The sequence below is a fragment of the Cyclobacterium xiamenense genome (assembly GCF_900109255.1).
GTDB classification, from domain to species: domain Bacteria; phylum Bacteroidota; class Bacteroidia; order Cytophagales; family Cyclobacteriaceae; genus Cyclobacterium; species Cyclobacterium xiamenense.
This window is the reverse complement of record NZ_FNZH01000001.1, coordinates 807401-922743: the sequence shown is the minus strand read 5'-3', so window position 1 is coordinate 922743 and position 115343 is coordinate 807401. Positions and strand designations below refer to the sequence as shown.

The 115343-nt window shown below is 48.5% G+C and carries 91 protein-coding genes, 1 tRNA gene and 1 pseudogene (2 of these 93 running past the window's edge); 62 read left to right on the top strand and 31 right to left on the bottom strand.

What is annotated here, in order from left to right:
• Positions 1 to 443: the 3' portion of an SDR family oxidoreductase gene (locus tag BMW71_RS03385; RefSeq protein WP_092169450.1), read on the top strand. 289 nt of this gene lie to the left of the window's left edge; 443 of the gene's 732 nt are visible here — the last part of the coding sequence; its start codon lies off the left edge, out of view; the stop codon is at positions 441 to 443.
• Between the two features lie 61 nt (positions 444 to 504).
• On the opposite strand, the gene BMW71_RS03380 is transcribed toward BMW71_RS03385, so the two are convergent.
• Both BMW71_RS03380 and BMW71_RS03375 read right to left on the bottom strand, forming a co-directional pair.
• A complete protein-coding gene (locus tag BMW71_RS03380) occupies positions 505 to 837 on the bottom strand; it encodes a hypothetical protein (protein ID WP_092169448.1) in 333 nt (110 codons plus the stop codon).
• A gap of 273 nt (positions 838 to 1110) precedes the next feature.
• Positions 1111 to 1722 (bottom strand): alpha-ketoglutarate-dependent dioxygenase AlkB family protein, encoded by a 612-nt coding sequence (locus tag BMW71_RS03375; protein ID WP_244891061.1) that lies wholly within the window; start codon positions 1720 to 1722, stop codon positions 1111 to 1113.
• A gap of 137 nt (positions 1723 to 1859) precedes the next feature.
• Between BMW71_RS03375 and argS the strand changes: the two genes are divergently transcribed.
• The 5 genes from argS (at position 1860) to BMW71_RS03350 (ending at position 6565) form a co-directional block, all read left to right on the top strand.
• Positions 1860 to 3650 carry an arginine--tRNA ligase gene (gene argS, locus BMW71_RS03370; protein WP_092169445.1) on the top strand — a complete coding sequence of 597 codons (1791 nt, stop codon included), beginning with the start codon at positions 1860 to 1862 and terminating at the stop codon, positions 3648 to 3650.
• Positions 3651 to 3652: 2 nt separating this feature from the next.
• Entirely contained in the window at positions 3653 to 4258 is a 606-nt protein-coding gene (locus BMW71_RS03365; protein WP_244891060.1) for a glutathione peroxidase, read from the top strand.
• A gap of 102 nt (positions 4259 to 4360) precedes the next feature.
• Positions 4361 to 5266, top strand: a complete 906-nt coding sequence (locus tag BMW71_RS03360) for a 1,4-dihydroxy-2-naphthoate polyprenyltransferase (RefSeq protein WP_092169443.1) — start codon at positions 4361 to 4363, stop codon at positions 5264 to 5266.
• Positions 5267 to 5347: 81 nt separating this feature from the next.
• A complete protein-coding gene (locus tag BMW71_RS03355) occupies positions 5348 to 6199 on the top strand; it encodes a universal stress protein (protein ID WP_092169441.1) in 852 nt (283 codons plus the stop codon).
• A 9-nt stretch (positions 6200 to 6208) separates the two neighbouring features.
• Positions 6209 to 6565, top strand: coding sequence for a translation initiation factor (locus BMW71_RS03350; RefSeq protein ID WP_092169439.1), 357 nt, complete (start codon positions 6209 to 6211; stop codon positions 6563 to 6565).
• A 105-nt stretch (positions 6566 to 6670) separates the two neighbouring features.
• Here BMW71_RS03350 and BMW71_RS03345 read toward each other — a convergent pair whose 3' ends face one another.
• Both BMW71_RS03345 and BMW71_RS03340 read right to left on the bottom strand, forming a co-directional pair.
• Entirely contained in the window at positions 6671 to 8476 is a 1806-nt protein-coding gene (locus tag BMW71_RS03345) for a tetratricopeptide repeat-containing sensor histidine kinase (protein WP_218145553.1), read from the bottom strand.
• 916 nt (positions 8477 to 9392) lie between these two features.
• The gene (locus BMW71_RS03340) at positions 9393 to 12518 is read right to left on the bottom strand and encodes a tetratricopeptide repeat protein (RefSeq protein WP_092169433.1); all 3126 of its coding nucleotides are present in this window, start codon (positions 12516 to 12518) and stop codon (positions 9393 to 9395) included.
• 532 nt (positions 12519 to 13050) lie between these two features.
• Between BMW71_RS03340 and BMW71_RS24100 the strand changes: the two genes are divergently transcribed.
• From BMW71_RS24100 to BMW71_RS03225, 22 genes are all read left to right on the top strand, one after another.
• Positions 13051 to 13209: a helix-turn-helix domain-containing protein gene (locus BMW71_RS24100; protein ID WP_092169431.1), complete on the top strand. Its 159-nt coding sequence runs from the start codon at positions 13051 to 13053 to the stop codon at positions 13207 to 13209.
• Positions 13210 to 13604: 395 nt separating this feature from the next.
• Positions 13605 to 14456 (top strand): heme/hemin ABC transporter substrate-binding protein, encoded by an 852-nt coding sequence (locus tag BMW71_RS03330; protein ID WP_092169428.1) that lies wholly within the window; start codon positions 13605 to 13607, stop codon positions 14454 to 14456.
• A gap of 2 nt (positions 14457 to 14458) precedes the next feature.
• Positions 14459 to 15520 carry a FecCD family ABC transporter permease gene (locus BMW71_RS03325; protein WP_092169425.1) on the top strand — a complete coding sequence of 354 codons (1062 nt, stop codon included), beginning with the start codon at positions 14459 to 14461 and terminating at the stop codon, positions 15518 to 15520.
• Position 15521: 1 nt separating this feature from the next.
• Complete coding sequence (locus BMW71_RS03320) at positions 15522 to 16331, top strand: heme ABC transporter ATP-binding protein (protein WP_092169423.1); 810 nt, start codon at positions 15522 to 15524, stop codon at positions 16329 to 16331.
• A 2-nt stretch (positions 16332 to 16333) separates the two neighbouring features.
• Positions 16334 to 17380: a hemin-degrading factor gene (locus BMW71_RS03315; protein WP_092169420.1), complete on the top strand. Its 1047-nt coding sequence runs from the start codon at positions 16334 to 16336 to the stop codon at positions 17378 to 17380.
• A 45-nt stretch (positions 17381 to 17425) separates the two neighbouring features.
• Positions 17426 to 19741, top strand: a complete 2316-nt coding sequence (locus BMW71_RS03310) for a TonB-dependent receptor plug domain-containing protein (RefSeq protein WP_092169417.1) — start codon at positions 17426 to 17428, stop codon at positions 19739 to 19741.
• Positions 19742 to 19753: 12 nt separating this feature from the next.
• Positions 19754 to 20377 (top strand): HmuY family protein, encoded by a 624-nt coding sequence (locus tag BMW71_RS03305; protein WP_092169415.1) that lies wholly within the window; start codon positions 19754 to 19756, stop codon positions 20375 to 20377.
• Positions 20378 to 20630: 253 nt separating this feature from the next.
• Positions 20631 to 21761, top strand: a complete 1131-nt coding sequence (locus BMW71_RS03300; protein WP_092169411.1) for a helix-turn-helix domain-containing protein — start codon at positions 20631 to 20633, stop codon at positions 21759 to 21761.
• Between the two features lie 123 nt (positions 21762 to 21884).
• Entirely contained in the window at positions 21885 to 23585 is a 1701-nt protein-coding gene (locus tag BMW71_RS03295; protein WP_092169408.1) for an amidohydrolase, read from the top strand.
• Entirely contained in the window at positions 23582 to 25357 is a 1776-nt protein-coding gene (locus BMW71_RS03290; RefSeq protein ID WP_218145551.1) for an amidohydrolase, read from the top strand. Before BMW71_RS03295 ends, BMW71_RS03290 begins: the two co-directional genes overlap by 4 nt.
• Before the next feature lie 18 nt (positions 25358 to 25375).
• Positions 25376 to 26179 (top strand): aquaporin Z, encoded by an 804-nt coding sequence (gene aqpZ, locus BMW71_RS03285; RefSeq protein WP_092169405.1) that lies wholly within the window; start codon positions 25376 to 25378, stop codon positions 26177 to 26179.
• Positions 26180 to 26267: 88 nt separating this feature from the next.
• A complete protein-coding gene (locus BMW71_RS03280) occupies positions 26268 to 26696 on the top strand; it encodes an amidohydrolase family protein (RefSeq protein WP_218145550.1) in 429 nt (142 codons plus the stop codon).
• Between the two features lie 3 nt (positions 26697 to 26699).
• A complete protein-coding gene (locus BMW71_RS03275) occupies positions 26700 to 27638 on the top strand; it encodes an alpha/beta fold hydrolase (RefSeq protein WP_092169399.1) in 939 nt (312 codons plus the stop codon).
• A 54-nt stretch (positions 27639 to 27692) separates the two neighbouring features.
• A complete protein-coding gene (locus BMW71_RS03270; protein WP_092170236.1) occupies positions 27693 to 29219 on the top strand; it encodes an arylsulfatase in 1527 nt (508 codons plus the stop codon).
• A gap of 13 nt (positions 29220 to 29232) precedes the next feature.
• Entirely contained in the window at positions 29233 to 29658 is a 426-nt protein-coding gene (locus BMW71_RS03265; RefSeq protein ID WP_143057537.1) for a hypothetical protein, read from the top strand.
• Positions 29659 to 29964 (top strand): DUF1214 domain-containing protein, encoded by a 306-nt coding sequence (locus BMW71_RS24095; RefSeq protein WP_092169393.1) that lies wholly within the window; start codon positions 29659 to 29661, stop codon positions 29962 to 29964.
• A 92-nt stretch (positions 29965 to 30056) separates the two neighbouring features.
• Positions 30057 to 30860, top strand: coding sequence for a hypothetical protein (locus BMW71_RS03255; protein WP_218145549.1), 804 nt, complete (start codon positions 30057 to 30059; stop codon positions 30858 to 30860).
• A 3-nt stretch (positions 30861 to 30863) separates the two neighbouring features.
• Complete coding sequence (locus tag BMW71_RS03250) at positions 30864 to 31400, top strand: hypothetical protein (protein WP_143057536.1); 537 nt, start codon at positions 30864 to 30866, stop codon at positions 31398 to 31400.
• 195 nt (positions 31401 to 31595) lie between these two features.
• Positions 31596 to 32330: a carbon-nitrogen hydrolase family protein gene (locus BMW71_RS03240; protein WP_092169381.1), complete on the top strand. Its 735-nt coding sequence runs from the start codon at positions 31596 to 31598 to the stop codon at positions 32328 to 32330.
• Positions 32331 to 32552: 222 nt separating this feature from the next.
• Entirely contained in the window at positions 32553 to 34595 is a 2043-nt protein-coding gene (locus BMW71_RS03235; protein ID WP_092169378.1) for an LruC domain-containing protein, read from the top strand.
• A gap of 122 nt (positions 34596 to 34717) precedes the next feature.
• The gene (locus BMW71_RS03230) at positions 34718 to 35638 is read left to right on the top strand and encodes a hypothetical protein (protein WP_092169375.1); all 921 of its coding nucleotides are present in this window, start codon (positions 34718 to 34720) and stop codon (positions 35636 to 35638) included.
• 350 nt (positions 35639 to 35988) lie between these two features.
• Complete coding sequence (locus BMW71_RS03225; protein ID WP_092169372.1) at positions 35989 to 36435, top strand: nuclear transport factor 2 family protein; 447 nt, start codon at positions 35989 to 35991, stop codon at positions 36433 to 36435.
• Positions 36436 to 36615: 180 nt separating this feature from the next.
• On the opposite strand, the gene BMW71_RS03220 is transcribed toward BMW71_RS03225, so the two are convergent.
• From BMW71_RS03220 to BMW71_RS03215, 3 genes and pseudogenes are all read right to left on the bottom strand, one after another.
• On the bottom strand, positions 36616 to 38205 hold the full coding sequence (locus BMW71_RS03220) for a hypothetical protein (protein ID WP_143057535.1): 1590 nt from the start codon (positions 38203 to 38205) through the stop codon (positions 36616 to 36618).
• A 25-nt stretch (positions 38206 to 38230) separates the two neighbouring features.
• The gene (locus BMW71_RS23500) at positions 38231 to 38452 is read right to left on the bottom strand and encodes a hypothetical protein (protein ID WP_143057534.1); all 222 of its coding nucleotides are present in this window, start codon (positions 38450 to 38452) and stop codon (positions 38231 to 38233) included.
• Between the two features lie 117 nt (positions 38453 to 38569).
• Positions 38570 to 39691: pseudogene (locus tag BMW71_RS03215) on the bottom strand (DUF4221 family protein).
• 249 nt (positions 39692 to 39940) lie between these two features.
• Between BMW71_RS03215 and BMW71_RS03210 the strand changes: the two are divergent.
• Together BMW71_RS03210 and BMW71_RS03205 are read left to right on the top strand one after the other, a co-directional pair.
• Complete coding sequence (locus BMW71_RS03210) at positions 39941 to 41245, top strand: NCS2 family permease (RefSeq protein WP_092169366.1); 1305 nt, start codon at positions 39941 to 39943, stop codon at positions 41243 to 41245.
• Positions 41236 to 42036 (top strand): 5'-methylthioadenosine/adenosylhomocysteine nucleosidase, encoded by an 801-nt coding sequence (locus tag BMW71_RS03205; protein WP_177179562.1) that lies wholly within the window; start codon positions 41236 to 41238, stop codon positions 42034 to 42036. The genes BMW71_RS03210 and BMW71_RS03205 overlap by 10 nt, the downstream gene beginning before the upstream one ends.
• A 206-nt stretch (positions 42037 to 42242) precedes the next feature.
• Here BMW71_RS03205 and BMW71_RS03200 read toward each other — a convergent pair whose 3' ends face one another.
• The 3 genes from BMW71_RS03200 to BMW71_RS03190 form a co-directional block, all read right to left on the bottom strand.
• Entirely contained in the window at positions 42243 to 43154 is a 912-nt protein-coding gene (locus BMW71_RS03200) for a pirin family protein (protein ID WP_092169360.1), read from the bottom strand.
• Positions 43155 to 43186: 32 nt separating this feature from the next.
• Positions 43187 to 43885: a hypothetical protein gene (locus BMW71_RS03195; RefSeq protein ID WP_092169357.1), complete on the bottom strand. Its 699-nt coding sequence runs from the start codon at positions 43883 to 43885 to the stop codon at positions 43187 to 43189.
• An 82-nt stretch (positions 43886 to 43967) separates the two neighbouring features.
• Complete coding sequence (locus BMW71_RS03190; protein WP_092169354.1) at positions 43968 to 45062, bottom strand: amidohydrolase family protein; 1095 nt, start codon at positions 45060 to 45062, stop codon at positions 43968 to 43970.
• A 185-nt stretch (positions 45063 to 45247) separates the two neighbouring features.
• Between BMW71_RS03190 and BMW71_RS03185 the strand changes: the two genes are divergently transcribed.
• Positions 45248 to 47947: a DUF7133 domain-containing protein gene (locus tag BMW71_RS03185; RefSeq protein WP_092169351.1), complete on the top strand. Its 2700-nt coding sequence runs from the start codon at positions 45248 to 45250 to the stop codon at positions 47945 to 47947.
• The gene (locus BMW71_RS03180; RefSeq protein WP_244891059.1) at positions 47937 to 48809 is read left to right on the top strand and encodes a polysaccharide deacetylase family protein; all 873 of its coding nucleotides are present in this window, start codon (positions 47937 to 47939) and stop codon (positions 48807 to 48809) included. The genes BMW71_RS03185 and BMW71_RS03180 overlap by 11 nt, the downstream gene beginning before the upstream one ends.
• Here the strand turns inward: BMW71_RS03180 and BMW71_RS03175 are convergent.
• Complete coding sequence (locus BMW71_RS03175; RefSeq protein WP_092169348.1) at positions 48806 to 49354, bottom strand: protein N-terminal glutamine amidohydrolase; 549 nt, start codon at positions 49352 to 49354, stop codon at positions 48806 to 48808. The two genes, BMW71_RS03180 and BMW71_RS03175, sit on opposite strands and share 4 nt — an antisense overlap.
• A gap of 596 nt (positions 49355 to 49950) precedes the next feature.
• Here BMW71_RS03175 and BMW71_RS03165 point away from each other — a divergent pair.
• Together BMW71_RS03165 and BMW71_RS03160 are read left to right on the top strand one after the other, a co-directional pair.
• Entirely contained in the window at positions 49951 to 50349 is a 399-nt protein-coding gene (locus BMW71_RS03165; protein ID WP_244891058.1) for a hypothetical protein, read from the top strand.
• Positions 50339 to 51190 carry an SDR family oxidoreductase gene (locus tag BMW71_RS03160; protein ID WP_092169342.1) on the top strand — a complete coding sequence of 284 codons (852 nt, stop codon included), beginning with the start codon at positions 50339 to 50341 and terminating at the stop codon, positions 51188 to 51190. Before BMW71_RS03165 ends, BMW71_RS03160 begins: the two co-directional genes overlap by 11 nt.
• Here BMW71_RS03160 and BMW71_RS03155 read toward each other — a convergent pair whose 3' ends face one another.
• Together BMW71_RS03155 and BMW71_RS03150 are read right to left on the bottom strand one after the other, a co-directional pair.
• The gene (locus tag BMW71_RS03155; RefSeq protein WP_092169339.1) at positions 51191 to 51994 is read right to left on the bottom strand and encodes an SDR family NAD(P)-dependent oxidoreductase; all 804 of its coding nucleotides are present in this window, start codon (positions 51992 to 51994) and stop codon (positions 51191 to 51193) included. It lies immediately after the preceding gene.
• Between the two features lie 107 nt (positions 51995 to 52101).
• On the bottom strand, positions 52102 to 52287 hold the full coding sequence (locus BMW71_RS03150; protein ID WP_092169336.1) for a hypothetical protein: 186 nt from the start codon (positions 52285 to 52287) through the stop codon (positions 52102 to 52104).
• 243 nt (positions 52288 to 52530) lie between these two features.
• Here BMW71_RS03150 and BMW71_RS03145 point away from each other — a divergent pair, with 243 nt between their 5' ends.
• The 4 genes from BMW71_RS03145 (at position 52531) to BMW71_RS03130 (ending at position 55593) form a co-directional block, all read left to right on the top strand.
• The gene (locus BMW71_RS03145) at positions 52531 to 53010 is read left to right on the top strand and encodes a YehS family protein (protein WP_092169333.1); all 480 of its coding nucleotides are present in this window, start codon (positions 52531 to 52533) and stop codon (positions 53008 to 53010) included.
• A 351-nt stretch (positions 53011 to 53361) separates the two neighbouring features.
• The gene (locus tag BMW71_RS03140) at positions 53362 to 54387 is read left to right on the top strand and encodes a sugar kinase (protein ID WP_092169330.1); all 1026 of its coding nucleotides are present in this window, start codon (positions 53362 to 53364) and stop codon (positions 54385 to 54387) included.
• Positions 54388 to 54398: 11 nt separating this feature from the next.
• On the top strand, positions 54399 to 54851 hold the full coding sequence (locus tag BMW71_RS03135) for a NanQ anomerase/TabA/YiaL family protein (RefSeq protein ID WP_092169327.1): 453 nt from the start codon (positions 54399 to 54401) through the stop codon (positions 54849 to 54851).
• 79 nt (positions 54852 to 54930) lie between these two features.
• The gene (locus BMW71_RS03130) at positions 54931 to 55593 is read left to right on the top strand and encodes a bifunctional 4-hydroxy-2-oxoglutarate aldolase/2-dehydro-3-deoxy-phosphogluconate aldolase (RefSeq protein ID WP_092169324.1); all 663 of its coding nucleotides are present in this window, start codon (positions 54931 to 54933) and stop codon (positions 55591 to 55593) included.
• Between the two features lie 64 nt (positions 55594 to 55657).
• Here the strand turns inward: BMW71_RS03130 and BMW71_RS03125 are convergent, their stop codons facing one another.
• Complete coding sequence (locus BMW71_RS03125; RefSeq protein ID WP_092169321.1) at positions 55658 to 56104, bottom strand: DUF4440 domain-containing protein; 447 nt, start codon at positions 56102 to 56104, stop codon at positions 55658 to 55660.
• A gap of 190 nt (positions 56105 to 56294) precedes the next feature.
• Here BMW71_RS03125 and BMW71_RS03120 point away from each other — a divergent pair, with 190 nt between their 5' ends.
• Positions 56295 to 57014, top strand: a complete 720-nt coding sequence (locus BMW71_RS03120) for a class I SAM-dependent methyltransferase (protein ID WP_092170228.1) — start codon at positions 56295 to 56297, stop codon at positions 57012 to 57014.
• Position 57015: 1 nt separating this feature from the next.
• Here the strand turns inward: BMW71_RS03120 and BMW71_RS03115 are convergent, their stop codons facing one another.
• Complete coding sequence (locus tag BMW71_RS03115) at positions 57016 to 57585, bottom strand: acyl-CoA thioesterase (protein ID WP_092170226.1); 570 nt, start codon at positions 57583 to 57585, stop codon at positions 57016 to 57018.
• Positions 57586 to 58244: 659 nt separating this feature from the next.
• On the opposite strand from BMW71_RS03115, the gene BMW71_RS03110 reads away from it, so the two are divergent.
• Together BMW71_RS03110 and BMW71_RS03105 are read left to right on the top strand one after the other, a co-directional pair.
• Positions 58245 to 59423: an SGNH/GDSL hydrolase family protein gene (locus BMW71_RS03110; protein WP_092169318.1), complete on the top strand. Its 1179-nt coding sequence runs from the start codon at positions 58245 to 58247 to the stop codon at positions 59421 to 59423.
• A gap of 148 nt (positions 59424 to 59571) precedes the next feature.
• Positions 59572 to 62964 (top strand): PVC-type heme-binding CxxCH protein, encoded by a 3393-nt coding sequence (locus BMW71_RS03105; protein ID WP_244891057.1) that lies wholly within the window; start codon positions 59572 to 59574, stop codon positions 62962 to 62964.
• Between the two features lie 12 nt (positions 62965 to 62976).
• Here BMW71_RS03105 and BMW71_RS03100 read toward each other — a convergent pair whose 3' ends face one another.
• Positions 62977 to 64260, bottom strand: a complete 1284-nt coding sequence (locus tag BMW71_RS03100; RefSeq protein WP_092169315.1) for an alpha/beta hydrolase family protein — start codon at positions 64258 to 64260, stop codon at positions 62977 to 62979.
• 231 nt (positions 64261 to 64491) lie between these two features.
• On the opposite strand from BMW71_RS03100, the gene BMW71_RS03095 reads away from it, so the two are divergent.
• From BMW71_RS03095 to BMW71_RS03085, 3 genes are all read left to right on the top strand, one after another.
• The gene (locus BMW71_RS03095; RefSeq protein ID WP_244891056.1) at positions 64492 to 66714 is read left to right on the top strand and encodes a bifunctional SulP family inorganic anion transporter/carbonic anhydrase; all 2223 of its coding nucleotides are present in this window, start codon (positions 64492 to 64494) and stop codon (positions 66712 to 66714) included.
• A gap of 31 nt (positions 66715 to 66745) precedes the next feature.
• Entirely contained in the window at positions 66746 to 67600 is an 855-nt protein-coding gene (locus BMW71_RS03090) for a 3-keto-disaccharide hydrolase (protein ID WP_092169309.1), read from the top strand.
• Positions 67601 to 67690: 90 nt separating this feature from the next.
• Positions 67691 to 68755 carry an endonuclease/exonuclease/phosphatase family protein gene (locus BMW71_RS03085; protein ID WP_092169306.1) on the top strand — a complete coding sequence of 355 codons (1065 nt, stop codon included), beginning with the start codon at positions 67691 to 67693 and terminating at the stop codon, positions 68753 to 68755.
• Between the two features lie 149 nt (positions 68756 to 68904).
• Here BMW71_RS03085 and BMW71_RS24090 read toward each other — a convergent pair whose 3' ends face one another.
• The gene (locus BMW71_RS24090; protein WP_143057556.1) at positions 68905 to 69033 is read right to left on the bottom strand and encodes a LytTR family transcriptional regulator DNA-binding domain-containing protein; all 129 of its coding nucleotides are present in this window, start codon (positions 69031 to 69033) and stop codon (positions 68905 to 68907) included.
• Between the two features lie 409 nt (positions 69034 to 69442).
• Between BMW71_RS24090 and BMW71_RS03075 the strand changes: the two genes are divergently transcribed.
• The 3 genes from BMW71_RS03075 to BMW71_RS03065 all read left to right on the top strand — a co-directional run bounded on the left by BMW71_RS03075 (position 69443) and on the right by BMW71_RS03065 (position 75511).
• Entirely contained in the window at positions 69443 to 71812 is a 2370-nt protein-coding gene (locus tag BMW71_RS03075; protein WP_092169300.1) for a TonB-dependent receptor, read from the top strand.
• A 342-nt stretch (positions 71813 to 72154) separates the two neighbouring features.
• On the top strand, positions 72155 to 72970 hold the full coding sequence (locus BMW71_RS03070) for a helix-turn-helix domain-containing protein (protein ID WP_092169297.1): 816 nt from the start codon (positions 72155 to 72157) through the stop codon (positions 72968 to 72970).
• A gap of 78 nt (positions 72971 to 73048) precedes the next feature.
• Entirely contained in the window at positions 73049 to 75511 is a 2463-nt protein-coding gene (locus BMW71_RS03065; RefSeq protein WP_092169294.1) for a TonB-dependent receptor, read from the top strand.
• Between the two features lie 9 nt (positions 75512 to 75520).
• On the opposite strand, the gene BMW71_RS03060 is transcribed toward BMW71_RS03065, so the two are convergent.
• The gene (locus tag BMW71_RS03060; protein WP_092169291.1) at positions 75521 to 76921 is read right to left on the bottom strand and encodes an aminotransferase-like domain-containing protein; all 1401 of its coding nucleotides are present in this window, start codon (positions 76919 to 76921) and stop codon (positions 75521 to 75523) included.
• A 137-nt stretch (positions 76922 to 77058) separates the two neighbouring features.
• On the opposite strand from BMW71_RS03060, the gene BMW71_RS03055 reads away from it, so the two are divergent.
• Together BMW71_RS03055 and BMW71_RS03050 are read left to right on the top strand one after the other, a co-directional pair.
• Positions 77059 to 77583 carry a YfiT family bacillithiol transferase gene (locus BMW71_RS03055; protein WP_092169288.1) on the top strand — a complete coding sequence of 175 codons (525 nt, stop codon included), beginning with the start codon at positions 77059 to 77061 and terminating at the stop codon, positions 77581 to 77583.
• 25 nt (positions 77584 to 77608) lie between these two features.
• Positions 77609 to 78652, top strand: coding sequence for a branched-chain amino acid aminotransferase (locus BMW71_RS03050; RefSeq protein WP_092169285.1), 1044 nt, complete (start codon positions 77609 to 77611; stop codon positions 78650 to 78652).
• A 242-nt stretch (positions 78653 to 78894) separates the two neighbouring features.
• Here BMW71_RS03050 and arfB read toward each other — a convergent pair whose 3' ends face one another.
• Genes arfB through gndA form a run of 3 tightly spaced genes read right to left on the bottom strand, consistent with a single transcriptional unit; the run spans position 78895 to position 81465 of the window.
• Entirely contained in the window at positions 78895 to 79311 is a 417-nt protein-coding gene (gene arfB / locus BMW71_RS03045) for an alternative ribosome rescue aminoacyl-tRNA hydrolase ArfB (protein ID WP_092169282.1), read from the bottom strand.
• A gap of 42 nt (positions 79312 to 79353) precedes the next feature.
• Positions 79354 to 79539, bottom strand: a complete 186-nt coding sequence (locus BMW71_RS23495; RefSeq protein WP_143057533.1) for a hypothetical protein — start codon at positions 79537 to 79539, stop codon at positions 79354 to 79356.
• Between the two features lie 24 nt (positions 79540 to 79563).
• Positions 79564 to 81465 carry an NADP-dependent phosphogluconate dehydrogenase gene (gndA, locus tag BMW71_RS03040; protein WP_092169279.1) on the bottom strand — a complete coding sequence of 634 codons (1902 nt, stop codon included), beginning with the start codon at positions 81463 to 81465 and terminating at the stop codon, positions 79564 to 79566.
• Between the two features lie 118 nt (positions 81466 to 81583).
• Here gndA and mnmA point away from each other — a divergent pair, with 118 nt between their 5' ends.
• From mnmA to BMW71_RS03015, 5 genes are all read left to right on the top strand, one after another.
• Entirely contained in the window at positions 81584 to 82798 is a 1215-nt protein-coding gene (gene mnmA, locus BMW71_RS03035) for a tRNA 2-thiouridine(34) synthase MnmA (protein WP_092169276.1), read from the top strand.
• Positions 82767 to 83516, top strand: a complete 750-nt coding sequence (locus BMW71_RS03030) for a pseudouridine synthase (protein ID WP_244891055.1) — start codon at positions 82767 to 82769, stop codon at positions 83514 to 83516. Before mnmA ends, BMW71_RS03030 begins: the two co-directional genes overlap by 32 nt.
• 41 nt (positions 83517 to 83557) lie before the next feature.
• Positions 83558 to 85051: a M28 family peptidase gene (locus BMW71_RS03025; RefSeq protein WP_092169270.1), complete on the top strand. Its 1494-nt coding sequence runs from the start codon at positions 83558 to 83560 to the stop codon at positions 85049 to 85051.
• Between the two features lie 256 nt (positions 85052 to 85307).
• Complete coding sequence (locus BMW71_RS03020; RefSeq protein WP_449390433.1) at positions 85308 to 87500, top strand: outer membrane protein assembly factor BamB family protein; 2193 nt, start codon at positions 85308 to 85310, stop codon at positions 87498 to 87500.
• 192 nt (positions 87501 to 87692) lie between these two features.
• Positions 87693 to 88973 carry an aminotransferase class V-fold PLP-dependent enzyme gene (locus BMW71_RS03015; protein WP_092169267.1) on the top strand — a complete coding sequence of 427 codons (1281 nt, stop codon included), beginning with the start codon at positions 87693 to 87695 and terminating at the stop codon, positions 88971 to 88973.
• 436 nt (positions 88974 to 89409) lie between these two features.
• On the opposite strand, the gene BMW71_RS03010 is transcribed toward BMW71_RS03015, so the two are convergent.
• The 4 genes from BMW71_RS03010 to BMW71_RS02995 form a co-directional block, all read right to left on the bottom strand.
• Positions 89410 to 90870: a DUF1501 domain-containing protein gene (locus tag BMW71_RS03010; RefSeq protein ID WP_092169264.1), complete on the bottom strand. Its 1461-nt coding sequence runs from the start codon at positions 90868 to 90870 to the stop codon at positions 89410 to 89412.
• Positions 90871 to 90872: 2 nt separating this feature from the next.
• Positions 90873 to 93209, bottom strand: coding sequence for a PSD1 and planctomycete cytochrome C domain-containing protein (locus BMW71_RS03005; RefSeq protein WP_092170217.1), 2337 nt, complete (start codon positions 93207 to 93209; stop codon positions 90873 to 90875).
• Positions 93210 to 93522: 313 nt separating this feature from the next.
• Entirely contained in the window at positions 93523 to 96534 is a 3012-nt protein-coding gene (locus BMW71_RS03000) for a PVC-type heme-binding CxxCH protein (protein WP_177179561.1), read from the bottom strand.
• A gap of 26 nt (positions 96535 to 96560) precedes the next feature.
• Positions 96561 to 97871 (bottom strand): neutral/alkaline non-lysosomal ceramidase N-terminal domain-containing protein, encoded by a 1311-nt coding sequence (locus BMW71_RS02995; RefSeq protein WP_092169258.1) that lies wholly within the window; start codon positions 97869 to 97871, stop codon positions 96561 to 96563.
• 84 nt (positions 97872 to 97955) lie between these two features.
• Between BMW71_RS02995 and BMW71_RS02990 the strand changes: the two genes are divergently transcribed.
• Positions 97956 to 98030 (top strand) — tRNA-Val (locus BMW71_RS02990).
• Here BMW71_RS02990 and BMW71_RS02985 read toward each other — a convergent pair.
• The 4 genes from BMW71_RS02985 to BMW71_RS02970 are packed head-to-tail and all read right to left on the bottom strand — an operon-like array spanning position 98031 to position 100799.
• Positions 98031 to 98342: a chaperone modulator CbpM gene (locus BMW71_RS02985; RefSeq protein ID WP_092169255.1), complete on the bottom strand. Its 312-nt coding sequence runs from the start codon at positions 98340 to 98342 to the stop codon at positions 98031 to 98033.
• Positions 98339 to 99244, bottom strand: a complete 906-nt coding sequence (locus BMW71_RS02980; protein ID WP_092169252.1) for a DnaJ C-terminal domain-containing protein — start codon at positions 99242 to 99244, stop codon at positions 98339 to 98341. The genes BMW71_RS02985 and BMW71_RS02980 overlap by 4 nt, the downstream gene beginning before the upstream one ends.
• A gap of 48 nt (positions 99245 to 99292) precedes the next feature.
• Positions 99293 to 100228 (bottom strand): M48 family metallopeptidase, encoded by a 936-nt coding sequence (locus BMW71_RS02975; protein ID WP_092169249.1) that lies wholly within the window; start codon positions 100226 to 100228, stop codon positions 99293 to 99295.
• A 7-nt stretch (positions 100229 to 100235) separates the two neighbouring features.
• Positions 100236 to 100799 carry a LemA family protein gene (locus BMW71_RS02970; protein WP_092169246.1) on the bottom strand — a complete coding sequence of 188 codons (564 nt, stop codon included), beginning with the start codon at positions 100797 to 100799 and terminating at the stop codon, positions 100236 to 100238.
• Positions 100800 to 100888: 89 nt separating this feature from the next.
• Here BMW71_RS02970 and BMW71_RS02965 point away from each other — a divergent pair, with 89 nt between their 5' ends.
• The 3 genes from BMW71_RS02965 (at position 100889) to BMW71_RS02955 (ending at position 107242) form a co-directional block, all read left to right on the top strand.
• The gene (locus BMW71_RS02965) at positions 100889 to 101284 is read left to right on the top strand and encodes a hypothetical protein (protein WP_092169243.1); all 396 of its coding nucleotides are present in this window, start codon (positions 100889 to 100891) and stop codon (positions 101282 to 101284) included.
• Between the two features lie 1262 nt (positions 101285 to 102546).
• Positions 102547 to 105666, top strand: coding sequence for a SusC/RagA family TonB-linked outer membrane protein (locus tag BMW71_RS02960; protein WP_092170214.1), 3120 nt, complete (start codon positions 102547 to 102549; stop codon positions 105664 to 105666).
• 19 nt (positions 105667 to 105685) lie between these two features.
• Complete coding sequence (locus BMW71_RS02955; protein ID WP_092170211.1) at positions 105686 to 107242, top strand: RagB/SusD family nutrient uptake outer membrane protein; 1557 nt, start codon at positions 105686 to 105688, stop codon at positions 107240 to 107242.
• Between the two features lie 163 nt (positions 107243 to 107405).
• Here the strand turns inward: BMW71_RS02955 and BMW71_RS02950 are convergent, their stop codons facing one another.
• Both BMW71_RS02950 and BMW71_RS02945 read right to left on the bottom strand, forming a co-directional pair.
• A complete protein-coding gene (locus BMW71_RS02950; RefSeq protein WP_092169240.1) occupies positions 107406 to 109562 on the bottom strand; it encodes a xanthine dehydrogenase family protein molybdopterin-binding subunit in 2157 nt (718 codons plus the stop codon).
• Between the two features lie 2 nt (positions 109563 to 109564).
• Entirely contained in the window at positions 109565 to 110026 is a 462-nt protein-coding gene (locus BMW71_RS02945) for a (2Fe-2S)-binding protein (protein ID WP_092169237.1), read from the bottom strand.
• 410 nt (positions 110027 to 110436) lie between these two features.
• Here BMW71_RS02945 and BMW71_RS02940 point away from each other — a divergent pair, with 410 nt between their 5' ends.
• The 4 genes in view from BMW71_RS02940 to BMW71_RS02925 are tightly spaced (at most 28 nt apart) and all read left to right on the top strand, a layout consistent with a single transcriptional unit that may run on beyond the window.
• Complete coding sequence (locus tag BMW71_RS02940) at positions 110437 to 111270, top strand: DUF5675 family protein (RefSeq protein ID WP_092169234.1); 834 nt, start codon at positions 110437 to 110439, stop codon at positions 111268 to 111270.
• 28 nt (positions 111271 to 111298) lie between these two features.
• Positions 111299 to 113020, top strand: a complete 1722-nt coding sequence (locus tag BMW71_RS02935; RefSeq protein ID WP_092169232.1) for an N-acetylmuramidase domain-containing protein — start codon at positions 111299 to 111301, stop codon at positions 113018 to 113020.
• Positions 113008 to 113631 carry a DUF4230 domain-containing protein gene (locus BMW71_RS02930; protein WP_092169229.1) on the top strand — a complete coding sequence of 208 codons (624 nt, stop codon included), beginning with the start codon at positions 113008 to 113010 and terminating at the stop codon, positions 113629 to 113631. Before BMW71_RS02935 ends, BMW71_RS02930 begins: the two co-directional genes overlap by 13 nt.
• Positions 113628 to 115343: the 5' portion of a DUF4230 domain-containing protein gene (locus BMW71_RS02925; protein ID WP_092169226.1), read on the top strand. The gene runs 393 nt beyond the window's last position; only the first 1716 of its 2109 coding nucleotides appear in the window; the start codon lies at positions 113628 to 113630; its stop codon lies beyond the right edge, outside the window. Before BMW71_RS02930 ends, BMW71_RS02925 begins: the two co-directional genes overlap by 4 nt.

The following is a 115343-nucleotide window of genomic DNA, read 5'->3' as shown; positions in this document are numbered from 1 at the left end:
CCCCTACCATTCCAGCGGAAGGCGTCCCGGTTGCGTTGTGGAAGAAACTTCAGGAAGTATCTTCCCTAAAAATGTATTCCTTTCAGGAGTTGACAGAGTCGCTAATACCTTTCTTTAAAACCGGCGGCAAAATAATTAATAACCAACATTTTATTGCAGGGCCGGGCTACTTGCCTGAAAAAGAAATTCATAAGAAGCACCTCCAATCCGTTCGGATTCTCACAGCTTTTTTTGCAAACAGGTACCGTGATAAAGGGATTCTTGCGCACGGTGTGCTTTTTCGCCAAAACGACGCAGGCAAGCAAAACCCTGGCGACAATGCCTGGGGTAGCTTACCGGAGGCTTTTACGGAATCCGAATGCCCTTTCCTGCAACTTGCCACTGGAACCCATCGGATGGAAAATGGCAGCGTCGTAGCGATTTCCGGACTCTTACCTGCCTAACAAAAAAGCAATGGTCAGCGACCATTGCTTTTACGTTGGTTAAGTTAATGAAAAAATGGGTTTAGCGGATGGGTTCTACCGCCTTCTGTTGCGCTACTTCTTTACCAGCGGCATCGTACATTTTCTTTACTTCTTCGCCTGGGTTGCTGCTTTCAAAGATAACCTGGTAGACTACCTGCCCCTCCTCCATCTTCTGGTGCGCCTCTTTAATGGTCAGTAAACTGACAGCATCGTCCGTTTTGATGGCTTCTTTCACTTTTTCTGGAAGACTTTCCGGATCAATTTTCGTAGTTTCCTGCACCAAGACAGTTGCTTCTCCAGGAAGCGTTGTGGCATTGATCCCGGCAATGGCGAATACGCTCAGGGCCGCAAGGGATAACATGATCTTTTTCATACGTACATTGGTTTATGGTGTTAAATAATAGTTGGTCGAAAACAATACTTTTTATATATTATTTTCAATTATCTTTATTCAACTGTCATGCCAAATAACTATACAGGTAATTAATACGACATAAAAGTCGTCTATCTCGATGGAAAAGAGGATTTTGTTAAAAACAGGCGCCACCGATATTCCGGCGATTTCCGGAGGCTTGGAAAAAACGTGTGGACCAATCGCCCCAAACTGTAAACAAATATACCTAAATGAGATGTTTTTGATCAGCGGTTAAAAAATCTTTCGAAACGTTAAATTAATCCGATCACCGGTCGAAACCTTGGTTTTCGGAAGGGAATGCTCCCAGTGCGTCTGCATGGAACCTTTCATCAGTAGCAGACTGCCGTGCGGAAGGATAAGGGAAAACTTTTCCTTTGGATTTTTTTTGCGTCGCACCTGAAATGTCCTGGGTTCACCAAAACTTACCGAAGCGATCGCCGGATCCTTACCGAGCGAAGCCTCGTTGTCACGGTGCCAGCCCATGCTGTCGGACCCGTTTCGATACCAATTGAGCAATACATGTGTAAACGACAGTTGCGAAAACTGCTCTATTTCATCCAATATGGCTAGCAATTCGTCGGTCATCGGTTGGGGATGCATCCGAATGCCGGAATAGGCGTAGGCGGTGTCATTGATGCCACAAAAAGCAGTCAACCGAGGCTGCAATACCTCTTTACCAAAAATCCGGATAGGCTCCTGCTTCCAACCGGGCATTTTCTTTAGCTGCCTGAGGTACCTATCGGCTATCTCTGGCGCAAAAAAATGATCAAACACGTACATTTCCCCATCCTGGGGCAATAAATTTCGGTGCATCGGTACGGATAATTTTGGTAGATAACTCATTCTGGAACAAAAACGTTTGGGATTTTTCACCTTGAATAGGTAGTGCGAAACGGAAAGATAAACCCAGGCGGCCTTACTCCGTTTGAGGGGAAAGCCTTATATTTGCGCCTCATGAAATTGAAGGCGTACCGAACACTATGGATATACAACAGCAACTCACAGAAACCATTGCTCAAGCTTTTCAGGAGCTATTTGACCATCACCTGGATGCAAAAACCCTTTCCTTGCAAGCTACCCGAAAAGAGTTTAGTGGAGAGTATACCTTTGTGTTGTTTCCGTATTTGAAAGTCACCAAAGCGTCCCCGGAGGCAAGCGGGGAAAAAATTGGTAAGTATTTGCTGAAAAACCTGCCCGCCTTGGCGGATTTTAATGTGGTGAAAGGATTTCTGAACCTGAGCCTCTCCCCTGCCTACTGGCTTGAGCGATTCCGAGAGCTTTCCCTGCTTCCGGACCACGGTACCTTTCCGCCAAATGGGAGAAAGGTCATGGTGGAGTTTAGTTCTCCAAATACCAACAAACCCCTTCACCTGGGGCATTTGCGGAACAATTTCCTGGGGTTTTCTATTGCGGCTATATTGGAAGCCTACGGGTACGAGGTGGTGAAAGCCAATTTGGTCAATGACCGGGGCATTCATATTTGCAAGTCCATGGTGGCGTACGAAAAATTGGGAAATGGAGCCAGTCCGGAAAGTTCCGGTATGAAGGGAGATCACCTGGTTGGGCACTACTACGTGCTTTTCGATAAGGAATACAAAAAACAAATGCAAGCGTTGCAGGCGGGAGGAATGCCGGTAGAGCAGGCCAAAAAGGAAGCCGCCTGGATGAAGGAAGCCCAGGAAATGCTGGTAAAGTGGGAAGCAAACGAGCCCCACACCGTGGAATTATGGAAAAAGCTCAACAATTGGGTGTATCAGGGTTTTGAAGAAACATACCGCAGCCTGGGCGTTACTTTTGATCAATACTATTACGAATCCGACACCTACTTGCTCGGAAAGGATATTGTGCGGGAGGGACTTGAAAAAGGCGTGTTTTTCAAAAAGGAAAACGGCTCGGTATGGGCCGATTTGAGCAGCGAAGGATTGGATGAAAAACTGGTTCTTCGGGCGGATGGAACTTCCGTCTACATGACGCAGGACATGGGTACGGCAGACCTCAAATACAAAGACCACGGCATCGAAAAATCCGTCTATGTGGTAGGAAACGAGCAGGATTACCATTTCGAGGTGCTGTTTTCCATCTTACGTAAACTGGGCCGGCCCTACGGTTCGGGTCTCTATCACCTCTCTTACGGCATGGTAGACCTGCCCTCTGGAAAAATGAAATCCCGGGAGGGTACCGTGGTGGATGCGGACGATTTGATTCAGGAAATGGTGCAAACGGCACGGCAACACACGCAGGAACTGGGAAAAATTGAAGGGTTTACTGAGGAAGAAGCGGAGGAATTGTACCGCATGCTGGGTATGGGAGCCTTGAAATATTTTCTACTAAAAGTAGACCCCAAAAAGCGGATGCTGTTTAATCCACAGGAATCTATTGAATTTCAAGGAAATACAGGTCCGTTTATTCAATATACCCATGCACGCATTGCAGCGATCCTGCGAAAAGCTGCGCAAATTGAGTTGGACTATTCAAGTGATCGGTATCGGTCCTATACCGGGTTGGAGGCGACGGAACGGGTAGTGATTGTACAGCTGGCTGATTATGAAAAAAAGGTAGCAATGGCGGCGGAGGAACTGTCTCCGGCTGTAATTGCACAATATTTATTTGATTTGGCAAAAGAATACAACCGCTTTTATGCGGAACTTCCTATATTTAGCGAGACCAAAGCTGAAGTGCAGGCATTTCGGGTGGCCTTATCCGCTGAGGTTGCCAAAACAATTGGCTCCGGCATGAAGTTATTGGGAATAAATGTACCCCAAAAAATGTAACTATGAACACCTTTACTTACCTTCTCGTTATTGGGATGCTTGCCACTCAAGTTTCCCACGTAAGCCAAACCAGTAGTTCTACCGACGACAACCGGTTTGAATCAACCTTAACGCACAGTCCTATGAAAGCACCCGCCGATTTCTATGATTTTACCCTGAATGACATTGATGGAAACCCGGTGGATTTTTCCCAATATAAAGGAAAAAAACTATTGATCGTAAACGTTGCCTCCAAGTGTGGCTACACCCCACAGTATGCCGAATTGCAGGAACTGTACGAGGCCTACAAGGACGATTTAACCATCCTGGCCTTTCCGGCAAATAATTTTGGCGGTCAGGAGCCGGGTACGAATGAAGACATCAAAACATTTTGTACCGAAAATTACGGGGTGTCCTTTCCCATCTTTGAAAAGATATCTGTAAAAGGCGTAGACAAGCATCCGTTGTACCGATGGCTTTCCGACAAAAACTTAAACGGTTGGAACAGCACCGAGCCATCGTGGAACTTCTGTAAGTATTTCGTTAATGAAAAAGGCGATTTGGTTAAATTTTTCCCCTCTTCTGTAAAGCCCATGGACGAGGAGATTATTAAGTTGATAAAATCCTAACCGCGCTTTGACGCAAATAAGTGCTTGTACAAGTGAATGCCTTTCGCCCATGCGAAAGGCGTCTTTGTACCTATCCTGTTCCATTAAATTTGGCTTTTTGCTTTGTCGCTAACATCTACCAGAAAGGCCTGGATTCATGCATTCCGGCTAAGAACCCTCCCGCTAGCCCTTTCCAGCATCGTAATGGGCACCGTCATCGCCTTTCAGGATGGGGCGTTTCGGTGGGCAGTTTTTGCCTTGGCTGCGCTCACCACGACACTCCTCCAGGTTCTGTCTAACCTGGCCAATGATTACGGTGACAGCATACATGGCGCAGACCACGATGAACGAAAGGGTCCGCAGCGTGCAGTACAATCTGGCGCCATCAGTGCGTCTTCCATGAAAAAAGCCATGGTGTTGTTTTCCTTGCTCTCATTGGTCAGTGGGCTTGCGCTTCTCGCAGTGGCGCTGGAAACTGCCTATTTGTTTTTTCTATTCCTTGCACTGGGATTGCTGGCAATTTTTGCTGCCATTACCTATACTTCCGGTAGCAGACCCTATGGCTATGCCGGCCTCGGGGACCTGGCGGTATTCCTCTTCTTTGGATGGGTTGGCGTCATGGGCACCTATTACCTGCACACCCTTTCTTTTGACGTATCCCTTTGGCTACCTGCTTCCGCGGTGGGCCTGTTAAGTACCGGCGTATTGAATATCAACAACATACGGGATATTGAATCTGACAAGAAAGCTGGTAAAAGGTCCATTCCGGTACGGATCGGCAAGCAGGATGCTGCCCGGTATCATTGGTTGCTTTTACTCCTCGCCCTGGGTTTACTGTTGGCCTACGTATTGGTAGAACAAGCCTATGGGGCTTTTTTATACATCCTTGCGGCACCTGTGGTACTGCGTACCGGCTGGGCGGTAAGCAAGGTAGAGACGCCGGAAAAGCTCGACCCCTACTTAAAGGTCATGGCCTTGGGTACCTTTCTTTGCGTGCTGCTTTTTGGCCTGGGCTGGATGATTTTTTAAACAATTGGCCAATTCCTTATTTAATTTCTGTAGATTTTTGTAGTTTAACTGCATGTAAACTATTAATTCGGCAAAACACCTATGAAAAGCATCCTAGTACCGTTTGATTTTTCTGAAGAAGCAGAAAATGCCTTCCAGTTGGCACAAGATATCGCAGCCAAAGCCTCCTGCAAACTGAAATTGGTTCACGTGATCGAAATACCGACAACCCAGCATTTCAATACCATGGGAGAGGTGAATATGGAAGAGAATTTCATCGACAAGATCTACATGGTAGATTTAGTCGAAAAGCGTAAGAAGCAATTTAAAGAACTGGAAGAGGCCCATGCCGTAAAATCCTACGATTTCAGCACCACGATATCGTATGGCAATCCCTATGCCGGGATATCCAGTGAAATCACCGAAATCAAGGCAGACCTTGTCATTATGGGCTCCAAAGGTTCCAGCGGATTGGAAGAGTTACTGATCGGCTCCAATACAGAAAAGGTGGTTCGGCTTTCCAAGTGTCCGGTAATCACCGTAAAGGCACCTGTGAAAGCAGATCAGTTGAAGACGATCGTTTTTGCCAGCGATTTTGGCGAGGATAGCAAAAAAGTAATCAAGGAATTGAAAGACCTTCAGGAACTCCTGAGAGCCAAAATCCGACTTGTTAAAGTGAATACACCCAATTCATTCGAAAAATCAAAAACCTCGCTGGAAAAAATCAAGGCATTTATTAAAGAAAATGACCTGGAAAACGTGCAGATTGACATCTACAACGGAGATACGGAAGAGGAAGGAATCATCGAGTTTGCGGATGAGGTGGATGCGGACATCATCGCCATGGCCACCCATGGGCGTACTGGCTTCATGCATCTGCTAAGTGGTAGCATCGCAGAAGACGTGGTCAACAGCGCCAAGCGGCCCGTTTGGACCATGCGGTTTAAGAAATAAAGGATACCTATGGGTAGGAAAAAAGAGAACGACTGGAAAAAGCGAGATGGGGTAGTGTATTCTACCTCTGATTCATTTGCTTACGAGGACGGAGAGGGGTCGTCCGAGGAAACCCTACGGCCCCAACAGCAAAACCTGCGCATCCAACTGGATAAAAAATCCAGGGGAGGCAAGCAGGTAACCTTGGTAACAGGCTTTGTGGGGCAAGAGGAAGATTTGAAAGCGCTGGGAAAGACGTTAAAGACCAAGTGCGGCGTTGGCGGAAATACCAAAGACGGTGAGATCCTGATTCAGGGGGATCACCGGGATAAAATCCTGGAGTACCTGAAGCAGGAAGGCTATAAGGCAAAGAAATCCGGTGGCTAAGCCATCGGAATTTTTTGTTCCGTGCTTCTTCCTCGTTGTTCGATCATCTGGCTAAGGTTAGAAGTAAGGACGAAAGATTTCAACAACCCAGTGGATTCGGATTATTTAGGCATTCAATCTGATCGTATACAAGGTTCCGCCTTCATTTTTCACCGTCAACTGCGCCTTGATGTATTTGGCCAGTTTGCGAACTAAGTCGGTACCTACTCCTTCCCGGCTCTTTTTAGCGTCAATCCCCACCCCATTATCGCCCACTTGGAGAAGAAGGTGCGAACCGGAACGGGTCAGGCTTACACGTATCTTGGGCTCTTCCACCTCTTCAAATGCATACTTGACCGCATTGGTTACGATTTCTCCGACCATCATCCCGCAGTTTAACAAAGTCTTTACCGGCAATATAGCGTCTTCATAAATCTCCACCGAATAGGAAATATCGGAATGACCGGAGCTGCTAAACGCGTCCTTCAACCTACTTACAAGCTGTTCCAGAAACTCCCCAAACGAAACGGCTTCCTCGTTTTCAATGTCGTAGGTAAACTGCTGCAAGGAAGCGGCAGATAGGATAGCAGATTCTATTTGGTGCAGCTTTTCCTTGGAGGCCCTGTCGGGCATACTTCTCGAGGTGATGCGAAGCATGGATTGAATACGGGTTAGCGTATTGTAGGTTGCGTGTTTCAGATCCAATTTTTGTAGTTGGATTAATTTATAGCTTTCAGCCAGCTTGCGGTTTAGCCGGAAAAAAAAGAAAGCGACCACGATAGCGGCTATTAGTCCCGCCAGTAAAAATAGCATCAACTGTTCATTTTTTCTGGACTCGGCCCTGGCAAGTGCCGCTTCTTGGGTGAGGTTTTGGGCTTCTAGGTCTTTTTGTCTGATCAGGTAAGCGGATTCGACCTGTTGAGTCTTCAAAGATTCTTCCCTAAATACGCTTTCTTGGAGATTCCCCAATAATTTAACTTCGGTAAGTGCCTCTTCAAATCGGCCTTCTTTTTCCAAGAGCTCGATTCTCAGCTTATAATACGTAACCAGCAAATTTTTGAAGCCCAGTTGATTGACCATTGTATATGCTGAATCCAAAAATGCATGCGCCATAGTAAGGTCCCCTTTTCGGATGGCCAGTTCCGCCAAGCCGTTGAATCCAATAGCCAATCCGTTAATATCATTTAACGTTTTGTGTATAGCATGACTCCGAAGGACATAATCTTTGGCCATCTGCAAGCTATCTAATTTTAAATAATCCAACCCAATATTTAACATTGTTGACGCAAGCGTTAGCGAGTCAGAATTCAGAATCTTCTTTAGTTCTAAGGCCTTCTTATTATAAAGAAGACTACTGTCGTATTGCCCCAGCTTATAAAAACAGATTGCCAAATTATTATAGCCATAAGCCACAAAAACCGAGTCCCCAATTTCCCGGGAAACGCTGACGGAAGTTAAGTGATGCGAGAATGATTTATCTACCTCCCCAAGGCTAGCGTACATAATCGCCATCGTATTTTCTATCTGTGCCACTTTCTTTTTGTCATCAATCATTTGGGCGTATTGAAGAGCCATCTGAGATTTTTCTAAAGAAAGGCTATACAGGCCAAGGTTTCTATAGTCCATGGCCAGCGAATTATACGATATAATTATCCGTGCTGTGTCTCTTAATATAAGCGCAGCTTGATTCGACTTTTCATAATAGATAGCACTTGAATCAAATCGCTGTATTTTATAATACGCATACCCCAGGTTATTATAGGTTTTTCTTCTGTTTTCAAGCTCCTCCACCCATTGTTCATTCGCTGCAAGCTCTTTGAAAAGGCTAATGGCGCCTTGGTAGTTCCCGTCATTTAATAATGCATCCGCCGTGATGTAGAGTGAGTCCACATCCGGCTTGTTGTAAGCCAACGCGCAAAAAAACGTGGACATAACAAGACTCACTATGAGAATTAAACATTTAACCATAAATATATCAACCAGTTGGCCTTAATAATACCTTAAAATCTCAAAAAATACTAGCTTGTAACATGCGAGTTAGATAAAAAAAGCTCCGGCCGTATTTGCCGGAGCCGCCTTGCGCTAACTAATTTAGTTTTATCCCTTGCCAGGGTCCTGTTCGTCGGGTTTTTTAATGTTCGTTGTATTTGGTTCCATATCTTTGGAGTCGGTAGCTATTAGACCACATCCACCTAGGGTCAGGGCCATCCATAGGATGACACCAACCAATTTTAGCCTCTTCATTGTTTTGTCCTTTAATGTTTGCGAAAACGTTAAAGGGGGGATTTGGAGTGACTCAGGGGACTACCCCCCGTTAGCCTGACCTAAGCCACTCCGGTATTTACATCGCTGCCAAGACCACAGCCTTTCCTGCTAGCATTTAGGATGTCCGGACGTCCTCGGAACACCTTGGATTAGACTGTGGCCTTGTTGCTGTAAAGATGAGGAAGAGAAATGACCATTTCCTGTCGGCGATCCATCGGCGATAGGGGCTGTCTATCGGCGATCGTTGGGGAGAAAAATTTGGAAAGGCTATTGCTTTATGTAGCCAAAAAACCTAGCTTGATTAGTACGATGATCGGTTGATGGAACAGTTTTGTTTTCCAAAAAAACAGGTGGATAAGCAGGAGTTTTTCAATTAGAGGTGTTTGCAGGTTGATAGGTATGTTAGGACTATGCTTGAAAAAGAATTAGGACCGACAAAAAATACTGAAACATAATCTTTGGCTGCGGTCTTAATTCGGAAGGAAGAAGGCTATTTAGTCGGTCAAAAAAGGATGTTTATCCTGCGGTGCTAGAAAGTTTTACTTTAATCAACGAAGTGTAGTTCTGTATTCTAGAAACTGATTCATTCATTTCTTAGAAGATCCTCTGCTACTTTCAACCAGCTTTTTACACGCTGTGTTAAATCGTCCTCTTCACCAAAATGATGCAGGGAAAGCGTAAGGGCCTTAACTAACAAGGTTTTGGCAGTAAGTAGGTTTTTCTTTCCTTGTAAGTTGATCAATATTGAGGCCAGGTCGTGGCGTAAGAAAACTGTTTCAGGTGAGTCTTCACCAAATTTATTTAGGTGTGAAGCCAGCGCCTTCTTCAGTTCTTCTGCCGCACGATTAAGGTTTTCACGGCCGCCGAGATCCAGCAGCTTCAACGCAAGGTTATTTCGGCGGATCGCCACCACCGATGACTTATCGCCGAAATTTTTTAGGTCAGAAGCCAGTAGCTGCTCGAGTTCTTCTACGGTAGGAAACGGGTTATCATGGCGATCCAAATCTCGTAGCACGAGCCCGAGGTAAGATCGGCAGTTCGCTACCGCCGATGCGTCTTCACCAGAGTTCTTTAAGTAGGAGGATAGCGCCTGATCCAGTTCTTCCGCCGCACGATACAGATTATCTCGGCCACCTAGATCACGTAGTACTAAGGCAAGGTTCAAGCGGCGGGTCGCAACCTTCGGTGAAGCTTCACCAAAATTTTTTAGGTCGCAGGCCAACGCCTGCTTTAATTCTCCTACCGCACGATTTAGGTTCTTACGCCCACCCAGATCACGTAGCACTGAGGCAAGATTCGAGCGGCTGTTCGCTACCACCGGCGCTTCTTCACTAAAGTTATTTAGGTTCGAAGCCAGCGCCTGCTCTAGTTCTTTCGCCGCACGATTTAGGTTCTTACGCCCACCCAGATCCTGAAGTACTAACCCAAGGTTCAAGCGGCTTGTGGCCACCTTCGGTGACTCTTCGCTAAAGTTTTTTAGGTCGCTGGCCAGAGCCTGCTTCAATTCTTCTACGGCACGATCTAGGTTCTCACGGCCACCCAGATCACGTAGCACTGAGGCAAGATTGGAACGGCAGATAGCTACAGCCGGTGACTCTTTGTCATAGTTTTCTGAGTACGAAGCCAGCGCTTTCTCTAGTTCTTCCGCTGCGCGATCCAGATTCTCACGGCCACCGAGATTCTTTAGCACTAACCCAAGGTTAGTACGTCGGATAACTGTTTGAGGTGCGTCGCTACCAAAATTTTTTAAATCCGAAGCCAGCGCTTGCTTCAGTTCTTCCGCTGCGCGATTCAGGTTCTCTCGGCCTCCCAGAGACCTCAAAAATAACGCTAGCTCATCCAAAAATATGTAATATCCCGTTTCTTGACAACCTGATAAGTGATCGGCAAGCTTTTCGGCGATCGGCAGCCATTTGAACTTGGTGTACATATTATCCTGGTCAGGTTCTTTACGAATCAGGGAGGTAACCCGCTCCACCAATCCTTTTCCTTCTTCCCATAGCGCTTCCTGATGCTTCTTAATGGTCAGGTCCTGGATGACAGGACTGATTCGAAACTCATTGAAGCCATCACCCCCAATCCATCCTTTGGCATACAGCTCCTTTAAATTACTCCGAAACAGGCGCTTTTCCTTAGGTTGAAAAAGTTCAACTAAAAAATCCACCCTGTGATTACCTACCGGAAGCAAGGCCAGGTTAATCAGCAAAGAATTCAGGTTTTTATCTAATTTTGAAAAGTCATACAAAATATCCAGGATGTCCGTAGCGGTTGCCACATCTTTTTTTCTTCGATAGAAGGCATATTTTGTCCTCACCCTTTCTTGACTTTCCTCCAAACACAATCCCTGCGTTTCCAATCGATTAAAAAACTCCCTTAGTCCAAACCTATATTCCCCCTTGTCCCAAAACTCTTCTCGGAGTTGCTTGGCAAAGATTTCGATTAAGAGGGTATTGTAGCCGATGGCCGAAATAAGTTTTTCCAGCAAAAACTCAAATTCCTCGCCAGATTCCAGTGTTTCCCCAGACGGTTTTCGGTAATGGATTTTAAACAGTGCCTTGGCTGCCGGGTTCGATAGGGCAGGCACTTCGAACTCCTGAATCCCCTCCCAATCCATCCTATTTCTGCTGGTAACCAATACATCCCATCTAAAGGCCTGGAATTCATTTAAAAATTCGGCAAGGTCACCTTCCACGTTGTCCAGCACAAGGAGAAAACCTTCCTCCATTTCTTTCAGTTTAAGCTGTATCATCAGCAACCTATCGGTTTCGTCTACGCCCTGAAAATTCAATCCCAACACATACGCTAATTCATAAATTGCTTTTAGCGTGCCCTGTTCGCAGAATAACCAGGCCACCGTGTTATAGGATTTTGTGTTTATAGATCGGTGATAATAGGTCGCTGCCAGGGTGGTTTTACCCATTCCCCCCTCCCCTCGGATGACTAGGGTCCTGTGTTTGTGCAGCTGTTCGGTGATTTTATTCAGGTCTTCTTCCCTACCTAGAAAGTACTCCGTTTTGGGTTCAAAAACGGCATTGGGAACCAATTCGCGCGGCTTCTTTGATTTCGGTTGGGAAAGGACATCTTTTTCTGCGGTACTAAATGGATACTTATCGATTAACTCCAACAAGACATCGTCTTGGCTACTATCGTAATCCGCCCCAAACTCCGCATCCAAAAAAGACTCAAAACTGGTGTACCCGCAAAACGCAGAAAGAAGATTCATAAAATCAAGATCGGTGTGTTTGGGTTGGGCATTGTTATGAACGCACTTTTTAGCCCTTAGGAAAAATTCCTGAATTCTTTTGCTTCCTATATATTTATCTTTGTTATCAAACTCATGATATAAAACAACGGCATCGACGTTAGAAAAATCAAAAGATATAATCTTGGATCGATCACCGGAGTCTCGCTTATTTTTAATCAAAATATGAAGAAATTGACGGAAATGTTCACAAAGAATCCCATCTACGGTCGCATCTTCCAATCGGGGAAGAAAAACGGAAACACCAACCGGCTCATCAACTAGTTTTCCGTAGGAAATCTTCATCGAATCAAAATAAGCCCTTTCGGTTTTCAAAAAATCTTCTAATGTCCGCCTAACCGCTTGGCTAAGTACATAGTACGGGTAATATTGCGAAAATGGCTCCGGTAGCGAAGCCAGACGTTCGTTTTGGGAAATTAGTGTACCTGTCCTGGATTGCCGTGCCATTAAATTTGCTGCTTTAAAGGAAATTTAAGTTAGCAAAATAATCCATCCATTCTAACCCAAGCGCTGGATTTCTACCATTTTTATGCTTATCGGATACTGGAAAATGCATTCCATAGCAAACCCTTCACCTACTAAGGCTGGAAGCAAAAGCCATCCGCTAATACCCCTTAGGCATATAAAATGATTCTTTTTATCCCCATCTGATTTACTTGCTTTAATGTATTTTGTCGTTTCAGCCTCCCATCCTGTCTCTTTGGAGACCCAATCCGCTGATTTTATCTCTTCAAAATAATTGATATTGCTATCAAAGACTCAATTTATTTTACAGAGAGAATAGAAGGCTTCGACAACATTAACCACAAGCATTTGGATACATAGATTCAGGTGGTTTTACCTAAAAGACTTGGAGAAAGTAATGGCGTTGACGCAAAACTCCTTCCAGGAAAAGAAACGATTACCCCCCTAATTGACCACCTACGCGAATTTCATTTCTGTCGCTAAGAAGTCTTTTCTTTATTGACCACCAAAACGAGTGGTAAACCAAAAAAGAAATGATAAAAAATTCCGGCAACTCTCAGATAGAAATAAGGAGGTACTGGCACTGATAGGCCGCTGTAAAAAGGCGGATGAAATTGGTGAGGAGCTGTTTATCGGGGTGAATACCGTAAATTCACACAAAAAAAACGCATAAAGGAATTCCTGGAAACCAACGATACCTGGGAATTGATCCAGTACGGGTTGGCCTTTGATTTGGTTTGAACCTGTTTTTGGTATCCCTACAACCAGCCTCTCATGCCCAATAATTCGCCCACTTCTCTACTACTCTGCCTCCAAACCTGCCGGTACGACTTCTTTTACTAGGCAATCCAATGCTCCCCCACCCCACCGGGGCGTCAAATTGGTACCCGCATAAGCAAACGCAGCCCGACTTTCCTTCCAGCTCACAATTGCTAAAATCTATCGGATTTAGAGTTAATTGATTGTCAATCAAATCTGTTACCCGATAGAAATTTTCAATTAAAATTAATTTGGATTTAATCCAAATAGATTAATATTTGTACCTGTATTTAAAATTGATCTAAATAAATGAAGAAACCGTTGTTGCTACCCATGCTGCTGATTGCGCTGCTTCTTTCAGCGCATGTACAGGCATTTCAATCCGACAAAACATCCATTATCACTGCGGGAGGTACCATCACAGAAATCGTATTTGAACTTGGTTTTGGGTCGGCGATCATCGCCACGGATATTACATCCACCTACCCCGCTACCATGCAGCAATTGCCCTCCATCGGTTACCGCAATCAAATCAAAGCCGAGGGTATTTTGGCACTGGGACCGGACCTACTTTTGATAGAAACCGACTACCTCAATCCAGACGTGGTCGCCCAGCTAAAATCTGCTGGATTGGAAATACACCAATTTGACAAACCCACCGACGTTTCCGGCACCTACCGCATCATTCGGGAATTGGCAAATTTTCTGGAAGTTCCCGAAAAAGGAAAGGCGCTTACCAGCCAGTTGGATAAGGACATAGAAGCCTTGGATGCCTATACAGCCGGTCTTTCAAAAAAACCGAAAATGGCGTTTGTCATGGCCCGTGGCCTGGAAAACGTCTTTGTAGCCGGAGAGGACACCTTCGCGGAGTCCTTGCTGCAAATGGCGGCCATCGAATCGGTTGGTAAGGGTTTTAGCGATTTCATCCCGCTTACCCCGGAAGCACTGGTGTCCATGAACCCGGAATACCTGCTGTTCTTCGAATCAAGCCTGCGCTCGCTTGGTGGAAAGGAAGCCGTAAAAAACATCCGTGGCGTCGAACAAACCATCGCCTACAACCAAAATGGAATCCTTGCCTTTGACGGGCTCTACCTGTCCGGATTTGGTCCGCGGGTAGCCAAAGCAGCATTGGAACTGGCCAAAAGTGTAAACCGCAACTAAGCATGATTCAAAACCTGAGTTATTCAAAAACCGCTCAGCAGTCCCTCGTACTGGCTGTTCTGGGAATCGGACTTGTAATGCTTGGGCTGCTTTCGATCACCATTGGTGCATTTCCCATCCCTTTTGGCCATGCCATTTCCATTCTGTTGAGCCAGTTGGGCATTGGTTCGGGAACCTTCACCGAACAAGAGGCCAACGTGCTGTGGCAAATCCGCTTACCCAGAATCTTGCTGGCCATTCTGGTCGGTGGTGGTTTGGGGGTATCCGGAGCGGCGTTGCAAGGCCTTTTTAGAAACCCCCTGGTTGAGCCGGGGCTCATCGGCGTAAGCAGCGGGGGTGCCTTGTTTGCGGTCATTTTTATCGTCTTCGGCTCCTCTTTCCCCTGGCTTGGACGGATATTTGGAAGCTTCAGCCTGCCTTTGGTTGCCTTTATTGGCGGCTTGATCAACGTAATGCTGGTCTACAAAATGGCCAATCAGGAAGGAAAAACGGATATTTCCCTGCTCATATTGGCGGGCGTTGCCTTGACCGCACTATCGGGCGCACTAATTGGTTTGGCCATTTTCTATGCAGACGAGGCCGCCCTGCGAAATTTCACCTTCTGGAGCCTGGGAGATGTGGGCGGAGCGAATTGGGACAAGGTAAAAATAGCCTTTATCCTGATATTGTTTCCCTCCCTGCTAATTATCAATCAGTTCCGAAACCTCAATGCCCTGGCAATCGGAGAAAACGAAGCCTTTCACATGGGAGTGGACGTACAACGCGTAAAATACATCGTGTTATTTATGAGTGCGCTGGTGGTGGGCGTAGGGGTGTCGATGACGGGTACCATTGGGTTTGTAGGGCTAATTGTGCCCCACCTTTTGCGGCTGTCTTTTGGCGCCGACCACCGCCTGGTCCTTCCCGGATCCTTTCTTCTGGGCGCATTCCTGCTCAATGGAGCGGATTTGCTTGCCCGGACAGTGGTCATGCCCGCAGAATTGCCCATCGGGATCATTACCGCAATCCTTGGCTCTCCGTTCTTTATCTGGCTCATCCTACATGTAAAAAAACTCAACAGTTGATATGTTAGACGCGCAACACATTCAGTACCATATCGGAAGACGGCCCATCGTGAACCGGGCAAGCATTCAGGTACTTCCCGGAGAACTGACAGCCATTCTCGGCCCAAATGGTGCAGGAAAATCGACGCTTTTCCGGCTACTATCCGGCGAACTATCCTGCAAACAGGGTCGGATTACGTACAATGGGCAGCCAATAAAAGGAATGAAAACCAGGCAGCTGGCCTCCTTGCGGGCGGTCATGCCACAGCACAGTACGCTTACCTTTCCCTTTCAGGCCAAGGAAGTCGTATCGCTTGGCCTGATGTACAGTCGGCCCAATTACCCAAAAACCATCGTAAAAGAGGTCATGTCGGCTACCCAAACCTGGCACCTGAAAGATCAGTTGTATGGCAACTTATCCGGAGGTGAAAAGCAGCGGGTGCAGCTGGCACGGGTATTGGCACAGATATGGGAAATCAAGGCCATTCCCCGGTACTTGCTTCTGGATGAACCGACTTCCAGTATGGATATCGCCCAACAGCACCACATCATGCAAATCATCGGGCAACTCAAAGAGCGGAATATTGGCATTTTGGCCATACTCCACGATTTGAACCTTGCGGCAAATTATGCCGATAAGGCCCTGCTCCTCAAACAAGGCCGGGTACTACAGCAGGGTACGGTACGAAAGGTAATGACTCCGGAAAACCTGCAAGGAGTGTTTGACTACCCCTTGTCTGTTCAGACGAACGGCCCCGGCGCACCGATTTATATCAGCAGCCTGCCATCAGCTGCTACTTCCCCTACGAATTATACGTATAAACTCGCTTAATTATGGAAACTACTCTGAAACATCCCTCCGGGACTGCATTAAAAAAGGCCTGGGAGGAACTACGATCAACGCAGCCGAAAACGAGAATACGAGACGCCGCACGCACCCTTCAGGTGTCCGAACTTGAACTATTGCTGACTACGGATAATCCGGCCCCCATCCGATTGAAAGCCGATTGGGCGAATATCCTCCTTTCCTGCAGGGAGTTGGGAAAAGTGATGGCCTTGACCAGAAACGACGGCTGTGTTCTGGAACACAAAGGTAATTTTCAAAAAATCTCCATCCACGGCACCGCTCCCCACCAAATCGCTACGGTAATCGGACCCATTGAGCAGCGGGTGTTTTTTGGTAAGTGGAAATACGGCTTTGCCGTGGCCACCGACACGCCGAGGGGAGTCATGCGCAGCCTTCAGTTTTTTGACCAGTCCGGCGAGGCCGTGCTAAAAATATACCTTCAGGAAAAAAGTAACCAGGATGCCTACGATAATTTGATTCGCGCTTACCGGAGCGAGGAGACGCTAGAGGGGATTCAGGTGCAGGCTTTCGAGAAAGAAACCCACGCTACTTCCGTGGATCAGGAAGCTTTTGTGCGGGACTGGGAAAACATGAAAGATACCCATGATTTCTTCGGTATGCTCCGCAAATACAATATCCACCGGCTAGACGCTATCAAATGGATTGGAAAAAAATGGGCCTACACCGTGGATCGACTATCGGTTAGGAAAATTTTGGACGTGGCTTCCGCAGAAAAATTGCCCATCATGATCTTTGTGGGAAACAAAGGGAACATTCAAATCCATCAGGGAAAAGTACGTACCATCCGGCAAATGGGAAACTGGCTGAATGTGATGGATCCGGACTTCAACATGCACCTGGATGAGTCCTGCATCGACTCGGCCTGGGTGGTGCATAAAAATACCGACGATGGGTTGGTATCTTCCCTGGAGCTATTTGATGCAGACGGGGAGATGATTACCCAGTTTTTTGGGCTCCGGAAGCCAGGCCTTCCGCAGAAAGAACAATGGAAACAGTTGATCGACCAACTTTAATACTTTCCCGGTGGTCCGCCGGCCATCGGGAAAAATTTTGCCTCTATGTGTAGAATCAATCTTAATAAAAATAGCTTTACCCGCTGGCTTTTGGGCTGCTTTCTCTTTCCGTTCCTCACCCTTGCTTCCGATCCGATTTGCATCCGCGATCAGGCAGGTAATCCCATTCCGCATGCCTATGTAAAAATCGGGCCGGACAAGGTCGTTCCCGTGGATAGTACGGGATCTTTTGAACTGCCGGATAACCTGGAAGCCGACCAGTTGATCGAGGTCTTTGCGATGGGATTTGATGCACGGCAGATTCGGGTCAGGGAAATAAGCGAATTGAGTAGTTTGCGCTTGACAGAAAAGATTGGGCAAATGGGTGAAGTCGTCGTCGCCGCCACGCGTACCGACCGCAGCGTGGAAGATTTACCCATGCCGGTAACGGTCATTTCCCGGGAACAAATTCAAGAAACCGGTGGCATGCGCCTATCGGAAGTGTTGCGGGAGCAAACGGGCCTTCAGGTAGTCAGCGACCACGGTGCCGGGCTACAGATGCAGGGGCTATCTTCCGAATACATCCTGATACTCCTGGATGGTGAACCCCTGATCGGTCGAACCGCCGGAACCTTTGATTTGGATCGAATTTCGGTGACAAACATCGAACGGATCGAGGTTCTCCGTGGCCCGTCCAGTGCCATCTATGGAAGCGAAGCCATGGCCGGCGTGATCAATATCATTACCAAAACGAACGGCGAGCGGTTTGCTGCATCCCTGGAATCCAGGTACCGCTCTTTTTCCACCATGGATCTGAGTGCGGAGGCGAGCTTTAATCAAAACGACTGGTCGGTTCAGGCCTACCTCAACCGTTTCCGTACGGATGGATTTGACCTGAACCCCGATGTTCCGGGAAATACCCAGGCACCCTTTCAGGCCACGACAGGGCAGGTTAAGCTAGGGAAGAAGTCCGGTAGATGGGAGTTCAGACTCTATTCCCGAATGTATCGGGAAGATTCGGATAATGTCCTGCAACTTATTGAAAACGGGACGGGTCGACTGGCCGACATGAGCTCCGAACGACGGGATGTCAACCTCAATCCCACGGTAATCTACCGGCCCAACGAGCACTGGCAATTGACGCTTCGGAGTATGACCGCCTTGTTCGAAACGCATTCGCTGACGAAGATGCAAGAAGACGGTTTCTTGGTGGATGCACAGGATTTTCAACAGCGATACCACCGTACGGAGTTTCAATTGGACCGTCAATTGGGAAACAATCACTTGCTAACGTTGGGGATGGGACACCTTCTGGAGACGGTTGACGCAACGCGCTACGAGGAGCTAAACCGCTTTGATGCCGGCTATTTGTTTCTTCAGCATCAATGGGATCCAGCAGACAGATGGAACATTGTTACGGGAGTTCGGGGTGACTTGCACAGTCAATACGGAGAAAGAATCAGTCCGAAAATCTCGGGGATGTACAAATTCAGCGAAAAATTTAGCTGGCAAGCGTCGCTTGGGGCTGGATTCAAAGCCCCCGATTTCCGGCAGCTATTGCTCAATTTCAACAATGCTTCCGCAGGATATTACGTTTTTGGGGCGAATCTGGTGCAAGAAGGCATCGAACGGCTTCAATCGCAAGGACTGGTGCAGCAGGTGCTGCTGGACCCCTCTCAATTTGGCGCGTTGCAAGCAGAAAGCTCCCTGGCAATCAACACCGGTTTTCGCTGGAAACTTTCCAACGACCTGCTCTTTCAGGGAAACTTCTTTCAAAATAACATTTCCAACCTGATTGAGACGGCTCCTTTCGCCAGACTGACGTCCGGTCAAAATGCCTTCTCCTATTTCAACGTTTCTCGCGTTCGTACGCGGGGAATGGAACTGGATTGGACTTGGCGTCTGACGAAAAATCTACAGGTATCCGCAGGATATATGTATTTGGATGCCAACGATTTGGATGTTTTGGAACAAATCGACTCCGGAGAGTTATTTCGTCGGGACGCAGATAACCGAACCCGACGGGTGGGTCGCAGTGATTACGGAGGCTTATTCAACCGAAGTCGCCACAGCGTTAACCTGAAAATCAGCTACCAGGAGCCCCTTTCCGGCATCAACCTGGCCCTTCGTGCCATTCACCGGGGGGCGTTTGGGTTTGGCGATGTGAATGGCAACCTTATTCTCGACGATCCTGCGGAATACGCGCGGGCATTAACGAGTTGGAACCTTAGCCTCAGCAAAGCCTTCCGCAATGGCCTATTGCTGGAGACGGGGGGATTTAATCTATTGAATCAACTCAACCGATACGATCCGAGTAATCCCGGGAGAACGCTGTTTGTGGGAGCAAAAGTACCTTTTCATCAACTAGTAAAAACAAAATAAATACCTATTACAATGAACAAATGGAATACACTGTATGCAGGCATCCTTTTGCTTGCTTTGAGTACAAGTTGTGGAGAAACCGAAGTAGAGGAGCCGGAAATTGCGCTTCAAGCGGCAATGGTCGAAAACCTCCATGCTCCGGGTGACCTGATGGACCGAAGTACCGGGGTCATTACAGAAGTACGCCCGTTTCGCTACTTCAGTCTGGAAGACAACCGGATCGTGGATAGCGAACAAGGCGACTGGGACATTGGATTCAAAGGAACGACCATTATCGTGAACAGCGGTAGCAGTGGACCGGGTACGGCACAGGCGTCGGTAGTTACGGGCACCTTTGACGAAATTACTACCGTGCCATCGGCTGCAGATTTTAAGCGTGATGGGGAAGACGGAATGGCCATACCCACCGGATCCGGTAATGGTTGGTACAATTACAACCCCAGTAGCCACATTATCAGTCCGATTCCAGGCCGGGTATTGCTGATTCAGACCAACAAAGGAAACTATGCCAAATTGGAAATCCTATCGTACTACCAGGACAATCCGCCGCTGGCAGAAGTGGATCCCCGGACTACACCCAGTCCTTACTACACCTTTCGGTTTTTGCTTCAGCCGAACGGATCCCTTGATTTTTGATTTTTCGGTACGACCTCAAGTCTGCTCCTGAGAGCAGATTTGAGGTTTTCTATCGCCCGGCGATACGCCTCAATTGCTCTCTGTCAGCACGAGGTTAATCCCGCAAGATTTCACGCCTTTCGTTTGATTCGTTGCTGGTCGAAAATTAAGCCGAACTGGTACGTTTTACTTACCGAGATGCCTGTGATACGGTGCATACTTCACAAGACTTTACTATATTTGAAAAAGTCAGTTAGGTGCGTACCAATCTTATATGAGTTTATCATCCGTCGTCAGTCTTGTAGCAACAGCAATCGGTGTATTGGCCATACTCATCGCACTTTTCAAACAGCAGGGGCCTTTTTTCAAGAAATTTACGTTTTTGCTGCTCTTGTGCTGCCTTACCTATTACTGCTTGGTTGTTTTTATTGTCGATAGCAAGCTGGTCTTAACCTATCCGCATTTTTTTAAAACAGGGAGTCCGGTTTTTTACCTGTTGGCCATTTCTATTTTGTGGTTGGGACAGGCACACCTGTACGAAAAGAGACGTTTGAGTACCTTGGATTATGCGTTGTTGCTGCTGCCAATAGTCAATATCATCGAATTGCTTCCTTTTTTTGTAACTCCTGCCGCGGAAAAAAAAGCGTACCTGTTGGGCTTGTTTGCCGACAGAAACCAGATTATTTATGCTTTTGAAGGATGGATACCTACCTTTTTTCATTACTTATTTCAAATACTGATTGGAGGCCTCGTTTCTTTTTTCTTGTTAGTGACGGCGATTCGTAAAAGCAAGGCTACTGGAAATCAGCATCGCGCGTTCTCTTGGATGATTGTTTTTGCCACAATTTCTCTAATTTTTTACGCTATTGGTTTGGCGTTGCTGCTTGCTGATTCCGAAGAGATCCCCATTCATGTACTGGCTTCCTGGCTGTTTGGTCTGATGTTGCTAGTTCAATTGTTCTTCCTTTTTTTTAGACCGGATGTTTTATACGGTATATCCGAGAACCACGTGCCTACCAAAAGTACGGTGTCGCCTCCTTTTGTTTTGGAGGAAGCGGAAGCTGAAAACTACCGTTTGCGCATCAACGCCTACTTTCTAAGCCATGCCGATTTTTTGCTGGATGATTTTCGGCAGCAGCACCTATCCGATCATTTGGGAATACCCAAAAATCGACTCTCTCAGGTCATACACCATCTTTTTTCTAAAAACTTCAATCAACTGATCAACGAAAAGCGGATTGAGATTGCCATTCAGAACATGCAAAGCGAGGCCTGGAAAAATTATACCATTGAAGCGATTGCCCAGGAAGTTGGCTTCAAGTCCCGCACTACTTTTAACAAAGCTTTCCAGGAGCAAACCGGTCTAACGCCCTCTCAATTCAGGAAACAAATAGAGCATCCGTAAAAAAGTTTCTTGTACAGAATTTCATTTTTGAACCGATTAGCCAACGTTTTTTCATCCTGATCAGCGTCAAAACAGCTATTTTTGGCAATCATTCTTTCGAATTTTACATCAATGAATTTGTCAATGAAATACGTTATCCGGTATTTTCTATTTGTTTTTCTTCTTTATTCCTGTGGCACTGGAAAGGGACCATCTGTTCCCTCCACGGTTTACTTTGGAGGGGATATCTTAACCATGAAAGGCGATTCGCCTAGCTATGCGGAGGCAGTACTCGTACAGGGAGATAAGATCCGATTTGTAGGAAAGAAAAGTGAAGCGTTGGAGCTTGCCGGAGAGGGTGCAACCACAGTGGACCTAAATGGGAAGACCCTGCTTCCAGGATTTATCGATGGGCATGCGCATTTCGCCAACTTTGGGTTGCAGGCCATCGGCGCACTCCTGTTAGCCCCACCGGACGCGACCTGTAAGGATATTCCTACGCTAATTCAACTTTTGAAAGCGTGGAACACTCCGGAAAACCGCGCGTTGACCGGCTGGGTGTTTGGGACCGGTTTTGACGACTCTGTTTTGGAGGAAAAACGCTTCCCTACCAGGCAGGATCTTGATCAGGTAAGTACGGATGTCCCCATCATGATTGTGCACATATCCGGACATTTTGCCGTGGTCAACTCGAAAGGCCTTGAGGTATTGGGCTTTGATGAAAATACGCCCAATCCCGAGGGAGGAATTATTCGCCGGGAAGCGGATGGCAAGACCCCCAATGGCGTTTTGGAAGAACTCGCGGCGATTCCGTATATGTTGCAAGCACTGGCTCCCCGAGATCAGGCGAGTGCCGCACGCTTTTTTCAGGCCGGTCAGGACCTGGCCCTGTCTTTTGGTTATACGACTGCCCAGGAAGGAAGGGCGATGCAAAACCACGAATTGCTCGCAGCCAGTGCCGAAGCCGGTGCGTTGAAAATCGATGTAGTCAGCTATATCGACTATGCCTTTGCCGACCAATACATGGGTTCCAAATGGAATAGCCTTGCCTATACGAATCACTACCGAATCGGCGGCATGAAGCTTACCCTGGATGGCTCTCCGCAGGGAAGAACCGCCTGGCGAACACTGCCGTATTTGATCCCTCCTGATGGGCAGGGACAGGACTATGCGGGGTACCCGGCTATTCCAAGCGACTCGACGGTACAAGCGATTCTCGCAAAGGGCTTTGAAAACAATTGGCAGACGCTGATTCACGCCAATGGCGACGCCGCAATGGATCAGCTCATTCGCACGCTTCGCCCTAATGTAGAAAAGTACGGCCTGGGTGACCGAAGAAACACCCTGATTCACGGTCAATACGTACGGGAGGATCAGTTGGATGCCTTAAAGGAATTGGATGTCATCGCTTCCCTGTTCCCACTCCATACCTTCTATTGGGGTGACTGGCACAAGCAAATCATTGGCGAGGCCTTGGGAAATAAAATCAGTCCGGTAAAAACTGCGCTCAATAAGGGGGTAAAAATCACCATCCATACCGACGCCCCCGTGGCCCTTCCCAATCTCATGCGCGTGGTCTGGACGGCTGTCAACCGTACCTCTCGGTCGGGCGCTGTCATCGGTGAATCCGAACGACTTACACCCTACGAGGCCTTACAGGCCATTACCATCTGGTCGGCCTACCAGCATTTTGAAGAAAATAGAAAAGGGAGTTTGGCCGCTGGAAAACTCGCCGATTTGGTCATTTTGGATGGAAATCCCCTGAAAGTGGCCCCGGATGCCATCAAAGACCTACAGGTATTGCAGACAATCAAAGAAGGAAAAATCGCTTACGCCAAAAAATGAAAAAAATCATCCCGCACAAGAATAATCGGTGTGTCTCTACCCGGGCATCCAGGATTTTCAAAAAAAGGCATTGGGCAGCGGTGTTGATTCTGACCGCCTGGCAGGCATGTGCGCCCAATACGAACGATTCATCGTCTTCGCAACCGACTGCCACGGTATATTTTGGCGGAGACATTTTGACCATGGAGGGAGAAACACCTGAATACGTGGATGCGGTGGTAGTGAAGGCGGGAAAAATCCTGTTCACCGGAGCCAAAGAGGAAGCCGTGCAATTAGCGGGGACGGATTACGAGGTGCTAAATCTTTTTGGAAAGACACTTCTACCCGGATTTATCGATGCACACAGCCATTACATCAATTCCCTTTCGGTAGCCAACCAACTGAACCTGTACCCTCCCCCTTCGGGTCCCGGCGAGGATGTGGAAAGCATCGTACGTGAATTAAGGCGTTTCAAGGAAGAAAAAGGCATACCTGACGGGCAATTGATTCAAGCCTACGGCTACGACGATACCGTCATGCCTGAGGGACGGTTGTTGAATCGCGATGATTTGGATGCGGCGCTACCGAACAACCCCGTTCTGGTAGGACATGTATCCATGCACGGCGCGGTATTGAATTCGGCAGCCATGAAAAAATGGGATATATCCACCGCTACTGAAACCCCTCCCGGAGGAGTGATCGTTCGCAAACCCGGAACCAACGAGCCCTACGGCTTGATCATGGAGACGGCCTTCCTTCCCATTTTTGGTTCCCTTCCCCTACCCAGTCCCGAACAGGAACTGGAGTGGTCCCGGGATGCGCAGGTACTCTATGCAGAAAATGGAATTACCACAGCCCATGAGGGTGCCACCCACCTAAAAGACATTCAGGTTATCAAGCGTGTTTCCGATGCCGGGGCAAACCTGATCGATATCGTAGCATTCCCATTTATTACGGATTTGGACGAAATTCTCAAGGAGTTTCCCATCGAATCCTGGGGAAAATACCACAATCGGCTTAAGATTGGCGGAGTAAAAATCACCATCGACGGCTCACCGCAGGGCCGAACGGCCGCATTCAGTACACCCTATCTCACCGGAGGACCTGCTGGAGAGGAAAACTGGCTGGGTGAACTCACCTTCCCACAGGAAACGATCAACGCGTTTGTCAAAAGGGTATACGACCTGAATGTCCCGCTAAACCTCCATGCCAATGGAGATGCTGCCATTGACGCCTTTATTACGGCGCACGAAACAGTGGCAGCGGAGGATCCAGGCAGGGACCGCAACGTCACCTTGATCCATGCCCAGTTTACCCGAGAGGATCAGCTGGCCAAATTTGTAGACTACAAATTGACACCGTCCTTTTACACGCTTCATACCTACTATTTCTCAGATGCCCACCTGACCAACCGTGGAAAAGACCAGGCCATGTACATCAGTCCCATGCGGGACGCTATTGACCGGGGAATCCGGCCTACCAACCATACGGACTTTGTGGTTGCCCCGCTCGATCAGCCGTTTATGCTTTGGTCGGCTGTCAACCGGGTATCGCGAAGTGGAGAAATCATTGGTGAAAATCAGCGGGTCACGGTTTATGAAGGGCTACAAGCCATGACCATCCATGTCGCGCATCAATACCAGGAAGAAAATGTAAAAGGAAGCATCAAAAAAGGCAAGTTGGCAGATTTTGTCATTTTGGATAAAAATCCGCTCAAAGTAGATTCGGATGCCATAAAGGATATTGAGGTATTGGAAACCATCAAAGAAGGAAAAACGATATTCAAAAAATAATCAACACCAACCAAAACTATGAAACTTCAAAACAAACTAATCGCCGAGTTTTTCGGCACCTTCTGGCTTGTCTTTGGCGGCTGCGGAAGCGCGGTTCTGGCAGCCCTATTCCTGTCCGGTGATACGTCGTCCATCAACCTCGGAATTGGCTTTGTCGGCGTGTCGTTGGCCTTTGGCCTCACCGTGATGACCATGGCCTATGCCATTGGTCATATCTCCGGATGCCACCTGAATCCGGCAGTTACTGTGGGTCTGGTTCTCGCCGGAAGAAGTCCGAAATCGGAACTGGTACCCTACGTGATCGCTCAGGTTATCGGTGGGATTGCCGGTGCCGCGGTTCTCTACCTTATCGCCAGCGGCAAGGAAGGTTTTTCTACTGCCGGTGGCTTTGCATCCAATGGCTTTGGCGCGCTTTCTCCGGGAGGCTACTCGATGGTCTCCGCCCTGGTCGCCGAAATTGTACTTACCTTCTTTTTCCTATTTGTCATTCTGGGCGCTACCGACAAACGAGCGCCAGCGGGTTTTGCACCCCTTGCCATCGGTCTGGGTCTTACATTGATTCACCTGATTGGCATCCCCGTGACCAATCTGTCGGTTAATCCGGCCCGCAGCACCGCTCCCGCGCTGTTTGCAGGCGGAGCCTACCTTTCCCAGGTTTGGCTATTCTGGCTGGCACCTATCGTTGGGGCGGTACTGGCCGGCATCGTGTATCCGCTTATTGCCGGGTCTGCTGACGATACGGCAACAACCTTCGAAAAAACCGGAAGTCAAACGGACCAGCAAGAAATCGATAAACAACTACCGGGATCGTTATCTGTATAAGCCATTCAAAAATCAAAAAACACGATGAAATGAGCGCTACCAAGGAATCAGGCTTGTGCTGCTCCCTGCCGCAACGGTATCGGTAGCAGTGGCACAGAAAAAACCCATTATCCTTGTCACCTGGGGCGATGACCTGGGCATGTGGAACATCAGTGCGTTCCACCGAGGCATGATGGGTGGCAATATACCAAACATTGATCGGGTCGAAGATGAAAGAATGATCTTTATGGACCATTATGACCATGCCTCCTGGACGGCCGTCACCCGAAACTCCCGGACGGGTGGCATCATCGGCGAAGAAGAAAGACTAGCTCCCTACCAAGCACTTCAGGCTAGCACGATTTGGTCAGCCTGTCAGCATTTTGAAGAAGATAGAAAGGGAGGTTTGCGTCCGGGTAAATTGGCTGAATTGGTCATTTTGGGCCAAAATCCGCAAAAGGTCGACCCTGATGTGATCAAGGATATTGAAGTGCTCGAAACCATCAGAGAGGGCACCAAGGTTTACAGCAAAAATTGATAAATGACGAATACTATTTCATACGTGCGTACAAGCTATTTGAAAATACTATTTTTTGGTTTTTTACTAGGCATAGGTTTGGTAGGATGCAAAAATGGTAAAGATTCCAGCCAGAAAACCGCTGAACTAATCGATCGAAAACAATCAGAAAACCCTATTCAAGTTGGATTTGCCGAGTCCGATGACTCTCAGATCGAATATTTTATTCAAGGGGAAGGTGATCCGATCGTTTTACTCCCGGGAGGAGCTTTGAGTACGGCGTATCTTAAACCACTCGCGGACAACCTTTCAGCCGCAGGGTTCAAAACTATCCGCATTAATCCGCGGGGAGCAGGGGAAAGCCGAGGGCCTGCAGAAGGGGTCAGCATGCATACGATGGCGCAGGATGTGTTACTTGTACTGGATTCGCTTGGTTTGACCAACGTTGATATTGCCGGACATGCCTTTGGAAACCGAGTGGCACGGACCGTAGAGCATGATGCTCCAGAATACATCCGAAGTGTGATCTGCCTTGCCGCTGGCGGTGTGGTAAAGCCCAGCGATCAAGCAGCAAAAGCTTTAAATACAGTTTTTGATCCGGATGCTACCGAAGAAGAAATCGTCCAAGCGATGGACTACATGGTCGGAGACCCAGCCGATGCTGCATCCAGCTGGTCATTCGTCAAAGCTTCCCGTTTTCCGGCAGCTGCCGCTGTAGTCAGCAGTGCATCCAATACCCCAGAATCCAGTTGGGCGATTCCTTCAGGAAAGAATCCATTTTTGGTCATTCAGGGAACTAAGGATCAGGTCGCTCCTGCTGAGAACGCAGCATTACTAAAAAAAGAATTAGGGGATCTGGTACAGGTGGTTTCCATTACAGGGGGAGGACATCTGATGGTCATTAATCATGCGGAGGAAACCACTCAGGCCATTCTAGACTTTCTCGACGCACGTTTTAAATAAAGGACTCCAAAACACCAACGTACATCAGTCATGAATCTCCTGAAATTCAAAATCATGAGTAAATTAATGCTAACCCTTCTTTTTCTATTTCCGGCTGTTTTTGCGATAGGACAGGATCAAGATAAACCTAATATCCTCATCATTTGGGGGGATGACGTGGGCATGTGGAATATCAGTGCCTACCATCGAGGCATGATGGGAGGATCCACTCCCAATATCGACCGGATCGCCAGGGACGGAATGATCTTTATGGATCACTACGCACACGCCTCCTGTACAGCCGGACGTGCGGCATTTATTACAGGTCAGTACCCCATGCGTACTGGATTAAGTACGGTGGGCTTACCCGGGGCCAAAGAGGGACTACAAGCGAGTGACCCCACCCTGGCACAGCTACTTAAACCCATGGGCTATGCTACCGGTCAGTTCGGCAAAAACCACTTCGGGGATCGCGATGAGCATCTTCCCACAGTTCATGGGTTCGACGAGTTTTTCGGTATCCTTTATCACCTCAATGCGGGTGAATATTCTGAGCAATACGACTTCCCTTCGGATGAGATTGCTACGGAACTCAAAATGAAGGAGCGAGGCGTCATTCATTCCAAAGCCTTGGCAAACGGAAAGCAAGAGGTCAAAGATCTGGGTCCTTGGGGTCAAGAACGACAGCGGAACCTGGACCAGGAAGTCTTAGTAGAATCCAAACGTTTTATTCGCGAAGCAGTGGAATCGGACGAGCCGTTTTTCGTTTGGCACAATACGACGCGTATGCATTACCGGACTAATCTAAACGAAGAGTATCAGGATAGAAGCGGCTATGGAATTTATGCAGATGGCATGATGGAAATGGACGATGATGTAGGCGAGCTATTGGACCTGCTCGAGGAACTGAATGTGGATGAAAACACCATCGTCATGTTCGCTACAGATAACGGAGCTGCTTCCAATTCCTGGCCAGACGGCGGAAATCACCCCTTCCGTGGTGAGAAAGGAGCCGGAGGTTGGGAAGGCGGATTCCGTGTGCCTGTCTTGGTAAAATGGGACAGACATATCCCTGCCGGAGTCGCGACAGGTGAATTTATGACCATGGAAGACTGGCTACCCACCTTGATGTCTTGGGTAGGAGATCCTAATGTAAAAGACGATCTTCTCAAGGGAAAAAAAGTCGCGGATCGAAGCTTTAAAGTGCATCTGGACGGGTATGACCAGAGTGATATGTTGCTGAACCAAGGAGAAAGCAAACGAAAGGAATTTTACTATTTCACCGAAACCACCTTACATGGCCTGCGCTATGGTGACTGGAAAGTGATGTTTAGAGATCAGGAGAAATGGTTTCGCTCACCACAACCGGTATTGTCTACCCCTATTATCACTAATCTGAAGCTAGACCCATTTGAGCGGTTCCACCAGGCTCGTGGCTACGACGAGTGGGCAGAAAACCGCAGCTGGGTCCTGGGTCAGGTAGGCAAAGTATTGGGTTCCTTCTTACAAACCTCTGGCGAATTCCCTCCGAGTCAGAAAAGCTTTGAGGTACAGCTGGACAGTTTTTCCGATCTGCTAAACAACGTGTCGAACAACAGGTAACGATAAAACAATCATGGATGGTGATACTTTCCAAGTGATTCAAATAATTGATATGCAAAACTATACGGTGAAAACGCTTTACCCGGGAGAAAACATCCTGCTAACCCCAGACCACCTTACCTATAGTCCCTATGTGTATCTTAATATGCGTACGTGCAAAAAATCACAGGATAATGCTGGATTAGAAGATGCACACCTTAGACCACAACGAGCAGCCGTAATCAATGCGAAACCTGCAATCCCTTATGCAACACCAGAAATTGTCATTCCATTGGAAAAAATGGAGGAAATTAGAACGGTTCTAATCTATGATATTAAAAGAGGCTTACTGAAAAACACATCAAACATGATGGGAACCCCGACCAATACAGACCCTCAAGGTCATTTATACGCCACAGCCTATGGCTGGGGAGGATTGCCTATAGACGATGCCGATTAGTTGGATTTAGTAAACAATTCAAAACTCGAAAATGGAAGATCACTTCCATCTCAAATCACCTTTAAACCAGCAGATTTAACATATGAAAAGGGTGGATTTTGGTCAATCACAACCTACACTACGGAAGGCTGGCTTGCGGAAGACCAGGCATCCATTTCGAATAGTACGGCAGTTCAAAATGAAGACGGCACCTACACCATACACTTTAATCATCCGAATGAAATCAATACTATTAACACGCCGTCACCAATCTCCGCTTTGTTGAGAAACTATGTACCTAAAAATAAGTCCTCAATTATTGACTAATTAAATATAAACAACGGAACATTATTCATTGAATAACAACTACTTTATCTCCATAAAATAATTTTTAAAAACACAGTTCAACTTAGCGTATAATGAAAAAATCCATACTACTACTCTCCATTTCACTGCTACCATTATGTGTAATGGCCCAGGAAGAGTCTGCCGGCGCCAGTGCAGCCGACGAACTCGCAAAGCAGCTCCAAAATCCGGTAGCCAGCCTGATCAGCGTGCCCTTTCAAAACAACTTCGATTTTGGTATTGGATCCGCCGGAGGCTCGCGCTACACCATGAATTTTCAGCCGGTTATTCCCATGAGTATCGGCGAAGACTGGAATTTGATCGCACGGGCTATCGTGCCGATCGTGGCGCAGAACAATGTCTTTGGAGAAAGTGGCAGCCAAAGTGGACTCGGTGACGTCCTCATAAGTGGATTCTTTTCTCCCAAAGAGCCGACGAGTGGCGGGCTGATCTGGGGAGTTGGACCTGCCTTCTTGGTGCCTACAGCGAGCAATACGCTTTTGGGCACGGAGAAATTTGGCCTGGGACCTACTGCTGTCGCCCTGAAGCAAGCTGGAATGACCAGCTTTGGCGCGTTGATCAATCACCTTTGGTCAGTAGCCGGCGATGTGGATCGATCGGATATCAACGCAACCTTCTTCCAGCCCTTTATCGCACAAAACTTTCCCGGGGGAAAAGCCTTGACCCTTAACACCGAGGTGACCCGAAACTGGGGCGCCGGTTCCACTTCCGGAACGATCAACTTTGTAGGCTCGCAGGTTTTTACCATCGGAAGTCAGGCCTCTCAACTCGCCGTCGGCCCTCGTATCCATTACGGGGATGGCAATACGGCCAGTTGGGGATTTCGCGCGGCCTTTGTCTTACTGTTTCCAAAGTAGCCGATGAATACAGTAACTATTTTCTTTGTTGTGGTATTGTTAATTCCTTGCACAGTGCTGGCTCAGGAGCCTCCTGCCCAGCATAAAAAGCATCAGCTGCAAGTACTGATCAGTCACACACAAATTCACAGCGGGCTGGATTTGGAAGGAAACCGAAAATGGCAATCGCTACCTTCTTGGGGGCTGAATTACAATTTTCAGGTTGCGGATACGTGGAAAATCGGACTTCACAGTGACATCGTCGTTGAGGACTTTCAGGTGGCTGCCATGGGCAGAAACGAAGCCGAGGTGCTGGACCGAAGCTATCCCATTGCCTCGGCGCTGGTTGCATCACGGAAACTAGCCGATCATTTCCAATTGCTCATAGGCATCGGAGGCGAATTTGCCCCAGGTCAGCGCTTCTTGCTATTTCGCGGCGGCATCGAATACGGCTATTACCTTGACGAGAACTGGGAGTTGATCGGCAATGTGACCAACGACTTTAAATGGGAGGCCTATAATTCCTGGGCAATCGGCATGGGGGTATCCCGATTGTTTTAATTGTTTTCAGGAATTATATTTTTTCACCTCGCCCCCTTCCGGACCCATGCGGAGGGGGGTATTTTTCAGTCGGGCAAATATTTTTTATTTTACAACATTTTTGCTACTTTCGCATTGGGTCTACTTTTTTCTTGGAGACTCCACTATTTTATCAAAAGGGACTCGGATTGTGTACGTTAGGGATTTTTTTCGAAGATGAAGATAGCCATAGCTCAAATCAAAACCATTGCTGGTAATTTTCCCGTCTCGCTGGTGCACCACGAGCGGTTTATTTACACGGCTTGTAAATTGAATGCCGACTTACTGGTATTTCCGGAGTTATCGTTGATGGGCTATGACCCAAAACAGGCAAAAAAACTTGCCATGGAAAGAGACGATAAACGGTTGGACCGATTCCAAGAACTCAGTAACCGGCAACAACTTGTCATTGGTATTGGCGTTCCGGAGAAAACAGCTACCGGTGTAGGCATCAGTACCTTTTTTTACCAGCCTAAGGCACCTCGACGCTGTTATTCCAAGCAGGTACTACACCCGGATGAATCCCCCTATTTCGAACCGGGTACCAAACAGGTTTTTTTACGTGCAGGGGGTCTACGTATTTGTCCGGCTATCTGTTACGAAAGTCTCCTTCCCAGCCATGCAAAGCAGGCATTTACACAGGGTGCTGACTTGTACCTGGCAAGTGTTGCCAAAAAGGAAGCGGTCGTAACAACTGCGGCGAATCACTATTCCTGGGTTGCCCGGACCTATTCAATGGCAGTACTGATGGCAAATAGCGTCGGGAACTGTGCGGGGTTCGAAAGCGCCGGTGCGAGCGCTGTATGGACTAAAACAGGGAAGCTTGCGGGACAATTGCCGGAAGAAGAAGAAGGAATTCTCGTTTACGATACGGAGACCGAAGAAGTACAAACCCAGCCCATGGTCCATTGATTGACGGCAAATACATTCACTTCGTACGCCAAAACAAGGCACAGCTCATGCAGAGATCCGGGTCTGGTTTCAAAAAAAAGAGAAATTGCAAAACGGTTTACCCCCACCAATAGCGGTTTAAACCCTGGAGAAACCATTTTTAACGATTATTTCACAAGTGAAATGCCCTGACGGGTATTTTTGACCTATAGAATTTGAAGAACCTTTTTAAACAGTATACAAATGAAAAAGAACAGCTTATTACTACTCCTGGGGACCCTGGCCGCCCTGGGCGCCTGTGATCCCGAAAACGAAATGCCAAATCCAGTTAATCAAGAAGGCATCGAAGGTTTAACAATTCCGGCCGGATTTGATTTTAGCACAACGCAATCGGTGGAATTGAACTTTTCCGCGGTTGCCGGGGACAATAGTCCAATTCCAAACGTGGTGTATCGGATTTACGACGAAAACCCTGACCAAGACGGGAAGCTCCTGCAAACGGTGCGCTTGGATGAGACCGGTACTGCCAGGAGCACAATCGATCTACCTACCTATCTGGAGGAAGTATGGGTAACTTCTGCTTTTGTTGGCGTATCGCCGGTGGCTATTGTACCCGTAACAGGAACACAGCTAAACTACAGCTTTGATGCTGCCAATCCAGGGCTTCTTCCCGACGCGTATTACGATTCGTTCGTAACCAATGAAACGGCTGCCAACGGACGCTTGGCTACCGTAATCGAAGAATTCATGACCCTGGGTTCCTGGAATGACAAAGGAACACCCGACTATTTGCTGGAACCAGACCGGATACCCGTTGAATTGTTGAAAAACATCAACGCAAGTTTACCCGAACAAAAAGATGTCCGGGATCACAATTCCAAGTTGTTGGACAATAAATTCAAGAAAGAGTTGTACGTGAACGAAGATGCCGAAGTATGGGTGACGTACGTACATGTGGGCGGCGGTTTTCGAAATGCGATTGGATACTATTGGTACAAAGAAGGAGAAGCGCCGAAAACTGCTTCCGAAATCAAAAACCAAACGATTATTTTTCCAAATGTACAGGCAGGTGTCATAAAATCTGGAGACAAAGTAAAGTTGCGGGGACCGCTCGACGGAGCCTTTGATAAAGGTACCTACATCGGTTGGTTTTTGATCTCAAACGGTTGGCAACGAAATGGACTTTCTAACGGCAACGGTATTTTTTACGCGGATAAAAACCTGAATACCGAAAACAGCGAAGAAGCAAACCGGGAACAAATGGTGTTTCTGCACGATGCCTCCCAACAAGTCTTATTGATGGGATGGGAAGATATCCGACGAGATTTGAAAGGATGCGATCACGACTTCAACGATGTGGTATTTTATGCTTCCTGGAATCCCCTTACCAGCGTGGACGTATCGGACTATGCACCTGTAGAAACGCAGGAAAAGGATAACGATGGCGATGGCGTCGGCGACGAACAAGACGAATACCCAGAGGATCCCGAAAGAGCATTCAATAACTATTCTCCCGGAAAAGACGCCTATGGGACGCTTTTATTCGAAGATTTATGGCCTGGTTTTGGTGACTACGACATGAACGACCTGGTCGTAGACTACACCGTCAACGAGGTTTCGGATGCCAAAAACCGCATCAAAGAAATCCAATTCACTACGGTAATCCGAGCTACCGGTGCTGGATTTCAAAACGGGTTTGGCATTCAACTACCGGTCTCGTCCGATCAGGTACTGTCGGTCGACGGACACAGATTGACAACGGGAGGAATCAAAAATTTGTCCTCTGGCGTGGAACAGGGTCAGGACCTGGCAACGGTGATCCTAACCGACAATGTGAATCAAGTACTGCCGTTTATGGCAAATGTTTCGCTGGAAAACCCACACCATGCAGAAGATACCATTCGGGTGAAAATCGTCTTCAAAGAATCGGTACGCAAAGGGGATTTGGGAGCTGCTCCCTACAACCCCTTCCTAATTATCGACCAGGATAGGGACAGGGAAGTTCACCTGATGAACAAGCAACCTACAGATCTGATGAATAAAGATTGGCTGGGTACCGGAGACGATAATAGTTCAGTCGACGAAGGCCGCTTTTTTGTCAGCAAAAAAGGGTTCAATTGGGCCTTACACGTCCCAACTAGCATTGCCTACACCCAGGAAAAAGTGGATTTTACCAAAGCCTATCGCCGGTTTGCTGATTGGGCGAAATCCGGCGGAAAAAACTATACCGACTGGTACCTGCCTACCGATGGACAGGTAGATGCGGAAGCACTGTATACGAAATAACTGCTCGTCGGAGTTCACGAAATAAGCTGTGGTCTCTTCCTTCCGGGGAGAGACCTTTTTTTGTTTTTTAGCCAATTTTAAACGTTATGGTTTCCAGCGAGTTTACTGTCTAAACAAATGAAATGTCGGGAAAAACAACCATTTTCTGGAACAATGCCTACCGTGCCCTACTGTCGGAGAAAACGAAAGAAAGGAGTGAAAACGCCATTATTGGCATCGCCGTGGCAGGCTTTATTGTTCACTTGTCGTTAATTATTCTATCCACTCTGGGGATTGTTGAAACGGAGGATGTACCGGGTTTACTCGACAACCCCATCGCATCGATTTACACACCCTTCTCGTTCATTCTTGTCTACGAGGTCTATTTATTGGTGTATTTTTTGCCAAAATCCATTACCTACTACATCGGAAAACAATACGAAATCATTTTGCTCGTCTTGATTCGCCGCCTGTTCAAAGACCTCGCGCAGCTCGATCTGGAAAATAGCTGGTTTAGCAGCAAAGACGACCTGCAATTTACCTACGATATTGGGGCTACTCTGATCATCTTCACCCTGATTTTCGTTTTCTACTACTTAAATGGCAAGCGGAATGCCGTAAAACAGGGGAAATTGCCACAACAGGAACAAACGCAGCGATTCATCGAAACCAAAAAGAAGCTAGCCATTGGTTTAATCGTAGTCTTGTTTTTTCTGGCAATATACAGTTTTGGCGACTACTTTAGCCAACTCTTCTTTGATGTTTCCCTTAAGGTAGAGTCCATCAAGGATATTAACAATATCTTTTTTGACGAGTTCTTCACCATTTTGATTTTAAGCGACGTGTTACTGCTCCTGATCTCCTACACCCATACTTCGAGCTTCCGGTCTGTAATCCGAAATTCCGGTTTTGTTATTTCCACCATTCTCATCAAGCTTTCCTTTTCCACAGAAGGCATTTTAAACAATATATTGGTTGTCGCAGCCATTTCCTTTGGGGTCTTGATTCTGCTGATCCATAACTTTTATGAAAAAATCGAGAATCTGGAAAAGATGGAGGAGTAACTTTTTCTACCCAAAAAGCCTGCTGCTTGTTTTGAGAACCCCTAAGGAGCGATACGAATTCACTTGGAAAAAAATCGCTACCATTGGGAAATTTTTTCCGGCTATTCGGCCATTTTTTCACCATTCATTTGGAGGAAATTCTATATTTATACAATACAATTTTAAAAAAAGGGATATCCACAGTACAAATGACTGAGGTAGTTTCAGCCTGAGTACGGCATCTCCACCGGGGTTTATCGAAGTAGTGGCGCAGCCTTTTACCGGTAGGAAGTACTCAGGTGAAGGAGCGTTGCATGCAGCATTGATCAACGACACCGAAATCCAATTTCAACCATCAAAACTACATACCGATGAAAATTTCATTTACGCTTATTCTGCTTTTATTTGCTCTTACTCTTTATGGCCAGGCACGGGAGGAAGCTGCCATCAAGAAAGCAATCGCCGCTGAAACCACCGCCTACATGAACCGTGACTACGCAGCCTGGGCCTCCCATTGGGACGGTAGTGAGGAAGTATCCTTTCTGGTAACCAACATGGGCCTGCGGTCCAGTAGCTGGGAGTATGTAAGTGACAACATGAAAGCCGACATGGAAGCCAATTCCACGCCTATCCCGGCAACCTTGGAAACCTCGGATTTTGACATTTCCGTGTCCGGAAATCAGGCCTTTGTCGTTTACGTGCAGACGATGAAATTTGACGATCGGGAAAGCAAAACCTATGAGGTCCGGAATCTCCGAAAGGTAAAAGGACAATGGAAATTGGCAGCCATGATTTCAAGTGCCTACGGGGAAAATTAGTCGTTTTAAAAACGATTGTATCTGTTTCGTTGGATCGTAAAAACCAGCGTAAAAAGGTCGATTGCCCACAAACAAGGAAGCATTTGGATCACTCAAATTCATCTTGATTCGGAGTGAAAAGAGAAAGGAACCGATCCCGCCGGTTCCTTTCTCCTTTCACTACTTTGCAAATCGTGTACTTTATTCCACGTGCGTTCCTACGCTGCTGCCAACATATTGGGGAGGAAATTCGAGCCTTGCGAGGCGGTAAGTCTTCTTATGTTGCCCGTATATCACCATTTCGTGCTCATCGGTCTGCGTGTTTACCGGGGTGATGGTCATGAGGTTTCGGTTCCTATTCATGGAAAGCGAGCTGCGGGTGATGGTTCCCTGCCCATCCAGCTTTGCAAAGGTCATCATGTGTTCTTTGTAGCTTTTTGGCGAAAATCGCTCCACTTTTCCCTGTCCGCTGTAGCCAAGATTATTCACGTTGTCGTTAAAAACGAAATACAGGTTATCGTTTACCATCGACACGGCGTAGGAAAAATAGAAGGCAAAATCATCCGTGGATTGCTGATTTTTCACAAGCTTTTGTGCCCACTTCCTTTCCCCATTGGGATCAAATTCAGCCACTACAATACTACCATAGGTATAATGAAACCTAACCCCAGTAGATTGAACACCCGTATTCGGCGAAGTACTGGTGGTGCTTGTCGTGGTTTCTCGCCTGTCCTCTCCCAAAAAAATCACCGACCCATCCCTTTTTATGAGGATATCGTCCAACGAGAAATAGACATCCTCCCAGCTTTTGCCGCTATCCATTTTCCTGGACTTTCGTTTCGCCTTGCCTTCGGAAAGACCACGGGTAAGAAAAGCCGCATCAAAGGGTTCGATGTGTTGTTCCAGGACAGTCTGCGTAGTACCATCCATTTTCAAAAAGTACGTGCCCCCGCTTCCCTTGGTAGCTGTGGCCTCATGCGTATAAAAACCACCAAAGTACAGGTGCCCGTCGGGATTTACCTGAATGGCAGCCGCATTGACCTGGTTTTCCCGCAAGTCGATTTGTTTGTGTAGTGCCTGCTTTCCATTGTCGGTAATGCTTACCAGGGTGAAAAAATACTTTTCCCGCTTAAACATGGCAGCAATTCCACTACTGGCTGGCATGCTTTTACTCAGCAGATGCGCATTTCCATTACTGTCAATACGCGTATTGACGATTTCCAATTCATCGGAACTGGCATGTAGCGTTTCCTCCCGCTTCCAAACGGGGCTGAACTCCAGATCCAAAACCAAAAAACGAACCTGTTTTTCATTCTTTTGCAGGGTTCCATTGTCGAGAACGATCAGGAGTCGATTCTGCTCGGGTACCAGGTGGAAGTGAAAGAGGGGTTTGGTGGCCTTTAAGCTGATTCCCAACCCTCCGATTCCTGGTTTTACCCCGGTGGCACCCGTCTCCAAAACAATCGAACTTTTGCCAATTGGGCGAAGGCTGCCGGGATCCAGGGCTACCCTGTACAGCCCTTCCTGCGCTCCTTTTCCGGGATCCGTTGAATAAAAAAGCCAAAGCTGTTGGTTCCAGTGAAGCAGCTGCTCAAACCTGGGCTTGCCAGGTAAATCCAATTTGGATAAGTCCACACTTTTGACGAACTGCAGGTTTTGATCGTATTTTTCCACATGCGGAAGCTTTTGCGATTCCCGGATCTCCTGAACGTATTTTCGTTTGATCAGGTAATAGCCGGTTTCGTCAGAAGCGGCGACCTCGGATAAGGTCATTTTCTTGGTAAACTTCATTTCATTCCCCCATTTAACCTGTGTGTTATCCGGAAGTTGTTGGCCAACTAAAAGTAAATGAGCCATCATTAGACAAAGGAAAAGTGTTGTCTTTTTCATAGTTTAAAGATTTAGCACTAAAATTTGATAAAGAATGGAAGGAAAATAATTGCTTAAAAACAGGGGATTCGACCGTTGTGTGTCGTGGTTTTTTCGCATCTCCCACACGAGCACCAGATCCCATTGATCCATGGGGAATTTTTTTCATAGCTGTTTCTTTAATAGTTTAAAAAACAATTTTTATGTAATAAAATACATTTATTTTAATTTAAAAAGCATTTTAAAAAATAGTTTGAGAAAAATAAAGCCCAGCAAAGGAAACCAATTACTCTACTTTTAACCGAATAAATGCCATTTCGTCCGCTATATTCTCAAAAATCCAAATCTTTCCGTCCTTTACGAAGTGTTTTTTTGGAGGCGCTTTTAGTTCCGGTACAGGAGATTCTGCCAGTAGGTCCAGGTTTTCGTCAAAAATACTCAGGTATACCTCCGCTCCTGTTCGTGCGTACTGACCGTACTCGTTTTTTTCCTGCCCTAATTGCTCCTTAACGGAAAACCGAAAGAACTGTTCGTGAGAATCGTCCCATATCAACCTGCCGTAGAAAATATCCTCCCGGGATCTTTTTATGATTTCTTCTTTCGCTCCCAAAGTTTCTTCCACTTGCGCTGGCAGCAGGTAGCTCCGGCGCTCACCTAAAAGCGGCGTATTCCAATGGACTACCCTTGTGCCACCGGTGTTTGTATCAAAAACCAGTGATTCATTGATGGAATTATTTGCTAGGATGATTTTGTCCTTGCCAGCGATGGGGAATACGCCTACGCCAAAACTCCCCATAAACTGACCGTCATATACGATTTCCATGCTGTAGTCTTTGAGCGGGGCCAATTCGGGCAAGGCTATTTTTTGAAAACTGCGGGTGGACAAATCAACATCCAATACAAAATAATCCTCCTCCTTCCACTGCATGATCACTGCCAATAGGCGGTCGGGCTAATCCGTATCCTCGAACAATCCCATGGGGAGGGTTTCCCCGCCGCCCAGCAGGTCTGCCGCAATTTTTTCCAATTCCAGGTCTTTTACTTTTTTGGCGTTTTGGTCGTAAATGCCGTACGATTGATTGGACCATACCAGAAATTGCTCTTCGGGGTTGATGCGAAAACCGGAAAAATAAACCGGCATGCGCTCCGGACCTTCCTTCTCAAATTGGATCTTTTTTTCCAATTTCAGCGCGTCCAGGTCGATGCGTTCGGCTACGAGCTCCGATCGATTGAAATTAATTAGGTAACGTTCGTCCGGGGAAAGGTCAGAAACGATCAGATTGTCCCGTAGAAAGAGAATTTCATCGCCTGGATCCACATAGACCGTATCCAGGGAAAAAGTAAGGGTAGCCGAATAAGGACTTTCCCTTTCTCGGTGGTTATTGCAGGATACCAGGCCTGCAACCATGGCTGCTAGAAGTATCAGTACGCGCATAAGATACTATTTATCTAGTCAATTTAGTAAATTATTCCTTAATCTATTCGTTCAGCAGTAGATTTTTTGCGAATAGCAAAAGAAACTGTTAGAAAAAAAGCTATCCAAACGAAGGACCTCAGCCAAACCCATTTTCCATGACCGATTCTTTGCCTACGATCGCGCAGTTGGATTTGATTATTGGCGGGCGATGGGTATCTTGTCGGTGTTTTATTTTGATCCATGACCACCGACACCCCAAACCTCCGCACGGAACTACTGGCTGGCTTGAGTACCTTTCTGGCCGCATTTTACATTGTCATTGTCAATCCTGCGATCCTTTCGGATGCGGGAATGCCCTTTGGGGCAGTAGTGACGGCCACGGTGCTGGTTGCCGGTTTTGGCAGCCTGATGATGGGGCTCTATGCCAAAAACCCCATTGTGGTCGCCCCGGGAATGGGTATCAACGCCTTTTTTACCTATTCGGCGGTCATCCAATACGGATTGACCTATGAGGAAGCCCTGGGTACGGTTTTCTGGTCGGGCGTTATCTTCCTGCTTCTTTCTTTTTTCAAAACCCGGGAAAAGATCATTCAATCCATACCGGAAGCGTTGAGGCACGCCGTATCTGCCGGAATAGGCTTGTTTATTTGCTTTATTGGGTTTCAGAATGCCCATTTTATTGTTTCCAGTCCTGCCACTTTGGTAGCAATGACCGATTTCAGGGATCCCGTGACCCTGACCTTTGTGGCTGGGTTGCTGCTCACCGGAGGATTGATTGCTAGGAAGGTAACCGGGGCGATTGTTATCGGAATTCTTTTCACCACGGTGCTGGCCTGGCCGGTGGGCCGTTGGTGGGGGGATGCCTCGCTGATCAATTTTGGCTCCCCTACCCTGGTCAACTATACCGGGCTGTTTTCCATGCCGGATTTCAGTCTACTTGGAGAAGCTGCCATTCTCGGTTCCCTGCAATATGCCTATATCCCAGTCATTTTCGTCTTTACGTTTACCATTCTTTTTGACGGCATCTCTACCTTTGTGGGGCTAGCAGAAGCTTCCGGCCTGAAAGACCCGGATGGCACGCCTCAAAACATGCGCAAATCCCTGCTTACCGATGCCTGTGCAACGCTGTTTGCTGGATTGGTCGGCAGTAGTTCGGGTACTGCTTTTATCGAATCGGCTGTGGGAATCGAGGCCGGGGGCCGGACTGGCATCACGGCCGTTACTGCCGGTCTATTATTTTTCCCGTTTATGTTTTTCTCGCCGCTCCTGTCGGTCATCCCCCCCATGGCAAGTTCCGTTGCCCTGGTGCTGGTGGGGTCGTTTATGATGATTCCCCTCGTGCAAATCCGCTGGCGCAAGGCTGATGAAGCCATTCCTTGCTTTCTTACGCTGGTATTGATCCCGTTTACCTATAGCCTTTCCACCGGAATCTCTTTTGGCTTTATTAGTTGGACCCTGGTAAAGGTGCTAAGCGGCAAGCAGCGAGAGATTCGTCCAATTCTAGCCATTATCACGGCATGTTCCCTCTTCTTTCTATGGATTTGAAAAAGCTGTCTATCGGATTTCTGTTCTTTCTTCTGTGGGTTCCGGCAACTGCCCAGCGACTGGCCATTATGGGGGCAATGGATCAGGAGATTTCCATTCTGCTGGAAGCCCTGAACAAACCTAAGGTGACTACTCGTGGGGGGATCGATTTTTATACGGGCAAGCTCAAGGGGAAAAAAGTAGTCATCGTAAAGGCCGGGATCGGCAAAGTAAATGCTGCCTACAGTACGGCCGTTCTCACGCAAAACTTTAAACTGGATGGGTTGATTTTTACCGGTGTGGCCGGAGGCCTGCATCCGGAGGCATTGCCAGGAGACATCGTCATCGGAACTGCGCTGGTACAGGTGGACTTTGGCCTGTTGGATGCGGAGGGGTTTACGCCCTGGAATTTTCGGGATTTGTCGGGTGAACCCCATCCGGAATTGTTGCTAGCTGCGGATTCTTCACTCGTTCAGCTCAGTCTGGAGGCGTCGAAACTGGCCGACTACCAATCGATCTCCCGAAGGCAACCGCGCGTTTTTCAGGGTGTCATCAGTACCTCCGACCTATTTGTCAGCGATCCGGAAAAAGCAAACTGGCTGTACACGAAATTCAACAGCCTGGCCACCGAAATGGAAGGAGCTGCCGTGGCCCATATCTGCCGGCTACTCGGAATGCCTTTTGTGGTCATACGTAGCTGCAGCGATAATGCAAACACCGATGCGCATGTCAACTTCAGCGAGTTTGTGGGACCTGCTGCAGCGAATTCGGCGAACCTGGTGTTGCGCATGGTGGAATTGATGGAGGATTAGCAAGACGCTTTAAGGATTGTTGGCAGGCAATCGGTAAGCAATTTACCCAATCCAATCATTCTTCGGACAGCCAAAATTGGTGGGATGGGTGGGGAAATCATGCCCCTTTTTAATCTACTACTTGTTCTCCTTCGCTGGTTAGGTCAGTTCATTTATCAGAAATGATGCCCAATACGGGTAAACAATGCATGCGATTTACTTCGGCACTAAGAAAGCGCCTCCGGTGGGGGATCCTTTCGGCGGAATTTGTCCTCCGGTAGCGGAATAAACGCTTCCTTGTCGTCCGGAGGCAAAACGATTCTCCCCTGCTTCCAGTCATCTTTGGCCTGCTCGATGCGCTCTTTTCGGCTGCTCACAAAATTCCACCAGATAAATCGCTCGCCCACTGGTTCCCCACCAAGTAACATGATGGTGCAATTCTCCAGAGCCCTCACGCTTGCCTGTTCGAATTTCCCAAAGACCAGCAACTGCCCCGCTTTATACACCTGACTGCCCAATTCCAGGCTGCCCTTGGCGATATACAGGCCCCGTTCTTCGTATTCATCCGGCACATTCAACCGGTATCCCTTTTGAAGTTCCACATGTAAATAGAACAAGGGAGAGTGGGTGGGCACATTGCTTTTCAGACCATAGGCCTCCCCTGCTATCTGCCGCATCCATAGGCCTTTTTCTTCGAATACAGGCAGGCGATCTTTTTGGTAATTGAAAAAAGTAGGGTCAGATTCCTCGTCTTTTTCGGGCAAGGCCACCCAGGTTTGAATCATTTCGAGTTGTCCGCCGGCCAATACCGCCGGATCCTCAAAACGCTCGCTATGAGCGATCCCCTTTCCAGCGGTCATCCAGTTGACTTCCCCCGGTTCGATGACTTGCTTTACGCCGAGGCTGTCCCGGTGCGTCACGTTTCCTTTAAATAAGTAGCTGACCGTGGATAAGCCAATATGCGGATGAGGAAGCACGTCCATGGCCGGACCCTTTTCGGTACTGAGCCGGACCGGGCCGGCATGGTCCATAAAAATAAAGGGTCCCACCATGCGGCGCATGCGAAAGGGTAGTATCCGGTTGACCATCAGTCCGGGACCGATAGCAGCTTTTCGGGCATTAATGACGATTTCGGGCATAATTGGCTAAAACCACTCGGGGATTTATCTTATTAATAATATTTTCCTATCCATTTTATTTTGGAAGGATCCGACAGGTTGGTTATTTTTACCTTTGAAGGAAAAGCGGCCATTTGGTCATCTTCTGTTTGATAAACCTCCTCAATCTGGTATTCCACCCAGTTAAACCCCGGTTTTAATGCCAATTCATACGCATAGGTAACATCCACATTTGTATCGGCGTCAACAAATTTGGAGGAAGTACAGCTGGCCGAAACAGTCAATTCATCCTCCAGGTAGAGTACTTCCCAAAACGTTCCCTTAACCGCCGGTTGATAGGCTTCATCTTCCAGCCAGGGAATGAGATTTTCATCGGAAACCATAAATACCGTTCCGGCCCACTGCCCTTTCTGGAGGAGCCTGACGTAATCTATCCGCGCTGCCGGTACGTCCCGGTATTCCCCAAAATCATCTCCATTGCCACACCTGAAGTGAAAGTTAAAAAACAAGTCACTCATAAACATGGATTTAACGTCTTGAGGTACTTTCTGGGTGTCTTTACCCCCCAATTCAATGGAAAAAACACCTTTTTTATCCACCTGCCCGGCTATAATCGAATGATCCAACCCAAACGGCATAAGAACCATGTCCATGGCTTTCTTGGGGTGAGAGGTAATCTCCCCTTGAATTCCCTGCGCCCATGCAACAGTTCCTATCACTGTTGTCAATAATGTGAGTACGATCGCTTTCATTTTTTTAACGCTTTATTAATTTATACTATTTCGTAAAAAAAATACCTGAATGATTTTAGCCAATGCTATACGTGAAAATTACTTATTCTTCCATCCCGAACCACTCCACAGCATTTTGATAAAACACCTTGTCTACCACTGCTTTGGGTAACTGTAATCCCTGAAACGGTTCGTTGATCAGGTCGCTTTCCATCGCGTTATCGGTTGCAAAAAACTCCCAATCCCGCTTCCAGGCCGCATCCATGGCCGCATGCAAGGCCTCCTTCGTACGGCTACCGTTATCCGACAGGTCGGTGGCGTACAGCAAACGGTCCTGGTATCGAATAAAGAAATTCCGCACCTTCTCCCGGTCTGCAGCCGTTTGGTAAAACACCTGGCCCATCCGCGCCGCCAAATCTACCGCCAGGTTGGGAAAGCGGTCCAGCGTTTGGGCCAGTTCGTCCACGTCGTACTCCAGGCTACCCATATGGGCGCCGACAAATTTCAGGTCCGGGTGTTTCTCCAGCATGTTGTCCCGGCGTTGAATGAGTTCTTCGTGACTCGGCATTTCAGGCTGCAGGTGCATGTGGTATTCCGGATGCCTTCCGTAATAATTTCGGTCATTATTTGTAGTCATTTCTTCCAGGGGTAACCAACAGTTTTTCGGCTCGGCCAAATGCCCCATCAGCGTCTTTCCCCGCTTGCGTAGGTGATCAAAGATTGGATCAAAACGGGGGTCATCAATTTGAATCAAATTGCCAGCGCTGTCCCGCGAGACCATGCCGATGTTTTTCCAGACTTTTACCCCCAAGGCTCCCTGCTCAAAACAACTGTCCAGCCAGGCAATCACCCTTTCCTCCCAATCCGCACGGTCCCAATCGGAAACGGCAAAAGCCGTTACATTTGCCATTCTGTCCGGGTAGGCCGCTTCTTGCAACTGGCCGTAGGCAAATTTCCGGCGTACATCGTTCCAGCCATCCGTGTACTCCAACGCCACATTGATCAGCCGAAACCCGTCCTCCGCTGCTTTTTCGGCAAATAAATAGCGATCCGTTTCCAGATGTACGTGCACATCGATTTTCGGAACGGAGGCGTAGTCTTCCAGTGTGTAAAAGTCGGCATCGGTTCCGCAGGCGGATGCCAGGACCAGGAAACAAACCGGAAACAGAATTCGTCTTCGGAGCAATTTTTTCGTCATATTCGTTTTTGTTAACCAGTCAAAGTAGTATATAATCTGCAAGGATGATAGAAAAACCCGAAAAATTTATTTTTGTGGTTACCGTACTTTTGTAAAAATACCCTACTTTGGTGCGTGCTTTTCCTGGAAAAGCGTCTGGCGTTTACAAAAACGCCTACCATCACACGTAATACCGTACCTTATCCATGATTCGAACGTATTTAGTTTATTTACCCTTACTCTTTCTGGTAGCTGCCTGCCAGCAGCAACAAGTGCAAAAACCGGTTTTTGACCGTTCACCGGAAGAGCATTTGGATCCCCAACGAAAAGAAGCTCCCTATCCCCAAATTGAAATACCAGATGGAGTGGATATGGAATCGGCCCGATGGAAAGGCATCGACCTGACGCCAACGGCGCCGGTAATCCCCCTATCGGCATTGGAAGAACAGAAGACCTTTCGGCTGCAACCGGGATACCGAATGGATCCCATCCTTGCCGAACCCCACATTCAGGAACCTGCTGCCATTCAATTTGATGGCAACGGGAGAATGTATGTGTTGGAACTTCGAACCTACATGCAGGATATTGACGCTACCGGAGAATTGATGCCGGAAGGCCGTATTTCCCGTTGGGAGGATACCGATGACGATGGCATTTATGAAACAGGAGTCGTGTTTTTGGATAGCCTGGTATTTCCCCGGTTTGTGGTTCCCTTCGGACCAAATACCATCCTGTCCATGGAATCCAACGAGGATCACGTGTACAAGTTTACCGATACCAATGGAGACGGGAAGGCCGACAAAAAAGAGCTTTTTGCAACTGGGCTGGGGCGCTCCGGCAACGTAGAACACCAAACCAGCTTTTTGACCTGGACCATGGATAACTGGATGTACAGTACCTACAATTCCCGCCGTATCCGATGGACGCCGGAGGGCGTCATTCAGGAACCCACCGGAAATCCCTACGGGCAATGGGGAGTGACCCAGGATAATTACGGACAGGTTTGGTTTCAGGACGGCGCAGGTGGTGTCCCCCAAAATTTCAATTTTCCAATCGTATATGGGAATTTCAGGATTCCCGGACAGTTTCAAGACGGATTTCGCGAACCCTTCAGCCTGGTAAAATTGGCCGACTTTGAACCCGGGATGCGGGAAACCAAACCGGATGGTTCCTTGAATAACGTTACCGGAGCAGCCGGCAATGACGTATTTCGGGGTGACCGGCTTCCCAAAGAACTGGTTAACCAGTATTTCTACGGAGAACCGGTGGGAAGAATCGTCCGTCAGGTGCGTTCCGATAAGACCGAAGGGTTGACGTATATTCAAAATGCGTACCGGGATCAAGAAACCGAATTCATCCAATCCACCGATCCGCTGTTTCGCCCCGTCGACATGGCTACCGCCCCGGACGGAACGCTATACATCGTGGACATGTACCGGGGCATCATCCAGGAAGGCAACTGGACCCAGAAAGGCAGTTACCTGCGAACAAAAATCCAACAATACCAAATGGACGATGTCGTCGGAAATGGCCGTATTTGGCGACTGAGCCACGAGGAGCACCCCCGCAGTACGGAAAAACCCCGCATGTTTGAAGAATCTACCGAAGAGCTCTTGCAGCACCTGTCCCATCCCAATGGCTGGTGGCGCGATAAAGCCCAGCAATTGTTGATTTTGCGTCAGGATCGTTCGGTCGTTCCGAAATTAGCCGAAATGGCCCAAAACCACGAAAGCGAGTTGGCGCGCCTGCATGCCTTCTGGACCCTGGAAGGCCTGGGCGCACTAAAAGCCGGCCTCGTACGCGCTTGGATGGCCGATTCGAATCCCACATTCCGGATTCATGGCATGCGCGCCGGAGAAACCCTGTACAAGTACGGCGATAAAAGTTTGGAGGCGGATTACAAGAAAGGCATTTCCGATCCGGATCCTCAGGTGGCCGTACAGGCGCTGCTAAGTGCCCATATTCTGGATCTTGAAGGAGTAGAAGAGTTGATGCAAAACGCGGTGAATACCAACCCGGCGAAAGGTATCCAAACCGTAGCCCAACAGGTACTGGAAAGGCGGGCAGAAGAACGGGAACGGGCCGCCACCAAATATACGGTGGTGGAAGGAGCCCTTTTTGATCAGGGAAAATCCATTTTTGATAGCTACTGCGCCACCTGCCACGGGGTAAAAGGCCTGGGAACGCCCACCGGAGCAGACGGAGGCGAATTGATTGCTCCTGGCTTTTCCGGATCTCCGCGCGTACAGGGACACCCGGAATACGCCGTTAAGACACTGCTTCATGGCCTTACCGGAGCCATTGAGGGCAAAGAATACGAAGGCGTGATGATTGCCATGGGAGAGAATACCGACGAGTGGATTGCCTCGGTACTGTCCTACATACGCAACGACTTTGGAAACCAGGCCAGCTTTGTTAGCCCGGAATACGTCGCGCAAATTCGGGCAGCTACCGGGGATCGGGAAGGCAATTACTCCTACGATGCCCTGGTGGCCGAAATACCCAAGCAACTGTTTCCTAAGGACAACTGGGAGGTTTCTGCAAGCAGTACGGCCTTGCAGGGTGTGGGTTCCACCCGTGATCCCAGCTATGCCTTTGGCTTCAAGGGCTGGAAAACCGAAGAGGAGCAAAAGGAAGGCATGTGGTTTCAACTGGTACTACCCCAACCGCAAAAACTGACAGAGATCCAGTTTGATGCGGGGAAGGAACAGTATCCAGGCAGCTATTCGGTGGAAGTCTCGACGAACGGAACGGATTGGACCGAAGTGGCTCGGGGTACCGGAGAAGCAGGTAGCAACAGCCTTCGGTGGGAAGAGTCAAGGCCCGTCAACCAGCTACGCTTGCTGGTAAAAGAGCCCCGCAATCAGGTTTGGGCCATGAAAAACGTGAAGCTCTATGCACGGTAACCGTGCAAACGGCAGCCCAAACGAGTCGACGGGTAGGATCGGTCAACAGGCAGACGGCAGTAGCACCGGCTTGGTTCGTCGGTTTTTCCTGGCGGCCTGCCTGATGCTCGCGTATGGAGAACTGTCTTCCCAGGTACTTCGAAAACCGCTACCGGACAAGATCGTGGTGCTGACATTCGACGATGCCCCGGCCAGCCACTATTCCGAAGTGGCTCCTTTATTGAAGGAAAAAGGCTTTGGCGCTACCTTTTTCGTCTGCGAATTTCCGCCCAATCACGCGGATAGCAGCAAGTACATGAACTGGCGCCAAATGCAGGAATTGGATCGGATGGGCTTTGAAGTAGCCAACCACACCCATAGTCACGCCCCGGTCGGAAAGCTTTCGAAAGCGGAAATACGGGAAGAAATCGCTTATATCGAACGAAAAGCGGATTCCCTCGGGATCCAACAACCCCGTAGTTTTGCCTATCCGGGTTACAGCATGAGCGAGTCGGTATTGGAGGTCCTGCAGGAAAAACAGTATCGAATTGCGCGAGCCGGAGGTGGCCGCGTCTACGACCCCCTTTCCGATCACCCGTACCTCCTACCCAGCTGGGCAACGGACGATACAAACGAACAAGAGATTTTCGATGCGCTGGAAAAAGCCAGGGATGGGAAAGTGGTTATTTTGACCATCCATGGGGTGCCTGACCTGGAACATCCCTGGGTGAGTACTTCACCTGCGCTTTTTAGGAGGTACCTGGATTACCTAAGCCAGGAAGGATACCATGTCTTGTCCCTCCAGGATTTGGGTTCCTACATAGATTTTGGGGAGGCAGCCAGGCTACTGAAACCCGACTTGAGCCGGCCCTTGCGAAATTAAGCCTGCACAAATGCGGCTTTTAATTCGTCCAAACTGAGTACCCGATGGGGACTCTTTGGGCTGAAATCGCGAATTTCGTTCAGGTGCAAGCCTGGGAACTGATCGCTTTCAATCGCATCCCATGCGGGGGGCTGAAAAATCCAGTTTCCAACGGCATTTTTCATATGGCTTCTGTCGGAAGAAAGAGTCCGGGTAAATTCATCTCCCGGAAACACTTTGAAAAATGGGGCATTCGCCGCTGTGGTTTGCGTTGGTCTGAAGGTGCATTCCAGGTAGCTCGCCAGACCCACCGGGAATTCGAGCTTGGAATCAAAATCATAGACACACCATTCCCCGCTGACAAAAGCCAAAAGCACTACGTGGTAATCCCAGCAAACAGGACCAGAGTCAGGCATGGATTGCTGCTGCCAAAAAGAGCAGTTTCCGGCTTGGTTGGAAACGATCACTACCCGCTTGTCCGTTTCTGCCAACACCGGATGTCTGCACAGCTGCCAGATATTTTCCTCGCAATAATTCGCTACGTATTTAAATGTTTCTTTACCCATGGATCAAGCAATTTTTTAATACAAATCAAACCAGCGCATACAAAAATCAAACGTAAGGGAGCATTTGACACGCAGGATTTCGTTGGTTTGTTTTATGTTCGTTTTCCTGGAAATACTCACGTTCATTTCCATTACACCTGATCTGAGGCAGTCATTTTAGGATGCTGCCAATACCAGGTCAATAGCTGCTCTGAGCGAAAGTGAAGCAAAAATAACGATTTGGATCCAGATACAATGAATTGAGAACAATCAACCGGTGGATAATCGATTGAAAACGCAAGAACGCCAAAAACCAGTCCGACCAAAAACCCTTCCATTGGGCGCTGCTGTTTTCTTTCGACGAAATATTCCCTGCTTTGGATTACCCCTGTCTGGCATCCGAAAAAAAATACTAACTTTAAGCACTGTCGGTTGGGTATTACTGTCCGGATGTATTTCTATTGGTAGATAAACCGTTGCAAACGCTTCGGTTTTAACGAAACAAAACAGCTTTTGTACGTGATATTTTCCGATAGAAAGAGGTTCTTGCTGGCGATCGGCAAAACGCTTTTTTATGGCAAAACAAAATGAAAAACCACCAAAACGGAAACCGAATCATGAAAACAGCAATTTTACTCCTTACTTTTCTGGGTGTCGCCCACCTGTCAATCGGGCAACAAGCCGAAACCGAAACGGCATCCGACAGCCTGATGGTCACCATCTTTATGAAACACCACCAGGACAAAAACATCGAGGAATTACGGGAAATTCGAAACAACAATGGCTTTCTGGAAAACTTTCCTCCCCCTTCTGCCAAAGTGGTGAATTGGTATGTGATGATGGGTATCGGACAGGTGGTTACCGTCAAAATACCCGCCAGCGAATTGCGAAACCTGAATATCTCCGTGGAAAAAAGTGTATGGGGTGCCTTTTCCACCGAATTTTATCCCACTTACGATCTGTACCCGCACATTCTGGAAGAAAAGAAGAAACTGAAACCAACGCATGAAAAATAAAATCTGCCTGGTAACAGGCGCCAATACGGGAATTGGATTGGCCACAGCCAAAGCGCTTGGAGAAATGGGTGCACGGGTCGTTGTCTCCTGCCGCAGCGAGGAAAAAGCCAGGGAAACATTGGACGCCATTCGCAGGGAGTTTCCCCATGCAGACCTGGACTATGCCCTGGCCGATTTGAGCTCCCAGCAGGAGATTCGCAATATGGCGGCCCGCTTGAAAAAAAAGTATGCCAAATTGGATGTGTTGATCAACAACGCCGGGGCCTGGTTTTCGACTTTTTCCCGGACTCCGGACGGTTTTGAGCGGCAATGGGCAATCAACCACCTGGCTCCCTTTTTGCTGACGCATTGCTTGCTACCCCTGCTGCTACAATCGGACGATCCCCGGATAATTACCGTTAGTTCGGATTCGCATTTTCATGGAAAACTACATTTTGACGACGTAAACCTCCGCCAAAACTACCACGGGCTACGTGCCTACGCTCAATCCAAGCTGGCCAATGTATTGTTTACCCGGGAATTTGACCGAAGAAAAACCCATCCAAAGCTTTCCAGCTATGCAGTGCAGCCGGGTTTGGTCAAAACGGATATCGGGCTCAAACACACCCTTAGCTGGCACGGCTTTGCCTGGAAAATTCGGCGCCTTACGGGTAAATCACCCGAGAAAGGAGCCGAAACATCGATTTACCTGGCGCAGTCCCCTGAAGTGAAGGGAATTTCCGGAGCCTACTGGGACAATTGCCGGCAAAAAAATCCGAGTAAAAAAGCGCTATCCCCCCTGGACGCATCCCGATTGTGGGAACTAAGCGAAGAAATGTGTGGCATCACCTCCTACTTTTAATTAATGATTGCGGTACACCCGAAACAGGCGCTCCAAAAGCCACATCTTGAGGGAGGTTGGCACCAGCTTCATCAGCCGGACCAGTGCCTGATTGACCCTGCCGGGAACCACCACGGCTTTTCCGCGAAACAATCCTTTGAGTGCCAAATCCGCTACTTCTTCCGGGCTGCACATGACCCACCTGGCCCGTTTTCCATGGGCATTTGCCCGCATTAGGGCTTCCGGATTGGTTAGGACCGGTCCGGGGCAAACAACCGTGACCGAAACCGGTCCCGGTTGCTGTTCCTCCCGCAAGGCTAGCGAAAATGCGTAGACAAAATTCTTGGAACCAGTATAAACCGCTTTGTAGGGCAAAGGCAACGTCGCCTCCATGCTGCTCATGTTAAGTACATAGGCCCGCTCCTGTGCTTGCAAAAGCGGAAGAAACCGGTGACACAGGGAGACCATGGCCTTGTTGTTCAGGTCGATGATTTGCAGGTATTTTTCCAAAGGAATGTTTTCAAACAACCCTCCCGCTCCCATGCCGGCATTGTTGATAAGTATATCGATGGCCAGTTTCTTTTCCTCACAAAACCGAACCAACCGTTGGGCGGCGTTTGCTTGCGTTAAATCGACGGGAAAAATGATTACGGATACGGAAAATACCGCGAGCAATTCCCGTTGCACCTCTTCCAACTGACCATCCGGGAAGGCAACCAACAGCAGATTTCGGCCTTTTCGGGCACAGGCAACCGCAAAAGCCTTTCCAATACCCATACTGGCACCGGTGATTAACGTGTAGGGAGTATGTTGTTGCGCCTGCATCCTGTTTTGTTCTTCGACTTGTGTACACTGAAAACCGCTAAAAATAAGTCATGACCGCTGTAAATCGAGTCAGCTGCTCAACGCTATCCCGGCAGAAAAGCCTGAGCTTATTGTGGGGTGGACAAATATTTGTCGACCAGCGCATCGCTCCAATCGCTGCTCCCCGGCCCATAGGCCTCCAAATCGACCCCGTATGCACGTTCCAAATCCGTAGCCCAGATTTCTTCCCAGGTGTTTACCGCACAGCAAAACTGCCAGCCGGGTAGTATTTTCGTTGCCGTGTTTATCTCCAAAAGATACGAATAGTTGGGGGAACCCTGTCGTCATAGGCCCAACCTTTTTGCAACTAATCCGGCGAAATTCAACCAGTGGCTCCTTTGATCCCAACCAAATGAAAAAATACGGTATGTAGGGTCGCGGGAGGAGCTGTTAGATCCATTGCCTAGTAGGGGTCCCCTCGAATTACCACTGCCCCTGGGGAATTAGCTGCCGCTCCATGGGGAACTAATTCATCGCTTTTCTTACCTTTATGCCCCATGCAAAACAACGATATTTTACGAAGCCTGCGGTATACATTTGATTTTGGCGATGACCAGATGATTCGGATTTTTGGACTTGGCGGCCTGGAAACCACGCGTGCAGAAGTCAGTGACTGGTTGAAAAAAGACGACGACGAAGCCTTTAATCCCCTGGGAGATTTTAAGCTAGCCGCTTTTTTAAATGGGTTGATTACCTACAAACGAGGTGCAAAAGAAGGAGCCGTTCCACTTCCCGAAAACCGGCTGACCAATAACCAAATCCTGCGAAAGCTAAAGATCGCTCTGGAACTGACCGACGAGGAACAACTGAAAATCCTGGAATTGGCCGGACGGATCATCAGCAAACACGAGTTGAGTGCATTTTACAGGAAACCGGAACAAAAGCAATACCGTCTTTGCAAAGACCAAATCCTGCGTAATTTTCTTCAGGGCATGCGGCAGTACTACCGGGAAGGAACCAACGAATCGGATACCTGATCGCTGTTGATTTTCCCTAACGAAGCTTAGCGGATCCCGTTGCGCTTTCGAGATATAGATGGGGTTTTTCCAGCGGTCTTCGAACCTCCCTAGGATCCATTAAAAAACGATTTTACCGGGACAAATAATACGGCTTCTTTCCACCTCCTTTTGACGACTTGACACGACTCATCGGTATCACATTGATAGCGAATCAAATACTTTCGCACCCACCCAATTTATTTGGTTTTTAGAAAATAAAGCAGTAGTCTTGTCTTGAAAAGGCCTTTTGTAGCATCATTGCTTCCGAAATGGCACCTTTCCAATTTTTACTGTACTTGTTCAATTCATCATTAAACACATAAACCAATCATGTCAAAAAAAGTTGTAACCCTTGGAGAAGTAATGCTTCGTCTTTCTACACCTGACTTCAAACGTTTTGTGCAGTCAGACACCTTTGATATTACTTATGGAGGAGGGGAAGCCAATGTAGCGGGCGCACTTTGCAATTATGGCCTGGAAGGGACCTTTGTTACGAAGGTGCCAGATAACCCCATTGGTCAGTCTGCCATCAATCATTTGAGAAGGTATGGGGTGGACACCCAGTTTATTGCCAAAGGTGGAAAACGCCTGGGCATATACTTTTTGGAAACCGGTGCATCGATGCGTGCTTCTCAAGTGGTGTACGACCGGGCCGATGCGTCCATCGCTGAGGCAGAAATCGCTGATTTTGATTTTGATAAAATATTTGAAAATGCCGTTTGGTTTCATACCACCGGCATCACGCCTGCTCTCAGCGATAAAGCAGCGGCCCTGACTGAAGCTGCACTCAAGGCAGCCAAAGCAAAAGGCGTGACGACCAGCATCGACCTAAACTACCGAAAGAAATTGTGGAGTAAGGAAAAAGCCCGGGAAGTAATGACACGTCTTTGCCAGTACGTGGATGTTTGTATTGGCAATGAGGAAGACGCCGAAACCACCCTTGGCTTCAAAAGTAAGGAAACCGATGTGACCAAAGGAGAACTTAATCTGGACGGATACAAGGACGTGTTCAAGCAGATGAAGGAGAAATTTGGATTTCAATACATCGCTTCTACCCTTCGCGAAAGTTACAGCGCCTCCGATAATGGCTGGAGCGCTTTGGTATACGACGGGACCGAATTTTACCATTCCAAAAAGTACGACGTGCGCATCGTAGACCGCGTCGGCGGCGGGGATTCTTTTGCCAGCGGTTTTATCTATGGCCTGGTAGAAAAAATGTCCATGAAAGACGCCTGTGAGTTTGCGGTAGCGGCTTCGGCGCTGAAGCATACCATCCCGGGTGACATGAACCACGCTACCCTGGCTGAAGTCAAGGTCCTAATGGGCGGAGATGCCAGCGGAAGGGTTCAGCGTTAATCCAGGAAACCATGATACTTGACACCCTCGCCAATAGCAAAAAGTACCATGCCGTGCATCCGTTGTTTGCAGCGGCATTCGACTACCTATCCAAACAGGACCTGTCCTCCCTGGAAGATGGGAAATATGCAATAGATGGAGATAAACTGGTAGCTGCGGTTTTTACCAAACCGGCTAAAACTGCGGAAGAAGCCAACGAAAAATTCGAGTGCCACGACCGGCATATCGACATACAGGTTTGCATCAGCGGAAAGGAATCGATCGGTTGGAAACCCAGAGAAAAATGTACCCAACCGAAAGGATCCTACAATCCGGAAAAAGACGTGTCTTTTTATGCGGATGCGCCGCAAATGTACTTCGGAATGGAACCGGGGCAGTTTGTCATCCTTTTTCCGGAAGACGTACATTCGCCCATGATAGGCGAAGGTGCGCTGAAAAAAATGGTGATAAAAGTATTGATTTAAAGTCGGGTTGGTCACAGCAACCCTTCATTCATTTCCTTCCCGATCAGTTGCTGACCCGGGATGAGTTAATTCTAAAACGATGAGCAAAAAAGACACAATCTTACACAAGATACCCGAACAAGCACTACTTCCCCTGTATTTTGACAAAGACGAAACCGTCAGCCTGGAAGTGCTTAAGGCCTTGTACGGTGCCGGTATTCGCATGGTGGAATACACCAATCGTGGCGAGGCAGCCCTTTCCAATTTCAAAAAAATGGTGGCCTTGCGCGATAGCGACATGAAAGACCTGTTGCTGGGGATCGGCACGATCAAAAACAAGGAAATGGCCGAAACCTATATCGAAGCAGGTGCGGATTTTATCATCTGCCCGGGTCTCGTCGAAGAAGTGGCGGAAGTGGCAGACGCGAACGACATGCTTTGGATACCCGGATGCATGACACCCTCGGAAATCATTAAAGCCGAAAACATGGGAGCCAAAATGATCAAATTGTTTCCCGGAGACATGCTCGGCCCCGGCTTTATGTCCGCAATCAAGTCGCTTTTTCCCAACCTGCTGTTCATGCCTACCGGCGGTGTTTCCCTGGACCGGGAAAACATCAAGTCCTGGTTTGACGCAGGTGTATGTGCCGTAGGCATGGGAAGTAAGTTGGTAAGTAAGCCTCTGTTGCAAGCGAAGGACTATGCCCAGATTCAGGAAATGACCAAAAAGGCCCTGGAAATCGTCCACGAAATAAAGGGCTAAGGCCTGATAGTGAATACCTGATCAACCAGCTAGCCGCAGCAAACAGCGCGACTGGCTGGTTTTTTTAATTCCCGGCCGGTAACATGTTTCGGATTCCGGAGATCTTCCAATTTCCTTTCACTTTTACCGCAATAAAGGTGCTCCACATTTTTCGTTCGGTACCGTTTTCGCCGTTGATAACGTAGCGCGCGTCTGCGAGCGCACATTTTTCGTCCAAATACCTGACCCGCTCCACTTTTAAAACCCGGTCTCCGGGATTTGCCCGGGAGCTGCCGCCCATGCCTTTGATGGCGGCTGCTTTGCCGTACCGCCACTCTCCAGTGGAAACCAACTGATCCACATCATCCGTCAATATGCTCGCCAGAAGCACGGTGTCGACCCGGTCCCTGGCATCTGCATACATACCGACCAGGTCAATAATGGCCTTTCCATCTTCGATGGTTTGTCCGCGAAGACCGTTGGAAAAAAAGCCCGCAAACAAAACGATACCCATGATTCCTATTCTGTTCATAATTCGCTGTAGGTTTTCCTAAAGATACTAAAATTTGATGGAACCGGAACGCAGCGCCCGCCCTGCTAGTCAATTAGTGCGCTATGTGAAAAAACGAGGGATGAATCCACGCTATAACCCAATCATTTTTTTTCCCCATCGGTACCCACTCCAGCATAAAACAAAGCACAGGAAATTTCGTTTATACACCATGGTTCAGTTTCTCCGCGTCACCGTTTTCTTCGTACTTCAATTAGTCGCCTGCGGCATTCCCGTATTCGGTCAGGATGCGAGTCCCTACAGCTACACCAGCGCTAGTCGGGACGGGACCGGGAAATGGTACATGGGTCGGGAAATCTCACAAATCATGGGATTTCACGGCATGGCCTGGTTGGAAAGACCCGAACGGTCGGAGGAGGAAAACACCGATTTGGCCATAAAAAACCTGCCACTGACTGCCAATTCCGTTGTCGCGGACATTGGGGCGGGCTCGGGTTTCTATACCTTCCGAATCGCCAAAAAAGTTACAGAGGGTACTGTCTATGCGGTAGAAATTCAGCAAGAAGCGATCGATTTCCTGCAAAAAAAAGCAGACAATTTGGGCATGAAGCAGGTTGTCCCGGTGGTCGGGTCGGATAAATCGCCAAATCTGCCCGAAGGAGCGCTGGACCTTATCTTGATGGTGGATGTGTACCACGAGTTGGCATTTCCTCAAGAAATGCTGCAAAACATGCGCAAAGCGCTCAAGCCCACAGGTAAGTTGGTATTGATCGAATACCGTGGCGAAGACCCGGCTGTTGCCATCAAACCCCTACACAAGATGACGGTAAGGCAGGTGAAGAAAGAGCTCGGTGCGAATGGGTTTACCCTGGAGAAGAATGGTCAGTTTTTAAACATTCAGCATTTTCTGGTTTTTGAAAAAGAACGGTGAGCTACCTTCTCAATTCCGGCGCCAGTTCACACCGCTGATCACGTAACAGGGAAGATATTGCTTCCTGATCCCAGGTTTGCTTGATTTTTTGCAACATGCTCCCATACTCTTTTTTATAATTTTTCCGTTTGATCGCTTCGACAAATCGCCGCACATCCGTCCGGGTTTCGAGTAGCAAGGGTGGCACCGGAGTAGGCTTATCGTCCTCCCCTTTTGCGACCATGGTAAAGTAACAGGTATTGGTGTGTTTTACCACGCCGGTTTTTACATTTTCGGAAATCACTTTGATGCCGATGATCATGGAACTAGTGCCCACATGATTTACCGATGCCTTTAAAGAAACCAACTCCCCTACTTCTACCGGCTGGAGAAAGTCTACCGTATCTACCGAAACCGTGACGCAATAGGCCCCGGAATGCTTACTAGCGGCAGCATAGGCTACTTTGTCCATCAGCGAAAGCAAAATGCCTCCATGTATTTTTCCTCCGAAATTTGCATACGAGGGGATCATTAACTCGGTCATGGTGACCCGGGAAAAATTAGCTGGCTTTGCAGGAAGGATTGCAGTCATTGAAAAGGATAGGTATACATCAACATACATCGTAAAGGCCGTTAAAGATAGGTAAGATTTTTATAAATTTATACGGAAGAAACCCATATCCCTATGCCGAAAGCAGAAGAACCGGATTTTGCCTATCAAAACCAAACAAATCCCATCTTCACCTGATAAATAAAGGGTTAAACCTGTCAGGTTTCATCTACCAACGTTTATTAGTGGCCGAATACCAACCAAAACCTGTTAGGTTTCACCTACCAACGTTTACTACTGGCTGAATACCAACCAAAACCTGACAGGTTTACATCGCGAATCCGTTACTTACTCCTATTATTCAACAGATAAATAAAGGGTTAAACCATGTCAGGTTTCACCTACCAACGTTTATTACTGGCCGGATACCAACCAAAACCTGACAGGTTTACATCGCGAATCCGTTACCTATTCCTATCTTCACCTGAGAAATAAAGGGTTAAACCTGTCAGGTTTCATCTACCGACGTTTACTACTGGGTGGATACCAACCAAAACGGGACAGGTTTACGGATTTAAACCAATTCACCAGAAGAATGAACCAACAATGGAATAATTGCTAATTTCCAAGTGAAAATCACACTTCCTTTTTATATTGTAAAACAAAATCAATAGCATACGCCCAAGACTCTATTAAAACCCATGTACCGCATCCCCATTTTTCTTTTTCTTCTGCTGTCCTTTAGTTCATCCGTCTTTTCCCAACAAATCTTCAGTCCCAAAGACGGGGATCGGATTGTTTATCTGGGCAATTCGCTGATGGAGAACGAACAACAGTATGGATTTCTGGAATACCTGATTACCAGCCATCATCCGGAAAAGCAGCTCTCCTTTCGAAATTTGGGCTGGTCCGGGGATACGGTTTTTGGCGATGCCCGAAGCTATTATACCAGTCCTCCCGGACCCTTTGAATTACTCATCCAACAAATCCGGGACGTGCAACCCAATTGGGTAATTCTGGCCTATGGGGGGATCGAAGCGCAATCTGGCGAAAAAGGACTCCCCGCTTTTGCCGAAGGATTACAACGCTTGTTGGACTCCCTGGATCAGTTGAATACCCGGGTAATCCTACTTTCTGCCCTGCCCCATCGTGCAGCTGGTACCGACAATCTGTTGGGCGAGAGGAACGCCTCGCTGCGCCTATACAACGAGCAAATGGCTCAACTGGAAGACCAGGAAAAGGTGTTTTTTGTGAATGTCTTTGATGCATTTTATTCTCCCGAATCAATCGACTGCTGGGAATCCAACGGCATCCACCTCAATGAAAAGGGGTATCACCAACTTGCCCAGCTTATCGTTTCTGCCATCCATTCTCCCGTTTTGGAGCAAGAACTTGTACTGGATATTTCCAGCAATTCGGTCCTCGGCGGGGATTCTCTAATCGGCCTGGAATCGGATCGTAAAGCCGGAACGGTTTCGTTTACCCGAGTTCCAAACCAACTCCGCCTGCCGCTGGAGAAAAACCAAATCCAGGTAAAGGGACTGGCAAAGGGGATGTATACGTTGACCATTGACGGTGAATTGGTTGCCGTAGGCAGCCACAAGCAGTTCGCGGCTGGCATGGCCCTGGAACAGGGTCCGGAAGTTGCCCAAGGCCGCGAGCTATTGGAACGAATCCGGGAAAAGGACCGGATCTATTTCCAAAAATACCGCCCGCAAAACCGCACCTATATCATTGGATTCCGGAAGTACGAGCAAGGAAGACACAAAGAAGGTCTGGATGCCCTCGATACATTGATCTATTGGCTGGAGGAGAAAATAAACCTGGGAAAGAAGCCGGTCCGTCAACAGTACCGAATTCAACCCGTCTCCGGCGACTAAGACGTATTTATTTAGTAACAAAATCGTATCACAGATTGTGGAAATAACCTATCAACAAGTGACCCCATACAGAACATTCGCTATACGCAGCCTTGTGTTGGCAATTTTTATCCTATTTTCTGCAACAAGCCTACGGGGTCAAAATGCCTTGCGAGACATTCCAGACCCGGACCCGGAGGTGCAATTGCGCATGTTTCAAATTGCAGATGGTTTTGAGGTAAACCTCTTTGCTTCTGACCCAATGGTGGTAAAACCCATCCAGATGAATTGGGATCAGGACGGCAGATTGTGGGTGGTCAGCAGTACGGTTTACCCCCACCTGAAACCTGGCGAAGTAGCCAATGACAAGATTCTCGTGTTGGAAGATAGCAATGGAGACGGAAAAGCCGACAAATCCACCGTCTTCGCGGAAGGCTTGATTACCCCAACCGGAATCCTTCCCGGCGACGGCGGGGTCTATGTAGCCAATTCCACGGAAGTCCTCCATTTAAAAGATACGGACGGTGACGGAAAAGCCGATGAACGGCAAACCATCCTAACGGGTTTTGGTACGGGAGATACCCACCATTTGATCCACACCTTTCGCTGGGGACCGGACGGACTCCTCTATTTTAACCAATCCATTTACATCTACAGCCACGTGGAAACTCCCTGGGGAGTCCGGCGGCTGGAAGGCGGAGGGGTCTGGCAGTACAATCCCAAAACCAAACAACTGGAAGTCTTCGCCCGAGGTTTGATCAACCCCTGGGGACTGCAATTTGACCGCTGGGGTAATGCCCTGTTGACGGATGGGGCGGGAACCGAAGGCATCAACCATGCCTTCCAGGGAGCAACCTTCGTTACCGCCCCCGGAGCTGACCGGGTTTTAAGAGGCTTGAATCCTGGTCAACCCAAGCACAGTGGCCTGGATGTGGTGTCTGGATCCCACCTTCCGGATGATTGGCAAGAAAGCCTCATTACCAACGACTTCCGCGCAAACCGTATCAATCGTTTTGTACTGGAAGCGCAAGGAAGTGGATTTGTTTCCAAGCAAGCGCAGGATATCTTATGGACCGATCACATCGGATTCCGTCCCGTGGACATTCTCATGGGGCCCGATGGGGCCATCTATGTAGCAGATTGGTACAACCCCATCATTCAACATGGAGAGGTAGACTTTCACGATCCACGAAGAGACCAGCAGCACGGCCGGATATGGAGAATCACGAAAAAAGACAGTCCTCTGGTGCCAAAACCCAAACTGCCCGAAATGGGAATTCCGGAACTGTTGGAAAATCTGAAAGCCTCGGAAAACTGGACCCGGCTTCAGTCAAAATTGGTGCTTCGGTCAAAACCTGAGGCAGAGGTGATACCGGCATTGGAAAAATGGCTGCTCACACTTTCCCCCAATGAAGCGGATTACGAACACCACCTTTTGGAAGCACTTTGGCTGTATCAGACCCTGGGAAGGGTGTCGGTCCCACACGTGGAAAAAGTACTGCAAGCAAACCATCCAGGCGCCCGGGCAGCCGCCCTACGGGTAGCCACCCATTGGAGAAACAAATTGCCTGACTACCAACAGTACCTGAACCAGGCCCTGCGTGATCCCGACCCAACCGTACGCCTGGCAGCCGTGGTAAGTTTACAAAACGAAACAGATGCAAACGCTGCCGTCATGGCTTTGACTGCCTTGGAACAGGAAGTAGATACCAACCTGGAATTTGCGCTATACACAACGGTCAAAGCCTTGCGTTCGGCCTGGCTTCCGGAGATTCTGGCAGATCCGGGGTATTTCGGGGACGATGCCAAAACCATTTTTGCCTTACAGACCGTTACCGATCCTCAGGCCATCGAACTGCTTGGACGCCTGTACGCAGACGACCAATTACCGGAGAAGTTTCGGCCTCAGGTCATTCAGACCCTGGCCAGGTACGGTTCCGGGAAGGAATTGGCCATTTTGTTCAAGAAAAGCCAACAGCCGGAGCGCGCTACCAGCCAACGTGGACAGGAACTGGACGCCCTGATTTTGGCTGCCCGGGAACGGAACCTCCTTCCCGAAAATGGGACGCAAGGGCTCCTTTCCCTGTTGGAATCCAGGGAAGAAGCATTGGTTACCAAAGCCCTTCTCCTGGTTGGATCCTGGAAACGTGTCGAATACCGGGAAAAACTCGTGGAGCTGATTCATCAGGGAAGCCTACCCGTGAAAACTGCCGGTATGGAAGCGCTGGCCCAGCTGGAAGACGAGGCCAGCAAACAGGTACTCAATACATTTGCAGGCAATACGGGTAATCAGGAGATTCAGCTGCTTGCACTTGCCCAACTTGCATCTAAACGGCCAGCTGAAGCCATCCCAATGGCTGTGGCTGCCTGGAACCAGGGTATCCCGGAGGAAGCTGCCGGGGAACTATTCGGGGCCTTTATGAGGACCGAATCGGGAACACGGGTTCTCACCGAAAACCTATCTACGAATACCATTCCGGCGACCATGGCCATGCAAGGTAGAAAAGTCATGCAACGCTACGTTCCCTGGTACCGCAGAAACAGTGCTGAGGTGAAAAACCTGGTGGTAGCTCTGGAAAAATCGGGCGGCGCCTTGCCACCCGAGCGCATGCCTCAGCGGTTGAACGAAAATCAGGTATACGCATTGGCCCAGGAGGTAAAAACCAAAGCTGACCCCGTCATTGGTGAGAGTATCTACCGTAGAAAATCGCTGATGTGTCAGAACTGCCACGCCCTGGGAGGAGCCGGGGGCCGGTTGGGTCCGGATTTGAGTTCGCTGGGAACCAGTTCACCCATCGACAACATCATTCAATCACTGTTGGATCCCTCCGAGTCGGTGAAAGAGGGCTACGAACTTCAAAAGGTAACCAAGACAGACGGCAGTCTGTTTATGGGCTACCTGGTGGGTGATGGTACGGATGAATTACGCATGCGTGACATGTCGGGGCAGGAAACCGCCATCCCCAAAAATCAAGTTGCCAATCGGGAAAATGTACCGGGCTCCCTCATGCCCCCCGGCTTGACGGCAAGTTTGGAACGGGACGAGTTTGTCCATCTGGTTGGCTATTTGTCCAAATTGGGAAGTTCAGGAGATTTTCGGGTGACCAATGAAAAATTTGTTCGAAACTGGCACGCCGTCACGGAGTCAGAAGCGGTTCAATTCCTTCTATCTGGGACCGTCGCAGCCGGCGAAACAGCAGCACTACTCGAAAAAGGAAGCATGGCTTTATACAGCATGGTCGGAGGTAGCCTTCCGCTGGAAGACATACCGGTGTTGAAGGATGCTGAGGGCAGGGAAGTTGGACTGGTACAGTTTGAAGTCGAGGTCCTCCAGGAAGGTACCCTGACATTTGAGATCAATTCTGGCAAGGCAGTCCGCGTACGGATGGGAACAGAGGAGCTATCAATGGCGGATACCAAGGTGAGCACACGGGTAAGTCAGGGCACACACCTGGTACAGGTGGTCGTAGACCTTACCGATGCGGATCAGGAATCCCTTCGGATACAGGTGCATGAGGAGGGGGATCAGCCCTCGCAAAACCGCTTGGTGATGGGAAATTGACCCCCGCGAAAATCAGGGCCTTGCCTGTCTCAATTCCAGTCCGATAGAGGTTCTGGGAAGAAAACCGGTCCAGGTTTCCTCCAAAGAGTCTTCGGGCAGGTCCAGAAATTTGCCGTAATCCAGTCCTTTCAGGTAGATGCCAAGAAACGCCGTTACGAAGTGTTGGTTGATATTATTTACTCGTTCTTCGTCCCAAACGGGTTCGCTGTAATGCATGTAGTCTGCCGGGTCCAGGTCCGGCGATACCGGTGGATTTGGCGCTACATTGTGTCGGGCGTTGAGGTAGGTCAGTAGGTATCTTTCTGCATTTGAGGCTCCTTCGTAAATGGCTTTGACACCATCTTCGTACCCCGATATATCGTCTTCGCTACCGGCGATGAAAAACGTCGGTGTTCGGAGGCTTTGGAGTCCTTCGCTATCCCAAACTCCACGTTGCATGCCCCAGGGTGCCAACGCTACAATGGCTTTCACTCTTGGATCTACGGTCCTGGGATAAGTGGGATCGGACAGGCTTCGTGTAGCGAGAAGCTGACTTCCGGATGTCATTTGAGAAAATGCGCCGACAAAACCTGGCGAAAAGCCTGCCCCGGCTGCATTCAATACTCCATAGCCGCCCATGGAATAACCCAGCAGGGCCGTACGGGAAGCATCCACCATTCCGGATAAAAAATTTCCTTCTTCTGGTTGATTGAATCGATCCATTTCCTCAAGAACAAACAAATCATCCAGCGGGCGGTGGTAGAGTGTACTGGCAAATTTGCCCGGATTTTCGTGGGTAGACTCGGTATGGTCGATAGCAACTACCAGGTAGCCTTTGGATGCCAGGTTTTCGGTGAGGTAGGTCATCAAAACGCGCGATCCCAGGTAACCGTGCGAAACGATCACCAATGGATAGGGCCCCTGGCTGGTATCGGGGACTGCGTTTCTTTCAGCCCTTCCCGGAAAGGTAAACGCCTTTAGGGGACGGGTCGGGTCGGTGGTCGTACCCAGAAAATCGGTGTATTCCGCCATTTTTGCATCGGGGTTTTCCTGTGCCGGGTACCATACTTCTACCCGTAGTGGCCGGTCGTAAACGGGCATTTCCGTGCCGTTGGATTCCTGAATATTTGGCTGGTTAGCATGGATTAATTCCAGGGTGCGTACGCCTACCGGGAACGGACCGCTTGCCGCAAGTTCTGGCGCATCCGGCAACCGATCCCCGAAAACAAACGGATCGGTCTGGGAATAAATCGACTGGGAGATAAAAACGCAAAAGGCAGAAAAGTAAAAAGCAAAGTTGATCAGCGGTCGCTTCATGGTTGGCAGGTACGTTGGTAGAAAATTTTTCCAAAGATAGGAATTTTCGGAGATCCTCCGCTCAGGACGGATAGGGAATTATACGCGCTGAATGAATACCAAAAAAAAATCACGTATCTTGACCCACTCTATTTAAGTTGCCGCAAATTCAGAAAATAAAAAGTATGTTTGTTCGCAAAATATCGAGCCATCAATTTTTCAATGTTGACTAATCGCCCTCGTTTTAACCAATTGAAAGCAAAGCGGCAGGTGAAGGATATCAGCCAATCGATCTTCAGACGTCCGGGAAGGGATATACCTGCTGGCATCGTGGTATTTCTTGTCGCACTCCCGCTGTGTTTGGGGATCGCCCTGGCTAGTGGAGCTCCTTTAATTTCGGGGCTCATTGCCGGGATGGTGGGCGGGCTCGTTACGGGAATAGCCAGTAAATCGCACACCAGCGTTTCCGGCCCGGCAGCCAGCCTTTCCGCTGTAGTTTTAACGGCGTTAGAGGTGCTCGAGACATTTGACGTATTCTTGCTGGCATTGTTTATCGGTGGGCTTATTCAAGTGATTCTGGGATTTCTCAAATCGGGAATGATTGCCGACTACATGCCCACCAGCATCATAAAAGGGTTGTTGGCAGCCATCGGACTTATTCTGATTATCTCCCAACTTCCCTATGCATTGGGTGTGGAGTTGGACAAAAGCAGACTGCTGGATTACTCGCAATCCTTTTTTTCCGGCGTCATTGAAACGGGTGCATTGGTGCTTTCTTTGTTCGCTCCAGGTGCGCTGATACTTGCGGTGAGTTCGTTGTTGCTCATGATTTTTTGGGAAAAAACCGCATTAAAAAACGTCAAATGGCTTCCTCCTTCCCTATTTGTCGTGCTATTCGGAGTGTTGCTGAATCAGACCTTTAAATTTCTACTGCCCGCTTTGTACCTCGATGGCATCCACCTGGTACACATTCCGGAAATAAACGATCCCACTGCGTTGTTTACTTTTCCGGATTTTTCTGCCATAGACAATTTTCAGGTATGGACCTATGCCTTTACCATCGCCATTATCGGATCCATTGCCACATTGTTGAATCTCGAAGCAACGGATAATCTGGACCCACACAAGCGAAGGAGTCCCCCCAATCAGGAATTGGTGGCACAGGGCATCGGTAACAGCATTGTGGGCCTTATAGGCGGTATTCCCATTACCTCGGTCATTGTCCGAAGCTCCGTTAATATTGAAGCCGGTGCGGAAACCAAGCTATCCACGATTATCCACGGATTTCTCCTGACCGTCAGTGTATTGTTTTTAAGTACTATCATCAATTTGATTCCCCTGGCCTCCCTGGCAGCAATTTTACTTTTGGTCGGATACAAGCTAACTTCCTATTCCATCATTACCCAAATGTATCGAAAAGGCTGGTCTCAGTTTATTCCATTTGCGGTGACCGTAACGGCTATCTTGCTTACCGATGTCCTGATTGGCGTGCTGATCGGATCGGCGTCCAGCGTGTTTTTTCTTTTGCGCGGAAACTACTACAACCCCTTCTACATGGAAGAAACGAATCCCGGCAGCAAGCGAAAAACAATCCGGCTCGAGCTTTCCAACGAGGTCTCCTTTCTAAACAAGCCGGCGATCAAACGCATCCTGTGGAACCTTCCAAAAGGTACGCGGATAACCATCGATGCTTCTTTTTCTTCCTACATCGAGCCAGATGTGTTGGAAATTCTTAACGATTATCAGACCACCTTTGCACGAGAAAATGCCATTGACTTTACCATTGTCGGACTAAAAGACAGTTACGCTCCAAGCAACGAGGTAGTTATTGGCAAACCGGCGGTAATAAATCGTGCCGATTTGAAAAAACCAGCCAATGTGCTTCAGTACCTAAAGGAAGGAAACAAACGCTATGCGGACGGCAACCTGGTTTCCCGAAGGTTTCAAAACAAAAAGTTAAAGGATTTTATCAAAGATGTGCCGTTGGCAGTCGTGGTCAACTGCATCGATATGCGGGAGCCGTTAAACATGTTATTGAATACGGGTATTGGAGATTTGATCCCATTAAAAGCAGCCGGAACCCTGCTGGACAATCACCTCGTTCACACCCTGGAAATCGCCTGCCGGGAGCAGGGGGCGGTTTTGATCGTTGTATTGGCCAACTCCGACAACCATTTGCTAAAAAATGCATTGAAACGTGTATTGGCCGAACCCACTGCACCCTTCAGCCCCCTACTGGTACCCGCAATCGAAGCCGGCTATTTTTCTCCCGAACGGTTTCGTAGCGAAGACCTGAGTCATTGGTCGGATCGCTTGGCACGTTGGAATGCAGCACCGGCCCAAACGAAGATCGTTCATACAAACGCATACCTTCGTACCCACATTAACCAGGGAAAAGTGGGGCTTTGTATGGCTTTTTTCCATCGCAAAGACGGTACAATCGACTTCTTTCCCCTCTACCAACCAACCAATTGAACCGATGTTCCACGAAAACCACCCGAATACAATGAATACATTCTCTATTGCAGGCTTTTCAAAAATAATTCCATCAAATGCACTTGCAAGAATTCTCCCCCTCGCCATCAATGCCTTTTTGAGTATCGGATTTTTCACCGGATGCACACCAGCCGATAGCAGGGCCCAGGTCCGGGAATCGGACTGGAAGTCTTTATTCAACGGCAAAGACCTGGAAGGGTGGATCCCCAAATTTCATCACCACGAAACAGGGGAGAATTACGCCAATACCTTCCGCGTAGTAGATGGCAGGATTCAGGTAAATTACGACGATTACACCCGTTTCGAGGAACGCTACGGTCACCTTTTCTACGAAAAGCCCTTTGGCTCGTTTCACCTGAAATTCGACTACCGCTTCACCGATCAATGGATGAAGGATGCACCGGATTACACCTACCGCAACAGTGGGGTGATGTTTCATTCCCAGTCCCCGGAGAGCATTCTGAAGGAGCAGGATTGGCCGATTTCAGTGGAATACCAGATGCTTGCAGATGCCGGCGACGGCAACCCGCGGCCGACAGGCAACATGTGCTCGCCGGGCACAGAAGTGGTGTTCCAGGGCCAGATGGACCCCAGGCATTGCATCAATTCCACCTCTCCTACCTTTCCCTGGGACGAATGGGTGGCAGCAGAATTGATTGTTTATGGAGATTCCCTGGTTATTCATAAGGTGAACGGAGAAACCGTGCTGGAATACAGTCAAACGCAGATTGGTGGAGGCGTAGCCAACGGGTACGACCCTGGTATCAAAGTAGACGGGAAAGCACTAAAAGAAGGCTACATCGGCTTGCAGGCAGAGGGGCAGGGAGTGGAATTTAAAAATATAGTCATCAAGGCGTTGGATTGATTTGTACGCCTGATAGCAGTAGCGCAATTTTTGGTCGGAAAATTGCGTGATGTGTGGTGGTATTTGTTATAAACCATTCCGCTGCTACAGATGAACTATTTCCTTTACTTTCTTGGATCATTTTTTATCCTTGCGAGCGCGTTACCGCTCATCGAAACGGGTACCTGGTGGATACGTGTATTTGATTTTCCACGTTTGCAGCTTGCGGCCATTGGCGGTGTAACCTTCGTTTTGAGTGCTTTTCTGCTAAGGAAAGGAAGCTTTCCCGGAAGGGTCGTTTTTTTCGCCTTACTTATTGCCGCGTTGGGTCACCAAATTTCCAAGATCATCGGTTTTACTCCACTTGCCGACACCACCGCAAAAAGGGCGGTATCTACGGATCCGGATCGAAAGTTTTCTCTGTTGCTCAGTAATGTTCGCATGGAAAATAAAGAGTATGGAAAGCTATTGGACCTCATCGCCGAGAGGAATCCCGATTTGATCTTATTGACCGAGCCAAACCTACTTTGGACGGAAGCGCTCATTTCACTGGACGAAGACTACCCATATACGATCAAGGAACCCTTGCCCAACACCTACGGTATGCTCCTGCTATCCCGGTTTCCACTTGAAAACAGCGAGGTGAACTACCTGGTTGAAAACGACATTCCCTCGATTTTCACCAAAGTGCAGCTACCCTCTGGAGAACGCTTTGATTTTTTCGGGGTACACCCCGAACCGCCCCGACCTGGCTCAGATACCTACGAACGGGATACCGAATTGTTGATCATCGGCAAAGACATCGAGAAAAATCCCCGGCCGGTACTGGTAGCGGGCGATTTAAATGACGTGGGCTGGTCCAAAACATCCACCCTGTTTCGAGAATACAGTCAACTACTTGATCCACGTGAGGGCCGTGGCTTGTTCAATACCTACAACGTTTTTCTTCCCTTATTGCGGTACCCGTTGGACCATGTGTTCTATACCAATGATTTTGGATTGGTTCGGATTGAAAAATTGCGGGCAATTGGCTCGGACCATTTTCCGATGTGGATCGATTTGACCTTCGAACCCGATCCGACAAATGCCGAGGAGGTACCGGATTCCGATTCGGAGGACAGGCAGGAAGTGGAAGAGAAGGTGGAAGAAGGAAAGGAAGAAAGCCAGGACTCCTAGCAAATTCAATCCGGCAGGCGTGCCACGGCTATCGCAACGATGGGACAATTGGGCGTATCGGATCCGACCGAATGGTTTTAGTTACCGTAACAATCGATCCATTAAGGCCTCATTGCAGGCCCGACCCAGAGGAATCACTTCGTCATGGCTCAGGCGTACCTTATTTCCACGTGCTTTTTTATCTGCCTGCTATTGACAACAAAAAACTTATGGACCCGAATAAAGATCGTTTCGTCAAACATTTCCATCCATCGTTTGAGCGGTTCGGCCAATAGTATTTCTTTGCTGCCAGCACAATGACGCTATAATCTTCCTCCGACCGGATATTGCGTATATCCTCGAAAGCCATCCGCGCCTGATCGTAGCGTCGCCCACCTTGATAACGCACGCTTTTCTTGCATCGTAGATTCGGGGTTCCTGGGAACGATAGTCTCCCATTAACCTTCCCCATGGCCTTGACAAATCGCTGAAAAGAAAACGGTTTTTGCAGGTAATACACGCTAAAAATGTACCGATCTACCCGCTATTTTCGTCAATTTTTTCGGTAAACAACGCGGTTGACCGGATAAATGACCTCATCAATACAAGACGCCATTCGCCCGAAAATACCAGTCGTTTACCGATACAATTTTTTTTCTGCGCATTTTCTGCTGAAATTTACAAACAGTAGGAATTACAAGAGCCCTCATGAAACGAATTCTAATCACAATTATCAGTTTGGGAATCAGTATTGGCTGTCTACAGGCGCAAACTATTGAAATCACCGGCAAGGTTGTCGAAATCAATAGCCAGAAACCCATCGAATTTGCAACCGTCAAGCTTCTGGATACGCAAGATGGACAGCTGCTTGCGGGTACTACTACCGCAGCGGACGGAACCCTGCTGTTAACCACCCAAAAAACGGATTTTATTCTGGAAATCAGCTTTATCGGATTTATTACCACCCGCATCTCCGAGTACACGGTGATCGACGGCACGGTGAATTTGGGCACCATTCGCCTTTCCGAAGATAGCGAGCTAATGGATGAGGTTGTCATTCGAGGTGAGCGATCTACGACCGAGTTTCAGTTGGATAAGCGGGTGTTTAACGTAGGCCAAGACCTGAGCAGCACCGGAGCCAGTGCGTTGGAAGTATTAAACAACGTACCGTCAGTTACCGTGAATATTGAAGGCCAAATCCAGCTCCGGGGCATTGGGGGAGTTCAGATTCTGATCAACGGAAAGCCCTCGGTCCTGGCCAGTGATGGTGGCAATGCCCTGGGTACCCTCACCGCAGATATGATTGACCGCGTGGAGGTAATTACCAATCCCTCTGCCAAATACGATGCCGAGGGTACCTCGGGCATCATCAATATCGTGCTAAAAAAAGAAGAAAAGAGAGGCGTAAACGGTTCCATCACACTCAATACCGGCGTACCGAACAACCACAGTTTGGGCTTTAGCCTAAACAAACGCACGGACAAATTCAACCTGTTTAGCCAACTGGGCCTGGGGCACCGGACCTTTCCCGAAACCTTTGAGACCCTAAACAGCAACCTTAGCGAACAGACCTTTATCCGAAATAGGGGTGATGGGGAGAAAAACGAAACGTTTTTCAACCTGATCCTGGGTACCGATTACCACATCAATGAGCGCAATGTGCTCTCCCTTACCGGCAATTTTGCCTACGAGTTGGAGACCGAATATTCCAATGGAAACTTCACGGCCCAAACCGGGACCGCCGCGCCGCATGCGGGGTGGACACGAGATGAAGCCACGGAAGCCACCAATCCCAAATGGCAGTACGAATTGCAGTACAAGAGTGATTTTTCGGACAAGGACGACCACTACCTCTTGATAAGTGCGTTGGGTAGTTCGTTTGCCAAAAAGCAGCAATCTTCTTTCGATAACCTGCCTTCGTTTGGCGAATCTGCCTTGCAGGACCGGCAGCAGACCGATACCGATTTTGGGCAGTGGGAGTATACATTTAAAGCCGATTACACCCGGCCAATGACCGATAAGATCACCTTTGAATCGGGTGGTCAGTACCTGATCACCGATGTTCGAAACGATTTTGCGATCCTGGGCTTTGAAAACGGCGGCTGGCAGGAAATACCCGAGCGTACCAATACGTTTTTTTTCACGCAAAAAGTACTGGGCGTCTACAGTACCGGTGCCTATGAGGGCGACAAGTTTGGCCTCAAACTCGGTATTCGGGCAGAAAACACGGACCTGAATACCCTGCTGGAGCAAACCGAGGAAGAAAACCGGAAGAATTTCACCAACCTATTCCCGACCCTGCACAGTTCGTACAAACTGGCCGATAACTTTTCCCTGCAGGGAGGCTATTCCCGACGCATCTCCCGACCCCGGCTTTTTGACCTAAATCCCTTCTACAACATCCGAAACAATTTCAGTATCCGGACCGGAAATCCGGAGCTGCTGCCAGAACTGACCGACAGTTACGAAATCACGGGTATTTTGGACCTGGAGCTTCTGTCGCTGAGCAGTTCGATCTATCACCGCTACATCACGCAAACGGTGGAAAACGTAACTACTTTTGAAGATAACGTAGCGATCACCATGCCCATGAATATTGGCACCAACAAAGCCACTGGCCTGGAATTAAACGGAAAAATCACGCCCAATGATTGGTTGTCCCTCAATGCGGATTTCAATTACAATTACTTCAACCGGGAAGGAACATTCGAAGCCAGTCCGTTTGATTTTACGGCGGACCAATGGTCAGCCCGGCTAACCTCCAAGTTTAGCTTGCCGGCAGATTTTACCCTGGAGCTGATCGGTAATTACCAATCGGCGTATCAGACCTTTCAGCGAACCATTAGCGGCTACGCATTGGCCGATATCGGCCTTCGTAAGAAAATTATGAAGGGAAAAACTATCTTGAACCTCAGCATACGGGATGCTTTTGCCTCGAGGATATTTGAAAACGAAACGGTGCAGAATAACTTTCGCCAATACGACTACCGCCTGCGGGGCCGCTTTATCACATTTGGTATCAGCTATGGCTTTGGAAAGGGCGAGGCCATGGAGTTTAGCGGACAGAAACGGTTTTGATCAATTGTATAACTAATAAAGCGGAGTCGATGCCGGGCCGTTTTTAGAAAACGCTTTCGGCTACACGAGCAGGTGCCAAAAAAAATAATAAATCAGAAAAGCCAGTCACCATTCCTTATGGGCGCTTACTACCCGGTAGATTCGGGCGGTCGCTCCTCTACCAAAAATCGGATACCAACGTCGAGCCAGCAGGTGTGGTTTCCCGGTCAAGCCGATTTTCCCTGACTGGCGCTCATTGGTGATATCTGGAACGCAGGTTGAGAAAAAATCCACTAACTTTCTTGTTCGATTGAAACCCGATACCACGAGTAACCCGGGTACTAACCGCTAGAAGGCAAGTTGATGGAAAGCAAACAAAAGGCTATTGGCAACAAAAACAAGATTGAGAAGGGACAGATCTTAAAGGTTTCGAAAATGAAGCCGGTTATCAAACCCACCAAACCCCACCGGCACGAAGGCTACCACGAGTTAATCTACTTGTCGAAGGGCGCTGGCCAGCACACGGTAGGAGATCAGGTATACGAGGTACTGCCTCCCATGGGTTTTTACTTGAACCTGGGTCAGGTGCATTGCTGGAATTTTTCGCGAATACCCGAAGGGTATGTTGTACTATTCAAAGAAGAAGTGCTTTCGGGTTACCCCAAGGCACTCGCACGGCTTTTTGGCATGAATGAAACATTTAGGCTCTCGGAAGAAGATCCATCGGTCATGCAATTACTCGATATTTTTTACGCTGATTACCAACGAGAAGAACCGCTTGAAGTATTGGCCGCACAGTTGAACAGCTTGATTTACAAGACCATTCAGCTGCCGCAGAATCGAAAACGAGTCCCTCCTACCCTCTTGGATGAATTTGTGAGATTTAAAAAACTGGTTCGCCAAAACTACCTGCAGCTGAAAACAGCCGAAGCTTACGCGAAGATCATGCATATCAGTAGTCGAAAATTAAATCATATTTGCCAGGCGGCTACCGGAAGCAACGCCGTCGATGTCATTCGCGAATGCGTGCTGATCGAGTCCAAAAACCTGCTAACCCATACCGGGCTGCAGGTAACGGAGATTGCCTATCAATTAAACTTTTCAGATGCATCGAATTTCGTAAAGTTTTTTAAGGCTCAAACAACGCTCACACCTACCGAATACAGGGCCAAACTCTAAAATCTACCAGTATTATACGAAATTTACCATCCATTTTCCAGTCAGGAAAGCGTAACTTGCGCGTTAAATTCTTTGTTGATGAAATTCCTGCTGGCCTGCATAGCCCAATTTCTCCTTGTTTTTCCCATCTTTTCCCAAATAACCGTTCGGGGTACGCTTGTCGATTCAAACGAAGCGAATCCCATCGAATACGGTAGCGTGGGGCTGTACGCTCAAGCCGATTCCAGTCTGGTCTCCGGAACGGTCAGCGAACCCGACGGAAGCTTTGAACTTGCCGGCATTAAGCCCGGTACCTATTACCTGGCCATCCAATTTATGGGATATGAGCGGGTTAGCATCGGAGATATGGTACTCGTCCGAGGACAGGTACTGGACCTCGAAACGATCCAACTCAGCCCCAATGAACAATTACTGGATATGGTCGAAGTCTCCGGATCCCAATTTACGACCATGCATCGGATAGACCGGCAGGTATTCGAAGCCTCCGAATTCTTATCGGGGCAAGGAGGAACAGCCATCGACTTGATGCGAAATCTCCCCTCGGTCAGCATCAATGCCGAAGGGGAACTATCTGTAAGAGGCGCTACCGGATTTGTGGTCATGCTCAATGGCAAACCCATACAATCCGATCCCGCGGTAATTCTAGGACAATTACCTGCAAATGCCATCAAAAATATCGAAGTAGTGACCGCTCCCTCTGCCAAATACGATCCGGAAGGAAAAGCCGGCATTATCAATATCACCACGGAAAAAGGCGCCACCGATGGGACATTCACCCAACTGAATACCCGAATGGGAGCCCCTAGTATACAGGATTACGATAACAAGCAAAAACCGCAACGGTACGGAGCCGATTTTACGCTGAACCACCGGAACGGCGATTGGGATCTTTCCCTGGGAGCCAGTTATCTGAGAAATGATGTCAATGGCCAGCGAATAGGAGATGTGTATACCGTAAAGGGCGACACGACCACCCGTTTTCCTTCAGCAGGTGAGCGGGGTTTTGACGAGGAAGCCTACTCCGGACGCTTTACGGTAGCCTATACCCCTGATGGCAACAATGAATTCAGTCTGGGATTTTACGGCGGGATCCGAAGCAAAGACCGGACAGCAGATATCGTGTATTTCGACAACCATGCCAGTATAAATGGGGAGCGTTTGTACACCATGCAGTACTACAACGAGAACCTCCGAATCCGACGAAGTGATTTCGCGCTGGGAAGCTTCGATTATTCCCATGCCTTTGACATTGGCTCCCGCATTTCCAGTTCCTTTTTATACGAATACACCATGCTGGGAGGTCCCACCACCAACCGCAACCTGGGTTTTCCGAATACCGATCTGATCTATCAGGACGAATACAATACCAATGGCAATCCATTGCATGGGCTGCGCTGGCAGGTAGATTACCAATCCAAGCCGACTCCCTGGGGAATCGTAGAAACCGGCTATCAGTTTCGTAACCTGAATCATCAGGGGGATTTTGTTTACGAACGAAAAAACAACGAAACGGGTGCATTTGAATTGGTACCCGAGTTTTCCTCCAATGTGGAATTGACCCGGGTCATCCATTCCGGGTACGGACAACTAACCGGACAAAAAAACAACTGGGATTATGCGGTAGGTTTACGGATGGAGTACATGGATCGGGAACTGCTGCTCCAGGACAAATCCAATACGGTAGACAGCCTCTATACCTATGATTTTTTTCTACCCTATCCTACTGCCAGCGTACAATACAAACTGGGAGAGCAGACATCGATAAAAGGGGCCTACAGCCGAAGGGTAGAACGAACCACCACGTTCAAAATGAATCCTTTTCCTGAACGCGAGCATTCCGAGACACTGGAACAAGGAGACCCCTCCTTGCTACCCGAATTTATTGACCTGGTGGAAACCGGGCTTGTAAAGGACTTTGGGGAAAACAGCGTCTATGCCACGGCTTATTACCGGCATGTAAAAAACCTGGTCAACCGGGTGAACACGGTGTATAACGATACCATACTGAATCGAATCTATTCCAACGTTGGAAACGGGAGGTCCATTGGAATAGAACTGGGGCTGGAACTTAATCCAGGCAGCAACTGGAAGGTATTTGCAGGTGGGAACCTGTACCGGTACCGGATCAGTGGAAGTTTTGATGAGCGCCCCATCAATAACGCCGCCTGGGTGTATTCGATCAATGCCAATACCAGTTTTGACTTCTCCCCTACTTTTACCGCCCAATGGTCGATCAACTACCTTTCAGACCGCATTACGGCACAGGGAGAAGATTCCCGGTTTTTATCCCCCAACCTGGTACTCCGAAAGACATTTATGAACGACCGGCTACAGGCCAGCCTGCAATGGCTCAACATGGACATGGGTCTTTTGCGTACCAATGAGCAACGGATCAGCACCTGGAGAGAAAACGAATTTTACACCACGACGAATTACGTGCTGGAAGTGGATATGGTGCTGTTGAACCTTAGCTATACGCTCAATCCTTCTCGTGATAAATCCCGTTTCATCAAAAGTGAATTTGGAGAGAAGGAATTTTAAGTACCGCCGTCAACCTTTTAATAGTCGCCCCAATACCAGTAATTGTTGCTCCAACTTTTCCGACCAGGGCAGGCCGTAATTTAACCGCAGGCAATGGTGAAATTGGTGCTGAAGGGTAAACATTCGGCCTGGTGCAAAACTTATTCCCTGCGACAATACCGGATCGAATAACTTTCCCGTATCCATTCCTTTGGCCAACTCCACCCAGAGAACGAATCCGCCCTGCGGTCGGCTTACCTTCGTTTCTTCGGGAAAATGATCGGCGATGGTCCGAATAAAACGGAGAGAATTGGCATGCAGGGTTTTTCGAAGTTGCCGCAAGTGCCGCTCGTAGCGATCATTTTCCAAAAACAAGCCAATGGCTTCCTGCGTGAGTGCTGTTCCCGACACCGAATGGAAAAGTTTTAACTTCAAAATGTCTTTCATGTATTTTCCCGGAGCCATCCAGCCTACCCGGTAGCCTGGAGCCAGGGTTTTGGAAACCGATCCGCACCACAATACCAAGCCCTCTTGATCAAAGGCCTTGCAGGGCTTGGGTCGGTTAGCCCCAAAGTACACGTCCCCATACAAATCGTCTTCGATCAGGGGAATGCCGTGCCTGGCCAGGATTTCGACCACCGCACGCTTGTTTTCTTCCGGCATGCAACTGCCCAATGGGTTGTTGAAATTGCTTACCAACAGGCAGATATCAATCTTTCCCACCACTGCTTTCAGGTCATCGGGACTCACGCCAAATACCGGATGCGTGGGTAATTCGACCACATGCAGCCCCATATTTTTCGCCACTTGGAGAATACCAAAATACACCGGACTTTCCACGGCAATGCGAGTCCCCGGTCGGGTCAATGCCATAAATGCCAACGAGATGGCATGCATGGCCCCCGAAGTACTGACCAAATCCTGAACTCCCAGATTACCCGACCAGGTAAAGGACCATTTGGCAATGTTTTTTCGTAAGCGCAGGTTGCCCTGAATATCGTCGTATCCGGTGCCCCCGGAAGAAAGCGTCTTGGTGGCTTGCTGCAGGCATTTGTTGAGTCGAGCCACGGGGAAAAAACGCTCGTCGGGTACACTGAGCGACAATTGGGTAATTTCTTTGTTGACAAAATTACGGAATACCTTCCCGATCAACCCGTCATCGGCTGAATTGGCCGGATGATTCTGAGGCATACTGGCGTCGGGTACAGGTAAACGTTGGTCGGCCTTTTCGCAAACAAAAAAACCCGCCTGTGGCCGGGATACAATGCAGGACCTGCTTTCCAAAACCAAATACGCCTGTATCACGGTATTTTTACTCACCCCGTACTCTTTGCTCACCGTCCGAATGGAGGGCATCTTATCTCCCACTTTCAAACTTCCCTTTTGTATAAGTTGCTCAAAATTGCGGGCTAGTTCCTGATACAAGGTCATCTACAAGGCTGTTTAACTGTACCCTTCAAAATTAAATAAATTGTATCTGTAACCAATACCAATTTTGTTGTTTATTTGCAGAAAGGAAGCGTATACCAAAATCCTGGTCGCCGGGTGCGCCCTTTTTTCTACAAACCATGCAAAACGAACGCCTCATGTATCCCATTGGTCGATTCCAACAACCGAAATCGATCTCACTGGAAGCCCTCAGCAGCGCCATCCTGGGTATACATCGTTTTCCGGAGGCAGTAGCGGGTTTGCTTACCGATTTGCCCGAAGAGAGGCTCGATTCGAGGTACCGACCCGGGGGATGGACCATCCGCCAACTGGTGCACCACCTGGCAGATAGCCACATGAACGCGTACATGCGATTCAAGCTGGCCCTGACAGAGGAAACACCAGTCATCAAGCCGTACAAAGAAAATCATTGGGCAGCGCTTGCCGATTCAAAACTTGGGATCGACGTATCCGTTCAACTACTAGCTGGCATTCACGAGCGATGGTGTTTCCTGATGCAAAACATGGACGAATCCCAGTGGATCCGTCGCTTTTTCCATCCGGAACAAAAGCAATCCATCGCGTTAAATGTAAGTGCTTTGGCATACGATTGGCACGGGAGGCACCATCTGGCCCACATCCGGCTCGCTAAATTAAGTAAATAAGTAATGTATTAGTCGTACAAACCTCATGAACCAAACCGAAACGCAACGACCCGATTTTGACTTTGAAAACTTCACCTTTGGCGTTCAATCCACCGATCGAATGCTGGTGGCCGCTTACCAAAAGGGGGAATGGTCTGCCTACCGCATTTCTCCGGTACAAGCCATTTCTTTATCGCCACTGGCCATGTGCTTTCATTACGGTCAGACGGTATTCGAGGGACTCAAAGCCTTTCGGATGGCCGATGGTAAAATCAATGTTTTCCGAATGGAAAGTCACTGGAAGCGAATGAACCGTTCCCTGGAGCGAATGGCCATGCCGCCTTTGCCGCAGGATCTTTTCATGGAGGGCATTGAGGAGCTATTAAAACAAGAATCGGATTGGGTGATCGACGATCCGGAGTACTCCCTGTACATCCGTCCCTTTGTGATCGCGACTGAAAAAAAATTGGGCGTAGATGCTTCCCAGGAATACCTGTTTATGGTCGTACTTTCTCCCATGCGGGCCTACTACAACAAGCCCCTGAAGGTAAAGGTGGAAACCGATTACATTCGCGCGGCTCGTGGGGGTGCCGGAGCAGCAAAAAACGGTGGGAACTATGGTGCATCCCTGCTCCCGCAAATTAATGCCAAAAAAGCAGGTTTCGACCAAATCATCTGGCTGGATGCCAAAGAGAAACAATTCATCGAAGAGTCGGGAACCATGAACATCCTGTTTATTTTGGATGGAAACAGGCTGGTAACTCCTGCGCTTAGCGATAGTATTTTGGATGGGATTACCCGTGATTCTCTATTGAAATTGGCCGAAGAGGAAGGTTTTTCGGTGGAAGAAAGGCCCATAGCCATTGAAGAGATATGCCAACGCATTGAAAACGGGGAGCGGGTGGAAGCGTTTGGCGCAGGCACAGCCGCGGTGATCTCTCCCATCGAAACGATCAGTTACAACGGGAAATCGTACGGCACCTACCTGGCAGCAGATGCCGGCATGTACCGGCTGAAAAACCAGCTATCGTCCGTCAGAGTAGGCAAGCATCCGGACAAGTACGGGTGGAACCACCTCTTGGATACCTGATGAGAGGGGCCGCGTTGAGACCGTTAGTCGTATGAAACTATTTTCAAAGTCTCGAAAATCCAAAATAGTTGGATGGTGCTGCGCAAGATCCAGGAATAGCCGCGGCGCACCGCTCAGAAATCAAGGAAAACCCTTTCAGGCCAATCCGGAAAAAATTTACTCGTAGTTCCATTGATTGGCAGAAAAGCCCGTAGTTGAACAAAGGCTTGGGTTATTGACCCAGGGTTAACTTATCTGACCTGCTACCAGTCTTTTCCTCGGTATTGTTTCTTTTCGGCTTGCATACGCTTATTTTTTAGGCGTTTTTCAACGGCCCGTTTGCTGGGTCGCGTGGCCTTTCTTACCTTTTTTTTCTGAAACGCAGCTTCCAACATATGATAGAATTTCCGGAGGGCAATGGCTTTGTTTTGTAGCTGCGACCTACTTTCCTGGGATTGGATGATTAGATTGCCTTCGTTATCCAATTTGTTTGCCCACTTTTTCATCAAGAAATCCCTTTCCATTTCTTCCAAAATACGGGATTCGGGGATATTGAACTTCAACAGTATTTTTGAATTCACCTTGTTGACGTTTTGCCCTCCCGGACCACTGCTTCTGCTGGCCTGAAAGGTTAACTCCTGGTTTAAAAACTGCGCTTTTATTTTTTGAAAAATGGACATTTCACCCGATCGATTAGCTTTGTTGACGCTTGTTCAATTGATCTACCGCAAAAGAAGTTCCCTTCCCGGCCGCAAAACTTGAGGAAACACCGGTTCGTTCAATCTAAAGGCAATTACCTGGGAGACAGCGCCTGCTTCGTGGGTCACCATGCTTTGCCCCGCCGTCGTTTCTTGGATCAGCGTCTTGATGGATAGGACATCCTGCATGTGATCCGTTAATGGCGTCATTTACTCTGAAATATACCGAACACCTCAGCTATCCTTCCATTCGGTATGAAACGATTCTCCCGAATCCGTGTCCGTCCGCTGGTAGGTATGGGCACCAAAATAATCGCGTTGGGCCTGAATCAGGTTGGCCGGTGAATTTGCTGTCACGGCCCCCAGGAAACAATTGATGGCGCTGGATAGCAACGGAACGGGGAATCCATGCTGCAGGGCCTGACCTACCACGTACGACAAGTCCGACTGGTAACTTTTTAAGGCAGCTACCGCTTCCGGGTTTAGCAGGATGCGGCTGCTTTCCTGAAAGAGGTCCACCAGTTCCTCCATAAGCCGGGAGCGGATGATGCATCCATTGGTCCATATGCGGGCGATCTCGGAAAAATTCAGGTTCCAGTTATTTTTTTCGGAAACCTCCAGCATCAACGAAAAACCGGTATCGTGATTGATAATGCGTGTTGCCTGGTAGGCTGCCTGGAGTTTTTGCAGAAAAGCCTCGCGGTCTTCGATGCCTGATATTTTCTCCGGATGATACAGTCCCGAGGCAATCATACGAAAAGGCTTTCGCGCCGACAGGTTGCGGGCCATTACAGCCTCCGACAGGACGCCGTACGGAACGCCGAATTCCAGCGCGGTGGCCACCGACCAGCCGCCGGTCCCTTTCTGGGCTGCCTGATCCAAAATCTTATCCAGCAAGGGTTCGCCGTTTTCTTTTTTTCGAAGAATAGCCACTGTGATTTCCAGTAGGTAACTGGACAAATCGCTATCCATCCAGGATTGAAAGTAAGCTGCAATTTCGTCCACAGACAGTTGCAGGTAATGCCGCATCAGCGAATAGATCTCCGCGATGGCCTGCATTTCACCGTATTCGATGCTGTTGTGGACCATTTTGACGAAGTGACCGGCTCCTTCCGGGCCAATGTAGCTGACACAGGGCTTGCCGCGAAAATCCCTGGCTGCTATTTTTTCCAGATACGGTTTTACCGATACGAAACCTGCCTTTTCTCCTCCCGGCATCAGGGATGGACCGAAGCGGGCCCCTTCCTCCCCCCCAGATACCCCCATACCGACGTATACTACCTGCTTTTTCTGCAGGTAATGGGTTCTGGTACTGCTATCTTTGTAGAAGGAATTCCCCCCATCGATCAAAATATCTCCAGGGTTTAGGTACTCCAATAACTCCTCAATCTGCTGATCCACTGCCGCGCCAGCCGGGATCATCAACAATACCTTTTTCGGCGATTCCAGGCTTTCCATAAAGCCTTCCAGCTCGTCGTAGGCGCGGACCTGTTGCAAATCAGGGTTGTCTGCGAGCACTTTCTCTGCTATTTTTTCTTCCTTTCCGGGCATATGACGGTTGTAGATCGACAAAGCGGTTCCCTTTGCGGCCAGGTTTAAGGCGAGATTTTTGCCCATGACACCCATTCCAATGATACCAATTTCGGATAGTTGCGCTACAGAATTCATTGAGTCCATAATTTCTTCTACTACTTCTTCTGGTGTTTTGTCCACTCCTACTTTCAGCCCATAATTGGGGATCTCCAGCGTGGCCAACTGAGAGTCTAACAGCGCTGGATTCATAAAGTGACCCACCCGACTTTTTAAACGGGATTTGATCAGCTCCTCGCTACCTTGCAGCAGCACCCAGTGTAGCTTGGGGACTACTTGAAGGAGTTTGCGGTATTTTTCATTCAATGCCGAGCAAGCCAGAACCGCTCCCCCATCCTTCTCCCATTCCGCCATCGACCTTGCGATTGCGTTCAGCCAGGGAATCCGATCCTCGTCTGTAAGCGGAATCCCAGCGCCCATTTTTTGCTTGTTGGCCGGTGGATGAAACTGATCTGCATCGTAAAAAGGCAATTGCAGTCGGGATGCCAACAGCCTGCCCACGGTGGATTTTCCGCAACCTGTAACGCCATAAAGGATGATAACCATCTGCGAAATTACTAAAATTCATCCGGATCGGATTAGTATATTCCCTAAATTTGCCAAGGGAACGATTGCCCTGGCACCGATTGTTAAGCATTAGGTTTTGGCCCGGAATAAAAAGATTATGCAAGATAATAAAAAACGAGTGGTCGTGGGACTTTCCGGAGGGGTGGACAGTTCGGTAGCTGCCAGTCTGTTAGTGGATCAAGGATACGAGGTCATTGGCTTGTTTATGAAAAACTGGCACGATGAATCCGTAACCTTATCCAACGAATGCCCCTGGATGGAAGACAGCACCGATGCGATGTTGGTTGCTCAAAAACTTGGTATCCCGTTTCAGGCAATTGATTTGAGCGAGGATTACAAGGAACGCATTGTCGATTACATGTTTGCAGAATACAAGGCGGGTCGAACACCCAATCCGGATATCCTTTGCAACCGGGAAATCAAATTTGACATTTTCTTGAAAACCGCCCTGAAACTAAAGGCGGATTATGTAGCAACCGGTCATTACTGCCAGAAAGCAACGGTAGAAGTTGACGGAAAGCCAATGTACCGGCTTTTGGCAGGAGCAGATCCCAATAAAGACCAAAGCTATTTCTTATGCCAGCTAAACCAGGAACAATTGGCAAAGGCCCTGTTTCCCATCGGTCATCTGCAAAAGTCCGAGGTACGAACGATAGCCGCCAATTTGGACCTGGTAACGGCGGGCAAGAAAGATAGCCAGGGCCTTTGTTTTATTGGAAAGGTACGCCTTCCGGATTTTTTGCAGCAACAACTAAAACCCAAAAAAGGAAAAGTCATCGCCGTGCCCGAATCGGCCCCGCGGTACCAAAAAAACAGCATACCCGCGGGCATGGAAGCCGATGCCTACGATCAGGAACTGCTGGAAGATACCTGCCTTGTTCCACCGTATTCGGAAAACGAGGGAGCGGTGGTAGGAGAACACAACGGGGCTCATTATTTTACGATCGGACAGCGGAAAGGATTGAACATCGGTGGCACCGGTAAGCCGCTTTTTGTCATTGCGACCGATACGCAGGAAAACATCATCTACACGGGTTTGGGGGAAGATCACCCGGGCCTGCTGCGCTATGGATTGTTTGTTCCTACCCCAGACATCCATTGGATCCGTCCGGATAAAGCGCTGCAGGTAGGTGAAACCGCCGAGTACCTGGCCCGGATTCGGTACCGGCAACCGTTAAGCAAGGCCCGGCTTTATCGTAAAGAAAGTGGTTTGTATGTACGATTTGACGAAGCCCAACGGGGAATCGCCGCCGGACAATTCGTGGCCTGGTACGAAGGGGATGAAGCCATTGGATCGGGAACCATTGCCTGAGATGCGCCCGCTGTCCCTGATTTTCGAAGACGAAGACTACCTGGCCATAAACAAGCCACCCGGGGTACTGGTGCACAAATCGGCCCTTGAAAAAGACCCCATGGCCGCCTACGCCGTGCACCTGTTGCGGGAGCAGTTGGGGTACAAGGTGTATCCCTTGCATCGGATCGACCGTCCTACTTCCGGCGTATTGCTGTTTGCCAAGAGCTCTTCTGCGGCCTCCCGGCTTCAGCCAAAATTTGCGGGTACCTCCATCAAAAAACACTACCTGGCCCTGGTACGCGGGTATATGCCGCAGGATCACGCCCTGATTTCGCATCCATTGGCCAAAGACATGGAGCACGAATTGCAACAGGCCGTAACGGAGTACTGGACCCTAGCCGAGGCGGAAATTCCCTATGCTTCCTCCGACCGGTATCCCAGCAGCAGGTATTCCCTGGTCAAGATCTATCCTCATACCGGAAGAATGCACCAAATACGCCGGCATTTTGCACACATTCGCCATTACGTCATCGGGGATACTACACATGGGGATAACAAGCAAAACAGGTTTTTTGAAAGCCATTTCCAGATGCGAAACCTACTACTGCATGCCTGGAAACTAAAATTCCAGCACCCTGAAAGCCAGGAAGAAATTCAGATCCAGGCGGAGGTTCCGGAACACTTTCACCGTATGATGGAACATATGGGCTGGGAACCCGAACTTGTTTACTCCTAAATTCTACGAAATAAATCCCTATATTTAAATCAAAAAGTAGTATGAATCGCAAACTAGTTTCCCTTGGCTTATTTTCGGTGCTGATGCTTTCCTTTTTTTCCTTGAGAGCGCAAAAAGAGGGCATCGAAGCAATCATTACCAAAGCCGAAGCCGTTTCCCATTTTAAATTTCTGGCAGCCGACGAGTTGATGGGTAGGGATCCCGCCCGTCCTGAAATTGACGTGGCGGCGTTATACATTGCCAATCAATTCGAAAAGTACGGTGCCCAGCCTTTGGAGCAAATCGGAAGCTATTACCAACCGGTGCCTTTTAGGTACTCAAGCCCCCCTTCAGTGGGAACCGTCTATTGGAACAACGATACGCTACAGCATGGCGAAGAGCTACTGGTACTTGCGGGAGACGATATAGCCGGAGATTTTGAGGCAGTCGTTGTTGGGTATGGATTGGAAGAAGATTACGAAAACGTCGAGGTAGCTGGAAAATGGGTAGTGGTTCGCGTCGGTGCCCCCGACAGGTTATCGCCTCCACAGCTTTTTGCAGCCGGACGAGAAAAAATGGCGCTGGCCCGCTCAAAAGGTGCCGCCGGTCTGATCGAAATGTACAACGTACCCACGACTCCCTGGAGTCTGCTGGTGAACTACCTGAACAAGCCCCAATTGGGATTGGATACCGATCCGGATGCCGAGGAATCCATTCCTTATCTGTGGATGAAAGACCTTACCGGAGAGCGCATCCAAGCCATCCGCGACGAATCCTCCCAGCTGCAAATTGATATCCGGGGTAAGATCAACCGAAAAATACCTGGCAAAAACGTTGTGGCCTACATCGAAGGGACCGATGAAACCATGCGGGATGAATACCTCATGCTTTCCGCCCATTACGACCACGTAGGCATCGGAGCGCCCAATGCGGAAGGCGATTCGATTTATAACGGAGCCCGGGACAATGCTGTGGGTACCGCGGCACTGATACAGGCGGCACAGTATTTTGGTGTGCACCCGCCAAAAAGATCCATTTTACTTTGTGCCTGGACGGCTGAGGAAAAAGGCCTGCTGGGCTCTTCCTATTTTGCAGACAATCCGCCGGTGGAATTATCCGATATCGTCTATAACCTAAACATTGACAATGCCGGGTACAACGATACGACTCTGGTAACGGTGATCGGACTGGGCCGCAGTTCCGCAGATCACCACATACAGGAGGCCGCCAGGGCCTTTGGTTTGGAAGCTATTGCCGATCCGGCTCCCGAGCAGGGGTTATACGACCGCTCCGATAACGTGAATTTTGCCAAAAAAGGAATTCCCGCCCCCACCTTCAGTCTGGGATTTACGGCATTTGATGCAGAAATCGCCAAGCACTACCACCAAGCCTCCGACGAGGTGTCCAATTTCAATCTGGATTATGCGATAAAGTACTGGAAATCTTACATCTTATCGGCACAAACCATTGCCAATGACCCACAACAACCCCTTTGGATCGAAGGAGATAAGTACGAGGAAGCAGGTAAAAGCCTATACGGGCCCCATTCCAATTAGTAACATTATCGCCAGATAAAGCATTCAATAACATAAAGCAGCCTGTGCCAAACGGGTACGGAATTCTCTATTTTAGTGCAACACAATAAAAACGAATAGTCAATGAACGTTACGTCCGGTAATGTTTGCAAAAATACGTTTAGTGAAAAAGGTTACACTATTGATTTTTATCCGTTTATCGTGTCTTTATATGCCGTAGGTGCAGGTTGGTTTTTATACCCATGATTGATTATCTTGGTACGTTGAAAGACTAGCAATGAACAAAGACATGATCCATCGTTTGACAGTTTTGCAATTTCTTTATCGAGTTATCCACATAGCTATTTCCAGGAAGAGATGGGATGAGGATCATTGTCTTTCAACATACAGCCTCCTATTCGTCTGTTTTCTCGCTATTGCCGGGCCTGCCTGTACAGAATCCGAACCAGTGGGTGCCGGTGCCGACTGGGCAACTTATTTGGGTCACCCTAGCAGCAATCAATACTCCAAGCTGGATCAAATAAACAAAGACAATGTGGCTCAATTGGAATTGGCCTGGACGTATCTAACCGGAGACTCGGCCAATTTTCAAACAAATAACCTTATTGTTGATGGTTGGCTGTATACGGCTACCCCGCGCAGTCGGGTTGTCGCTTTGGATGGGGCAACGGGGAAGGTACACTGGACATTTGATCCTTCCGAGATTCATGAATCACTTGCCGACGGGGACCAACGAGGGCTGATGTATTGGGATGATGGTGAAGTTGGACGCCTACTTACCATGAAAGGAAACAGGTTGTATGCATTGAATGCGAAAACCGGTGAACTCATCAACTCATTTGGGGAGCAAGGATCGATTCACCTGGGTGCTGAAATGGACGTTTCGGGCATGCCGAATGTAATGCTCAATACCCCCGGACAGATTTACAAGGATATGTTTATCATCGGGGCCAACGTGGGGGAAGATATTCCCGGTGCCGTGCGTGCATTTGATATGCGTACAGGAAAGCGAAGGTGGATTTTTCACACCTTGCCCCGACCCGGTGAATTTGGATCCGATACCTGGCCGGAAAACTACTTGGAAAAGTCCGGAGGCGCATCGGACTGGTCAGGGCTGGCTATTGATATACCGCGGGGCATTGTCTATGTATCAACGGAAACGGCCGGTCCGGATTTTTATGGGGGCGGTCGGTATGGAGAGAATTTATTTGCCAATTCGCTCATTGCATTGGATGCGAATACAGGAAAGCGACTTTGGCACCACCAACTCGTGCATCACGATCTTTGGGATCTGGATATCCCCCAACCGCCAACTTTACTGACGGTAACGCAAGAGGGAAAAAAGGTTGACATTGTTGCTGTCGGTACCAAAATGGGTCTTTTGTTTGTGTTTGACAGGGTTACCGGAGAACCAATATGGTCGATTGAAGAACGTCCACAAGCTGCCTCTGAAATCGATGAAATCCAAACCTGGCCCACACAACCCTTTCCGACCAAGCCGCCTCCGTTGATGCGGCAAGCCTATACGGCGGAGGATTTTTCGACCATTTCTCCCAGAGCACGGCAAATGAGTAAAGAGGTATTCGGTCAATCGGGAAATTTTGGGGCCTACCCGCCCCCCAGTACCGACCAAACCATCATGTTTCCCGGATTCGATGGCGGCATGGAATGGGGTGGCGCTGCAGCAGATCCTGAGGGAATACTGTACGTGAATGTAAACGAGATCCCCTGGTTTTACCAGCTGGTTCCCACTAAAAAGGCCGATGGTTCCACATTGCCAAATGGCGAAAAGCAGTACCTGATCCATTGCGCTTCCTGTCATGGCACGGATCGTAAAGGCAATCCTGCCGGCGGCTTTCCTTCCCTGGAAGATGTGTCCGGTCGGTTAACCAAGGAAACGGTAATGCAGGTGATGAAAAAGGGAGGAGGACGTATGCCCGCCTTTGATCAGATCTCGCAGGTGCGTCTAGACGCCATCGTAACGTTCCTGTTCAATGAAGAAGTGGCAGTTAGCTCAAAAGGTAGTCGGGATGATACCGCGCCACCGTACGTCTTCCGCGGGTTCCAACGCTGGCAGGACGATGAAGGATATCCTGCCATCAGGCCACCCTGGGGAACACTAAATGCGGTTGACCTGAATACCGGCGCTATAAAATGGAAAGTACCGCTGGGAGAATACGAGGAGTTGACGCGACGGGGCATTCCAATTACCGGCACGGAAAATTATGGTGGTCCAGTGGTAACAGCAGGAGGGCTCCTGTTTATTGCGGCTACGGCTGATTCTAAAATCCGGGCGTTTGACAAAGACAACGGAAAAGTACTCTGGGAGTATGAGCTGCCGTGTGAGGGACATGCTACTCCTAGTGTATACGCCGTGAACGGCAAACAATACGTTGCCATCTCTGCAGGCGGCTCGAAACTAAAACCCCACCCTGAGGGGGCTATTTTTGTATTTAGTCTTCCCGATTGATACACCATTGATTCTATGAAGTCAAGGAATGAATCCCCCCTTTGGCACAGCTAGTACTATAACTTCCAAATCGAATAAATTTCAACTTGATATACCAACCAATACAATTTTTAAATCTCCATTTAGCCTACTTCAAACATCAAATAAAAAGCCAAAAAGCGCTGTTTTACCTATACTTAGACCACTAATCGAATGACGAATAGAAGAGATTTTATAAAAAAAGGATGCATGGCTGCTTCTACTGCATTTTCCCTACCCCATTTTGCCAGACGATCAGAAAACGAACGGAATATTTGGAGGGCATTGCCTCAAATCGACGAGGAGGAATTGCTTTGGAATTGGGTGCGCAATGAGTATTCCGTTTCAGCTACGGTAGCCAATCTAAACAACGGAAGTGTAAGCCCTCAGCCCAGGGTGGTGCAGGAAGTGTTTCACCACTACACCAAAGAGTTTAATACCATTCCATCCATGTATATGTGGAGCGAGGAAGATGCTTCGAGGGCGGTTCGGGAGCAATTGGCGCTTTTGGCAGGCTGTAGCCCGGAAGAAATCGCTATAAACCGAAATACAACGGAAGCGGTCAATACGGTGATTTGGGGACGGAACTACAGTAAAGGCGACGAAATCATCCTCACCGAACAAGATTACACCTCGGTGATGAATACCTGGGAAGAAGTTGAAGCCAGATATGGCGTGGTTCTTAAATGGCTTTCTCTGGCGCTGCCTGCTGAAAATGACGAAGAGATTGTAGATGCGTACACCCGTGCAATCACGGATAAAACCAAGGTAGTGATGATTACCCATGTGAATAATATCAATGGAAATATAGTACCGGTAAAGAAAATTACTACTGCTGTAAAAAATATAAATCCAGCCATCAAAGTCCTCGTGGATGGCGCGCATGGTTTTGCGCATATCAATTTTAAGATTTCTGATCTTGGCTGCGATTATTACGCCACCAGTTTACACAAGTGGCTTTGCGCTCCTTTTGGAACGGGAATGCTTTACGTAAAAAAATCCGAGATCCAACAGCTTTGGCCTCTTTTCACCCATGAGAATCCACAGAGTGATCGGATTAGTAAATTTTCCACTTTTGGGACAAGAAATTTACCTGCCGAACTAGCCATTGCCAGAGCTATTGAATTTCACAACGCCATCGGTATCGAAAGAAAAGAAGCAAGGTTAAGGTATCTGAAAAACTATTGGATTACCAGCGTTGCTGACAACCCAAACGTAGAAATTAAGACATCCTTGAAACCTGAATATGCCTGTGCCTTGGGTTCTTTCTCCCTAAGGAACAGGAGTGACAGAGAAGTAGCCCAGAAGTTATTGAAAGACTATCATATTCATCTTGCTCAAAAAGGAGATAAAACGGGCAAGTTTCATGGTCTTCGGGTAACGCCTCATATTTACACCAAAACCGAAGAACTGGATCGATTTATACAAGGAGTTCAGGACCTATCAAAGACATAGCATCAAAAAAAAATGTGTCTTCCTTATTTCTCGGTTTTTTCCAGCTAACCCGTTGAGGCTAGGAGCAAAAGGCGGAGGACAGATTGACATTCCCATGCGTTACGAACCGGCTTCGATGTTCTGTCCTGATTTTTTATCGGGAAGAACAGTACGGTCTACCCCATCCTTTCCCTAAACCCTCCAACCCTTCATTTAAAATTAGATTTGACCGCTTTGACCTTTATGGTTCGATTTTGGGGAAGTCCAAAAATTAACCGGAGCAAGTCAATAGCAGTGGCCTTAAAATGGCTAATTTGCCTAATTTCTAACCTTAGAACACATCGAAGCTTTTACTCTATCAGATGGGATCGCCTTTTCTGGAGCTGATCGCGTGGATGGATCTGACCCTACCCAAATCGGCAAAAGAAATTCACTTCTGTGGCAAATCAATTCAAAATCAAGCAATGATGTCCTTTACTACCTTTCCCGCCACATCGGTGAGCCGGAATCGTCTTCCCAGGTGTTTGTAAACCAATTTTTCGTGGTCCAATCCCAACTGATGCAGAACCGTGGCCTGAAAATCATGTACGTGCACGGGGTCTTTTACGATATTGTATCCCAGTTCATCGGTTTCCCCATACACGATCCCTGGCTTAATACCACCACCCGCCATCCAGATGCTAAAACACCGGGGGTGGTGATCCCGACCAAAATTGTCCTTGGTCAACACTCCCTGACTGAAGTTGGTACGGCCAAATTCTCCCCCCCAAATCACCAGGGTTTCGTCCAGCAAGCCTCGTTGTTTGAGGTCGGTTACCAGGGCTGCAGAAGCCTGGTCCACGTCTTTGGCCTGCCCGGTAAATTCCTTCGGCAGGTTTGCGTGTTGATCCCAACCCTGGTGGTACAGCTGCACGAATCGCACCCCTTCTTCGGATAATTTTCGGGCGAGCAGGCAATTGGCGGCGAAAGTACCCGGTATCTTGCAATCTTCCCCATACAATTCCAGAATACTCTGGGGTTCCTTTGACAGGTCCAATACCTCCGGAACGGTAGTCTGCATCCGGTAAGCCATTTCGTATTGCTGAATTTTTGTATGAATCTCGGGATCCTGATTTTCCTCGTACGACCACTGGTTCAATTGGGCCAATTGATCAAGCATGTCCCGTCTATCACGCCGGTTCAATCCCTCCGGGTCCTTCAGGTACAACACCGGATCTTCCCCACTGCTAAACTGAACCCCCTGGTGAATGGAATCCAAAAAACCATTGGACCATAATTTGGAATAGACGCCTTGGCTATTCCCTTTTCCACGAGAAATCAAAACCGTAAATGCGGGCAAATTTTGGTTTTCGCTTCCCAACCCATAACTCAACCAGGACCCCATGCTGGGTCTGTTGCCCTGCTGTGCCCCCGTTTGAAAAAATGTCAACGCAGGATCGTGATTGATGGCTTCCGTGTGCATCGACTTGATGATGCAGATGTCATCCACGATGCTGGCGGTTTTGGGGAAAAGATCGCTGATCCACGCCCTGGACGCTCCGTATTGCTGAAAATCGACAAAGGATCCTACCAGTGGAAGAGATGCCTGATTGGCCGTAAACCCCGTTAAACGCTGGCCTCCCCGGATGGACTCCGGCAAATCCTGCCCCTGCATCGCTCTCAATGTTGGCTTGTAATCAAACGACTCCAATTGGGACGGGGCGCCATTCTGAAAGAGGTAAATAACCCGTTTGGCCTTGGGCGCAAAATCCGGCAAACTGGGACGCCGGGCATAGGACTCCCGGCCACTCCTACCTGGGCTGAACAAGTCCGGTATCAAAAGGGAACCCAGGGCTACCGTTCCAAGCCCCAGGCTTAAGCGGGAGAGAAACCTCCTTCGGTTTCTATTCAATCCGTATTCCAACAGTTCCTTTTCCATCACTACGATTTCGTTATTGCTTCTTCTGTATTGTACAGCGTGGAGATCACCTGCATCAGCGCCGCTACACGCACCGTTTCCGCTGGTTTTGGTTGGGGAGATTCGCCGATCGCTACCAGCGCCTGGGCGTTTTTTTCCGTCATTTCAGCCAGTTTTTTGTCGTAATAGGTTTCCAGTAAGTCCAATTCTTTCGCTTTTGGCTGCCGGCAAAGAATCAGTCGAAACGCCTTGCTGATTCTGTCTCTATCCGAAGACGCTTCCCGCAACAGGTTGGTTGCAAGAACGCGTGCCGCTTCGAGCACCGTTGGATCGTTCAGCATAACCAGCGCCTGTAAGGGGGTATTGGTGTTCGCACGCTCCGTTTCGCATTGATCCCGGTTGCTTGCATCAAATAACAGCATGGAAGGTGGGGGTACCGTTCGCTTGACGAAGGTATATAAGCCCCTTCGGTACAGGTCATCTCCATGGTCTTGCACGTATTCCGCTAAGGTAGACCCCCCTGCCGTGGCAGCTTCCCACAATCCATCCGGCTGGTAGGGTTTCACGCTGCGCCCGCCAATGGTTGGTACCAAAAGCCCGCTGCTGGCCAATACCATATCGCGGATAAATTCCGCCTTCAAATGTGCGCGCGATGATCGTGTAAAATACACGTTGTCGGGATCCGCTGCCTTCATTTCTGCCCGAATCATGGCAGACTGCCGGTACGTGGCGGACATGACCATTTGCTTAACCAGTCGTTTGATATCCCATCCGTTTTCACGGAAATCCATCGCCAACCAGTCCAGCAACTCGGGGTGGCTGGGTAGTTCCCCTTGCATGCCAAAATCCCCCGTTGTGTTTACGATCCCGCGGCCGAAAAACTCCTTCCATATCTGATTGACAAATACCCGGGCCGTAAGGGGATTTTTTTCAGAAAAAAGCCACATGGCCAAGCCAAGGCGATTTTTGGGATAACCTGGGTCAAAGGGAACGATCGATTCCGGTGTGGCCGGAAAGACTTCCGTTCCATACGCATTGAAAATACCCCGTTCCAGCACATAATTTTTTCGCAACGTATCCAGGTCTCCCATTACAGAAACAATCAGGCGACTGCTGTCCGCTTTGTTTACAAAAGAAAGGACTCCTTTCACGTCCTCATCCGTGATTTCCAGAAAAGGCTTTTTGGCATAAGATGCGGGTGTGCCTACAGTAGGATCTATGGGTGTCGTGGAAGTCCGGAGCTCGTCTACGGAATTAAAGAAGGAAAAGAGTTCGTAATACTCCTTCTGGGAGATCGGATCGTATTTGTGATCGTGGCAGGCCGCACATTCAAAAGTCATCCCGATTAGGGCCTTTCCTACCGTATTGACCCGATCACTGACGTAGGTAACCCGGTATTCTTCTTCGTCCACCGCGCCTTCTTCGGTTATTTTATGGTTTCTGTTAAAACCCGTTGCCAGAATTTGTTCTTTCGAGGGGCTTTCCAGTAGATCTCCTGCCAGTTGCCAGGTGATAAAATCCTTGTAGGATAGGTTTTTATTGAAGGCATGGATGACCCAGTCCCTCCAGGGCCATTGCGTTCGGAAGTTGTCCAACTGGTACCCGTACGAATCGGCATACCGTGAAACGTCCATCCAGTAAACGGCCATGCGCTCGCCAAAGGAAGGCTGTGCCAATAGGAAATCCACGATTTCTTCGTACGCGCTGGAACTGGTATCCGATGCAAATGCATCCATTAGGTCCATACTTGGTGGCAAGCCCGTCAGGTCGAAACTGATTCGCTTCAACAGCTTTTCCTTATCTGCCGGACCGTTCGGTTGATAACCCAGCTCCTCCTGTTTCTCCAAAACAAAATAGTCGATTTCGTTTTCTGGCCAATCGGTTTTGTTTACGTCCGGCACATCCGGGTAGCGGGGAACTTCAAAGGCCCAGTGTTTTTCGTACCGCGCACCATCTTCTATCCACCGTTTAATTAGTTCGATTTCCCGCTGCGATAGTGCCAAATTGGAATCAGGCGGAGGCATCTTTTCCCATTCTTCCTTGCTGTTTATCCGGCGAAACACTTCTGATTCGTGCGGTTTACCGGGGACCAAAGCGAAAGCATCCGGATTTTCTTTCAATGCATAAAAAGCTTCTTCCTCTAAATCCAACCGCAATCCTGCTTCTCGTTTGTTGGCATCCGGACCGTGACAGGCAAAGCAATTGTCCGAAAGAATGGGACGAATGTGGTAATTGTAGCTAACCTGATCGGGAATCCTTTTCTGGATTCCATTCTCTCCTTCCGATCCACTACAGGCGGCCTGTCCCAGGAGTATACTCCAGCGGAAAAGGAACAAAAGATTTCGGACGGCTTTATCCATGATAGATTCGAATAAAGGAAACCAGGTAACAATCAAACCCGGATCCAACAGAGTATGCAACCAGGCAATAACCAACATCCCTATTGCTTGCTGCTCGCCGTTTCTCAGACCACCTGAGAATCGGCCTCCCATTCACATTATTGACACTTGTTCAGGTTTTTCGACTACTCGTCAATACATTCAACCCTTAATTTGAACAATATATTTATAGTATTGATAATCAGTGTTTTATAGATACTTAATTTAAATCGACTTCGGCTCCTCAATGCATATTTCACATCGCAGGATTTGGTTAAGACAAGCAAACGGCACCCTACAATCCCCTTTTGATAAATGCCAGTAAATCAGCCATCTCATCGATGGTTAGCTGATTCTCCAACCCCTGCGCCATTCCTGAAACAGGTAGTGCTTCCATGCTGGAAATTTCTGCACGAGAAATGGTTCGTTGCAGCCCGCCTGCCTGTGCCAGCTCAATGGCACCTGGCGTCTCTTGCAGGACGATACCCTGAACAGTTTCCCCAGTGCCGAGTACGAGTTGCCATAAATCGTATCCATCTGCGATGGAAAGGTTCGGATCCAGGATATCGTTTAGTATGCTCGCGTACCGACGGTTGCGTAAGGAGGCCAAATCAGGTCCGTAATGGAAGCCCCTGTCTTCCGTCATTTGGTGGCACACCGCGCAGTTCTCGTCGTATACCCGCAATCCGTTTTCCGGAATACCTTCGATTTCCAGGGAAGCCTGATAGCGTTCGATTACTGCGTCCCTACCACTTGCCGAAGGGACCAAAAGCTCCCGTGCCCTATTCCGAATAGAAGGATCCTTCTGATTCATCAAAAACACGGTGTTACCCCAGGGGATATGGCTGGGCATGACGGTCCCCGATTCAAGCCCTTCCAGCAAGGAATGAATGCGCTCCTTACTGGTCAATAGCGAAGCAACGGCGACATTTCTCAGCTCTGGACTCAACCCGGTCCAGCGGTCTAGTAGAAAGCGAACATAGTCCTCCTCCCCTGCTTTGCTTAAATAGCTTAGAACTTGCTGTTGCAAGCGAACCGATTCCTGAGGTCTAATTAAACGTTTTAGTTCATCGCCTGCTTTTTCCGGTTGAAACAGGCCCAACATGCGTAACCCCAGCAATCGCTCCTCCTCGGGTGCCTCTGGGTTTAAGGTGACCTGAAAAGCCTTTTCCAGCGTCTCCTCCCGCACCGGGATATCGGACAGTTGTGTCACCGTTATCACATCTAGAAATGCGTTTTTTAGCGGAATTGAGGCTATCGAGGGTAGTTTCCGAACAATTGAGGATTGGAAGTGAATCCAGTCCTTTCCAGCAGGAGGGGATTTCCGCAAGCCGGCGGCAATGCCCTTGATCGCCGAAGCCTCCCATCCAGACTCGGGTCGATCAGCTTCCAGCAAGGGCAACAGTAGTTGTTTAACTCCATTAAACCCATCCCGTTGTGCCTGCATACGTGCTGTTTTTTCAATCATTGCTGCATATCCCGCAACTTCCGGTTTAAAGCCGGTAACCAATTCTCCCAAAAGATCCTCTCTCGGTCCAATGGGAGCTGCCAATGCGGCCACCTGTACCCATTCGTCCGCCATGTCTTTCGCCAGAATAGCCATGCGCGTTGAAAAGGACCATTCCGAAGAAAGCGTACTCAAGCTATTAAATAACTGGTAGCGGACCTTGGGATCGGGATCGGATTGCATGGCGGTCAATTTCTGGCGCCATTGCTCCAGCGCTTCGGGAAAAAACTCGGCCAGCACCAAGGCATTTTTGCGTACTCCCGGCTCCGGATCGTCCAGGGCCTGGTTCACCAGTTCCGGGCTAAGTTTCCCCATCCCATGGAGCGTCCACAAGGCATGCAGCCTTCCTAAGGGGCGGTCGGAATCCCGGGCAAGTTCCAGCAAATCGGTCGGCAAGGGGTCCGGGTTACGGTCTACCAAAATTCGTTGGGCATTGGATCGCCACCAATGATTTTCCAAAGCCAGCATCTCAATCAGCTCCTCATCCGAAGCTGCCTGCAGATCAATTGTTTCTGAAAAGTTGGCTTTTTTGGACCCTTTCGGGCTAATGCGGTAGATTCTCCCCCGATCCGTACCATCGTAAAGAGCCCCGGATTGGTTTACCTCATCCGCCATCCATTCGGGGTGTTCAATGATTCTTCGGTGGTAGTCCAACAGATACAGGGCACCATCCGGCCCCAAATACATGTTGACCGGCCTGAACCAGGCATCCCGAGACCGCAGAAATTCGTTTCGTTCGTACAGTTCCGTGCCGATAAAGGTAGCCCCTTTGTCCTGAACAAGATCCGCATGTACCAGGTTACTGACGGGCTCGGCTGTAAAAATGACCCGATCAAACGGTGCAGGAAAACTTCCTCCAAGGTATGGCGTGACCCCACAGGCTGAAGTCATCACCCCGATGTCTGTTAGGAGCTGGTGTTCCGGATTATCGGTGATGGGGTACACTTCGGCGGCGTTTCCATGGTCAGAAAAGGACTGCGTCACGTTACTGATCGGAAAAAACGGGTTTCTATCCAGGTACCGGGCCGGCAAAACCTCGTGAATCAAGTGGTTGTTATTCGTTATCAGAAACCGTTCGCCCCAGGCATCGGACGCGTGACCAAACTGCGTACGGCTGGCCAACCGTTCCAGGCCTGTTCCATCCGGCTTGAACCGAACACTTCTTCCGCCGGCATTTACCGGTAATTTCAACCCTTTGGGATCGAATGGAAAGTGAATTTCGGCGCCCTTATCTCCCAATTCCTCGGCAAACATCACCGTCGTTACCGCCGGTTCATGGCCCAGATAGATCCAGTTATCCAGTCCGTACCGGGGGCTATTGACGTTGTGCTGTGGGTTGGACCGGGCGAAACCGGTCAGGATTACCTCCCGCGTATCGGCTACTCCATCTCCATCGGTATCCTCCAAATACAATACATGGGGAGGGTCTGTTACCAGAATCCCGTTTTTCCAAGCCATTATGCCCGTTGGCAATACCAGGCTATCGGCAAAAACCGTAGACCGGTCCATACGCCCATCGCCATTGGTATCGGTCAGGACTTTCACCTTGCCCGTACCACTCAAATCCAGGGGATAGCCGTGCATTTCCACGACAAACATCCTACCCTGCCCGTCAATCAGCATATCGACCGGATCGGCCACTAGTGGTTCCGAGGCTATTAATTCCAATTGAAACCGCTCGTCGATTTCAAACCCATCCGGAACTACAGGGATATCATCTGCTTGTTGACAGCCGACAAAAGCCAGCAGAGACGCGCAGGTAAGGAACTGAAAGAAATAGGTATCGTAGATTTTTGTCATTTTTATACTGCTAGAATCCATTGTCATCACTCGCTTAACCAGCCCATAAGAAAGGCCTTCACGGCGGAAGTAAGGTCTTCACCGGCCCGGGGTGTAAAGGCATTTACCCGTTCCACTTCGTACCCGCCGTGCGCATAGGCCGCTGCGGTAGGCAGATAGCCCAACCAGCCATTGCTGTATCCATAATAGTAGGTGTAGGGAAAGGGAGACTCTTGGCGCACCTCGTTGGATACTTCGCAAAACAATTCCAGCGGTGCACTCCAAATGGCCAATGATTGATTGAATTTAAGAAAGCGTATGGGCAATAGAATCTGTGGCTTTCCTGCACCATCCAATTCGGAATAGGCAGCCAAATCATCCGGCCAGGGCAGCCCTTCCTTACGCGGGGTGCGGATGGTCAGGGCAGCCGTTTGCAGGTCCACCGCTCCGGTAACCGATTGAATGTTGGCATAGGCGTCCAGGATTTTATCGCCTAGCAATACCTTAAACTGACTGAGGTGTCCGGAACGCGGATCGGGGTAAACGCTGTATATAGGCGCCAGGTTACCGGCGGCACCATTGATAAACAGCATGGGTACGCCGATTTTTTCTTCCACGTATGCGGCCACCACCCCGGGCGCATCGCCGCTAATGGCGGTGTTTTCCTGTCCAAGTACGGTACCGTGTATGGGATAGTTGGCTACCAGTGTCAACGGATCTCCGTTCGCTTTATCGATGCGGATCAATCCTATTTTTCGGTCCACCGGGCCGTCCGGATTCAGGCCAAAGGACGCCTTTCCATGCTCATCGATTGCCCTCCGGTTGATGTTGGCTTTGGAAAACCCCCAGCCCCAGCCCATTTTTGCAGGCTCAAGGCTGGCCAAGGCTTCACCAATGGATGCCAATAAGCGGTCTTCAACCAATCGGGTATAATCCCGGTCCCATTCATGCGTGTACCGTTCCCCCATAAAGGCTTCCGGCAGGCCCGGAGGCCCGACTTCCGGCGCGGCATGGGTGTGGGTAACCGTCCACCAAATATTCAGTACAGGAATCCCAAAGCGGTCCTGAATTTCCGCGGCTACCCGGTCGTACTCCGCCGGGGATACCAGGCAGATATCGGAAGATATCAAACAAAATGTCTCGCCTCCTTCGTTTAACAGGACCACCCGGTGAAAGATCCGATCGATAACGCCGGTTGATTTTCGCTCGCCGTAGCCCAACAACCATTGGCTGTCCTCCGGGGTAATATCCACCTTTGAGACCGAAGCCCTCAGCTGTTGCGCGGAAGCAACAGGGACAGAAAGAACGAACAGCAGGAGAAAAAGAGTGATTGGGTAAATTCGAAAGGATGGTAACATACAGACGATCAAGGGTGATGAATTATAATAAAACGGTTTTGTTGCCTATTTGAATGAATTCCCGTAATATTGCAAACAGAATTCAGGTCGTTAGCTCAGTTGGTTCAGAGCGCTGCCTTGACAGGGCAGAGGTCACCAGTTCGAGCCTGGTACGACCTACTATTCATACTCGGGGCTTTGGTGTCGCCGAAGTTTTCTACGAAGATTTCGAACTTCTTCTTCCAAATCGGTGATTTTTTCCTGCAGGTGCACGATCGCATGCAGCCCTTCCAGATTGATTTCCATTTCGTAATGAAGCCGCGCCAGCCGCTCCAATTGGGCTAAATGCTCCGGTACGATGTACGTGGATTCTTCCCGTACCACGAGTTCACAGAGCCCTTCTTTGGAAAGACTATGCACGAATGAAACCTCAATTCCGCAAGAAATGCAAAATTGATCCAGGGGTATCAGGCTTTCATCGGGATGATTCATGATTGTTTCAGGTTTGCCAACTGGGTAAATAATTTATTCTCCGCTTCCGTAAGGTTTTTGGGTATCTTCACATGATAGGTTAGAAACAGATCCCCCAGAATATGCTCGTTTTTGTATAGCGGTAAACCTTTTCCTTTCAGTTTTACCCGGGCTCCGTTTTGCGTCCCGGGCGGAATCTTGAGTTTCACTTTCCCTGCAAGCGTTTCAACAATCGCCTCCCCTCCCAATACTGCCGTATACAAATCGATCTGCTCTGTTTTGTATAGATTGGTTCCCTCCCGGGTATACAGGGGATCGCCAGTCACATGAAAGGTGATGTACAAATCACCCCGGGGACCTCCCTGTAAGCCTTCGCCACCGTGGCCCTTGATTCGAATGGTTTGTCCATCTTCAACGCCCGCATGAATGGTTATTCGGATTTTTTGATCATTGATGGCAATCGTTTTCTTGTGCGTGTGCATCAGGTCTCTGAGAGGCAATTCCAGGCTGGCGTGCAGGTCGGCGCCCTTGAACCTGATCTTGGATTCAGTTCGACCGCCAGCTTTTCCAAATAGCGACTCAAAAAAATCCGAAAAGCCACCCTGACCAAATGCTTGTTCAAAATCTTCAGACCGGTACGATTGCTCCCGAAAACCACCGGCAGGTCCTCCACCGGACTGACCCTGAAAGGCCTCGGCATGTTTCCAGTCTTTGCCGAATTGGTCGTATTTTTTCCGTTTCTCGGGGTCACTCAAAACCTCATTAGCTTCGTTGATGGCCTGAAACTTCTTTTGGGCCTCCTGATCGTTTGGATTGAGATCGGGATGGTATTTTCGTGCGAGCTTTCGGTACGCCTTTTTAATTTCTTCCTGACTGGCGTCCTTTCCAATTTCCAGAAGTTGATAATAATCAATAAAATCCATGGTATTTCCGCCTATCCTGGTTTTTGCTTATTCCATTCATTGCTTGTTTCAAAACTGCTCCAGCAGCTCAATCCGCTTGTCAATGGGGGGATGCGTGGCAAATAGCCCCGTAATGGCGGATAAGAGTCCGGAGGATTTGTCCGGTCTGTTTTCAATAAACAGTTCCGCCACGTCGTCACTTTTCACGGTCTGTACCCGGTAATTTCCTGAAATCTTGCGCAAAGCGGCTGCCAATGCCCAGGGCTTTTTGGTCATTTCCGCTGCCCCGCTATCGGCCATGTACTCCCTTTTTCTGGAAATGGCAAAGCGAAACAACATGCTTAGCAAAAACGCAACAAAGGCAATAACCATGGCGACCAACAGGGCGCGGTTATCGCTCTTTCCTCGTCTTCTACCCCCTCCAAAAATCATGCTTCGAAAGAGAATCTGCGCAACAAAGGAGAAAATGCCCACAAAAATGATGGAGATGATCAATAGTCGTACGTCTTTGTTCCGAATGTGCATCAACTCGTGCGCAATCACCCCCTCCAATTCCTCGTCATTCAGTTCATCGATGATGCCTCGGGTAAGGGTGACAGTGTATGTTTTTTCGTTGATCCCACTGGCAAAGGCATTCAATGCCGGATCCTCGATGATCTGTACCTTCGGCATTTTCATTCCCTTGCTGATGCAAAGGTTTTCTACCAAATTATACACCCGCATGTTTTCTTTTCGTTCCAGAGGCCTTGCTCCGGCAGCACTGCGAATCATCTTCGAATGAAAAAAGAACGCAATGACGAACCATACGGCAACCGCAATCAAAACTCCTGGCAGGGTCTGCAGAAACAACTCCATGACCCTGTCCGTTGGCTCTTCCGCAGGCAGGGTTAAATAAAAAAACGCATAAACCGCGGCCAACACCAACAAAGGAAATCCCAGCAACAACAAAACAGAACGCAGGTTATTTCGTCTGATTTGTGTTTGAATCCCAATATATCCTGCCATTTACTCCTTAAAATTTAATTTCGGGCGCCTGGTCCAGTCGCTCTCTTTCGGAGCTGCCCACATCAAACATTTGTTCGGTGTGGAAGCCAAACATCCCGGCAATCAGGTTGGAAGGAAAACTCTGGACTGCCACATTGAACTCTTTGGTAGCGGAATTGAAATACCTCCTGGCGGCGGCCAGCTTATTTTCCACATCGGAAATCTCGTTTTGCAGATGCAAGAAATTCGTGTTTGCTTTCAAATCGGGATAAGCTTCTACCTGAATTTGCAGCCCTTGCAAGGCGGAACCAAGTTCCTGTTCGGCCGCAATTTTCCCATCAATCGTGGAAGCATTCATGGCACGTGATCGCGCCTCGGTTACCCGGGTGAGGACGCCTGCCTCGTGTTCCATGTAGCCCTTGACACTGCTCACTAACTGGGGAATCAGGTCGTGCCGTTGCTTCAATTGCACATCGATGTCAGCAAAGGCGTTTTCGCGGTTGTTTTTAAAAGCAACTAACTTATTGTACAGCGATACAACAAAAATACCTATCAAAACGGCAACAATTAATACGATCCAAATGATACTCATAGTTTTTGGGTTTGTCCTTTCATCGGGGAATATACAAAAAATGGGAATTATTCTTATATTTAAGCGGCGTTAACTTCAATATAAAACCCATGAAAAAATTTATCGGACCGGTAGCTGTCGTACTGGTCGTTCTTTTAGCAGGCCTGTTTTGGTGGAGGTATTATTTTGTATTTTCCGAGGGGATAAAAGCAGGCAACCTCAATTATTTTGAGAAAAAAGGGTTCTTATTTAAAACCTGGGAGGGGCGACTGGTGCAGGATGGGTTTCAAAGTCCGAACCCGGGAGCGCTGCAAAGCAATGAGTTTCGCTTCAGTGCGTCGGGAGACTCGGTTGCCCTAATTCTCGAACGAGCCGGTGGTAAATTTGTCGAATTGCGGTACAAGGAATACCTCAACCCCATTCCATGGAGAGGCGCGAGTGAATACGTCGTGACAGATGTGGTAGAAGTAGACAATGCAAACCGCAGCGTGTTACCGATACAATAACCACGAAGCCAAAGGCTGAACACCTTGGACCTGATTCCGTCGTGGGTTTCCGTCTAGCAGCTCGTTGCCGATCGGTTTTTTTCTTAAGGCTGGATCCGTCAGCGAACAATCGCTACCTCGGATGATCACAAGCAAACCATGCCGCAAAAACGTCCGGAACGGTTCTGTGTAAAAGATCCACGTCAATGAGCCCCGGTAGCAACCCTACGACGGAATACCGGACGGTTTTTTTGGGGGGCTACCAACTGCCTGCAGCAAAGTAAGATCCACACGGGGAATTTGTCAACTGCCACTATTGGCCCATGTCTGGCGGTTGAGGCAAATTATTCGGTGTCCAGATCAAATTTGATTGCTTCTCGAGTTTCAATCAACAATGAATTAAGTCTTGCCTCAGCCCTTCCCGCCCATTCTGCATGCCAAACACGGGCCCTGGCCGCCGATTGACCAAAGGAAGCCCCTTCCTCAAACACCAACTTCTATAAGGTAGGGTCCGGTCGTATTGCTATTTGATCCGAGAATTCGGGTAATACAAGCAATTTTCCCATACTGCTAACGCGTCGCACCCACAAGCTGTAATTTGGTGCCCAAGGCGACCCGTTGCCCACGAAAAACCAACGTTGAAATTCGGAAATCAACTATTTTATTTTCATTTTTAAATCTAATTTTGCAATTATTTTTTTATAAGAAAATTCTTTTATATTTTTAAAAAACGAAAAAACACATTCAATTATTTGTAAACACGTAATCCCAAATTTCAAAAAATAATGGATTTTTGGCATTTATTTAGTGATTTATTTATTAAGTGTTTCCTGTTAATTATTTTTGGGTAAAACAGCTGCGATGCCTTTTCGGTAATACAAATACCGTATAAGTTACCTAAACTAATTTTTGAAACCTAAAAAGCCTATATTTTATTTATTTGTTACCATTTAATGTGGTTTTTTACCCCCTATTTTAAGTATAAAATCAGTTAATTAAACGGTAAAGCGTATTTCTACAAACGCTTCCGTGTCTCGCGACCCGTATTGGGTAATCGGACATGGTTCGTTTGGCTCGCTGTTGAGGTAGCCAGCTGATCGCGAGAAGTACGTATGTTTCCCGCATTGATAAACCAAAAACCACATGCCTATGTGAAAAAAAGACATTACCCGGTGACGCTCCCTTGCAGCGACGTACCACCACCCTAAATTTTGCCTAAAAAATGTAGCGAGCGAATGGCTACAATTTCGTACCGGCAACTAACCATACATACCTTAAAAATTATGAAAAAACCACTACTCACAGGGGTTGTGTCACACAAAACGATGGTTTTGTTGGTGGCGATACAGCTTCTGACCACGTATTCGACGAAAAGTCATACCCGTTCCGCAATCAGCGAAGCGTTCGGCGTCCATGCTTCCTACCTAATCGAGGCGGCACCCTTTCAACAACGAGCCGATGTAACGGTAACCGGTACCGTATCGGACCCAACTGGCGAACCCATTCCGGGAGCAACCATTTCCCTTCCCGGAACCACAATCGGTACGGCCACTGATTTGGACGGAAAGTACTCCCTGACCGTACCGGAGGGATCGGAAATCGTCGTTTCCTTTATTGGCTTTGAAAGTCAGCGCATTAGTATCGGGGATCGTTCCATCATCAACGTAACCCTAATCGAGGCTACATCTTCGTTGGACGAAGTGGTAGTTATCGGATTTGGTACCCAAAAGCGGGCGAATGTCACCGGTGCGGTAAGTACCGTGGCAGGAGATGATATCGCCAGACGCCCCGTTCTTAACACAGCCGCAGCTCTTCAGGGCACTACGCCTGGCCTGAGCATTCAAAACAACGGTGGAGCGCCCGGTAATGAAAGCACGAGTATTAGAATCCGAGGCGTCGGTACCTTAAACAACGCCAATCCATTGGTGCTAATCGATGGGGTGGAACAATCCTTAAGCACGGTTGAACCCACCAATATCGAAACCATCACGGTGTTGAAAGATGCGGCATCATCTGCCATTTATGGCTCCAGAGCGGCCAATGGGGTGATTCTGGTAACCACCAAAAGAGGCGCAGCAAGTGGTGTTTCCATCAATTACAACAATTTCGTGGGTTGGCAAAATCCCAATTTCTTTCCCGAACCAACCGACCCTGTTACCTGGATGCGTTTGGAGAACGAGGCGCAAGCCAATGTGGGGGCCAATCCTACCTACAGCGAAACGTATATTGAAAACGTAGCCGCAGGTACCAATCCACTACAGTACCCGTTTGCGGACTACGAAGGGGGAATTTTCAACCCGAATGCATTTCAACAGCGGCATTCGCTGTCTCTTTCGAGCGGAAGCGATGCAGGAAGAATTTTTGCCTCGATCAACTACGCCGATACGGATGGTATCCTTCAGAATTTCAACAACAAGCAGGTTACCATGCGGATCAATTCGGATTTGTACGCCAGCGACAAGCTAACCATCAAAACCAACCTCATGTACCGAAATCGGGCCTTCAGTGGTCCGGGCTTTACCGGGCAGCGAATCACACAAGCGCTCCTTCATATCAATCGAAACATTGTTATGGAGTATCCCGATGGGACCTATGACCTGGTTTCCGGGCAATGGAATGCCCGTGCCATGGTGCAGGAGGGTGAAACCAGCCGGATTAGTGACGACGTTTTTGGTCAGTTGGGTTTTGCCTACGAGATCAACGATGCTCTTTCCCTGGAAGGCAACGTGACCCTGAATACCACATCCACGGATGGTTTTATCTTCCAAAATGGATTATCAGGCATGAGGAATTACCTGACGGGCGAATTGGTGAATGTTGGGGGATGGTTTGCTACCTCAAAGCTTACCGAAGGCCAGGAAAACCTTCGGGAATTGAGCCAACGGCTGTACCTGAATTACGACCAAACCTTTGGCCTGCATAGCATACAGGGAACGGCTGGATACGAGGAAATCTATAACCAGTACAAAGAAATAGCTGCCTCCAGAGACAACTTCTTTAGCAATGACCTGCGCGACATCAACGCGGGGGACATTCAAAACCAAACCACCGGGGGGTATTCCGAGGAGTGGCGTTTGCGGTCCTTTTTTGGAAGAGCAAATTACAGCTATGATGACCGGTACATGTTTCAGGCCAATGTTCGCTACGACGGATCCTCCCGATTTGGAGAAGGCAATCGATGGGGTATTTTCCCTTCCTTTTCTGCCGGGTGGAGAATATCCGAGGAAAATTTCATGAGTACGGGAGACACCTTTAGCAATTTACGGCTTAGAGGGTCCTGGGGACAACTTGGAAACCAACGCATCGGGCTGTACCGGTATCTGAACACGTATAACTTAAACAATGGATACCAATTTAACGATAATCTGGTACCAGGAACGGCCATCACCCGGGCGGGAAACCCGGACATTACCTGGGAGACCACCACGATGTCCAATATTGGCTTGGATATGGGTTTCTTGGATGACCGGATTGAAGTGATCGCCGAATATTTTTACAAATACACGGACGATATTCTTATCGAACTTCCCATCCCCCGTACAATCGGATACAGCCCGCCGGTACAAAATGCTGCTGCGGTATCGAATAGAGGATGGGAAGTGGCCATCAACTACAACAGCATCCCGGCGCCGGATAATGGTTTTCAATATACGATTGGGCTAAACTTTTCGGATGTTGTCAATAGAATTGAAGACTTAAAGGGAACGGGGCCGTTTTTCCCGGACAAGTTCACGGTATGGACAGAAGGCGAATCCATCAATTCCCTGCGTGGCCTGCAATCCCCGGGAATCTACCGGACACAAGAAGACCTGGACAACTATCCTGCTACGATTTTTCCCTCGGTTACGATCGGAGACATCATTTACGAGGATTTAAATGGGGACGGGGTCATCTCTCAATCCCTTTTCCCAGCGGGTGACCAATACATCATGGGAAACGAGGATCCAAGGTATGAGTTCGGCGTGCGGTTTAGCGCCTCCTACAAGGGGTTTGACTTTTCCATGTTTTGGCAAGGCGTACTGCGCCAGCAACATTCCCTGGATGGCGCACTGATGGAAGGACCCAACTACACCAATTTCATCCCTACAACCATGGCAAGGGAGGCCTTTCATCCGGAAAGAAACCCAACTGGCTCCTGGCCCATGGTACGTTCCGGAAACTCTGCCAATCTGATGGAATCCGATTTTTGGTTGCAAAACACCAGCTACCTGCGCTTGAAAAATTTCCAACTCGGGTATACCATTCCGCAGAACGTGGTTGCAAACCTTCGGGTCTACATCTCCGGAGAAAACATGCTGACATTTACAGAAACAGAACTGTTTGATCCGGAGACACCCCGGGGTAGAAGTCAGTTTTTTCCACACAGCAGGCTTTTTAGCGGTGGTGTAAGTGTTGGGTTTTAATCAAAAAAATAGAAATAAGATGAATAGTATAAAAGATACAACAAAATATATCGGCCTGGCCTACCTGCTGTTGGCCATGGTTGGCTGCGATCAGGGTCTGGACCTGGTACCTCCCGGAGAGGTATCCGAACTCATTTACTGGCAGCAGGAAAAAGATGCACGCCTGGCCGTAAACGGGATATACGTAGAATTGGACGGTCAATTAATGGTAAAAGAATTGGATGCCGTCACCGATATCGGTTTTCGTGCACCTTCCGGGCCAGGTTCCTTACACGACGTATCCATGGGTTCTTTCGACCCGGTGAATGCGGCGATTGGTTCTCAATGGGACAGGTACTACCGCGGGGTACAGCGCGCCAATAACGTACTTACAAATATCGGAAGAATTGAGCAGGGAGATCCCGAGTTGCTGTCCCGGTACGAAGCAGAGGCGCGATTCCTGCGTGCTTTCTTTTACACGCAGTTGAGTAGCCTTTGGGGAGACGTACCGTTGATCGTCGAACCGTTGGATGTCACCGCTCAAGTGGGACGGACTTCAAAAGAAGACGTGGTCGATTTTGTGATTACCGAACTTGATCAAATCATTCAGGGAAACCAACTGCCGTTGAGCTATTCTCAGGACATTGGTCGGGCCACAATGGGTGCCGCATTGGCGTTAAAAGCACGGGTGGCCTATCGAAATGAACGGTATGCGGTGGCAAGAGATGCCGCCAAAGCCGTTATGGATTTGGGCATCTACGAACTCTATCCGAATTACGAGGAGTTGTTTCACTACGCGGGACAAAACTCATCGGAGGTGATTTTTGACCGGCAGTATACGGTCGGTGGCGATACCTACAATGCCTTTTCCTTTTCGGCGGCATCGATTGGCGGGGGATCTGTAGTAGAACCCATTCACAATTTGTTTTTAAAGTACGGATACAAAGGACCGCAAAATCCAAACGATCCGTTTGAAAACATCGATCCCCGTTGGTCGTATACGTCTTACTACACCGATCAACCGATTGGCTCAAGTACCTTCAACTCCCTACCCGATAGCCCAACACCGGATCGGGTAAGGTCGACGGAGTTTTCGACGGTACACGGCTACAATCTTAAGAAATGGGTAGACTACGAGGCGGATCGAAGCAATCCAAATACGGGGTCGATTAACATGATCCTGATCCGGTATGCGGATGTACTGTTGATGTACGCCGAGTCAAAAATCGAATTGAATGAAATCGACGAATCGGTTTATGAGGCCATCAACAGCGTGCGGCAACGACCCACGGTAGAAATGCCACCTATTACGGCAGGTAAAACACAAGAGGAACTTCGATCGATCATCCGGGACGAACGGGCAGTAGAACTGGCATTTGAGGGCCTACGGCTATTTGATATGAATCGGTGGAGAATTGGTGAGGATAAAATAGGTACGGTAGAAGGACTCTATTACCTGAACGAAACTACCGGACAGTGGGAAACCATCACCAGTGGCCTTAACCGTAACTTCCGATCTGACCGGGATTATCTATGGCCGATCCCACAGAACGAAATAGAAATCAACGATGAAATCACCCAAAACCCCAACTATTAAAAGGTAGTTATCGTTGATAGGTATAAAAAAGCCACAAATTCAACATTTGTGGCTTTTTTTTTATTCGAACGCTTCCGCTTCGGAAGTTTGTTCCACTTGCAAAAATACTGCGAGCGGACGAAAGCGAGCATACCTTTCTCCCATTTCCTCCGCTCCTTTTCTATCAGGCAGGATCACCCAACCTGACGTTTTTCATCTCCTCCTGCTCCATAAAGGGCTGATTTCGAACCCGTTTGCCGGATGCCTTGTAAATGGCGTTGGCAATAGCTCCACCCGTAGGCGGTAAAGCCGGTTCGCCCAATCCGGTAGGATCAATGCCATTGTCAATAAAATGGGTTTCGATCTCGGGAATTTCGTTCATCTTTATCAACCGGTAGGTATCGAAATTTTTCTGATCGGCAATGCCATCGGTAAAGGTCATGTTGGTGAACATGGCATGTCCCATGCCGTCTACCATTCCCCCACGCACCTGCTGATCGGCCCCGGTTGGGTTGACCACGATTCCACAATCCGTAACTGCGTAGATTTTGTCCAATTTGGGTTTGCCATCGACCATTCTGGCCTCCGCCACCTGTGCCACGTAGGAACGGTGTGAGAAATACACACTGAATCCCTGAGATACGCCAGGTTTTGTCCCCCAGCCCGACTTTTCCGCAGCAGTTTCCACCACGGTTCGCATGCGGTCTATATCGTAGTGAATTTCACCTACCGGGTTTTTCTTGGCACGGTCCAATAGTTCCAGTCTAAGCGCTACCGGGTCTTTTCCGGCCGCCTCGGCAACTTCGTCCAGGAACGATTGCTCGGCAAAGGCCAGGAAATTGGTAATCGGAGCCCGCCAGGCATTGGTGGTGATGGGGGATTTGTATTCGAGCGACTCGATCAACAAATTATCCACTGATCCCGAAGGAAAATTGTTTTCCCGGGTACAGTTGCCTGCATTGATGCCGACTCCTCTTAACTTGTAACCGATCAGATTATTTTCATTATCAAGAGCGGCTTCAAAGCGGTATTTTACCGCAGGTCGGTAGGCGCCTCCCGTCAGGTCGTCCTCTCTGGACCAGGTCAATTTTACCGGTGCCTCTAGCATTTTGGAAAGCTCAACGGCCTCTTCTACAAAATCTGCACGCAACCTTCTTCCAAATCCTCCGCCCAAACGGGTCATTTCTACCGTTACTTTATCGGGCGATACGCCACAAATTTCCGCTGCAGCCTTTCTGGCGCGGTCGGGGGTTTGGGTGGGACCGATTAATTCCACCCCATCCGGTTTCACATGGGCGAAAAAATTCATCGGCTCCATCGGGCTGTGGGAAAGGAACGGACATTGGTACTCACTTTTGATTACCCGGGCGGCGGAACGAAAGGCTGCATTCACGTCTCCGTCTTTCCTTTTCACATCTGCCTTTCCGGAGGCCAACATTTCGTCAAACACCTGGTTGTGGAATTCGGTGGATTCCAGCTTTCCGTCTATTGGCTCGTATTGAATCTTCAATAACTTCTTCGCTTTCATCAGTGGCCAGGTAGTCTCGCCGATTACGGCCACGTTGTTCTTAAACGTCACCACATCTTTCACTCCTTTTACTGCTTTGGCCGCTTCAGCTTCTACAGATTTCAGTTTCATACCAAAGGGAGGACGCTGTATCATTGCCTGCACCATCCCTTCCCGGTAAAAGTCCAACCCGTACAGTGGCTTTCCGGTAAACATGGCCCGGTTGTCCACGTTTTTTATCGGCGTGCCGATTATTTTAAAATCTTTTTTATCCTTTAAAGACACTTCTTCTGGTACGGGTACCAGCGCCGCTTCGTTTGCCAATTCTCCGTAGGTCAATTTTTTCGACCCGTGGATCACCTGCCCATTTTCGGTGCGCAGGTCTGAAACCGACACACCCAACCGATTGGCTGCTGCCTGAACGAGCATCTGCCGAGCGGTGGCCCCTGCCTTTCGCAACCGCTCCCAGGAATGGGGCATGGCGCCCGATCCACCGGTGACCTGCCGATCGTATTTTTCCGTATCTAAAAAGGCCTGCTTCACGCGAACCTTGGACCAATCTACGTCAAGCTCTTCCGCCACAATCATCGGGAAGGAGGTTTTGATATTCTGTCCCAATTCCGGATTGGGCGAATAGATCACCACGTGATCAGTGGGCGAGATGGACAAATAACTATTGAAATTCAATGCGCTGTCCATTATTTCTTTTTCGCTTACCACTTTCATTTTTGGAGAATCACAACTGGACCAGTTAAAACCGATCAAAAGGCCTCCTCCTGCAGTGGCAGCAATTTTTAAGAAATCTCTTCGGTTTGTTTTCAATGCTTTTTCCATGATTACTTGGTTTTAGCGGATGCCAATTTTACTGCTTCCTTGATTCGGTGATAGGTACCACATCGACAGATATTCGCGTTCATTCCTGCCACGATTTCTTCCTCGCTGGGATTGGGGTTCTTCTTCAATAAAGCGGCCGCGGTCATGATTTGACCTGCTTGACAATACCCACATTGCGCCACATCCACCTCTTCCCAGGCTTGTTGCACCGGGTGGTCTCCGTTTTCGGAAAGCCCCTCTATGGTGGTAATGGCATCGTTCTGTACAGAAGACACCGGTAACACACATGACCTGACGGCCTCGTCGTTGACATGCACGGTGCAGGCCCCACATTGGGCGACTCCACACGAATACTTTGTGCCTACCAGGCCAAGGGTATCCCGAAGCACCCACAACAAAGGGGTATCCTCTTCCACATCTACCTCGTAGTTCCTGCCGTTGATTTGAAGTTTGTAGTTAGCCATTTTAGTACATCTATTGTTAGCGCTCGAAAATACAACTTTTTATTTCGTGTTTCAATGAATTTTCATTCTACTGGTGAAACTATGTGACAACCGGAATTCGAAAAACGAATTCGCCAATCACTTTGTCTACCTCTACCTATCAGCTTGATTCACAGATACTACGTTAGTAAATTTACAGGTATGTTCACGAATAACCAGCGGTCAACGCCATAAAATGACCGAATTCTGGCCAATTCATAATTTTTCTAAATAAGTCACGAATCCGATTTTTTCCTCATTTGGAGTGGTTACCGGAAATTACTACCAACAAAGCGTAATTATTTTTTTGATCTTCCTATTTTAATAATTAAATTTTGATTTGAAATAAAACAACGCTACTTTCTACGAAAAATGTACCCCATCAAACGACAATGAAACGGTTTCTTGGACTACTTTTCATCGCGCTGGTCGTCCTGGTGCTGATCTTACTGGTAACCAGGCCCGAGCTGCTTCAGTCGGTTTGGTTGTGGTTGGTCGGTTTTATTGGCTACATTGTTTATTTTATCACCAGTGGTACAAAGAACCTGTTGGCTTTGTTCAAAAAAGAACCGGCGGCACCCAGCTCTCAGGAACCGGCCAAAAAGGCTCCAAAGGTACCGGACTCAGGAAATAGCAAGGATCCCGAAAAAGGACAGCCGGCAACGTCGCTCCCTCTTGAACGGCTACCTGAAACGCATCCGGACGAATGGGAGGAACTAGGCGGGACGGCAGTTACGGTACTTCGGTACCTGGACGATGGAAATACGACCCTTGGACTCCTTTACGTGGGAAGCGCGTTCTTTTGCTATACCCTGGAAGATAGCCATCGGGATAAAAAAGTCGCCGGAATCACCCGAATTCCCGAAGGCCGGTACCCGCTTTCGCTAAACGCGAACCTCACCGAGTTAACACAACGGTACCGAAAACGATTTCCCTGGTTTGACTACCACATCGAAATAAAGGACGTTCCGGATTTCGACCTGGTATACCTGCACATTGGGAACAGCCACCGCGATACCCGCGGCTGCCTTCTTCTTGCAGACGGTGTAAATGCCGGATCTCCAGAGAAACTGGTCACCCATTCTCAACGTGCATTCGAACGATTCTACCGAACCGTCTACCCGACCCTAACCGCGCAAGTCCCGCAAGAAATAACCATACGAAACGAAAACTGGATGGAGCGTGCAGGAATCCGAACAAAACACTTAATCCCCGTCACACGCTGACAATCTTTAGAAAAGCCCCCAATGCATTATGGAAACTGAAAAAAATAACGAAGAGAAAACCGGAAAGCAGCAGCGAATAATTTCCGAACGAACCTATGTTTGGCTACATATCGGTTCCATTTTTTTTATCATGCTGGCCATCCTGATTTTGATTGTACCGGGCATGGAATCGTCCAATCAACTCCTGGCTTCGGGCCTGGTGGTGGTGATTGCGCTGGTTTTGATCTATGCGCTGCTGGCCAGGTATTTCAGCCCAAAAACAAAAGATCGAAATCCCAATTACAATCCCTATCACACCTTCTTTTTTAAAGGTACTGTTATTTTAGCCTCCCTTCTGGTCGCGTTTGGCATGCTTGGGGCATTTTTTGTGTATGTGGAGTACGACAACCTTTTTCAGTCCGTGGGATTGGCCACCGCTGTGATCTGGATTGCGTTATTTTTGATTTATTTCATGTGGTCGGTCTACCACTACAACATCAATTATGGACTGACGGACCAGGATTGGCAACGTATTTACGATGCCAAAGACCGGTACAGTCAGGGATTTCCGGTAAAGGCCTCAGAAATGGCTACCCCGGAATACAATCCCTACCGAAGCCAAACCTTCGGGTTACCGCCGGGTACGGTTCGGGGGATGATCGCATTTACCTTGCTGATGGGCGGCATGTCGCTATTGATCGTTAGTTTTGGCACCCAGTATTCAGGGGCGGATGCAGCCTTGCTCAGCCAGCAATTTGAGTTTTTTGAAACCGCTTTCCTGATGATGATTGCCTTCTATTTTGGCGATAAATCCCTGAAATACCTGCAGAACCGCTGGACACCAAAGAAAGGCGGTGAAAATAAGGAATCGGGAAGCAGTGCAACCACGTCAACTTCCGACAATTGGTCCCTGTCACAGCCAAAAAGCTCGCTGGATTTCGATGAAAACGCATTTTCTTTGGAAGACAGTGCATTTGATGCCAGCAATCGCCACCCGGAAGATGCGGGCCCGTTGGAAGAGCAGCGGGTCGCGTTGTCTACCTCCTTTGATCAGGTACCGGAGGCGTTCCAGGTAAACGAAGAATACGTGCAAATCAAAGACAATTCCACCAGTAGGGTACTCAGCGATATGGATATTCGTCAGGCATTGGACGAATTGGAACAACGGGAAAATATAAAAATCAGCCTGCCCGTGATCAAAGCGATCATCGCCGTGGAGTCTGCCGGAAGGGGGCATTTGCACGATGGCAGGGCTAAAATATTGTTTGAAGGACATAAATTCTGGCATTGGTTGGAAAAATTCGGCAAGGACCCCAAATCACTCCAGGCAGGAAAAGAACACATTATTTACGAAAAATGGACCAGAGAACATTACCGGGTGGGTGCCAAGGAATACGAACGACTGGATTTGGCCAAAAGTATTGACCCCAAGGCAGCGGTCTACGCCACTTCCTGGGGGCTTTTTCAAATTCTGGGCGAAAATTTGGAGCACACGATCAAAGGGAGAAAGTACAAAAGCTTTACCGAATTTGAAGCGCAACAGCACGAATCGGAATACGTTCATTTTCTCGATTTCCTTGAATTCATAAAAACGAAGAAAACGCGGGGAAAAGCACTGCTGGAATACATTTCAGAGGACAATCAGGGAAATTACGACTGGGAGTCATTTGCCTATGGATACAATGGAAGCGGCTATAAGGTCAATCAATACCATGTCAAAATGAAAGCCCAGTACGAACGGTTTAAAAACGAGGACACATGGATGGCATAAAGAACGTCTTTCTAAAGGGTATGCTGGGAATCGGTTTGTGTTGGGCATGCCTGGCCTGTCAGCGGGATCAGCGCGGCCTGGTAATCGGTAAAATTCAACAAGCCAGCGACCTGGTAGTGTCTGAATTTGTGATAGACAAAGTAGTATTTGGGAAAAAAAGGAAGAACATCCTGTTTATACCGATCAACGAAGCATCCTTCATGGCCTATTCCAGGGCTACCATAAAAACCGGAATTGATTTAAATCAAATCAAAGAAGAAGACATACGGATAGAAGGCAACAAAATAAGTTTGGACCTCCCCTCCATCGAAGTGATCAATTTTTCCTACCCACCCGAAGCCTTTGTTGCGGATACACTCGTATCCAATCCAAAGCGATTTCTAAACAGTATTTCCCTGGAAGACCAGGAAACGTTTTTCCGGATGGCCGAAATGGATATTCGCGACCATTTACCCTACATGGGGCTGGTCGAAACCAGCCAGGATCATGCCCGTAAACTCATCCATACGGTGCTAAAAGGGCTTTCATTCGAGGAGATCTACATTCAATTTGACAGCGATTCCCTGCTGATTCGCCAGGTTAACAGCCCCGATAATCTCTTGAACCCATGATTCGTCAGGTCCTGAATAGCGCCCGGTTTGTTTTGGAGATCCTACTGGTGGTGGGACTGGTAGCTTTGGTCTATTGGTGGAATCCCCTGAATGTTTTCGGTGGAAAACCAGGGATACAATCTACTGCGAATATTGTTTCGGAAATACGGGAAATGGGGCAGCTTATCAGTGCAGAATACTACGGAGAAGTGGTCGCTTCCATTGACGAAGCGCAGATGAATCTGCTGGAAGAACCGGAGATACGGGCACAAGCCGAAATCACCTACGAAGAAATTCAACTTGAATTGGAAGACCTCCGGAATTTCCAAGCGCTTTCCTCCGAAAACCGCCTGGCGTTAAGTTCCGGAACCGAAAACCTCAGCCGACGCGAGCGCAAAAAAATGCTTATCGACGGGGTGGGGTACAAAAATGTGTTGGAAAAGCTGTACTTTCTGGGGGACTGGGATCAAACCAGCCAACGGGTATTGTTTGATGAAGTGATGGCCTTTGCGCACCTGCATTTTCGGGAAGGAAATGAATCCACTGTAGACCGCCTTAGCGAACGGCAGCTTCGCCAAACCCTGGTATCCTGGTACAACGACCTCGACGTCGACTGGTGGGATGCAAATCAATTTGCCACGGACTATTTCGCAAACAAACTGAGTTCCCTATCCCGTAGCGAAGCCCGAAAAAAACTAGCGATGATCGGAAGGGGAACCGTCAAAGCAGGTTTTGACTTCAAGGGGCTAAACGAAAGCATGTACCATTACGACGAGGAAATGGGCGAGCTACACTTTTTTGGTTTTGCGCCGCAAATCTTAAACGCTGACATCAACCCCTGGTTTATTCCGGAAAAAGGAATTCCAGGCTTTGATATTTTGACCTATAATGGAAGGGTCGACTTCAACGATAGCAAAAAAGTAAAACGCTACGCCGTTCAAAAGCTAACCGTCAACGCACGAAATGCGGGCATTATCCAACAAGCCGAGCAGCACGGTGGCGAGACCCTGAGAAGATTGTTTTCACTGCTCACCGGCAAAGAAATCAAAAAGGTTATCTTTCACCACGACCAAATCATTCAACTAACCCAGGATATTACCCGGGATTACTACATCAGTTACGAAGAGGCCGTCCATTTTGAAACGGCGATTCAAAACGAGTTGCAGACCATCGACTCATTGAAAAACGCCTCGGAGGATCGCTACAATAACCGACGACTAGCGGAAAATAAAGAAAATACACTGCAACAGATGATCCATACTGCCCAGCGGTACGAGTTTGAGACGGAAGCCCTTCCCTATCATTATTATTCCACATTCTGGTACCGGATTGCCAGCGATTCCCTGGTCGATCGTGCCGAATGGCTGGACATAAAGTCCCAGTCCTCCTCCTCCTTTGCACCGGAATCCAGGACGGTAGCTTTATGGGCAAGCGAAGATAGTCTGCTGCTCCCCTCACAGTTTGGCGCCGGTGTGGTGCAGCTTTATCGAAAAGACATTCCCATGGGAAATTTTTCTGCCAGTAAACTTTCCGTTCAAGCCTGGCAGCAGCTGGAAAAAGAGGCGCGGCACTTTCGAAACATTTCCTTTCAGGGGGATTCGGTTGCTTTCGAATCCTTCCTGGTTGATGAAACATTGCAGGATAGCCTCCTTCGCGTACCCGCCCCCTTTAAGTATTCCCCGAAAACCTGGGAATCATGGGTCAAGGACGGCGACCGGATACAAGTCATTCAA

What these genes read in the sequence shown, in the direction of transcription:
- BMW71_RS03380 (WP_092169448.1), bottom strand. Translation starts at nt 837, where the DNA reads ATGAAAAAGATCATGTTATCCCTTGCGGCCCTGAGCGTATTCGCCATT.
- BMW71_RS03375 (WP_244891061.1), bottom strand. Translation starts at nt 1,722, where the DNA reads ATGAGTTATCTACCAAAATTATCCGTACCGATGCACCGAAATTTATTG.
- argS (WP_092169445.1), top strand. Translation starts at nt 1,860, where the DNA reads ATGGATATACAACAGCAACTCACAGAAACCATTGCTCAAGCTTTTCAG.
- BMW71_RS03365 (WP_244891060.1), top strand. Translation starts at nt 3,653, where the DNA reads ATGAACACCTTTACTTACCTTCTCGTTATTGGGATGCTTGCCACTCAA.
- BMW71_RS03355 (WP_092169441.1), top strand. Translation starts at nt 5,348, where the DNA reads ATGAAAAGCATCCTAGTACCGTTTGATTTTTCTGAAGAAGCAGAAAAT.
- BMW71_RS03350 (WP_092169439.1), top strand. Translation starts at nt 6,209, where the DNA reads ATGGGTAGGAAAAAAGAGAACGACTGGAAAAAGCGAGATGGGGTAGTG.
- BMW71_RS03345 (WP_218145553.1), bottom strand. Translation starts at nt 8,476, where the DNA reads ATGTCCACGTTTTTTTGCGCGTTGGCTTACAACAAGCCGGATGTGGAC.
- BMW71_RS03340 (WP_092169433.1), bottom strand. Translation starts at nt 12,518, where the DNA reads ATGGCACGGCAATCCAGGACAGGTACACTAATTTCCCAAAACGAACGT.
- BMW71_RS03330 (WP_092169428.1), top strand. Translation starts at nt 13,605, where the DNA reads ATGAAGAAACCGTTGTTGCTACCCATGCTGCTGATTGCGCTGCTTCTT.
- BMW71_RS03325 (WP_092169425.1), top strand. Translation starts at nt 14,459, where the DNA reads ATGATTCAAAACCTGAGTTATTCAAAAACCGCTCAGCAGTCCCTCGTA.
- BMW71_RS03320 (WP_092169423.1), top strand. Translation starts at nt 15,522, where the DNA reads ATGTTAGACGCGCAACACATTCAGTACCATATCGGAAGACGGCCCATC.
- BMW71_RS03315 (WP_092169420.1), top strand. Translation starts at nt 16,334, where the DNA reads ATGGAAACTACTCTGAAACATCCCTCCGGGACTGCATTAAAAAAGGCC.
- BMW71_RS03310 (WP_092169417.1), top strand. Translation starts at nt 17,426, where the DNA reads ATGTGTAGAATCAATCTTAATAAAAATAGCTTTACCCGCTGGCTTTTG.
- BMW71_RS03305 (WP_092169415.1), top strand. Translation starts at nt 19,754, where the DNA reads ATGAACAAATGGAATACACTGTATGCAGGCATCCTTTTGCTTGCTTTG.
- BMW71_RS03300 (WP_092169411.1), top strand. Translation starts at nt 20,631, where the DNA reads ATGAGTTTATCATCCGTCGTCAGTCTTGTAGCAACAGCAATCGGTGTA.
- BMW71_RS03295 (WP_092169408.1), top strand. Translation starts at nt 21,885, where the DNA reads ATGAAATACGTTATCCGGTATTTTCTATTTGTTTTTCTTCTTTATTCC.
- BMW71_RS03290 (WP_218145551.1), top strand. Translation starts at nt 23,582, where the DNA reads ATGAAAAAAATCATCCCGCACAAGAATAATCGGTGTGTCTCTACCCGG.
- aqpZ (WP_092169405.1), top strand. Translation starts at nt 25,376, where the DNA reads ATGAAACTTCAAAACAAACTAATCGCCGAGTTTTTCGGCACCTTCTGG.
- BMW71_RS03275 (WP_092169399.1), top strand. Translation starts at nt 26,700, where the DNA reads ATGACGAATACTATTTCATACGTGCGTACAAGCTATTTGAAAATACTA.
- BMW71_RS03270 (WP_092170236.1), top strand. Translation starts at nt 27,693, where the DNA reads ATGAGTAAATTAATGCTAACCCTTCTTTTTCTATTTCCGGCTGTTTTT.
- BMW71_RS03265 (WP_143057537.1), top strand. Translation starts at nt 29,233, where the DNA reads ATGGATGGTGATACTTTCCAAGTGATTCAAATAATTGATATGCAAAAC.
- BMW71_RS03255 (WP_218145549.1), top strand. Translation starts at nt 30,057, where the DNA reads ATGAAAAAATCCATACTACTACTCTCCATTTCACTGCTACCATTATGT.
- BMW71_RS03250 (WP_143057536.1), top strand. Translation starts at nt 30,864, where the DNA reads ATGAATACAGTAACTATTTTCTTTGTTGTGGTATTGTTAATTCCTTGC.
- BMW71_RS03240 (WP_092169381.1), top strand. Translation starts at nt 31,596, where the DNA reads ATGAAGATAGCCATAGCTCAAATCAAAACCATTGCTGGTAATTTTCCC.
- BMW71_RS03235 (WP_092169378.1), top strand. Translation starts at nt 32,553, where the DNA reads ATGAAAAAGAACAGCTTATTACTACTCCTGGGGACCCTGGCCGCCCTG.
- BMW71_RS03230 (WP_092169375.1), top strand. Translation starts at nt 34,718, where the DNA reads ATGTCGGGAAAAACAACCATTTTCTGGAACAATGCCTACCGTGCCCTA.
- BMW71_RS03225 (WP_092169372.1), top strand. Translation starts at nt 35,989, where the DNA reads ATGAAAATTTCATTTACGCTTATTCTGCTTTTATTTGCTCTTACTCTT.
- BMW71_RS03220 (WP_143057535.1), bottom strand. Translation starts at nt 38,205, where the DNA reads ATGAAGTTTACCAAGAAAATGACCTTATCCGAGGTCGCCGCTTCTGAC.
- BMW71_RS23500 (WP_143057534.1), bottom strand. Translation starts at nt 38,452, where the DNA reads ATGAAAAAAATTCCCCATGGATCAATGGGATCTGGTGCTCGTGTGGGA.
- BMW71_RS03210 (WP_092169366.1), top strand. Translation starts at nt 39,941, where the DNA reads ATGACCACCGACACCCCAAACCTCCGCACGGAACTACTGGCTGGCTTG.
- BMW71_RS03205 (WP_177179562.1), top strand. Translation starts at nt 41,236, where the DNA reads ATGGATTTGAAAAAGCTGTCTATCGGATTTCTGTTCTTTCTTCTGTGG.
- BMW71_RS03200 (WP_092169360.1), bottom strand. Translation starts at nt 43,154, where the DNA reads ATGCCCGAAATCGTCATTAATGCCCGAAAAGCTGCTATCGGTCCCGGA.
- BMW71_RS03195 (WP_092169357.1), bottom strand. Translation starts at nt 43,885, where the DNA reads ATGAAAGCGATCGTACTCACATTATTGACAACAGTGATAGGAACTGTT.
- BMW71_RS03190 (WP_092169354.1), bottom strand. Translation starts at nt 45,062, where the DNA reads ATGACGAAAAAATTGCTCCGAAGACGAATTCTGTTTCCGGTTTGTTTC.
- BMW71_RS03185 (WP_092169351.1), top strand. Translation starts at nt 45,248, where the DNA reads ATGATTCGAACGTATTTAGTTTATTTACCCTTACTCTTTCTGGTAGCT.
- BMW71_RS03180 (WP_244891059.1), top strand. Translation starts at nt 47,937, where the DNA reads ATGCACGGTAACCGTGCAAACGGCAGCCCAAACGAGTCGACGGGTAGG.
- BMW71_RS03175 (WP_092169348.1), bottom strand. Translation starts at nt 49,354, where the DNA reads ATGGGTAAAGAAACATTTAAATACGTAGCGAATTATTGCGAGGAAAAT.
- BMW71_RS03165 (WP_244891058.1), top strand. Translation starts at nt 49,951, where the DNA reads ATGAAAACAGCAATTTTACTCCTTACTTTTCTGGGTGTCGCCCACCTG.
- BMW71_RS03160 (WP_092169342.1), top strand. Translation starts at nt 50,339, where the DNA reads ATGAAAAATAAAATCTGCCTGGTAACAGGCGCCAATACGGGAATTGGA.
- BMW71_RS03155 (WP_092169339.1), bottom strand. Translation starts at nt 51,994, where the DNA reads ATGCAGGCGCAACAACATACTCCCTACACGTTAATCACCGGTGCCAGT.
- BMW71_RS03145 (WP_092169333.1), top strand. Translation starts at nt 52,531, where the DNA reads ATGCAAAACAACGATATTTTACGAAGCCTGCGGTATACATTTGATTTT.
- BMW71_RS03140 (WP_092169330.1), top strand. Translation starts at nt 53,362, where the DNA reads ATGTCAAAAAAAGTTGTAACCCTTGGAGAAGTAATGCTTCGTCTTTCT.
- BMW71_RS03135 (WP_092169327.1), top strand. Translation starts at nt 54,399, where the DNA reads ATGATACTTGACACCCTCGCCAATAGCAAAAAGTACCATGCCGTGCAT.
- BMW71_RS03130 (WP_092169324.1), top strand. Translation starts at nt 54,931, where the DNA reads ATGAGCAAAAAAGACACAATCTTACACAAGATACCCGAACAAGCACTA.
- BMW71_RS03125 (WP_092169321.1), bottom strand. Translation starts at nt 56,104, where the DNA reads ATGAACAGAATAGGAATCATGGGTATCGTTTTGTTTGCGGGCTTTTTT.
- BMW71_RS03120 (WP_092170228.1), top strand. Translation starts at nt 56,295, where the DNA reads ATGGTTCAGTTTCTCCGCGTCACCGTTTTCTTCGTACTTCAATTAGTC.
- BMW71_RS03115 (WP_092170226.1), bottom strand. Translation starts at nt 57,585, where the DNA reads ATGACTGCAATCCTTCCTGCAAAGCCAGCTAATTTTTCCCGGGTCACC.
- BMW71_RS03110 (WP_092169318.1), top strand. Translation starts at nt 58,245, where the DNA reads ATGTACCGCATCCCCATTTTTCTTTTTCTTCTGCTGTCCTTTAGTTCA.
- BMW71_RS03100 (WP_092169315.1), bottom strand. Translation starts at nt 64,260, where the DNA reads ATGAAGCGACCGCTGATCAACTTTGCTTTTTACTTTTCTGCCTTTTGC.
- BMW71_RS03090 (WP_092169309.1), top strand. Translation starts at nt 66,746, where the DNA reads ATGAATACATTCTCTATTGCAGGCTTTTCAAAAATAATTCCATCAAAT.
- BMW71_RS03085 (WP_092169306.1), top strand. Translation starts at nt 67,691, where the DNA reads ATGAACTATTTCCTTTACTTTCTTGGATCATTTTTTATCCTTGCGAGC.
- BMW71_RS03075 (WP_092169300.1), top strand. Translation starts at nt 69,443, where the DNA reads ATGAAACGAATTCTAATCACAATTATCAGTTTGGGAATCAGTATTGGC.
- BMW71_RS03070 (WP_092169297.1), top strand. Translation starts at nt 72,155, where the DNA reads ATGGAAAGCAAACAAAAGGCTATTGGCAACAAAAACAAGATTGAGAAG.
- BMW71_RS03065 (WP_092169294.1), top strand. Translation starts at nt 73,049, where the DNA reads ATGAAATTCCTGCTGGCCTGCATAGCCCAATTTCTCCTTGTTTTTCCC.
- BMW71_RS03060 (WP_092169291.1), bottom strand. Translation starts at nt 76,921, where the DNA reads ATGACCTTGTATCAGGAACTAGCCCGCAATTTTGAGCAACTTATACAA.
- BMW71_RS03055 (WP_092169288.1), top strand. Translation starts at nt 77,059, where the DNA reads ATGCAAAACGAACGCCTCATGTATCCCATTGGTCGATTCCAACAACCG.
- BMW71_RS03050 (WP_092169285.1), top strand. Translation starts at nt 77,609, where the DNA reads ATGAACCAAACCGAAACGCAACGACCCGATTTTGACTTTGAAAACTTC.
- arfB (WP_092169282.1), bottom strand. Translation starts at nt 79,311, where the DNA reads ATGTCCATTTTTCAAAAAATAAAAGCGCAGTTTTTAAACCAGGAGTTA.
- BMW71_RS23495 (WP_143057533.1), bottom strand. Translation starts at nt 79,539, where the DNA reads ATGACGCCATTAACGGATCACATGCAGGATGTCCTATCCATCAAGACG.
- gndA (WP_092169279.1), bottom strand. Translation starts at nt 81,465, where the DNA reads ATGGTTATCATCCTTTATGGCGTTACAGGTTGCGGAAAATCCACCGTG.
- mnmA (WP_092169276.1), top strand. Translation starts at nt 81,584, where the DNA reads ATGCAAGATAATAAAAAACGAGTGGTCGTGGGACTTTCCGGAGGGGTG.
- BMW71_RS03030 (WP_244891055.1), top strand. Translation starts at nt 82,767, where the DNA reads ATGAAGCCATTGGATCGGGAACCATTGCCTGAGATGCGCCCGCTGTCC.
- BMW71_RS03025 (WP_092169270.1), top strand. Translation starts at nt 83,558, where the DNA reads ATGAATCGCAAACTAGTTTCCCTTGGCTTATTTTCGGTGCTGATGCTT.
- BMW71_RS03020 (WP_449390433.1), top strand. Translation starts at nt 85,308, where the DNA reads ATGAACAAAGACATGATCCATCGTTTGACAGTTTTGCAATTTCTTTAT.
- BMW71_RS03015 (WP_092169267.1), top strand. Translation starts at nt 87,693, where the DNA reads ATGACGAATAGAAGAGATTTTATAAAAAAAGGATGCATGGCTGCTTCT.
- BMW71_RS03010 (WP_092169264.1), bottom strand. Translation starts at nt 90,870, where the DNA reads ATGGAAAAGGAACTGTTGGAATACGGATTGAATAGAAACCGAAGGAGG.
- BMW71_RS03005 (WP_092170217.1), bottom strand. Translation starts at nt 93,209, where the DNA reads ATGGATAAAGCCGTCCGAAATCTTTTGTTCCTTTTCCGCTGGAGTATA.
- BMW71_RS03000 (WP_177179561.1), bottom strand. Translation starts at nt 96,534, where the DNA reads ATGACAAAAATCTACGATACCTATTTCTTTCAGTTCCTTACCTGCGCG.
- BMW71_RS02995 (WP_092169258.1), bottom strand. Translation starts at nt 97,871, where the DNA reads ATGTTACCATCCTTTCGAATTTACCCAATCACTCTTTTTCTCCTGCTG.
- BMW71_RS02985 (WP_092169255.1), bottom strand. Translation starts at nt 98,342, where the DNA reads ATGAATCATCCCGATGAAAGCCTGATACCCCTGGATCAATTTTGCATT.
- BMW71_RS02980 (WP_092169252.1), bottom strand. Translation starts at nt 99,244, where the DNA reads ATGGATTTTATTGATTATTATCAACTTCTGGAAATTGGAAAGGACGCC.
- BMW71_RS02975 (WP_092169249.1), bottom strand. Translation starts at nt 100,228, where the DNA reads ATGGCAGGATATATTGGGATTCAAACACAAATCAGACGAAATAACCTG.
- BMW71_RS02970 (WP_092169246.1), bottom strand. Translation starts at nt 100,799, where the DNA reads ATGAGTATCATTTGGATCGTATTAATTGTTGCCGTTTTGATAGGTATT.
- BMW71_RS02965 (WP_092169243.1), top strand. Translation starts at nt 100,889, where the DNA reads ATGAAAAAATTTATCGGACCGGTAGCTGTCGTACTGGTCGTTCTTTTA.
- BMW71_RS02960 (WP_092170214.1), top strand. Translation starts at nt 102,547, where the DNA reads ATGAAAAAACCACTACTCACAGGGGTTGTGTCACACAAAACGATGGTT.
- BMW71_RS02955 (WP_092170211.1), top strand. Translation starts at nt 105,686, where the DNA reads ATGAATAGTATAAAAGATACAACAAAATATATCGGCCTGGCCTACCTG.
- BMW71_RS02950 (WP_092169240.1), bottom strand. Translation starts at nt 109,562, where the DNA reads ATGGAAAAAGCATTGAAAACAAACCGAAGAGATTTCTTAAAAATTGCT.
- BMW71_RS02945 (WP_092169237.1), bottom strand. Translation starts at nt 110,026, where the DNA reads ATGGCTAACTACAAACTTCAAATCAACGGCAGGAACTACGAGGTAGAT.
- BMW71_RS02940 (WP_092169234.1), top strand. Translation starts at nt 110,437, where the DNA reads ATGAAACGGTTTCTTGGACTACTTTTCATCGCGCTGGTCGTCCTGGTG.
- BMW71_RS02935 (WP_092169232.1), top strand. Translation starts at nt 111,299, where the DNA reads ATGGAAACTGAAAAAAATAACGAAGAGAAAACCGGAAAGCAGCAGCGA.
- BMW71_RS02930 (WP_092169229.1), top strand. Translation starts at nt 113,008, where the DNA reads ATGGATGGCATAAAGAACGTCTTTCTAAAGGGTATGCTGGGAATCGGT.